The sequence below is a fragment of the Modestobacter sp. SSW1-42 genome (assembly GCF_046635825.1).
Lineage (GTDB): Bacteria > Actinomycetota > Actinomycetes > Mycobacteriales > Geodermatophilaceae > Modestobacter.
In genome coordinates, this window is the sequence record NZ_JBISCA010000002.1 from 393,730 (window position 1) to 483,585 (window position 89,856).

83 protein-coding genes (1 of these 83 only partly in view) are annotated in these 89,856 nt (G+C 75.1%); 33 read left to right on the forward strand and 50 right to left on the reverse strand.

Annotated elements, in window-relative coordinates:
• The 3 genes from ACGBYP_RS07090 to ACGBYP_RS07100 form a co-directional block, all read right to left on the reverse strand.
• On the reverse strand, positions 1-251 hold the 5' end (the start) of the coding sequence (locus ACGBYP_RS07090) for an exonuclease SbcCD subunit D (protein ID WP_411582565.1). It extends 901 nt beyond the left edge of the window; the window shows 251 of its 1,152 coding nt (coding positions 1-251); the start codon lies at positions 249-251; its stop codon lies off the left edge, out of view.
• Between the two features lie 69 nt (positions 252-320).
• Entirely contained in the window at positions 321-905 is a 585-nt protein-coding gene (locus ACGBYP_RS07095) for a PH domain-containing protein (RefSeq protein WP_411582566.1), read from the reverse strand.
• Between the two features lie 31 nt (positions 906-936).
• A complete protein-coding gene (locus ACGBYP_RS07100; RefSeq protein WP_411582567.1) occupies positions 937-1,764 on the reverse strand; it encodes a biotin--[acetyl-CoA-carboxylase] ligase in 828 nt (275 codons plus the stop codon).
• A 20-nt stretch (positions 1,765-1,784) separates the two neighbouring features.
• On the opposite strand from ACGBYP_RS07100, the gene ACGBYP_RS07105 reads away from it, so the two are divergent.
• From ACGBYP_RS07105 to ACGBYP_RS07115, 3 genes are all read left to right on the forward strand, one after another.
• Positions 1,785-3,404, forward strand: coding sequence for an acyl-CoA carboxylase subunit beta (locus ACGBYP_RS07105; protein ID WP_411582568.1), 1,620 nt, complete (start codon positions 1,785-1,787; stop codon positions 3,402-3,404).
• 70 nt (positions 3,405-3,474) lie between these two features.
• The gene (locus ACGBYP_RS07110; RefSeq protein WP_411582569.1) at positions 3,475-3,684 is read left to right on the forward strand and encodes an acyl-CoA carboxylase subunit epsilon; all 210 of its coding nucleotides are present in this window, start codon (positions 3,475-3,477) and stop codon (positions 3,682-3,684) included.
• Complete coding sequence (locus tag ACGBYP_RS07115) at positions 3,681-4,283, forward strand: Maf family protein (RefSeq protein WP_411582570.1); 603 nt, start codon at positions 3,681-3,683, stop codon at positions 4,281-4,283. Before ACGBYP_RS07110 ends, ACGBYP_RS07115 begins: the two co-directional genes overlap by 4 nt.
• A 3-nt stretch (positions 4,284-4,286) precedes the next feature.
• On the opposite strand, the gene ACGBYP_RS07120 is transcribed toward ACGBYP_RS07115, so the two are convergent.
• Positions 4,287-5,012: a class I SAM-dependent methyltransferase gene (locus tag ACGBYP_RS07120; protein ID WP_411582571.1), complete on the reverse strand. Its 726-nt coding sequence runs from the start codon at positions 5,010-5,012 to the stop codon at positions 4,287-4,289.
• Between the two features lie 140 nt (positions 5,013-5,152).
• Between ACGBYP_RS07120 and ACGBYP_RS07125 the strand changes: the two genes are divergently transcribed.
• Entirely contained in the window at positions 5,153-6,910 is a 1,758-nt protein-coding gene (locus tag ACGBYP_RS07125; protein ID WP_411582572.1) for an acetyl/propionyl/methylcrotonyl-CoA carboxylase subunit alpha, read from the forward strand.
• A gap of 36 nt (positions 6,911-6,946) precedes the next feature.
• Here ACGBYP_RS07125 and ACGBYP_RS07130 read toward each other — a convergent pair whose 3' ends face one another.
• From ACGBYP_RS07130 to ACGBYP_RS07165, 8 genes are all read right to left on the reverse strand, one after another.
• On the reverse strand, positions 6,947-9,169 hold the full coding sequence (locus tag ACGBYP_RS07130) for a S8 family serine peptidase (RefSeq protein WP_411582573.1): 2,223 nt from the start codon (positions 9,167-9,169) through the stop codon (positions 6,947-6,949).
• 125 nt (positions 9,170-9,294) lie between these two features.
• Entirely contained in the window at positions 9,295-10,704 is a 1,410-nt protein-coding gene (locus ACGBYP_RS07135) for an NAD(P)H-quinone dehydrogenase (protein WP_411582574.1), read from the reverse strand.
• 119 nt (positions 10,705-10,823) lie between these two features.
• On the reverse strand, positions 10,824-11,537 hold the full coding sequence (locus ACGBYP_RS07140) for a polyprenol monophosphomannose synthase (protein WP_411582575.1): 714 nt from the start codon (positions 11,535-11,537) through the stop codon (positions 10,824-10,826).
• A 54-nt stretch (positions 11,538-11,591) separates the two neighbouring features.
• Entirely contained in the window at positions 11,592-12,635 is a 1,044-nt protein-coding gene (meaB, locus tag ACGBYP_RS07145; RefSeq protein WP_411582576.1) for a methylmalonyl Co-A mutase-associated GTPase MeaB, read from the reverse strand.
• Positions 12,632-14,836: a methylmalonyl-CoA mutase gene (gene scpA / locus ACGBYP_RS07150; protein ID WP_411582577.1), complete on the reverse strand. Its 2,205-nt coding sequence runs from the start codon at positions 14,834-14,836 to the stop codon at positions 12,632-12,634. Before scpA ends, meaB begins: the two co-directional genes overlap by 4 nt.
• Positions 14,833-16,800 (reverse strand): methylmalonyl-CoA mutase subunit beta, encoded by a 1,968-nt coding sequence (locus ACGBYP_RS07155; protein ID WP_411582578.1) that lies wholly within the window; start codon positions 16,798-16,800, stop codon positions 14,833-14,835. Before ACGBYP_RS07155 ends, scpA begins: the two co-directional genes overlap by 4 nt.
• 39 nt (positions 16,801-16,839) lie before the next feature.
• Complete coding sequence (locus ACGBYP_RS07160; RefSeq protein ID WP_411582579.1) at positions 16,840-18,102, reverse strand: amidohydrolase; 1,263 nt, start codon at positions 18,100-18,102, stop codon at positions 16,840-16,842.
• Positions 18,099-19,247: a glutamate--cysteine ligase gene (locus ACGBYP_RS07165; RefSeq protein ID WP_411582580.1), complete on the reverse strand. Its 1,149-nt coding sequence runs from the start codon at positions 19,245-19,247 to the stop codon at positions 18,099-18,101. The genes ACGBYP_RS07160 and ACGBYP_RS07165 overlap by 4 nt, the downstream gene beginning before the upstream one ends.
• A gap of 102 nt (positions 19,248-19,349) precedes the next feature.
• Between ACGBYP_RS07165 and ACGBYP_RS07170 the strand changes: the two genes are divergently transcribed.
• The 3 genes from ACGBYP_RS07170 to ACGBYP_RS07180 are packed head-to-tail and all read left to right on the forward strand — an operon-like array spanning position 19,350 to position 23,902.
• Positions 19,350-20,165 (forward strand): purine-nucleoside phosphorylase, encoded by an 816-nt coding sequence (locus tag ACGBYP_RS07170; protein WP_411582581.1) that lies wholly within the window; start codon positions 19,350-19,352, stop codon positions 20,163-20,165.
• The gene (locus tag ACGBYP_RS07175) at positions 20,162-21,799 is read left to right on the forward strand and encodes a phospho-sugar mutase (protein ID WP_411582582.1); all 1,638 of its coding nucleotides are present in this window, start codon (positions 20,162-20,164) and stop codon (positions 21,797-21,799) included. Before ACGBYP_RS07170 ends, ACGBYP_RS07175 begins: the two co-directional genes overlap by 4 nt.
• A gap of 54 nt (positions 21,800-21,853) precedes the next feature.
• Complete coding sequence (locus tag ACGBYP_RS07180; RefSeq protein ID WP_411582583.1) at positions 21,854-23,902, forward strand: acyltransferase family protein; 2,049 nt, start codon at positions 21,854-21,856, stop codon at positions 23,900-23,902.
• Positions 23,903-23,917: 15 nt separating this feature from the next.
• On the opposite strand, the gene ACGBYP_RS07185 is transcribed toward ACGBYP_RS07180, so the two are convergent.
• The 4 genes from ACGBYP_RS07185 to ACGBYP_RS07200 all read right to left on the reverse strand — a co-directional run bounded on the left by ACGBYP_RS07185 (position 23,918) and on the right by ACGBYP_RS07200 (position 26,422).
• Complete coding sequence (locus ACGBYP_RS07185) at positions 23,918-24,340, reverse strand: DUF805 domain-containing protein (protein WP_411582584.1); 423 nt, start codon at positions 24,338-24,340, stop codon at positions 23,918-23,920.
• 52 nt (positions 24,341-24,392) lie between these two features.
• The gene (locus ACGBYP_RS07190) at positions 24,393-25,283 is read right to left on the reverse strand and encodes a Gfo/Idh/MocA family protein (protein ID WP_411582585.1); all 891 of its coding nucleotides are present in this window, start codon (positions 25,281-25,283) and stop codon (positions 24,393-24,395) included.
• A 1-nt stretch (position 25,284) separates the two neighbouring features.
• On the reverse strand, positions 25,285-25,908 hold the full coding sequence (gene upp, locus ACGBYP_RS07195; RefSeq protein WP_411582586.1) for a uracil phosphoribosyltransferase: 624 nt from the start codon (positions 25,906-25,908) through the stop codon (positions 25,285-25,287).
• A gap of 97 nt (positions 25,909-26,005) precedes the next feature.
• Positions 26,006-26,422 carry a helix-turn-helix domain-containing protein gene (locus ACGBYP_RS07200; RefSeq protein WP_411582587.1) on the reverse strand — a complete coding sequence of 139 codons (417 nt, stop codon included), beginning with the start codon at positions 26,420-26,422 and terminating at the stop codon, positions 26,006-26,008.
• Between the two features lie 95 nt (positions 26,423-26,517).
• Here ACGBYP_RS07200 and ACGBYP_RS07205 point away from each other — a divergent pair, with 95 nt between their 5' ends.
• The 10 genes from ACGBYP_RS07205 to ACGBYP_RS07250 are packed head-to-tail and all read left to right on the forward strand — an operon-like array spanning position 26,518 to position 37,827.
• Positions 26,518-29,397 carry a Na+/H+ antiporter subunit A gene (locus ACGBYP_RS07205; protein ID WP_411582588.1) on the forward strand — a complete coding sequence of 960 codons (2,880 nt, stop codon included), beginning with the start codon at positions 26,518-26,520 and terminating at the stop codon, positions 29,395-29,397.
• Positions 29,394-29,894: a Na(+)/H(+) antiporter subunit C gene (locus tag ACGBYP_RS07210; RefSeq protein ID WP_411582589.1), complete on the forward strand. Its 501-nt coding sequence runs from the start codon at positions 29,394-29,396 to the stop codon at positions 29,892-29,894. The genes ACGBYP_RS07205 and ACGBYP_RS07210 overlap by 4 nt, the downstream gene beginning before the upstream one ends.
• Positions 29,891-31,630 (forward strand): Na+/H+ antiporter subunit D, encoded by a 1,740-nt coding sequence (locus ACGBYP_RS07215; protein WP_411582590.1) that lies wholly within the window; start codon positions 29,891-29,893, stop codon positions 31,628-31,630. The genes ACGBYP_RS07210 and ACGBYP_RS07215 overlap by 4 nt, the downstream gene beginning before the upstream one ends.
• The gene (locus ACGBYP_RS07220) at positions 31,627-32,253 is read left to right on the forward strand and encodes a Na+/H+ antiporter subunit E (RefSeq protein ID WP_411582591.1); all 627 of its coding nucleotides are present in this window, start codon (positions 31,627-31,629) and stop codon (positions 32,251-32,253) included. Before ACGBYP_RS07215 ends, ACGBYP_RS07220 begins: the two co-directional genes overlap by 4 nt.
• Positions 32,250-32,582 (forward strand): monovalent cation/H+ antiporter complex subunit F, encoded by a 333-nt coding sequence (locus ACGBYP_RS07225; RefSeq protein ID WP_411582592.1) that lies wholly within the window; start codon positions 32,250-32,252, stop codon positions 32,580-32,582. The genes ACGBYP_RS07220 and ACGBYP_RS07225 overlap by 4 nt, the downstream gene beginning before the upstream one ends.
• Positions 32,579-32,959, forward strand: a complete 381-nt coding sequence (gene mnhG, locus ACGBYP_RS07230) for a monovalent cation/H(+) antiporter subunit G (RefSeq protein WP_411582593.1) — start codon at positions 32,579-32,581, stop codon at positions 32,957-32,959. Before ACGBYP_RS07225 ends, mnhG begins: the two co-directional genes overlap by 4 nt.
• A 48-nt stretch (positions 32,960-33,007) precedes the next feature.
• Positions 33,008-34,015 carry a deoxyribose-phosphate aldolase gene (deoC, locus tag ACGBYP_RS07235; protein ID WP_411582594.1) on the forward strand — a complete coding sequence of 336 codons (1,008 nt, stop codon included), beginning with the start codon at positions 33,008-33,010 and terminating at the stop codon, positions 34,013-34,015.
• A gap of 1 nt (position 34,016) precedes the next feature.
• On the forward strand, positions 34,017-35,459 hold the full coding sequence (locus tag ACGBYP_RS07240; protein ID WP_411582595.1) for an aldehyde dehydrogenase family protein: 1,443 nt from the start codon (positions 34,017-34,019) through the stop codon (positions 35,457-35,459).
• Positions 35,459-36,325 carry an aldehyde dehydrogenase family protein gene (locus ACGBYP_RS07245; RefSeq protein ID WP_411582596.1) on the forward strand — a complete coding sequence of 289 codons (867 nt, stop codon included), beginning with the start codon at positions 35,459-35,461 and terminating at the stop codon, positions 36,323-36,325. The genes ACGBYP_RS07240 and ACGBYP_RS07245 overlap by 1 nt, the downstream gene beginning before the upstream one ends.
• Positions 36,326-36,381: 56 nt before the next feature.
• Positions 36,382-37,827 carry a hypothetical protein gene (locus tag ACGBYP_RS07250; RefSeq protein ID WP_411582597.1) on the forward strand — a complete coding sequence of 482 codons (1,446 nt, stop codon included), beginning with the start codon at positions 36,382-36,384 and terminating at the stop codon, positions 37,825-37,827.
• Positions 37,828-37,944: 117 nt separating this feature from the next.
• Here ACGBYP_RS07250 and ACGBYP_RS07255 read toward each other — a convergent pair whose 3' ends face one another.
• From ACGBYP_RS07255 to ACGBYP_RS07300, 10 genes are all read right to left on the reverse strand, one after another.
• The gene (locus ACGBYP_RS07255) at positions 37,945-39,585 is read right to left on the reverse strand and encodes a DEAD/DEAH box helicase (protein ID WP_411582598.1); all 1,641 of its coding nucleotides are present in this window, start codon (positions 39,583-39,585) and stop codon (positions 37,945-37,947) included.
• 285 nt (positions 39,586-39,870) lie between these two features.
• The gene (locus tag ACGBYP_RS07260; RefSeq protein ID WP_411582599.1) at positions 39,871-40,947 is read right to left on the reverse strand and encodes an adenosine deaminase; all 1,077 of its coding nucleotides are present in this window, start codon (positions 40,945-40,947) and stop codon (positions 39,871-39,873) included.
• Positions 40,948-40,992: 45 nt separating this feature from the next.
• Entirely contained in the window at positions 40,993-41,808 is an 816-nt protein-coding gene (locus ACGBYP_RS07265; protein ID WP_411582600.1) for an ABC transporter permease, read from the reverse strand.
• 14 nt (positions 41,809-41,822) lie between these two features.
• Positions 41,823-42,728 (reverse strand): ABC transporter ATP-binding protein, encoded by a 906-nt coding sequence (locus tag ACGBYP_RS07270; RefSeq protein ID WP_411582601.1) that lies wholly within the window; start codon positions 42,726-42,728, stop codon positions 41,823-41,825.
• A gap of 79 nt (positions 42,729-42,807) precedes the next feature.
• A complete protein-coding gene (locus ACGBYP_RS07275; protein ID WP_411582602.1) occupies positions 42,808-44,091 on the reverse strand; it encodes a thymidine phosphorylase in 1,284 nt (427 codons plus the stop codon).
• Positions 44,088-44,495, reverse strand: a complete 408-nt coding sequence (locus tag ACGBYP_RS07280) for a cytidine deaminase (RefSeq protein ID WP_411582603.1) — start codon at positions 44,493-44,495, stop codon at positions 44,088-44,090. The genes ACGBYP_RS07275 and ACGBYP_RS07280 overlap by 4 nt, the downstream gene beginning before the upstream one ends.
• The gene (locus tag ACGBYP_RS07285; protein WP_411582604.1) at positions 44,495-45,772 is read right to left on the reverse strand and encodes an ABC transporter permease; all 1,278 of its coding nucleotides are present in this window, start codon (positions 45,770-45,772) and stop codon (positions 44,495-44,497) included. The genes ACGBYP_RS07280 and ACGBYP_RS07285 overlap by 1 nt, the downstream gene beginning before the upstream one ends.
• 79 nt (positions 45,773-45,851) lie before the next feature.
• Positions 45,852-47,102: an ABC transporter permease gene (locus ACGBYP_RS07290; RefSeq protein WP_411582605.1), complete on the reverse strand. Its 1,251-nt coding sequence runs from the start codon at positions 47,100-47,102 to the stop codon at positions 45,852-45,854.
• Entirely contained in the window at positions 47,099-48,634 is a 1,536-nt protein-coding gene (locus ACGBYP_RS07295; RefSeq protein WP_411582606.1) for an ABC transporter ATP-binding protein, read from the reverse strand. The genes ACGBYP_RS07290 and ACGBYP_RS07295 overlap by 4 nt, the downstream gene beginning before the upstream one ends.
• A 189-nt stretch (positions 48,635-48,823) precedes the next feature.
• The gene (locus ACGBYP_RS07300) at positions 48,824-49,906 is read right to left on the reverse strand and encodes a BMP family lipoprotein (protein WP_411582607.1); all 1,083 of its coding nucleotides are present in this window, start codon (positions 49,904-49,906) and stop codon (positions 48,824-48,826) included.
• Between the two features lie 304 nt (positions 49,907-50,210).
• On the opposite strand from ACGBYP_RS07300, the gene ACGBYP_RS07305 reads away from it, so the two are divergent.
• Positions 50,211-51,521, forward strand: coding sequence for a D-alanyl-D-alanine carboxypeptidase family protein (locus ACGBYP_RS07305; RefSeq protein WP_411582608.1), 1,311 nt, complete (start codon positions 50,211-50,213; stop codon positions 51,519-51,521).
• Here ACGBYP_RS07305 and ACGBYP_RS07310 read toward each other — a convergent pair.
• From ACGBYP_RS07310 to hisC, 4 genes are read right to left on the reverse strand one after another with little or no spacing between them, the layout of a single operon-like run.
• On the reverse strand, positions 51,472-52,566 hold the full coding sequence (locus tag ACGBYP_RS07310) for a YihY/virulence factor BrkB family protein (protein WP_411582609.1): 1,095 nt from the start codon (positions 52,564-52,566) through the stop codon (positions 51,472-51,474). The two genes, ACGBYP_RS07305 and ACGBYP_RS07310, sit on opposite strands and share 50 nt — an antisense overlap.
• A 49-nt stretch (positions 52,567-52,615) precedes the next feature.
• Positions 52,616-53,206, reverse strand: coding sequence for a 2'-5' RNA ligase family protein (locus tag ACGBYP_RS07315; RefSeq protein ID WP_411582610.1), 591 nt, complete (start codon positions 53,204-53,206; stop codon positions 52,616-52,618).
• The gene (gene trpS / locus ACGBYP_RS07320) at positions 53,203-54,231 is read right to left on the reverse strand and encodes a tryptophan--tRNA ligase (RefSeq protein ID WP_411582611.1); all 1,029 of its coding nucleotides are present in this window, start codon (positions 54,229-54,231) and stop codon (positions 53,203-53,205) included. Before trpS ends, ACGBYP_RS07315 begins: the two co-directional genes overlap by 4 nt.
• 27 nt (positions 54,232-54,258) lie before the next feature.
• On the reverse strand, positions 54,259-55,383 hold the full coding sequence (gene hisC, locus ACGBYP_RS07325; RefSeq protein WP_411582612.1) for a histidinol-phosphate transaminase: 1,125 nt from the start codon (positions 55,381-55,383) through the stop codon (positions 54,259-54,261).
• Between the two features lie 61 nt (positions 55,384-55,444).
• On the opposite strand from hisC, the gene galE reads away from it, so the two are divergent.
• Positions 55,445-56,398, forward strand: a complete 954-nt coding sequence (gene galE, locus ACGBYP_RS07330) for a UDP-glucose 4-epimerase GalE (RefSeq protein ID WP_411582613.1) — start codon at positions 55,445-55,447, stop codon at positions 56,396-56,398.
• A gap of 69 nt (positions 56,399-56,467) precedes the next feature.
• Here the strand turns inward: galE and ACGBYP_RS07335 are convergent, their stop codons facing one another.
• Positions 56,468-57,793, reverse strand: a complete 1,326-nt coding sequence (locus ACGBYP_RS07335) for a hemolysin family protein (protein WP_411582614.1) — start codon at positions 57,791-57,793, stop codon at positions 56,468-56,470.
• A gap of 198 nt (positions 57,794-57,991) precedes the next feature.
• Between ACGBYP_RS07335 and ACGBYP_RS07340 the strand changes: the two genes are divergently transcribed.
• A complete protein-coding gene (locus ACGBYP_RS07340) occupies positions 57,992-58,795 on the forward strand; it encodes a CAP domain-containing protein (RefSeq protein WP_411582615.1) in 804 nt (267 codons plus the stop codon).
• Positions 58,796-58,888: 93 nt separating this feature from the next.
• Here ACGBYP_RS07340 and ACGBYP_RS07345 read toward each other — a convergent pair whose 3' ends face one another.
• The 4 genes from ACGBYP_RS07345 to ACGBYP_RS07360 form a co-directional block, all read right to left on the reverse strand.
• The gene (locus ACGBYP_RS07345) at positions 58,889-60,103 is read right to left on the reverse strand and encodes an NADP-dependent isocitrate dehydrogenase (protein WP_411582616.1); all 1,215 of its coding nucleotides are present in this window, start codon (positions 60,101-60,103) and stop codon (positions 58,889-58,891) included.
• A gap of 82 nt (positions 60,104-60,185) precedes the next feature.
• Positions 60,186-61,139 (reverse strand): malate dehydrogenase, encoded by a 954-nt coding sequence (mdh, locus tag ACGBYP_RS07350; protein ID WP_411582617.1) that lies wholly within the window; start codon positions 61,137-61,139, stop codon positions 60,186-60,188.
• 47 nt (positions 61,140-61,186) lie between these two features.
• Positions 61,187-61,516, reverse strand: coding sequence for a DUF3017 domain-containing protein (locus ACGBYP_RS07355; RefSeq protein ID WP_411582618.1), 330 nt, complete (start codon positions 61,514-61,516; stop codon positions 61,187-61,189).
• A complete protein-coding gene (locus ACGBYP_RS07360; RefSeq protein ID WP_411582619.1) occupies positions 61,513-62,382 on the reverse strand; it encodes a bifunctional methylenetetrahydrofolate dehydrogenase/methenyltetrahydrofolate cyclohydrolase in 870 nt (289 codons plus the stop codon). Before ACGBYP_RS07360 ends, ACGBYP_RS07355 begins: the two co-directional genes overlap by 4 nt.
• 596 nt (positions 62,383-62,978) lie before the next feature.
• Here ACGBYP_RS07360 and ACGBYP_RS07365 point away from each other — a divergent pair.
• Entirely contained in the window at positions 62,979-63,209 is a 231-nt protein-coding gene (locus tag ACGBYP_RS07365) for a hypothetical protein (RefSeq protein WP_411582620.1), read from the forward strand.
• 90 nt (positions 63,210-63,299) lie between these two features.
• Here ACGBYP_RS07365 and ACGBYP_RS07370 read toward each other — a convergent pair whose 3' ends face one another.
• The 8 genes from ACGBYP_RS07370 to ACGBYP_RS07405 form a co-directional block, all read right to left on the reverse strand.
• Entirely contained in the window at positions 63,300-63,920 is a 621-nt protein-coding gene (locus ACGBYP_RS07370; protein WP_411582621.1) for a pentapeptide repeat-containing protein, read from the reverse strand.
• A 73-nt stretch (positions 63,921-63,993) separates the two neighbouring features.
• Positions 63,994-65,544 (reverse strand): bifunctional phosphoribosylaminoimidazolecarboxamide formyltransferase/IMP cyclohydrolase, encoded by a 1,551-nt coding sequence (gene purH, locus ACGBYP_RS07375; RefSeq protein WP_411582622.1) that lies wholly within the window; start codon positions 65,542-65,544, stop codon positions 63,994-63,996.
• On the reverse strand, positions 65,541-66,179 hold the full coding sequence (purN, locus tag ACGBYP_RS07380; RefSeq protein ID WP_411582623.1) for a phosphoribosylglycinamide formyltransferase: 639 nt from the start codon (positions 66,177-66,179) through the stop codon (positions 65,541-65,543). The genes purH and purN overlap by 4 nt, the downstream gene beginning before the upstream one ends.
• Positions 66,180-66,332: 153 nt before the next feature.
• Complete coding sequence (locus tag ACGBYP_RS07385) at positions 66,333-67,526, reverse strand: DUF6350 family protein (protein ID WP_411582624.1); 1,194 nt, start codon at positions 67,524-67,526, stop codon at positions 66,333-66,335.
• A 55-nt stretch (positions 67,527-67,581) separates the two neighbouring features.
• Positions 67,582-68,103, reverse strand: a complete 522-nt coding sequence (locus ACGBYP_RS07390) for a hypothetical protein (RefSeq protein WP_411582625.1) — start codon at positions 68,101-68,103, stop codon at positions 67,582-67,584.
• 125 nt (positions 68,104-68,228) lie between these two features.
• On the reverse strand, positions 68,229-69,107 hold the full coding sequence (gene sucD / locus ACGBYP_RS07395) for a succinate--CoA ligase subunit alpha (RefSeq protein WP_411582626.1): 879 nt from the start codon (positions 69,105-69,107) through the stop codon (positions 68,229-68,231).
• Positions 69,108-69,135: 28 nt separating this feature from the next.
• Entirely contained in the window at positions 69,136-70,296 is a 1,161-nt protein-coding gene (gene sucC / locus ACGBYP_RS07400) for an ADP-forming succinate--CoA ligase subunit beta (RefSeq protein ID WP_411582627.1), read from the reverse strand.
• A 111-nt stretch (positions 70,297-70,407) separates the two neighbouring features.
• Positions 70,408-71,514, reverse strand: coding sequence for a hypothetical protein (locus ACGBYP_RS07405; protein WP_411582628.1), 1,107 nt, complete (start codon positions 71,512-71,514; stop codon positions 70,408-70,410).
• A gap of 267 nt (positions 71,515-71,781) precedes the next feature.
• Here ACGBYP_RS07405 and ACGBYP_RS07410 point away from each other — a divergent pair, with 267 nt between their 5' ends.
• The 3 genes from ACGBYP_RS07410 to ACGBYP_RS07420 all read left to right on the forward strand — a co-directional run bounded on the left by ACGBYP_RS07410 (position 71,782) and on the right by ACGBYP_RS07420 (position 74,250).
• A complete protein-coding gene (locus ACGBYP_RS07410; protein ID WP_411582629.1) occupies positions 71,782-72,582 on the forward strand; it encodes an esterase/lipase family protein in 801 nt (266 codons plus the stop codon).
• A 248-nt stretch (positions 72,583-72,830) separates the two neighbouring features.
• The gene (locus ACGBYP_RS07415) at positions 72,831-73,808 is read left to right on the forward strand and encodes a M23 family metallopeptidase (RefSeq protein ID WP_411582630.1); all 978 of its coding nucleotides are present in this window, start codon (positions 72,831-72,833) and stop codon (positions 73,806-73,808) included.
• A gap of 31 nt (positions 73,809-73,839) precedes the next feature.
• Positions 73,840-74,250, forward strand: a complete 411-nt coding sequence (locus ACGBYP_RS07420; protein ID WP_411582631.1) for a VOC family protein — start codon at positions 73,840-73,842, stop codon at positions 74,248-74,250.
• A 15-nt stretch (positions 74,251-74,265) separates the two neighbouring features.
• Here ACGBYP_RS07420 and pcrA read toward each other — a convergent pair whose 3' ends face one another.
• A complete protein-coding gene (gene pcrA / locus ACGBYP_RS07425) occupies positions 74,266-76,557 on the reverse strand; it encodes a DNA helicase PcrA (protein ID WP_411582632.1) in 2,292 nt (763 codons plus the stop codon).
• Between the two features lie 261 nt (positions 76,558-76,818).
• On the opposite strand from pcrA, the gene ACGBYP_RS07430 reads away from it, so the two are divergent.
• From ACGBYP_RS07430 to ACGBYP_RS07440, 3 genes are all read left to right on the forward strand, one after another.
• Entirely contained in the window at positions 76,819-77,079 is a 261-nt protein-coding gene (locus tag ACGBYP_RS07430; RefSeq protein WP_411582633.1) for a chorismate mutase, read from the forward strand.
• A 76-nt stretch (positions 77,080-77,155) separates the two neighbouring features.
• A complete protein-coding gene (locus ACGBYP_RS07435) occupies positions 77,156-77,890 on the forward strand; it encodes a PIG-L deacetylase family protein (RefSeq protein WP_411583685.1) in 735 nt (244 codons plus the stop codon).
• A gap of 99 nt (positions 77,891-77,989) precedes the next feature.
• Positions 77,990-79,375, forward strand: a complete 1,386-nt coding sequence (locus ACGBYP_RS07440) for an acetamidase/formamidase family protein (RefSeq protein WP_411582634.1) — start codon at positions 77,990-77,992, stop codon at positions 79,373-79,375.
• Between the two features lie 34 nt (positions 79,376-79,409).
• Here ACGBYP_RS07440 and ACGBYP_RS07445 read toward each other — a convergent pair whose 3' ends face one another.
• A complete protein-coding gene (locus ACGBYP_RS07445) occupies positions 79,410-80,069 on the reverse strand; it encodes a response regulator (protein WP_411582635.1) in 660 nt (219 codons plus the stop codon).
• Positions 80,066-81,289, reverse strand: a complete 1,224-nt coding sequence (locus tag ACGBYP_RS07450) for a PspC domain-containing protein (protein ID WP_411582636.1) — start codon at positions 81,287-81,289, stop codon at positions 80,066-80,068. The genes ACGBYP_RS07445 and ACGBYP_RS07450 overlap by 4 nt, the downstream gene beginning before the upstream one ends.
• A gap of 132 nt (positions 81,290-81,421) precedes the next feature.
• Between ACGBYP_RS07450 and ACGBYP_RS07455 the strand changes: the two genes are divergently transcribed.
• From ACGBYP_RS07455 to ACGBYP_RS07465, 3 genes are all read left to right on the forward strand, one after another.
• Positions 81,422-81,703 carry a PspC domain-containing protein gene (locus tag ACGBYP_RS07455; protein WP_411582637.1) on the forward strand — a complete coding sequence of 94 codons (282 nt, stop codon included), beginning with the start codon at positions 81,422-81,424 and terminating at the stop codon, positions 81,701-81,703.
• A gap of 133 nt (positions 81,704-81,836) precedes the next feature.
• Positions 81,837-82,784 (forward strand): PspC domain-containing protein, encoded by a 948-nt coding sequence (locus ACGBYP_RS07460; RefSeq protein WP_411582638.1) that lies wholly within the window; start codon positions 81,837-81,839, stop codon positions 82,782-82,784.
• On the forward strand, positions 82,777-83,058 hold the full coding sequence (locus ACGBYP_RS07465) for a hypothetical protein (protein ID WP_411582639.1): 282 nt from the start codon (positions 82,777-82,779) through the stop codon (positions 83,056-83,058). The genes ACGBYP_RS07460 and ACGBYP_RS07465 overlap by 8 nt, the downstream gene beginning before the upstream one ends.
• 42 nt (positions 83,059-83,100) lie before the next feature.
• Here the strand turns inward: ACGBYP_RS07465 and guaA are convergent, their stop codons facing one another.
• From guaA to guaB, 3 genes are read right to left on the reverse strand one after another with little or no spacing between them, the layout of a single operon-like run.
• The gene (guaA, locus tag ACGBYP_RS07470) at positions 83,101-84,663 is read right to left on the reverse strand and encodes a glutamine-hydrolyzing GMP synthase (RefSeq protein WP_411583687.1); all 1,563 of its coding nucleotides are present in this window, start codon (positions 84,661-84,663) and stop codon (positions 83,101-83,103) included.
• A 25-nt stretch (positions 84,664-84,688) separates the two neighbouring features.
• On the reverse strand, positions 84,689-85,858 hold the full coding sequence (locus ACGBYP_RS07475) for a GuaB3 family IMP dehydrogenase-related protein (protein ID WP_411582640.1): 1,170 nt from the start codon (positions 85,856-85,858) through the stop codon (positions 84,689-84,691).
• A 3-nt stretch (positions 85,859-85,861) separates the two neighbouring features.
• Entirely contained in the window at positions 85,862-87,370 is a 1,509-nt protein-coding gene (gene guaB / locus ACGBYP_RS07480) for an IMP dehydrogenase (RefSeq protein WP_411582641.1), read from the reverse strand.
• A 188-nt stretch (positions 87,371-87,558) separates the two neighbouring features.
• Between guaB and ACGBYP_RS07485 the strand changes: the two genes are divergently transcribed.
• Positions 87,559-87,993 carry a DUF5319 family protein gene (locus ACGBYP_RS07485; RefSeq protein ID WP_411582642.1) on the forward strand — a complete coding sequence of 145 codons (435 nt, stop codon included), beginning with the start codon at positions 87,559-87,561 and terminating at the stop codon, positions 87,991-87,993.
• 33 nt (positions 87,994-88,026) lie between these two features.
• A complete protein-coding gene (locus tag ACGBYP_RS07490; RefSeq protein ID WP_411582643.1) occupies positions 88,027-88,269 on the forward strand; it encodes a hypothetical protein in 243 nt (80 codons plus the stop codon).
• A 62-nt stretch (positions 88,270-88,331) separates the two neighbouring features.
• Here ACGBYP_RS07490 and ACGBYP_RS07495 read toward each other — a convergent pair whose 3' ends face one another.
• On the reverse strand, positions 88,332-89,105 hold the full coding sequence (locus tag ACGBYP_RS07495; RefSeq protein ID WP_411582644.1) for a DNA-binding response regulator: 774 nt from the start codon (positions 89,103-89,105) through the stop codon (positions 88,332-88,334).
• 381 nt (positions 89,106-89,486) lie between these two features.
• Here ACGBYP_RS07495 and ACGBYP_RS07500 point away from each other — a divergent pair, with 381 nt between their 5' ends.
• The gene (locus ACGBYP_RS07500) at positions 89,487-89,786 is read left to right on the forward strand and encodes a WhiB family transcriptional regulator (RefSeq protein WP_163612656.1); all 300 of its coding nucleotides are present in this window, start codon (positions 89,487-89,489) and stop codon (positions 89,784-89,786) included.
• Positions 89,787-89,856: the final 70 nt, after the last annotated feature.

Consider the following 89,856-nt stretch of genomic DNA (forward strand, 5'->3'; position numbering starts at 1 on the left):
TGGTTGCCCGGGGTCAGCACGACCTGGGCCCCGGCCCGGAGCAGGCGGTGGACGACCCGGCTGAACACCCCCGTCGCGTCGGCCGAGGGCACCGCGCGGTCGTAGACGTCACCGGCGACCAGCACCACGTCGACGGACTCGGCGGCCACCACCTCGGCCAGCGCCCCGAGCACCGCCTCCTGCTCGGCGAGCAGGTCGGTGCCGTGCAGGGAACGACCGACGTGCCAGTCGGAGGTGTGCAGCAGGCGCATGCCCCGCACGGTAGGTCGCCCCTCCGACAGGACCGGAACCGGCACGCCGTGACGGACCGGTCCGGGGGCTCAGAACCGCTCGGTGGGGTGCTGCCCGTCCCAGGCGTCGTGGGGGTCCCAGGCGTCGTGGGGGTCGGCCGGGTGCCCGCCGCGGGAGGCCCGCCGGTCGGCGTCCTCCTCGACCAGCTGGTTGAGCAGCTGCTGCACCCCCTCGCTGTCGGGGATGGCGGAGAACACCGTCGGCCCGCCTTCCCCCGCGGTCTCGATCGAGACGGTGCCGGAGTTCACGACCCGGTCCCACAGGCTCTGCCGGAAGGAGACGTCGGTGATCCGGGACAACCCGATGTCCCGGCCGTGCCGAGCCAGGACGCCGGTCCGGAACAGCAGCCGGTGGGTGGTGAGGACGTAGTGCGTCGTCCGCCAGCGCAGCAGCGGGACGGCGACGAACACCACCCCGACGACCAGCGCGGCCGCGACCAGGACCAGCCGCCACGTCCCCTGCTGCGCCCCTGCGGGCACCAGCGCGGCGCCGAAGGACGTCGCCCCGACCAGCACGAGGAAGAGCACGACCGGCCAGAAGACGGTCAGCCAGTGCGGGTGCAGGTGGCGGACGACCTCTTCGTCCTCGCCGAGGACCTTGTCGGGGTAGGGCACCCGTCGAGGATGACCGAACCGGCGGGCGACGTCACGGCTCCCGGCGGGCCGGGCGGACGTGTCGCACGTCGCCGGAGGCCAGCTCGACGGTGCCGCCGCCGGTGCGCACCACCAGCCGGCCGTCCCAGTCGACGGCCTCGGCGACCCCCTCGAGGGTCGAGCCGTCGGGCAGGGTCACGGTGACCGTCGTGCCCACGGTGGAGCACCAGGCGAGGTAGTCGCGCGCCAGGCCCGAGCCCACCGGGTCGCCGAGCACCTCGACCCAGCGGGTGTAGCGGGTCTCGAAGGCCCGCAGCCAGGCCAGCAGCAGCGCGGCCCGGTCGACCGGGGCGCCGGACGCCAGCTCCAGCGACGTCCCGGTCTCCGGCAGCTCGTCGGCGCGGGTGGAGACGTTGACGCCGGCGCCGATGACCACCGCCTGCCCGGAGCCCTCGGCGAGGATGCCGGCCAGCTTCGCCCCGTCGGCGGCGAGCAGGTCGTTGGGCCACTTCAGCGACGTGCGGACACCGGTCACCTCCGCCACCGCCTCGGCCAGCGCCACCCCGGTGAGCAGCGACAGCCACGCCCGCCGGGCGGCCGGGACGTCGGGGCGGACCAGCACCGAGACGGTCAGCCCGGCCCGCGGCGGCGACGTCCAGCTGCGGTCGAGCCGGCCGCGGCCGGTGACCTGGTGCTCGGCGACCAGCACCAGCCCGGCCGGCTCCCCGGCGGCGGCCCGGGCGGCCAGCTCGGCGTTGGTGGAGCCGATCTCCTCGACGACCTCGACGGCCCGCCACAGGGCGCTGGAGCCGGTCAGCGCGGTGGTCAGCGCGGCGGCGTCCAGCGGCGGGCGGGCAGCGGAGGAGGCGGCGTCGGGCACGTCACCTACGCTACGGCGCTGTGAGTGCCGCCGAACCGGAGAACGCAGGAGCGCCTGCTCCCGACCCGCACACCACCGCCGGCAAGCTGGCCGAGTACGAGCGGCGGGTGGAGGCGGCGACGCACGCCGGGTCCGAGCGCGCGGTCGAGAAGCAGCACGCCGCGGGCAAGATGACCGCCCGCGAGCGCATCGACGCGCTGCTGGACCCGGGCACGTTCACCGAGCTCGACGAGTTCGCCCGGCACCGCTCCACCAACTTCGGCCTCGACGCCCGCCGCCCGTACGGGGACGGCGTGGTCGCCGGCTACGGCACGATCGACGGCCGCCAGGTGTGCGTCTTCTCCCAGGACGTCACCGTCTTCGGCGGCAGCCTGGGCGAGGTCTACGGCGAGAAGATCGTCAAGGTCCTCGACCTCGCGGTGCGCACCGGCTGCCCGGTCATCGGCATCAACGAGGGCGGCGGCGCGCGCATCCAGGAGGGCGTGGTCAGCCTCGGCCTCTACGCCGAGATCTTCCGGCGCAACGTGCACGCCTCCGGCGTCGTCCCGCAGATCTCCCTGGTGATGGGCGCCGCGGCCGGCGGGCACGTCTACTCCCCCGCGCTGACCGACTTCATCGTCATGGTCGACAAGACCAGCCAGATGTTCATCACCGGCCCCGACGTGGTGAAGACCGTCACCGGTGAGGACGTGACGCTCGAGGAGCTGGGCGGGGCGCGCACCCACAACACCCGCTCCGGCGTCGCGCACTACCTGGCCGAGGACGAGGCCGACGCGCTCGACTACGTCAAGGCCCTGCTGTCGCACCTGCCCAGCAACAACCTCGACCCGCTGCCGGCGGTCGAGGTCGCCCCGGTCGACGTCGCCCTGCCCGAGGCGCTCACCGAGGCCGACCTCGAGCTCGACTCCTTCATCCCCGACTCCCCCAACACCCCCTACGACATGCACACCGTCGTCACCCACGTGCTCGACGACGAGGAGTTCCTCGAGGTGCAGGCGCTGTGGGCGCCCAACATCCTGGTCGGCTTCGGCCGGGTCGAGGGCCGCCCCGTGGGCGTCGTGGCCAACCAGCCCACGCAGCTGGCCGGCACGCTGGACATCGACGCCAGCGAGAAGGCCGCCCGGTTCGTGCGCACCTGCGACGCCTTCAACATCCCGGTGCTCACCTTCGTCGACGTGCCCGGCTTCCTCCCCGGGACGTCGCAGGAGTGGGACGGCATCATCCGGCGCGGGGCCAAGCTGCTCTACGCCTACGCCGAGGCGACGGTCCCGCTGATCACCGTCATCACCCGCAAGGCCTACGGCGGCGCGTACGACGTCATGGGCTCCAAGCACCTGGGCGCCGACGTCAACCTGGCCTGGCCGACCGCCCAGATCGCCGTCATGGGCGCGCAGGGCGCGGTCGGGCTGCTGTACCGCCGCGAGCTGGCCGCCGCCGAGGACCCCGAGGCGCTGCGCACCGAGCTCGTGACCGAGTACGAGGACACCCTCGCCAACCCGTGGGTCGCCGCCGACCGCGGGTACGTCGACGCGGTGATCCCGCCCTCGCACACCCGCGTCCACGTCGTCCGCGCGCTGCGGCTGCTGGCCAACAAGCGCCAGACGCTGCCGCCCAAGAAGCACGGGAACATCCCCCTGTGAGCGAGCATCGCAGGGAGCGCCAGCGACCGAGGAGCGGAACGAACAGCCCGCGGAGCGGGGAGGCGGCGCTGTGAGCGCGCCCCTGCTCACCGTCGTCAAGGGCGAGCCGTCGGCCGAGGAGCTGGCGGCGCTCACCGTCGTCGTCGCGGCCCTGGCGCGCGTCCGTCCCGCGCGCCGGCGTCCGCTGCCGGTCGGCGCCTGGGCCTCCCGCACCGGCGTCCTGCGCCGTCCGCTGCAGGCCGGCCCCGGTGGCTGGCGTGCGGCCGGGGGCCCGGCATGACCCGGCGGCTGGTGCTGGCCTCCCAGTCCCCGGCCCGGCTGGCGCTGCTGCGCCAGGCCGGGCTCGCTCCCGAGGTGGTGGTCAGCGGCGTCGACGAGTCGGCGGTGACCGCGCCGCGGGTGCCGGAGCTGGTCGCGCTGCTGGCCACCGCCAAGGCCCGCGCCGTGGCCGAGCAGACCGACGACGCGCTGGTGATCGGCGCGGACTCGCTGCTGGAGTTCCGCGGCGAGCCGCTGGGCAAGCCGGCCGACGCCGCCGAGGCCCGGCTGCGCTGGCTGCGGATGGGCGGCCGCTCCGGCACGCTGCACACCGGCCAGGCCGTCCTGGACGTCCGCGACGGGACCATCGCGGCCCGGGACGTCGCGGTCTCCTCCACCGTCGTGCACTTCGCGACCCCCACGCCCGAGGAGCTGGACGCCTACCTCGCGTCCGGCGAGCCGCTGCACGTCGCCGGCGCCTTCACCCTCGACGGGCTGGGCGCGCCGTTCGTCCGCCGGGTCGAGGGCGACCCCTCCGGGGTCGTCGGTCTGTCGCTGCCGCTGCTGCGCGCCCAGCTGGCCCGGCTGGGCGTCCGGCTCACCGACCTCTGGCGCCGCTGACGGTCACGACCGCACCAGGTCGTGGACGACGGCGCCGGCCAGGAACGGCCGGTGCTCCAGGCGCCGCTCCAGGCGCCCGGCCCAGCCGGGGACCCGGGCCACGCCGCTGGGGTAGAGGAACAGCCGCCGCCGGCGGACGAGCGCCCACCCCCCGGACCGGGCGCGCCGCAGGAAGTCACGGGCCGGGAAGGTCCGCTCCCCCGTCGTCAGGACGTGCCAGGCCAGCACGTAGGGGTGCAGCCGGTCGGGCTCCATCGCCACCCACCGGCCCTCGGGCCGGGTGGCGGTGTGCACCTGACCGACCACGCGGTCGAGGTCCTGCACGTGGTGCAGCGCGTCGACGCTGATCACCAGGCCGGCCGAGCCCGGTGCGACGACCGCGCCGAGGTCCTCCCCGGTCCCCGTCTCGAACCGGACGTTGGCCAGCCCCAGGGACGCCGCCTGCTCCCGGGCGAAGTCGACGTAGTTGGCGAGCGGCTCGATCCCCAGGAACGACCGGTCGGGATGAGCGGTCGCCAGCCGGCGCAGCAGCGTGCCGGTGCCGCACCCGAGCTCGACCACCGGTCCGGGCGTGCGGCGGACCGCGGTGCTGAAGAAGGCCAGCCGCCGCCGCGCCATGTGCCCGGTCGCCCGCAGGTCGTCGTACCGCTCGGGGGCGTCGTCGAAGCCCCCGTTGAGGGCGCGCCCCGGGCCCACGTCCGCCGCCTGCACGTCCCCGTCGACCGCCATGGGCAGACGCTAGGGGAGGGACGGCCGCACCGGCGTCGCCGACGCGCGCGGCGGCCATGGTGCCGGGCGCGGCGCCCGGCGCGCCGACCCCCCGCCGCCGCTGACTACAGTCCGATGGTCGTCGGAGAGGGAGAGCGAACGTGCAGAAGGTCCTGATCGCCAACCGCGGGGAGATCGCGGTGCGGGTCGCGCGCGCCTGCCGGGACGCCGGGCTGACCAGCGTCGCGGTGTACGCCGAGCCCGACCGCGACGCGCTGCACGTGCGCACCGCCGACGAGGCCTTCGCCCTGGGAGGCACCACACCGGGCGACTCCTACCTGGTCATCGACAAGATCCTGGACGCCGCCCGGCGGTCGGGCGCGGACGGCGTCCACCCCGGTTACGGCTTCCTCTCCGAGAACGCCGACTTCGCCCGGGCCGTGCTCGACGCCGGGCTGACCTGGATCGGCCCCTCCCCGCAGGCGATCGTCGACCTCGGCGACAAGGTCGCCGCGCGGCACATCGCGATGCGCGCCGGCGCCCCCCTGGTGCCCGGCACCAAGGACCCGGTGGCCGACGCCGACGAGGTGGTCGCCTTCGCCCGTGAGCACGGTCTCCCGGTGGCGATCAAGGCCGCGTTCGGTGGCGGTGGCCGCGGCCTGAAGGTGGCCCGCACGCTGGAGGAGATCCCGGAGCTGTTCGACTCCGCCGTCCGGGAGGCGGTCTCGGCGTTCGGCCGCGGCGAGTGCTTCGTGGAGCGGTTCCTGGACCGGCCGCGACACGTGGAGGCGCAGGTGCTCGCGGACACCCACGGCAACGTGATCGTGGTGGGCACCCGTGACTGCTCGCTGCAGCGGCGCAACCAGAAGCTGGTCGAGGAGGCGCCCGCACCGTTCCTCACCGACGAGCAGCGCGAGCGCATTCACTCCTCGGCCAAGGCGATCTGCCTGGCCGCCGGCTACGTGGGCGCGGGCACCGTCGAGTACCTCGTGGGCACCGACGGGTCGATCTCCTTCCTGGAGGTCAACACCCGGCTGCAGGTCGAGCACCCGGTCAGCGAGGAGACCTCCGGCATCGACCTGGTGCGCCAGCAGTTCCGGATCGCCGAGGGCCTGCCCCTCGAGCTCACCGAGGACCCGACGCCCCGCGGGCACAGCATCGAGTTCCGGATCAACGCCGAGGACGCCGGCCGCAACTTCATGCCCGCCCCCGGCCCGGTCACCCGGCTCGTGGTGCCGCAGGGCCCCGGCGTGCGCTGGGACTCCGGCGTGGAGGCCGGCGGCGAGGTGGCCGGCGCGTTCGACTCGATGCTGGCCAAGCTGATCGTCACCGGCGCCACCCGCGCCGAGGCGCTGCAGCGGGCCGCCCGCGCGCTGGACGAGCTGGTCGTCGAGGGCATGCCGACCGTCGTCCCGTTCCACCGCGCCGTGGTGCGCGACGCTGCCTTCACCAGCGAGCCGTTCCGCGTGCACACCCGGTGGATCGAGACCGAGTGGGACAACCAGGTGCCGCCGTACGCGGCCGCGGCCACCGCGGCCGACGAGCCCGAGCCCCGGCAGACCGTCGTCGTCGAGGTCGGTGGCCGCCGGCTCGAGGTGTCGCTGCCCGCCGGTCTGGCCGCCGGGGGCGGCGCCCCCGCGACGGGTGCCGCGAAGCCGCGGAAGCGCTCCGGCGGCTCGGGTGGGGCGGCGGCCTCGGGCGACAGCCTGACCGCGCCGATGCAGGGCACGATCGTGAAGGTGGCGGTGGCCGACGGCGCGACCGTGGCCGCCGGCGACCTGGTCGTGGTGCTCGAGGCGATGAAGATGGAGCAGCCGATCACCGCGCACCGGGCCGGTGTCGTGTCCGGGCTCGCCGCTGAGGTCGGCGCCGCCGTCACCAGCGGCGCCGTCCTCTGCTCGATCTCCGACGCCGGCTGACCCGTCCTCCCGGTGCGGTCACGCCGCACCGGGAGCTCACCGGGTCGCGTCGGCCGGGCTCTGCCAGGCCGGGCTGCCGTCCCGGCGGCGGACCTCCAGCGCCCCGCTGTCGGTCAGCACCGCGGTCGCACCGGGGTTGCCCCAGGTGCCCGACCACCACAGCGCCCGGCCGTCGCCGCCGTAGCTGACCAGGTTGCCGTCGCCCTGCTGCACCAGGCGCGCCCCGCGCCCGTAGGTGTAGCTGGCCCAGACCACGCGCCCGTCGGCCCGCTGGACCACCACGTTGCCGTCGGCCTGGGACACCGCGCGGTACCGGCCGTTCGGCGAGGTCAGCGCCTGACCGGCGGACAGCTGCTGGCCGGACCGGAGCTGGTCGGCGGCGTACCAGCCGGTGTACCAGACCGCCCGCCCGTCGGACCGGTAGAGCACCAGGTTGCCGTCGTCCTGCACCACCAGCCGCGTCGCGCCGGTGCCCCAGGTGTTGGTGTGCCACACCGCCCGGCCGTCGCCTGCGTAGGAGACCAGGTTGCCGTCGGCCTGCAGCACCAGGCGGCCGCCGCTGGAGTACGCACCGCTGGCCCACAGCGCCCGACCGCCGGGGCCGTAGACGACCGTGTTGCCATCGGCCTGCGCCACGAGCCGGAAGCGGCCGTCGGGCGAGCCGAGCGCCTGGCCACCGGAGAGCTGCTGGCCGGACCGGAGCCGGTCGGGGGTGTCCCAGCCGGTGTACCAGACCGCCCGCCCGTCGGACCGGTAGAGCACCAGGTTGCCGTCGTCCTGCACGACCAGCCGGGTGGCGCCGCTGCCGTAGGTCCGGGCGTCCCACACCGCCCGCCCGTCCACGGCGTAGGTGACCAGGTTGCCGTCGGGCTGCAGCACCGTCCGCGCGCCCGGCGCGTACACGCCGCTGGCCCACAGCACCCGCCCGTCGGCCGCGTACTCGACGAGGTTGCCGTCGGCCTGGCCCACCAGCCGGTACCGGCCGTCGGGCGACGTCAGGGCCTGGTCGGCGGTGAGCTGGTCGCCCGGGGCCAGCCGAGTCGGCGCGCCGGCGGGGGTGAGCAGCGTCCGCCCGTCGATCAGGCCGTACCCGGTGTTGTCGTCCCGGCCGGGGAGCTCGATGTCGATGGCGGTGTCGACGACCGCCGTGCGGACCTGCGCCGGGGTGGCACCGGGGTGGGCCTGGAGGTACCGGGCCAGGACGGCGGCGACGTGCGGCGCGGCCATGGAGGTGCCGTCCGCGTAGACGTAGCCGTCGGGGCCGTAGGTCGACAGGATCCCGGACCCCGGGGCCGACACCACGTTCGTCGGCCCGCTGAACGAGAAGGACGCCGACACGCGGTCGGGGTCCGTGGCAGCCACCGCGATGGCCCCGGGCGAGGCGGCCGGGCAGCTGACCGTGTTGCCCTTCAGCCGGTTGTTGCCCGCCGCGGCCACCACGACCACCCCGCGGTCGACCGCGTAGCGCACGGCGCCGTCGACCACGCTGTTGCACGCGCCGCTCAGGCTCAGGTTGATCACGTCGGCGCCCTGGTCGACGGCGTACAGGATGCCGTCGGCGACCCGCCCGGAGTCACCGCTGCCGGCGGCGTCGAGCACCCGCACCGGCATGACCTGCGCCGCGCTCAGCCCGGCGACGCCGATCCCGTTCCCGGAGACGGCCGCGATCGTCCCGCTCACGTGGGTGCCGTGGCCGTTCGGGTCGACGCACCCCCGCGCCGCCGGGTCCACGGTGGCGGCGTCGGCGGCCAGGTCGGCCCCGAGGTCGCAGCGGATGCGGCCCTGCAGGTCGGGGTGGCCGGCGGAGACCCCGGTGTCCAGGACGGCGACGAGCTGGTCGGCCCCGTCCGGTGCGCCGACCGGCCCGTCGTCCAGCCCCAGGTCGGCCAGCGCCCACTGCTCCCCGCGGTAGGGGTCCACGGTGCCCGCGATCGACATCGGGGTGTCCACCGACACCGCCACGGCTCCCGGCCGGGCGCCGAGCTCGGCGCGGGTGGCCGCCACCTCGGCCGCCGGCACCTCGCGGGTGACCACGTCCGCGGAGTCGGCGGTCACCACGACGGCGCTCACCGCCACCAGCTCGTCGACCGGCGCCCCGGTCGCCACCGCCGTGGCCGGGTCGGCCCACGCCGGGGCCGGGTCGACCGCCGCCGGGGTCTCCTCGGCCCGTGCAGGCTGACCGGGGACCAGCGGGAGGGCCAGCGCGCCCACCAGGGCGAGCGGCAGCACGGACCGGGCACGGGACAGGGACAGCGGCACGGAGCACTCCTCGGTAGGCCGCCGATCGCACCCGAGGCGCCGGGCAGGTCAGGCGGTCCCCTCTCCATCGGCCGGAGAGGCCCCGAGGTGGAGCGCGGTCACCCACCCGGGTGGCCGCGCCCGGCTCAGCTGTGCTCGTCCTCGATCCCCATCAGCCGGCGCCCGGCCTCGGTGATGGACCCCGACAGCGACGGGTAGATGGCGAAGGTCTGCGCCAGGTCACCGGCGGTGAGGCCCTTGGTGACCGCCAGCGCGATCGGCAGGATCAACTCCGAGGCGCCCGGGGAGACCACCACGCCACCGATGACGACGTCGGTGGAGCGCCGGGCGTAGAGCTTGATGAACCCGTCACGCAGGTCGCCCATCTTGGCCCGGGCGTTGGTCGACAGCGGCAGCCGGATCACCTCGACGTCGGCGCCCTCGGTGAGCGACTCCTCCTGCACGCCGACCGTGGCGATCTCGGGGTGGGTGAACACGTTCGCCGCGACCGTCTTGAGCCGGATCGGGGCCACCGCCTCGCCGAGCGCGTGCCACATGGCGATCCGCCCCTGCATGGCCGCGACCGAGGCCAGCTGGAACACCCCGGTGACGTCGCCGGCGGCGTAGATGCCCGGCACGCTGGTGCGCGAGACCCGGTCGACGACGATGTGCCCGGCGCGGGTCACCGCGACCCCGGCGGCCTCCAGGTTCAGCCCCTGCGTGTTGGGCACGGTGCCCACGGTCATCAGCGCGTGCGAGCCCTCCACGACCCGGCCGTCGGTGAGCTCGACCCGCACGCCCTTCTCGGTGCGCTCGACCTTCTCCGCGCGGCCGCGCTCGGCGATCCGCCCGCCGCGGGACTGGAAGACCTTCTCGACCACGGCGGCGGCGTCGGCGTCCTCGCCGGGCAGCACCTGGTCGCGGGAGGAGACGAGGGTGACCGGGACGCCAGCCTCCAGGTAGCCGGAGGCGAACTCCGCGCCGGTGACGCCGGAGCCCACCACCACCAGGTGCTCGGGCATCTCGTCGAGGTCGTAGACGTCGCGCCAGGACAGGATCCGCTCGCCGTCGGGCTCGGCGCCGGGCAGCACGCGCGGGTCGGCGCCGGTGGCCAGCAGGACGACGTCGCCGGCGATCTCCTCGGCGACCCCGCCGTCCTGGTCGAGCACCTGCACCCGGTGGGCGGCCAGCCCCGGCTCCTGGTCGGCCAGCCGCGCCTGTCCGAGGACCACCCGCACGCCCTCGGACTCCAGCCGGGCGTGGATGTCGGCGGACTGGGCCACGGCCAGGCCCTTGATCCGCTGGTTGACCGCGGCCAGGTCGATGCCGACGGTGTCCAGGTCGGTGCCGCGCAGGCCCAGGACGGCCGAGTCGCGCACCGAGGTCATCGCCCCGGCCGAGGCGATGAAGGTCTTGGAGGGGACGCAGTCGGTGAGCACGCTGGCCCCGCCGATGCCGTCGCGTTCGACGACGGTGACGTCCGCACCGAGGGAGGAGGCGACGAGGGCGGCCTCGTAGCCGGCCGGGCCACCACCGATGATCACGATGCGGGTCATGGTTCCTTCTCCGAGCTGGGACGACGGTTGCCGGTCCAGTGTCCCCCGTCCGCGCGCCCCTGTCGGCCATCCACGCGGGCGGACCCGGCGACCTGCCTCACCGCCGGGCGCAGGCCGCCTCAGACGCGGGCGCGCCGCCGGCGGATCTGCCACACCGCGGTGACCGCCTCGACGGCGATCGCCGGCGCCATCTTCGACTCCCCGAACTGCCGGTCGCGGAAGACGATCGGCACCTCGGCCACGACCGCCCCCCGCTGCACCGCCCGGAACGTGGTCTCGATCTGGAAGGCGTAGCCCTCGGACGTGGCGACGTCGAGGTCGAGCCCGCCCAGCAGCGGCGTGCGCCAGGCCTTGAACCCGCCGGTGAGGTCCTGGACGGGCAGTCCGAGGACGGTGCGGGCGTAGCGGTTGCCGAACGACGACAGCGCGCGGCGGTGCCACGGCCAGTCGGCCACCGCGCCGCCGGGCACGTACCGCGAGCCCAGCACCAGGTCGGCGTCGGCGGTACGGGCCAGCAGGGCGTCGACCGCGGCCGGGTCGTGCGAGCCGTCGACGTCCATCTGCACGACGACGTCGAAGCGCCCCTCGGCCAGCGCCCAGCCGAAGCCGGCGACGTAGGCCGAGCCCAGCCCGAGCTTCCCGGACCGCTCGATCAGGTGCACCCGGCCGGGGTGGGCCGCGGCCAGCTCGCGGACCCGGGCGCCGGTGCCGTCGGGTGACCCGTCGTCGACGACGAGCACCTCCGGCCGCGAGGGCCGGGCGAGGACGGCGGTGACGTGCGCCCCGATGTTCTCGATCTCGTCGTACGTCGGGGACACGACCAGGACACGCACGCTGTTGATCTCCACTCCCGGGCGAGGAGCTCGGCGCTCCCGGTCGGTGCGACCTTACGGAGCCGGGTGCCGCTGCCCGGGCAGGCCGGCGGTGAACGCGGCCACCAGCCGCTCGGCCGCCCGCGCCGGGGGCAGCCCGCCGGCGAGCACCGCGGCCTCCAGCTCCGGCACCAGCGCGGCCACCTCCGGCTGGGTGCGCAGCCGGTGGTCCAGGCCGTCGCGCACGAGCTGCCACATCCAGCGCACCTGCTGCTCCCGGCGCCGCCGGTCCAGCGCACCGGAGTCGCGCAGCCGGTCCTGGTGGGCCACCAGCGCGGCCCACACCTCGGGCACGCCGGCGCCGGTGAGCCCCGCGCAGGTGAGCACCGGCACGGCGTCGGCGGGCCCGCGCAGCATCCGCACCGCGCCGGCCAGCTCCCGGGCGGCCCGGCGCGCGTCGGCCTCCCCCGGGCCGTCGGCCTTGTTTACCGCGATGACGTCGGCGATCTCGAGGATCCCGCGCTTGATGCCCTGCAGCTGGTCGCCGGTGCGGGCCAGGGTCAGGAAGAGGAACGAGTCCACCATCTCCGCGACGGTCACCTCCGACTGCCCGACGCCCACGGTCTCGACCAGCACGACGTCGTGCCCGGCGGCCTCCACGACCACCATCGACTCGCGGGTGGCCTGAGCGACCCCGCCGAGCGTGCCGGCGGTGGGCGCGGGCCGGATGAACGCCCGCGGGTCGACCGCCAGCCGCGACATCCGGGTCTTGTCGCCCAGGATCGAGCCGCCCGACCGCGTGGAGGAGGGGTCGACGGCGAGCACCGCCACCCGGGCGCCGGCCGCGGTCAGCGTCGTCCCGAGGGTGTCGATGAAGGTGGACTTGCCGACCCCGGGGACACCGCTGATGCCCACCCGCCGGGCCGCCCCGGCGTGCGGCAGCAGGGCGCCGAGCAGCTCCTGGGCCGCGTCCCGGTGGTCGCCGCGGGTGGACTCCACCAGCGTGATCGCCCGCGCCGTCGCCCGCCGGTCGCCACCGAGCACCCCGTCCACGAGCGTGGCGACGTCGACCGGGCGGCCACCCGGGAGGCCAAAGTCGCGACTTTGGCCCCCCGTCATGGGTGACCCAGCCGTCCGGACAGCGTGGACAGCAGCTCCTGCGCGGCGTCGGCGATGACCGTGCCCGGCGGGAAGACCGCGGCGGCACCCATCTCGCGCAGCGTCGGGACGTCGTCGGGCGGGATGACGCCCCCGACCACCACGAGGACGTCGTCGGCGCCCAGCTCGGTCAGCGCGGCGCGCAGCGCGGGCACCAGCGTCAGGTGCCCGGCGGCCAGCGAGGAGACGCCGACGACGTGCACGTCGGCCTCGACGGCCTGGCGGGCGACCTCCTCGGGCGTCTGGAACAGCGGGCCGACGTCGACGTCGAAACCGAGGTCGGCGAAGGCGGTGGCGATCACCTTCTGCCCGCGGTCGTGGCCGTCCTGGCCCATCTTGGCCACCAGGATCCGGGGACGGCGGCCCTCGGCCTCGGCGAACGCCGCGGCCTGCGCCCGGGTCTCCTCCACGGCGGCGGACCCGCCGGCCTCGTCGCGGTACACACCGGAGATGGTGCGCACCTGGCCGGCGTGCCGCCCGTAGACGGCCTCCAGCGCGTCGGAGATCTCCCCCACCGTCGCCCGGGCCCGCGCCGCGTCGACGGCCAGCGCGAGCAGGTTCTGCTCCAACCCGGGCCCCCGGCGGCCCTCGGCGGCAGCGCGGGCGGCGTCGGTGAGCCGGCGCAGCGTCTCCTCCACCGCGCGGGGGTCGCGGGTGGCCCGCAGCTCGGCGAGCCGGGCCCGCTGCTGGGCGAGGACGTCGGCGTTGTCGACGCGCAGCACCTCGACCGGCTCGTCGGTGTCGACCCGGTAGCGGTTGACCCCGATCACCGGCTGGGTGCCTGCGTCGATCCGCGCCTGGGTGCGGGCGGCGGCCTCCTCGATGCGCAGCTTGGGGATGCCGTCGTCGATCGCCCGGGCCATCCCGCCGTGCGCGGCGACCTCCTCGATGTGCCCCCAGGCTCGCCGGGCGAGGTCACGGGTGAGCCGCTCCACGTGCGCCGAGCCACCCCAGGGGTCGACGACCCGCGTCGTCCCGGACTCCTGCTGGAGCAGCAGCTGGGTGTTGCGGGCGATCCGGGCGGAGGAGTCGGTGGGCAGCGCCAGCGCCTCGTCCAGGGCGTTGGTGTGCAGGGACTGCGTGCCGCCCTGGGTGGCGGCCATCGCCTCCAGGCAGGTGCGGACGACGTTGTTGTAGACGTCCTGCGCGGTCAGCGACCAGCCCGAGGTCTGGCAGTGGGTGCGCAGCGACATCGACTTCGCCGTGGTGCCGCCGGCCTCGCGCACCAGCCGGGCCCACAGCAGCCGCCCGGCCCGCAGCTTCGCGACCTCCATGAAGAAGTCCATGCCGATGCCGAAGAAGAAGCTCAGCCGCGGGGCGAACGCGTCGACGTCCAGCCCGGCGCCCCGGCCGGCCGCGAGGTACTCCACGCCGTCGGCGAGGGTGTAGGCCAGCTCCAGGTCGGCCGTCGCCCCGGCCTCCTGGATGTGGTAGCCGGAGATCGAGATCGAGTTGTACCGCGGCATCCGCGCGGAGGTGAACGCGAAGATGTCGCTGATCACCTGCATCGAGGGCCCGGGCGGGTAGATGTAGGTGTTGCGGACCATGAACTCCTTGAGGATGTCGTTCTGGATGGTCCCCGTGAGCTGCTCCGGTGCCACCCCCTGCTCCTCCGCGGCGACCACGTAGAGCGCGAGCACCGGCAGCACGGCGCCGTTCATGGTCATCGACACGCTCATCCGGTCCAGCGGGATGCCGTCGAAGAGCTGCCGCATGTCCAGGATCGAGTCGATCGCCACCCCGGCCATCCCGACGTCGCCGACCACCCGCGGGTGGTCGGAGTCGTAACCGCGGTGGGTGGGCAGGTCGAACGCGACGCTCAGCCCCTTCTGCCCGGCGGCGAGGTTGCGCCGGTAGAAGGCGTTGGAGGCCGCCGCGGTGGAGAACCCGGCGTACTGCCGCACCGTCCACGGCTGGGTCGTGTACATCGTCGGGTAGGGCCCGCGCAGGAACGGCGGGACGCCCGGGAGGGTGTCCAGGAAGTCGGCGCCGGCCAGGTCGGCCGCGGTCGCCAGCGGCGGGACGTCGATCCCCTCCGGCGTCCGCCAGGTCGCCTCGGCCACGCGGTGCCCGGACACCCGCTCGTACTCGGCGGCCCAGTCGGCGGAGCCGGGGCGCGGGGCGCCCAGCTCCAGGTCACCGAAGTCGGGGATCGCGCTCACGCCCGCACCTCCACGTCGTCGTCGGGACGGCCAAAGTCGTGACTTTGGCCGTCCGAGGGGCCAAAGTCGCGACTTCGGCCGTCGGGGATGAGCGCAGACAGCACGGTGGTGAGGACCGCCAGGGCGTCGCAGCCGGTGTGCAGGTGGCCGTCGACGCCCTCGACCTCGGCGCTGCCGGCCAGCCAGACCTGGGTGGCGCCGGCGGCGCGCAGCTCGGCGGCCAGCTCGGCGGCGCGGTCGGCGTAGTCGCGGTCGGTGCCGCAGATGCAGGCCACCGTCGTCCCGGCCAGGCCGCTCGCGCCGTCGCCGGTGGGGGTCGCCAGGCCGCCGGCGGCGAACAGGTTGGCGGCGAAACCGGCCCGGGCGGTGTGCCGGGCGGCCGGGCCGATGGTGGCCAGGTACACCGCCGGGCGGGGCTCGACGGCCTCGACCCGGTCGCGCAGCTCCTCGAACGCGGCCGCGGCACGCACCCGGGGCAGCCCGCCGGACGGCGGCGCCGGGGCGGGACGGCGCACGGGCAGCACCTCGGCCGGGTCGGGGAACTCGCTGACCCCGGTGACCGGGTCGGTGCGGGTGGCCAGCCGCCGCTCGCGGTCGGCCCAGGCGGCGGCGAGCCGGTCGGCGACCAGGCCGGAGTCCAACGCCGCGGCCAGCCCGCCGGCGCGCTCGATCTCGGTGAACCAGGCCCAGGCCGCCTCGGCCAGCGCGGCGGTGAGCGACTCGACGTACCAGGAGCCGCCGGCCGGGTCGAGCACGCGGGCCAGCGACCCCTCCTCCACCAGCAGGCTCTGCGTGTTGCGGGCGATCCGCCGGGCGAAGGCGTCGGGCAGGCCGAGGGCGGCGTCGAAGGGCTGCACGGTGACCACGTCGGCGCCGCCCACCCCGGCGGCGAAGCAGGCCACGGTCGTGCGCAGCATGTTCACCCAGGGGTCGTGCCGGGTGACCATGACGTCGGAGGTCACCGCGTGCTGGCGCTGCGCGCGGGCCGCCGGCGACGCCCCGCTGGCCTCCCCCACCCGGTCCCACAGCCGGCGCGCGGCGCGCAGCGCGGCGATGGTCGTGAACTGGTCGGCGCTCGCCGACAACCGGAACTCCAGCTGGCCGAACGCCTCGTCGACGGTCAGGCCACCGTCGGTGAGCGCCCGCAGGTAGGCGACCCCGGCGGCGGTGGCGCAGCCGAGCTCCTCGACCACCGACCCGCCCGCGCCGGCGAACACCGTGCCGTCGACGACGACCGAGCGCAGGCCCGGGTGCGCCTGTGCCCGCCGGGCCAGCGCCGCCAGCCCGCCGAGGTCCTGCGGCCGGCCGGTCGCGGCCTGCTCGCCGAGGGGGTCCAGGCCCAGGCAGCTGCCCGGGGCCAGGTCGGTGCGGCCGGCGACCAGGTCGAGGAACGCCTCGGCCGCGGCCACCCCGCCCTGCAGCGTCACCGGCGCGAGGTCGAGCAGCACCCCGTCGAGCACCCGGCCCAGCGCCTCCACCGGCACCGCGCCCTCGCCGAGCACCAGCCACAGCGAGGAGACGCCGTTCTCCAGGTCGGCGAGCACCGCCTCGCCGGTGCGGGCGACGTCGGGGTCGGCGTGCCGCTGCCGCACGTCCCAGCCGGCCGGCACGTCGGGGTCACCACTGCCCACGCGGGACCCGCGGACGAACGGCGGCCGCCCGGGCACCCCGGCCCGCGCGGCGAGGTCGCCGGCGTCCTCGGCGGTGTAGAGCGGGCCCACGGTCACCCCGGTGGCGACCGGGTGCCGCAGCGCGTCCTCGACCGCCTCCGGCGCGACGTCCCGGCCGGACCTGCGCAGCACGCCGGCCACCAGCTCCCGCCACTGCGCGCGGGTGGCGGGCGGGAAGTCGCCGGCCAGCACCAGCTGCTCGGGCGGTGTCGGCGGGGCCGGCACCTCGGCGTCCGGGCTCGCCGGGGCGGCGACGTCCCCGGCGTCGGGGACGGGCCGGTCGGGGGTGCTCATCGTCGGGGTGCTGCCTCTCCGGTCGCGAGGGAGCAGACGCTACCGGGGGTCCGCGGCGGCCACGGGGGCGTCGGCGGACAGGGCGTGCAGCGCGGTGCGGGCCAGCAGCCGCACCCCGACCCCGATGGCCCGCTCGTCGACGTCGAAGGTGCCGCGGTGCAGGTCCAGCGGCTGGCCGCCGCCGTGGGTGCCCAGCCGGGCGAGCGCGATCGGCATCGCCTCGGCGAACCAGCCGAAGTCCTCCCCGCCCATGCTCTGCGGCGACAGCGCCACGCCCTCGCTGCCCACCGTCTCCAGGGCCGCCGAGCGCAGCAGCGCGACGCTGCGCGGGTCGTTGACCACCGGCGGCACCCCGCGCACGTACTCGATCTGCACGGCCGCGCCAGAGGCCTCGGCGACCTCGGTGACCAGCCGGCGCACGAGCTCCTCGGCCTGGCTCCACACCGACCGGTCCAGCACCCGCAGCGTGCCGCGCAGCTGGCCGGTCTCGGGGATGGTGTTGGCCGCGACGCCGGCGCTGAGCGCACCCCACACGAGCGACAGCGCCGAGCGCGGGTCGACCAGCCGGGACAGCAGCCCCGGCACCTCGGTCACCACCCGGCCCATGGCGTGCACCAGGTCGACGGTCAGCTGCGGGCGGGCGGTGTGCCCGCCGGGCCCGGTGAGGGTGACCTCGACCCGGTCGCAGGCGGCGGTGATCGCACCGGTGCGCAGGCCGACCTTCCCGACGTCCAACGAGGGGTCGCAGTGCAGCGCGAACGCGCGGCTGGCGCCGGCCAGCACGCCCTCCTCGAGCACCTGCAGCCCGCCGCCGGGGACCTGCTCCTCGGCCGGCTGGAAGACGCAGCGCACCGTGCCGGGGAGGTCGTCGAGAGAGGCCAGCGCCAGGGCGACGCCCAGCAGCACGGTGGTGTGCACGTCGTGGCCGCAGGCGTGGGCGAGCCCGTGCCGGGTGGAGGCGTACGGGACGTCCTTGAGGTCGGTCAGCGGCAGGGCGTCGATGTCGGCGCGCAGCACGACCACCGGGCCGGCGTCCGGATCGCCGCCGACGTCGCAGACGAGCCCGGTGCCGCCCTCGAGCCGGCGCGGCTGCAGCCCGGCCCGGGTCAGCCGCGACTCCAGGAACGCGGTGGTCTCGTGCTCGGCGAACCCCAGCTCGGGGTGGGCGTGCAGGTGCCGCCGGACGGCGACCAGCTCGGCCTGGTGCGCCCGCGCCCAGCCGTCGACCGCGGCGCTCCGGACGTCCTCGCCCGGGCGCCCCGCGCCGTCCGCTGCCGCCGTGCGCACGTCGTCCCCGCTCACTCCTGGGTCGCCCGCGGGAGGCCGTCGCGCAGCTCGGCCAGCAGGCTGTCGACGACCGGCTCCAGCGCGCCGCCGTGCGCGGCGGCGACGGCCCGCTGCCGCGCAGCGGAGCCGCCGGTCGCCACGATGCGGCGGACGTCGGCCAGCTCGGCCGCGCAGCCCAGCTCCCGGGCGACGGGCAGCAGCTCGTCGACCAGCTCGTCGAGCGCCTCGCGGACCGGTCGCACGGTGCCGGCGTCGTCGACGACGATCGCGGCGTCCAGGCCGTACCGGGACGCGCGCCACTTGTTCTCCCGCGCCACCCAGCCGGCGGGCACGGGCAGGGTCTCGCCACGGTCGAGCGCCCGGTCGAAGGTCTCGACCAGGCACTGCGCCAGCGCGGCGACCGCGCCGATCTCGTCGAGGTTGGTCAGGCCGTCGCAGATGCGCAGCTCGACCGTGCCGAAGTCCGGGTGCGGGCGGATGTCCCACCACACCTCGCGGACGCTCTGCACCGACCCGCTGGCGATCAGCGTGGCCATGTACTGCTCGAACTCCGACCAGTCGGAGAGCTGGTGGGGCAGCCCCGCGGTCGGCATGCCCTCGAACACCAGCGCGCGGGAGGACGACAGCCCGGTGTCGATGCCGTCCCAGTAGGGCGAGGACGCCGACAGCGCGAGGAAGTGCGGCACGTAGGCGGTGAGCGCGTTGACGACCGGGATCGCCTTCTCCTGCCCGCGGACGCCGACGTGCACGTGCACCCCGAAGATCTGCATCCGCCGGACGACCCACTGCATGCGCTCGACCAGCTCGGCGTAGCGCTCCTTGGGCGAGATCTGCTGGCTCTCCCAGGGCGTGAACGGGTGGCTGCCGGCGCACATCACGCCCAGGCCGCGGCGGTCGGCGGCCTGGACCACCTCGGCCAGCGTGGCGGCGAGGTCGGCCTTGGCCTCGGCGACGGTGGTGCAGATGCCGGTGATGATCTCTACGGTCGACTGCAGCAGCTCGTGCTTGGCCTTGGGGTGCTCGTCGAGCCCCTCGGGGGTGAGCTCGGCCAGGATCTCGGTCGCCCCCGCGGTCAGCGCGCGGGTCTCCCGGTCGATCAGCTGGAGCTCCCACTCCACCCCCAGGCTGGAGCGCTCGGACGCGTGGAAGGGGATCTGCACGCTGGGAGTCTAGGCAGCGCAGCCGCAGGTCACCGGCCGAGCGACCACCTGCCGGGACGCCGCCCCACGGACGCCGCCGCCGCGCTGGGTTAGCGTCGGTGCGTGAGCTCGCCGAAGCACTCCCCCGCCGACCCCACCGTCCTGGCCGCCCGCGCGGCCGAGGACCTCACCGCCGCGCTCGGTGGCCGGCACGACGTCGCCGTGGTGATGGGCTCGGGCTGGGCGCCCGCTGCCGACGCCTTCGGGGAGACGCTGGCCAGCGTGGAGATCGGGCAGCTGCCCGGCTTCTCCGCCCCCACCGTCAGCGGGCACGGCGGCGAGGTGCGCTCGGTCTCCGTCGGCGGCCGCAAGGTGCTGCTGTTCCTGGGCCGCACGCACCTCTACGAGGGCCGCGGCGTCCAGCCGGTCGTGCACGGCATCCGGACGGCGGCCGCCGCCGGGGTCCGCACCGTGCTGCTCACCAACGCCGCGGGCGGGCTGTCGCCGGACCACCGGGTCGGCCAGGCGGTGCTCATCAGCGACCACCTGAACCTCACCGCGACGTCCCCGCTGGTCGGCGCCACCTTCGTCGACCTCACCGACCTGTACTCGGCCCGGCTGCGCGCGCTGGCGCGGGAGATCGACCCGGCGCTGGCCGAGGGCGTCTACGCCGCCCTGCCGGGCCCGCACTTCGAGACCCCGGCCGAGATCCGGATGCTGCGCACCCTGGGCGCGGACCTGGTCGGCATGTCCACCGCGCTCGAGGCGATCGCGGCCCGCGCCGCGGGCGTCGAGGTGTTCGGCCTGTCGATGGTCACCAACGCCGCCGCCGGCATCACCGGCGAGGCCCTCGACCACAGCGAGGTGCTGGCCGCGGGCAAGGAGGCCGCGGGCCGGCTCGGGCAGTTCCTCGTCCAGCTGATCAGCCGGCTGCCGTGACCGGGCCCGACGACCTGCTGACCCGGGCCCGCGCCTGGGCCGCCGACGACCCGCACGCCGGCGACCGGGCCGAGGTCGAGGCGCTCGTGGCCGCCGGTGACGAGGCCGAGCTCGCCCGTCGGTTCACCGGTCCGCTGACCTTCGGCACCGCCGGGCTGCGCGGCCCGCTGCGGGCCGGGCCGGCCGGGATGAACGCCGCCGTGGTCACCCGCGCCGCCGCCGGTCTGGGCTCCTGGCTGGACGCGCACGGGCACGCCGGCGGTGGCGTCGTCATCGGCTACGACGCCCGGCACCGCTCCGACGAGTTCGCGCACACCTCCGCCGCCGTGCTCAGCGCCGCCGGGTTCGCCGTCCAGGTGCTGCCCCGCCCGCTGCCCACGCCGGTGCTGTCGTACGCCGTCCGGCACCTGGGCGCGGTCGCCGGGGTGATGGTGACCGCGAGCCACAACCCGCCGCAGGACAACGGCTACAAGGTCTACCTCGCCGACGGCGCGCAGCTGGTGCCGCCGGCCGACCGGCAGATCGAGGCGGCCATCGCCGCGGTCGGCCCGGCCCGCGCGGTGCCGCTGTCCGACGACTGGCTCACCCTCGGCGACGACGTCGAGGCCGACTACGTCGCCGCGGTCGTCGACGCCCTGCAGCCCGGCCGGGTCCGGCTGGCCGACCGGCAGCACCTGCGGGTGGCCTACACGGCGATGCACGGCGTCGGCTCGTCGACCACCCGGCGGGTGTTCGAGGCCGCCGGCTTCGCCCCGCTGCACGCGGTCGCCCAGCAGGACCGGCCCGACCCGGCCTTCCCGACCGTGGCCTTCCCGAACCCGGAAGAGCCCGGTGCGGTCGACCTGCTGGTCGACCTCGCCGTCCAGGTCGACGCCCACGTGGCCATCGCCGAGGACCCCGACGCCGACCGCTGCTCGGTGGTCTGCGACGACCGGCAGCTGACCGGCAACGAGGTCGGCGTCCTGCTGGCCGACTGGCTGCTGCGCCGCGGCGTGCGCGGCACCTACGCCCGGTCGCTGGTCAGCGGCTCGCTGCTGGGTGAGCTCGCCCGGGCGCACGGCGTGCCCGCCGAGGAGACGCCCACCGGGTTCAAGTGGATCATCCGGGCCGGCTCGGCGCAGGCCCCGCTGGTGTTCGGCTACGAGGAGGCGCTGGGCTACGCGGTCACGCCCTCGGTCGCCCACGACAAGGACGGCGTCTCCGCGGCGCTGGCCGTCGCGCTGCTGGCCGCCGAGCTCGCCGCCGAGGGCCGCACGCTCACCGACCGGCTCGACGAGCTGGCCGTCGAGCACGGCCTGTACGCCACCGGCCAGCTGTCGGTGCGGGTCGAGGACCTCACCCGCATCTCCGACGCGATGGCCCGGCTGCGGTCCGCTCCCCCGGCGCAGCTGCTCGGCCGGGACGTCGAGGTCACCGACCTGGCCGAGTCCGACCCGCCGGTGGACGCCGTCCGGCTGCGCGGGGAGGGCGTGCGGGTGATCGTGCGGCCCAGCGGCACCGAGCCCAAGCTCAAGGCCTACCTGGAGACCGTCGTCCCGGTGCCCGACCGGGCGGGGGTGGCCGCCGCACGCAGCCGCGGCGCCGACGAGCTGGACCGGCTGCGCGCCGAGATGTCGGCCGCCCTGGGGCTCTGACCCGCTCCCGGCCCGCGCCCGCGGGCACCGCACGGCACCACCGAAGGGTCCCTCTTGTCCTTGCTCGACCAGCAGGTCTCGTCCACGCCCGCGCCTCCCCGCCGGCACCGGACCGAGATCGAGGGGCTGCGCGCGCTCGCCGTCGCCCTCGTCGTCGGCTACCACGTCTCCAGCGGACGGGTCTCCGGCGGCGTGGACGTCTTCCTCGTCCTCACCGGCTTCTTCCTCGTCCGCACGCTGCAGGGCCAGCTCGCCCGCACCGGCCGGGTGGCCGTGCTGCCCACCCTCACGCGGACGCTGACCCGACTGCTGCCGCTCTCGCTGCTCGTCCTCGCCGTCACCCTCGTCGCGAGCGCGGTGGTCGTGCCGCAGTCGCGCTGGCGCGAGATCGCGCTGCACCTGCTCTCCTCGACGACGTTCCGGGAGAACCACCGGCTGGTGCAGGAGGCGGTCGACTACAGCGCGAGCAACGCCGCGGCCAGCCCCTTCCAGCACTTCTGGTCGCTGTCGATCCAGCTCCAGGTCCTGCTCGCCGCGCCCGTGGTGGTCGCGGTCGCCGCCGCCCTGCTCCGCCGCCGGGTCGCGCGGGTGGAGGGCCGGCGGGTCGCCGTGGCCGGGGTCGCCGCCGTCGCCGGCGCCTCCTTCGTCTGGTCGCTGGTGAGCACGCAGGCCGACCAGCAGGTCGCGTACTTCTCCACGGCGCCGCGGCTGTGGGAGCTGGGCGCCGGGGCGCTGGTCGCGCTGCTGCCGGCCGACGCGCGGGTCGGCCCGCGGGCCGCTGCACTGCTCGGCTGGGGCGGCGTCGTCGCCCTCGTGGCGTGCGGCGCCCTGCTCGACGGCGCGCACACGTTCCCCGGGTGGCAGGCGGCCTGGCCGGTGGCGTGCGCGGTGGCGGTCCTGCTGGCCGGCGACCGTGGTGGCCGCTTCGGCGTCCACCGGCTGCTGTCCCGGCCGGTGCTGGGCCGGCTCGGCCGGATCTCCTTCGCGCTGTACCTGTGGCACTGGCCGGTGCTGGTCCTGTACCTGGTGCACACCGGCCGCGAGTCACCGACGGTCGGGGGCGCGGTGGGCGTCGTCGGGGTGTCCTGGGCGCTGGCGGCGGTCACCTCCCGGCTGGTCGAGCAGCCGACCACCCGCGGGCTGCGCCGCCTGCGCCCGGCCGCGGCGCTGGGCGTCGTGGTGGCGTGCGCCCTGCCGCTGCTGGCGTCCGGGCTGGGCACGGTCGGCTGGCTGGACCGCGAGTCCGCCCGGGTCGCCGCGGCCGCCGACGACCCGGCCTACCCCGGCGCGGCGGCCCTGCTCGGCGCTGCCGGGGCCGTGCCCGAGCGCGATCCGCTGCCGTCGGAGTCGGTGGTCCGGGAGGACTGGCCGCGGCTGCCCGAGCAGGACTGCTCCGTCCTGGACGACCCGGCGGTGCCCGGGGAGACCGAGCTGTGCACGCTGGGCAGCGACGAGCGGGAACGGCGCATCGTCGTCGTCGGCGACTCGCACGCCGCGCAGTGGCTGCCGCCGCTCGCCGCGCTGGCCGCCGACCGCTCCTGGCAGGTGGTCTCGATCGTGCGGGGCGGGTGCAACCTGTCCACCGAGTCGGAGTTCGTCGAGGAGGGCTGGCCGGGCTACGAGGAGTGCGTCGCCTGGCGGTCCGGGCTGGTGGGCGTGATCACCGGCCTGGCACCGGACCTCGTGGTCGCCCTGGGCACCCGCACCGGCTACGCCCCGGGCGAGGAGGTGGTACCGCCCGGCTTCGTCGCCGCGTGGCAGCAGCTGTCGGACGCCGGACTGCGGGTGATCGGCATGCGGGACACCCCGCGGCACGCCGACGACGCCCCCGACTGCCTGGCCCGGTCGACGACGGGGCCCTCGGCCTGCGGCGTCGCCCCGGCCGACGTCTACACCGAGGGGCTGCTGGAGAGCGTCGGGCCGACCCTGCCCCCGGGGGTGGACCTGCTCGACACCCGGTCGTTCTTCTGCACCGACGAGACCTGTCCGGCCCTGGTCGGCAACGTCCGGGTGTACCTGGACCGCCAGCACGTGACCGCGACATACATGCGCACGACCGCGCCCCTGCTGGAACCGGAGCTGCTCGCCCTCACCGGCTGGTGACCGGCGCCGCGCGGCTCAGTTCCAGGTCGGGGGCACGTACAGCGGCTCGCCCGTGGCCGTGGGCGGGATGCCGGGAGGTGGGCCGTACCGGTTGGGGCGGGCGTCACCGCGGACGAAGCCGGTGAGCCCGAGCAGGGCCAGCTGGCCGAGCAGGGGCACGAACACGATCAGCACCACCCAGGCCGGCAGCCCGCGGTCGTGCAGCCGGGTGACGGCGCCGGAGATCGAGGCGGGCAGCGTCAACAGGCCCACGGCCTGCACGAACGGCCCGTAGTCCGGGACCCCCGTCTCCACCATCCGCTGCAGGTCGGTGTTGCCCAGCGCCAGGTCCGCGAGGAGCGCCAGCACGCTGAGGGCCGCCACCGGCAGGGCGTACTGCAGCCACCAGGTGCGCCGGTCGATCCGCCCCCGGCGCACGTACCACTCCCAGATGCTCACGCGCCCAGTGTCCCCGCGTTCGGGGTCCGGGGCGGGCAGGCGTCCCGCCCGGTCACGCCGCCACGGTCTCCCGGCAGCCCGAGCCCAGCGAGCGCCGGGCCGCCTCGAGCACCCGGACGACGTCCCGGCCGAAGGCCGCGTCGCAGGGGTGCGCGCCGCCGGTCAGCGCCGCGGCCTGCAGCTCGTCGACGGCGACCCGGTGCGCGTCGGTGGCGGTGTCGGACTCCGGCAGCAGCACCAGCCGGCCGGCGTCGCCGTGCACCCAGGACTCGATGCCGGCCGCCATCGGGGCCGCGGTGGAGCTGAGCGTGACCGTGCTGGTGCGCCCCGCGGTGTGGGTGAGCACCAAGTGCACCAGGTCGCCCAGCCCGGCGCCGGCCTGCACCGCGGTGACCGGGCCGAGCGCGGGGACGAGCAGCGAGAGCGCGTGCGGGCCGACGTCCCACAGGGCGCCGTGCTCGTGCCGCCACGGCGAGTCGTCGAACGGGGTGCCGGCCAGCGAGCCCAGCCAGGTGACCGAGCCGCCGGTCAGCGTCGTCCGGGCGGCCTGCTCGAGCCAGGTGGAGGTCGCCGTCCGGAAGCGGTTGGTGAAGAAGACGACCGAGGCCACGCCCGCTGCCTCCGTGGCGGCCACCACCCGGTCGGCGGCGGCGAGGGACAGCGCGACCGGCTTCTCCAGCAGCAGGTGCTTGCCGGCCGCGGCGGCGCGCTCGGCGAGCGGGGCCTGCACGTCCGGGGGCAGCGAGATGCTCACGGCGTCGACGTCGGCCAGCAGCGCGTCGAGGTCGTCGGTGCCCCGGACGTCGAACTCCGCGGCGGCGTCCTGCGCCTTGCCCAGGTCACGGCCCCAGATGCCCACGAGCTCGGCGGAGGGGTACCCGGCCAGCGAGGCCGCGTGCACGGTGCGGGCCCAGAAGCCCGTGCCCAGGACGGCGAACCGCACCTCAGACCGAGCCGAACTGGCGGTCTCCGGCGTCGCCGAGGCCCGGGACGATGTAGGCGTGCTCGTTGAGCCGCTCGTCGACGCTGGCGGTGAAGACGCGCAGCGGCAGCCCGGACTCCTCGAGCCGCTGCAGCCCCTCGGGGGCGGCGAGGGCGCAGAGCACGGTGATGTCGGTGGCACCGCGGTCGGTGAGCAGGGTGCAGCAGTTCACCAGCGAGCCGCCGGTGGCCAGCATCGGGTCGAGGACGAACACGTGCCGGTCGACCAGCGACTCCGGCAGCGAGGCCATGTAGGGCTCGGGCTCGAAGGTGACCTCGTTGCGGGCCAGCCCGACGAAGCCCATCTGCGACTCCGGCAGCATGCTGTGCGCGGTGTCGGCCATGCCCAGCCCGGCGCGCAGCACCGGCACGATCAGCGGCGGGCCGGCCAGCCGGTAGCCGGTCGTGGTGGTGACCGGGGTGGTGATCGGGTCCTCGGCGACCGCGAGGTCGCGGGTGGCCTCGTAGACGAGGAAGGTCGTCAGGTCCCGCAGCGCGGCGCGGAAGGTGGCGTTGTCGCTGCGCTCGTCGCGCATCTTCGACAGACGGGCACGGGCGAGCGGGTGGTCGACGACGGTCAGCTGCACGCCGCACACCGTAACGGCCGCGGTGGCGTCCCGGACCGGCCCCGCTGCAGGGACCTGCGCCGCGGGGAGCGGGGCGTGGCGGGCAGCGCGCCCTCCCTCAGGACGGCGGGTCGCCCGCGGTGCGCTCGGCGTGGTGGCAGCGCTCCTGGTAGGCGAGCAGGTCGGCCAGCCGCACCCGGCGGTGGCGCCGCGGCTGGTCGTAGGGGATGACGCCGGAGTCCAGCAGCCGCACGAGCGTGGGCCGGCTGACGCCCAGCAGGACCGCGGCCTGCTGGGTCGACAGCACCGGCTCGTGGCAGGACAGCGTCACCGGGTGCCCCCCGGCCAGCGCGGCCGCGGCGTGCGCGAGCACCTCGACCAGCTCGGCGGGCAGCGCCCGGCGCTCACCGTCGTCCGGCCCGACGGACCAGGAGACGCCCGCGGGCAGGGCGGCGAGCAGCTCGCCCAGCTCGGCCAGGACGGTGGCGTCGGCCGGCGGGTCGACGGTGTGGTCAGCAACAGCCGCGGAGTGCACACCGGGATGGTAAGCCGTTCAGTTCGCCCAAGTCGAACAAATCGAACAACGCTGTTAGGCTGACCTCACCGCCGCCCGTCCTACCCGGGAGACGCATGACCGCACTGCTCGCCCTGCACCTGGCGGCCGCCCTGGCCGCCCCGCTCCTCGTGCGCCGGTGGGGACGGTCGGCCTTCCTGGCCCTGGCCCTGGTCCCCGGCGTCGCCTTCGGCTGGGTGCTGGCGCAGCTGGCCGCGGTCACCGACGGCCGTGCGGTCACCGAGACGACGCCCTGGATCCCCACGCTCGACCTGGCGATCACGCTGCGGCTGGACCAGCTCTCGCTCACCCTGGCCTCGCTGGTCACCGGGGTCGGCGCCCTCGTGCTGGTCTACTGCGCGCGCTACTTCGAGCCCGACGACGAGGGGCTGGGCCGGTTCGCCGGCACACTCACCGCCTTCGCCGGTTCCATGCTCGGCCTCGTCCTGGCCGACGACATGCTCCTGCTGTACGTCTTCTGGGAGCTCACGACCGTCTTCTCGTTCCTGCTGATCGGCGGCTCCGGCGGCCGGCTGGCCGGGCGGCGCGCCGCCAGCCAGGCGCTGGTGCTCACCACCGCCGGCGGGCTGGCGATGCTGGTCGGGCTCATCCTGCTCGGCCAGGCCAGCGGCTCGTACCTCCTGTCGGAGGTCGTCGCCGACCCGGGCAGCGGCCCGCTGGTGGTCACCGGCACGCTGCTGGTGCTGGTCGGGGCGATCACCAAGTCGGCGATGGTCCCGTTCCACTTCTGGCTGCCCGCCGCCATGGAGGCACCCACCCCGGTCAGCGCCTACCTGCACGCCGCCGCCATGGTGAAGGGCGGCATCTACCTGGTGGCCCGGCTGGCGCCGGGCCTCGCCGACGTGCCCGGCTGGCGGCCGGTCGTGCTCGGCCTGGGCCTGGCCACCATGTTGGTGGGCGGCTACCGCGCGCTGCGCCAGCACGACCTGAAGCTGCTGCTGGCCTTCGGCACCGTCAGCCAGCTGGGCTTCCTCATGGTGCTGGTCGGCGCCGGCAGCGCCGAGCTGGCCGCGGCCGGCCTGGTGATGACCGTCGCGCACGCGCTGTTCAAGTCCACGCTCTTCCTCACCGTCGGCGTGATCGACCACGCCACCGGCGTCCGCGACCTGCGCCGACTGTCCGGCCTGGGCCGGCGGCTGCCGGTGCTCGCCGTCATCGGCACGCTGGCCGCGGCCTCGATGGCCGGCCTCCCGCCGCTGCTGGGCTTCGTCGGCAAGGAGGCGGCCTTCACCGCGCTGCTGGACGGCGGCCTGCCGGACCGGACGGCGGCGCTGCTGGTGCTGACCGGCCTGGTGCTCGGCTCGGTGCTGACCGTGGCGTACTCGGCCCGCTTCGTCTGGGGCGCCTTCGCCCGCAAGCCCGGGCTGGCCGCGACCGAGCCCGCTGCGCTGGTCCACCCGCCGGGCCCGCTGTTCCTGACCGCGCCGGCGCTGCTCGCGCTCTGCGGCCTGGCGCTGGGGCCGGCCAGCCCGCTGCTCGACCGCCTGGTCGCCGGCCACGCCGCCGCCCTGCCGCTGCTCGCCCCCGAGGCCGAGCACCTGGCGCTGTGGCACGGCCTGCAGCCGGCGCTCGCGCTGTCGGCGGTGACCGTCGTCGCTGGCGCACTCCTGTTCGCCGCCCGCGCCCGGGTCACCCGGGTGCAGCAGCGGCTGGCCGTCGGGGCCTCGGCCGACGAGGGGTACTGGAACACCATGCAGGGCCTGGACCGCCTCGCGGTGCTGGTCACCGGCACCACGCAGCGCGGCTCGCTGCCGGCCTACCTCGGCACGATCCTGGTCGTCGTCCTGGCGCTGCCGGGCAGCGTGCTGGTGTTCCGCGCGCCGTGGCCCGGCGAGTGGCGGGCGTGGGACTCCCCCGTGCAGGCCCTGGTCGGCGCCACCGCGCTGGTGGCCGCGGTGCTGGCCGTGCGGATCCGGCAGCGGCTGTCGGCCGTGCTGGTCGTCGGGGTCACCGGCTACGCGCTGGCCGTGCTGTTCGTCCTGCAGGGCGCGCCCGACCTGGCGCTGACCCAGTTCCTGGTCGAGACGCTGTCGCTGGTCACCTTCGTGCTGGTGCTGCGTAAGCTGCCCAAGGACATCACCGAGCGGCACCGGCCGCGCGAGCGTGCCCTCCGCGGCGTGGTGGCCGTCTGCGTGGGCGCCTTCATGGCCGCGGTGGGCGCGGTCGCGCTGGCCGCCCGCACCGCTGCGCCGGTGTCGGTCGACTACCCGGCGGAGGCCTACTCCTTCGGCGGGGGCGAGAACATCGTCAACGTCACCCTGGTCGACATCCGCGCCTGGGACACCCTCGGCGAGATCTCGCTGCTGGTGGTGGCCGCCACCGGCGTGGCCAGCCTGGTCTTCCTGCGCCGGCGCACCGGCGCCGTCGAGCGCGCACCCGGCCAGGCCCCCGCCTCGCCCCCGACCCGCTGGGCGCCCCGGAACCGGTGGCTGGCCGCGTCCGCGACGCTGCCCCCGCAGCGCCGCTCGGTCGTGCTCGAGGTCGTCACCCGGGTGCTGTTCCACACGATCGTCGTGTTCTCGCTGTACCTGCTGTTCACCGGGCACAACGAGCCCGGCGGCGGGTTCGCCGGCGGGCTGGTGGCCGGGCTCGCGCTGGTGCTGCGCTACCTGGCCGGCGGCCGCTACGAGCTCGGTGAGGCCGCTCCGGTCGACCCCGGCCTGCTGATGGGCGCCGGGCTGCTGTTCGCCGGCGGCACCGGCGTGGTCGGGCTGACGCTGGGCGCCGAGGTGCTCCAGACGGCGATCCTGCAGACCACCCTGCCGGTGCTGGGCGACGTGAAGCTGGTGACCTCGCTGTTCTTCGACATCGGCGTCTACCTGATCGTCCTGGGCCTGGTGCTCGACGTCCTCCGCAGCCTCGGCGCCGAGCTCGACCGCCAGGTCGACGAGGACGACCCCGTCGACTCGACCCCCGAGGAGGTGATCGTCCGATGACCCCCACCGTCGTCCTGCCCGTGGTCATCGGCGGCCTGTACGCCGCCGGCGTCTACCTGCTGATGGACCGCAGCCTCACCCGCGTGCTGCTGGGCTTCCTGCTGCTGGGCAACGCCACCAACCTGCTGCTGCTGTCCAGCGGCGGGCCGGCCGGGCTGGCCCCGATCCTGGGCGTCGCCGAGCCCGAGGAGATGAGCGACCCGCTCCCGCAGGCCTTCGCGCTGACCGCCGTGGTGATCACCTTCGGGATCACCGCCTTCCTGCTCGCGGTGATCTACCGGTCCTGGCGGCTGGTCCGCCAGGAGGTGGTCGGCGTCGACGAGGAGGACCGCCGGGTCGCGGCCCGCGAGGCGATGGACGCCGACGACCTCGACCCCGACGACCTGGACCCCGCCGACCGGCCGGCCGCCCACGCCGACAGCCTGCCCGCCTCGTCCCCGGCCACCGCGGCCTCCGACGACGTCGACCTCCCCTCGACCACCCGGAGCCGCTCGTGACCAGCGTCCTGACGCCGCTGCCGGTGCTGCTGCCGCTGCTCGGGGCGGCCGGCGCGCTGCTGGTCGGCCGGCACCCCCGGACCCAGCGGACGCTCAGCATCCTGGTGCTCAGCGCCGTGCTGGCCGTGTCCGTGGCCCTGCTGGTGCTGGCCGACGCCGAGGGCGCGCAGGCGGTGTCGGTCGGCGGCTGGCCGGTGCCGCTGGGCGTCGTGCTCGTGGTCGACCGGCTCTCGGCGCTGATGCTGGTCGTGGCCAGCTCGGTCGCCCTCGCGGTGCTGGTGTTCGCCGTGGGCCAGGGCTCGGCCGACGGCGACGAGGAGACACCGCTGTCGATCTTCCACCCGACCTTCCTGGTGCTGATCGCCGGCGTGAGCAACGCGTTCCTGGCCGGCGACCTGTTCAACCTCTACGTCGGCTTCGAGATCCTGCTGACCGCCAGCTACGTGCTGCTGACCCTGGGCGGCTCGGCGCCGCGCATCCGGGCCGGCATCACCTACATCGTGGTCAGCCTGCTCAGCTCGCTGCTCTTCCTGGCCGCCATCGCGCTCGTCTACGCCGCGACCGGCACCGTCAACATGGCCCAGCTCGCCGTCCGGCTGGCCGAGCTCCCCGAGGGCACCCAGCTGCTGCTGCAGTCGATGCTGCTCGTCGCCTTCTGCATCAAGGCCGCGGTGTTCCCGCTGTCGGCGTGGCTGCCCGACAGCTACCCGACCGCGCCCGCACCGGTCACCGCCGTCTTCGCCGGTCTGCTCACCAAGGTCGGCGTGTACGCGGTCATCCGCACCCAGACCCTCCTGTTCCCCGGCGGGGCGCTCGACGACGTGCTGATGTGGGCCGCGCTGGCCACCATGGTGATCGGCATCCTGGGCGCGGTGGCGCAGACCGACATCCGCCGCATCCTGTCCTTCACCCTGGTCAGCCACATCGGCTACATGGTCTTCGGCATCGCCCTCGGGACGACGGCCGGCCTGGCCGGGGCGGTCTTCTACGTCGCCCACCACATCGCCATCCAGACCACGCTCTTCCTGGTCGCCGGCCTGGTCGAGCGGCAGGGCGGGTCGACGTCGGTCGACCGGCTCGGCGGGCTGGCGCGCTCCTCCCCGCTGCTGGCCGTGCTGTTCTTCGTGCCGGCGATGAACCTGGCCGGCATCCCGCCGCTGTCGGGCTTCATCGGCAAGCTCGGGCTCCTGGAGGCCGGGGCGGCCGACGGCAGCTGGCCGGCGATGGTGCTGGTCGGCGGGGCCGTCGTGACCAGCCTGCTCACCCTGGTCGCCGTCGCCCGGGTCTGGACCCGGGCCTTCTGGCGGCCCGCGGTGCAGGCACCCGGCGCCGACACCGCCGCCGCCGCGGCGGCCGACGCGGGACCCGAGACGGCGCCGGAGCCGGTCGGGGTGGCCGCCGGCGGCCCGGCCCCGGCCACCGGCGGCAGCACCGCCGCGCGCCGCCGTCCCCGGACGGTGGCCCGCGCGCGGGCCTGGGCCCGGCACACCGCCGTGGCCACGGACACCGGGCCGTCCCGGGACGGCTTCGGTGACCGGCACCTGGACCCCCGCCCCGGCCCCGACCGGCCGCTGCCGGGCGTGATGCTCGGGGCCACCGCCGCGATGGTCGCCCTGACCGTGGCGCTCACGGTGGTCGCCGGGCCGCTGTACGGCTTCACCGACCGCGCTGCCGGCGACCTGCTGGACCGCACGCCCTACCTGGAGTCGGTCTTCGGCGGGGAGGTGGTGGAGTGACCGCCCCCGACGTGGCGCTCCGCCGGCTGCGGGACCAGGTGCCGCTGCTGGTGGCCCTGGTGCTGGTCTGGAACCTGCTGTGGGGCACCTGGTCCTGGGCGAACCTCATCTCGGGCACCGTGGTCGCCGTCGCCGTCACCTGGCTGCTCCCGCTGCCCCCGGTGACCGGCGGCGCGGCGTTCCACCCGGTCGCGGTGCTCCGCTACCTCGTGCGCTTCGTGTTCGACCTGGCCACCTCCAGCGCCCAGGTCGCCTGGGCCGCCGTCCGCCCGGGCACGCTGGAGGACGGCGCGATCATCACCGTCGCCCTGCGCACCGACTCCGACCTGCTGCTCACGCTGGTCACCGAGTCGCTGTCGCTGGTGCCCGGCTCGCTGGTCATCGACCTGGACCGCGAGCAGCGCACCGTCGCGCTGCACCTGCTGGCCGTCCGCAACCTGGCCGCGGTCGAGCGGCAGCGGGCCTCGGTGCTCGCCACCGAGGAGCGCGTGGTGCGCGCCTTCGGCCGGGCCGAGGACATCGCCGCGCTCGACACCGCCCCCCTCGACACCGCCGCCCCCGACACCGCCGACCGGGGCCCCCGCCGACCGGGACCCCGCCCCGGGGAGAGGACCACGTCATGACCGTCGTCTCCGTGCTCGCCTTCGCGATGCTGGGCACGGGCGTGCTGTTCGCGCTCGTGCGCCTGGCCCTGGGCCCCTCGCTGCTAGACCGGGTGGTGGCCACCGACGCGCTGCTGGTCATCATCTCCGCCGGGCTGGCCGTCTACGCCGCCCTCACCCGCGACCGGACCGTCGTCCCGGTGCTGGTGGTGGTCGCCCTGCTCGGCTTCGTCGGCACCGTCTCGGTGGCCCGCTACATCGGCGGCATGCTGCCCGAGCCGGCCGACGACCCCGGCACGCCCGGGGCCACGACGGCCGGCGACGCGCCCGCCGAGGAGGTGCGGCCGTGAACGACGTGGACTCCGTGGCCGACGTCGTCGCCATGGCCTGCCTGCTCCTGGGCGCGTTCCTCTGCCTCACCGCCGGGGTCGGTCTGCTGCGCTTCCGGGACGTGCTGTCCCGGATGCACGCCGGCACCAAGCCGCAGGCGGTGGGCGTGCTGCTGATCATGACGGGCGCCGCGATCCGGCTGACCGGCTCGTCGGTGACCTGGATGCTGCTGCTGGTCGCGTTCTTCCAGCTGCTGACCGCGCCGGTCAGCGCGCACCTGGTGAGCCGGATCGCCTACCGGCGCCGTCACGTGCGCCGCGACCGCCTGCTCGTCGACGAGCTGGCCGGCACCCGGCCGCCCGCGCCACCCGAGGGCGGGGCGCCGGGCGGCCCGTGACCCGGGTGGGCGCCGCTGCCCGGTCGGGAACGGTGGAGAATGCCGGGCATGACCCACGTGCTGGACCCTGACGCGCTGGCCGGTGGTGAGCCCACGGTCGGCGGCCCGGCCGGCACGCCGCCGGACCCCTTCGCCGACGTCACCCGCTCCGACGCCGCCTTCCGCGCCTTCCTGCACGGGCTGCCCGGCGTCGACCAGGTCGGCGCGCAGCAGCGCACGGCCGTGCTGGGCACCCGGTCGATCAAGACCACGGCCAAGGCGTGGGCGATCGACACCGCGATCTCGATGGTCGACCTCACCACCCTCGAGGGCTCGGACACCCCGGGCAAGGTGCGCAGCCTGGCCGCCAAGGCCCGCCGGCCCGACCCCGAGGACGCCTCCTGCCCCGCGGTCGCCGCGGTCTGCGTCTACGGCGACCTCGCCGGCGTGGCGAAGGAGGCGCTGGCCGGCACCGGCATCAAGGTCGCCGCCGTCGCCACCGCCTTCCCCAGCGGCCGGGCCAGCCGCGCGGTCAAGCTCGCCGACGTCCGGGACGCCGTCGCGAACGGCGCCGACGAGATCGACATGGTCATCGACCGCGGTGCGTTCCTGGCCGGCCGCTACCTCGACGTGTTCGAGGAGATCGTGGCGGTGAAGGAGGCCTGCGGGCCGGCGCACCTGAAGGTCATCCTGGAGACCGGCGAGCTGGTCACCCTGGACAACGCCCGCCGCGCCTCCTGGCTGGCCATGCTCGCCGGCGGCGACTTCATCAAGACCTCCACCGGCAAGGTCTCCCCCGCCGCCACGCTGCCGGTCTGCCTGGTGATGCTCGAGGCCGTGCGCGACTTCCGCGCCGCCACGGGGCGCCAGGTCGGGGTCAAGCCCGCCGGCGGCATCCGGACGACGAAGGACGCCGTCAAGCACCTGGTGCTGATCAACGAGACCGTCGGCTCCGACTGGCTGTCCCCCGACTGGTTCCGGCTCGGTGCCTCCAGCCTGCTCAACGACCTGCTCCTCCAGCGCCAGAAGCTCCGCACCGGCCACTACAGCGGCCCTGACCACGTGAGCGTGGACTGACATGACCAGCATGTTCGAGTACGCCCCGGCCCTGGAGTCCCGCTCCATCGTCGACCTGCGCCCCAGCTACGGGCTGTTCATCGACGGCGAGTCCACCGAGGGCACCGGCACCCCGCTGAAGACGCTGAACCCGGCCACGGAGGAGGTGCTCAGCGAGGTCGCCACGGCCTCCGACGCCGACGTCGACCGCGCCGTGCGCGCCGCCCGCCGGGCGTTCGTGAAGACCTGGGGGCCGATGCGCCCGGCCGACCGCGGCAAGTACCTGTTCCGCATCGCCCGGCTGCTGCAGGAGCGCGCGCGGGAGTTCGCCGTCCTGGAGACCCTGGACAACGGCAAGCCGATCCGGGAGAGCCGGGACGTCGACGTCCCGCTGGCCGCGGCGCACTTCTTCTACCACGCGGGCTGGGCCGACAAGCTCGAGCACGCGGGCCTGGGGCCGGCGCCGCGGCCGCTGGGCGTGGCCGGTCAGGTCATCCCGTGGAACTTCCCGCTGATGATGCTGGCCTGGAAGGTCGCCCCGGCGCTGGCCACCGGCAACACCGTCGTCCTCAAGCCGGCCGAGACCACCCCGCTGACCGCGCTGCTGTTCGCCGAGGTGTGCCAGCAGGCCGACCTGCCCCCGGGCGTGGTCAACATCGTGACCGGCGCCGGTGAGACCGGGCGTGCGGTGATCAGCCACCCCGACGTCGACAAGGTCGCCTTCACCGGCTCGACCGAGGTGGGCCGCTCGATCGCCCGCGCGGTGGCCGGCACGCACAAGCGGCTGACTCTGGAGCTCGGCGGCAAGGCGGCCAACATCGTCTTCGACGACGCCCCGGTCGACCAGGCCGTCGAGGGCATCGTGCGCGGCATCTTCTTCAACCAGGGCCACGTCTGCTGCGCCGGCTCCCGGCTGCTGGTGCAGGAGTCGGTGCACGACGAGGTCGTCGCCGCCCTGCAGCGCCGGATCGGCACCCTGCGGGTGGGCGACCCGCTGGACAAGAACACCGATCTGGGCGCGATCAACTCCGCCCCGCAGCTGGAGCGGATCCGCGAGCTCGTGGCCGCCGGCGACGCCGAGGGGGCGCAGCGCTGGCAGCCCGAGGGTGACCTGCCGGCCCGTGGCTACTGGTTCAAGCCCACCGTGTTCACCGACGTCTCCCCCGCGCAGCGGATCGCCCGCGACGAGGTCTTCGGCCCCGTGCTCAGCGTGCTCACCTTCCGCACCCCCGACGAGGCGGTCGCGAAGGCGAACAACAGCACCTACGGGCTGTCCGCCGGCGTCTGGTCGGAGAAGGGCTCGCGCATCCTCTCGATCACCTCGAAGCTGCGCGCCGGCGTCGTGTGGGCCAACACCTTCAACGAGTTCGACCCCACCTCGCCGTTCGGCGGCTACAAGCAGTCCGGCTACGGCCGCGAGGGCGGCCGGCAGGGCCTGGCCGCGTACCTGAAGGGCGATGACTGATGTCCGACCGGCTGACGGTGCGCAAGACGTACAAGCTCTACGTGAACGGGGCGTTCCCCCGCTCGGAGTCCGGCCGCACCTACGAGGTGCGCGACTCCCGCGGCCACTTCCTGGCCAACGCCGCCTGGGCCTCCCGCAAGGACGCCCGGGACGCCGTCGTGGCCGCCCGCGGCGCCTTCGGGAAGTGGTCGGCCGCCACCGCCTACAACCGGGGCCAGGTGCTGTACCGGGTCGCCGAGGTGATGGAGGGCCGCGCGGCCCAGTTCGCCGAGGAGGTCGCCGCCGGCGAGGGCCTGTCGGGCTCGAAGGCCCGCGCCGAGGTGGACGCCGCCATCGACCGCTGGGTCTGGTACGCCGGCTGGACCGACAAGCTGGCCGCCGTGCTGGGCAGCAGCAACCCCGTCGCCGGCCCGTACTTCGGCTTCTCGCTGCCCGAGCCCACCGGCGTGGTCGCGGTCCTGGCGCCGCAGCGGTCGAGCCTGCTCGGCCTGGTCAGCGTGCTCGCCCCGGTGCTGGCCGGTGGCAACACCGCCGTCGTCGTCAGCTCCAAGGGGCGGCCGCTGCCGGCGATCACCCTCGGCGAGGTGCTGGCCACCTCCGACGTCCCCGGGGGCGTGGTCAACCTGCTCACCGGTGACGCCGCGGAGATCGGACCGTGGCTGGCCGAGCACGCCGACGTCGACGCGGTCGACCTGGCCGGCACCGCCGGTCCGCTGGCGATGGAGCTGGAGCGCTCGGCCGCCGGCACGGTCAAGCGGGTGCTGCGCGCCCCGGCCGAGGAGCCGGACTGGGTGGGCGACCCCGGCCTGTCGCGGCTGCGCCCGTTCCTGGAGACCAAGTCGGTCTGGCACCCGATGGGGGTGTAGCCACCCCGGCGAGCACCGCCATGCGGACTCACAGTCCGACCCGGCAGGATGGGCGGGTGGCCAGGCCCAGCATCGTCCCCATCGCCCTGACTCTCGACGACCGCACGGGCTACACCCTGTGGGCTCCTCCGTGGGAGGAGGACGGCGAGGAGTGGCAGGCGTTCCTCGGCAGCACCGTCGACGCGGGGCCGGACGACGACCCCGACGCCGGGCCGACCGCGGTCGTGCACCTGTTCCCCTCGCCGGCCGCGCTGGCCGCCTTCTGCCGTACCAGCGCCGACCACGACCTGGCCGACCACCCGGTCTGGCCGGTCGTCGCGACGCTCGGTGCTGCGGACCTGACCCCCGACGAGGACCACCGCTACGACCTCGACGGCGTCTACGACATCGTCGCGGAGAACCCCGACCGCTGGGCCGTCGACGAGCTGGCCGCCGTCCTCGACGTGGTCGGCCGGCTGGCCGAGTGCTGCGACGCCGCCGCCACCGACGACGAGGACGACGAGGACGACGAGGACGACGAGACCGGCTTCGAGGCCGTCGCCGAGCTCGTCTCCCGCCCCGAGGCCGCGGCCCTGGGCCTGGGCATCGACGCGTTCCTCGGCCGGGAGGGCGAGGAGAGCTGGAGCCGGCTGGGCACCGCCATCGACGAGCTCTGGGAGGACGTCCTGGAGGACCTCGACGACCACCTCGACTGGTCCGGCGCCGGGACCGTCTCGGTCGACGACTACCCCTCCGCCGCCGAGGAGGCCGAGTCCCGCACCGCGGAGCCCGCCGACCTCGACGACGAGGACGAGGACGACGACCGGGACGACGTCGCCCCCGCCGACCGCCCCGCGGCCGGCTCCACCGCGGCCGCCCCGGCGGAGGCGGCCACCGCGGGCATCCGCACGATCCGCAGCGGCAGCGGCCTGACCGCCACCCCGGCCGCGGTGGCCGCGGCCCAGGAGTTTTGGGAGGCCGTCGGCATCCTGCCGGTCGAGCTGGTCACCGCGGCCGGCAGCGGCGTGACCCTGCGCTGCTACGTCGAGGACCGGGCGCGCTTCCTCGGCCGCGACGGGCAGGTGTTCGTCTTCGCCTCGCCGGTCGACCTGGCCCGCTTCTGCGCCGGCGACGAGCGGCACGACCTGAGCGAGATCGCCTCCTGGCCCGAGGTGGCCGACACCGACGTCATGCCGCTGCCCGCCGACGAGGACCGCTACGACCTCACCGAGCTGACCGAGGTGCTCGCCGAGGTCGCCGCCGGTGCCGGTGGCCTGGTCACGCACGCGGTGCTGGTGCAGCCGGCCGAGGGCGCCCTGGACCTCGCCGAGTACGCCGGGCTGCCCCGGGTGCAGCAGCGGCTGGCCGCGGGCTCACCGCTGGGCCGGGCCGTGGCGCGCGGCGAGTCCGAGCCGACCGCCCCGCTGAGCGCCGAGGAGGCGCCGGCCCTGGCCGCGGCGTGGGACGACGTGGTCGCCGACGTCGCCACCGTCCTGGTGTCCCGCAGCGACGTCCAGCGCTGACGCAGGACCCCGAGCAACGGCAACGGCCGGCCCCCGCAGAGCGGGAGCCGGCCGTTGCCGTCTGGGCCTCGTCCCCCTCACCCCGAACGTGCGAAGGGTGAGCGGGACGAGGTCCTCTCAGTAGGAGCGCGCCGGGCGGGCGGGCCGACCCGAGGAGCGCTGCCCCTCGGACGAGCCGCGGTACCCGCCGGGACGGCGGTCGCCACCGGCCGAGCGATCCCGGTCGCCGTAGGAGCGCTCGCCCGAGGGGCGGCCTCCGTACGAACGATCGCGGTCGCCGGAGGGGCGGTCGCCGCCGGCCGAGCGATCCCGGTCGCCGTAGGAGCGCTCGCCCGAGGGGCGGTCTCCGTACGAGCGATCGCGGTCGCCGGAGGGACGACGGGGGGCGCCACCGGAGCGGTACCCACCCGGACGGTCACCGGAGGGACGACGCCCACCGGAGGAACCAGCCGGCCGGCTGGAGCGGGCCGGACGGACGATCGGCTCGACGAACGTGCCGCCGGCGACGAGCTCCGCGATCGGGGCGTCGCCCGGGCGGATCCGCGACACCTGCGGGTCGAGCTTGGCCTGGCGGAACCGGCGCTTGGCCTGGCCCACCTGGTCGGGCAGCAGCAGGGAGACCACGACGCCCTTGGCCCCGGCGCGGGCGGTGCGGCCCGAGCGGTGCAGGTACGTCTTGTGGTCTGCCGGCGGGTCGTAGTGCAGGACCAGCGACACGTCGTCGACGTGGATGCCGCGCGCGGCGACGTCCGTGGCCACCAGCACCGGGCTGCGGGCGTCGGTGAACGCCTCCAGCGCCCGGCGGCGGGCCGCCTGCGGCAGACCACCGTGGATGGGCTCGGCGTTGATGCCGACGTGCTGCAGGTTCTCGGCCAGCCGGTCGGCCCCGTGCTGGGTGCGCACGAAGATGATGATCCGGCCCGGTCGGGCGGCCATGGCCTCGGCGACCTTCAGCTTGTCCGGGAAGGACACGCTGTAGGCCAGGTGCTCGGCGGCGGGACCGGAGTCCTCCGCGCGGACGACCTCGTGCCGGGCCGGGTCCTTGAGGTAGCGGCGGACCAGGGTGTCGACCTCGCCGTCCAGGGTGGCCGAGAAGAGCAGCCGCTGGGCGTCGGGGCGGGTCTGGTCGAGCAGCTCCTTGACCACCGGCAGGAAGCCGAGGTCGGACATGAAGTCGGCCTCGTCGATGATCGAGACGACGACCTCGGACAGCGTGGTCTCGCCCTGGTTGATCAGGTCCTGCAGGCGGCCCGGGGTGGCGATGAGGACGTCCACGCCACGACGGAGCTGCTGGATCTGGCGGTACATCGAGGCACCGCCGTAGACGGCGGCCAGCTGGACGCCGATCGACTGGCCGAGGGGGGCCAGGTTGTCGTGCACCTGCTGGGCCAGCTCGCGGGTCGGGACCAGGATCAGCCCGCGCGGTGCGCGGCGCCCCTGACCCGGCTCGGCGCCGAGGCGGGCGAGCAGCGGCAGGCCGAAGGCCAGCGTCTTGCCCGAGCCGGTGGCGGCCTTGCCGAGCACGTCGCGCCCGGCGAGGGCGTCCGGCAGGGCGGAGGTCTGGATGGCGAACGGGTGGCGGATGCCCTTGCGCTCGAGCGCGGTGACCAGCGGCTGGGGCAGCCCCAGCTGGGCGAAGGTCGGGCCGGTGGGCTCGGGGGTGACCTCGACCGCGGGGGCCTCGGTCTCGACGGCCTCGGGGGCGGTCGTGTCGTTCAGGGGAGTGTTCTGGGCGTCGACAGAGTCGAACGAGGACAAGCGGGGACTCCGATACAGATCGGTGCGCGTCCCGTGGTGATGCTGACCGCCGGGTGACCCGGCGTCCACACTGGTGATCGCGGCCGTCTTCGTCGACGCCAGGATCTGCACGGATGCGCTGTGCCCGGGCAGGACCGCCCGGGAGGATGACCGGCACGCGCCGGCACGATCAGGTTAGCAGCGCGGGGGCCCAGAAGATTCCCGTGTGACCAGGCTCCCTCGCAGGGGCCCGCCGCGAGCCTGCGAGTGGCGGGGGCGAGGAGGTCCCTCGACTGCTCGCCAGGGTCATCCCCGCAGGGCGTCGAAGCCGGGCCGGAGCACCTCGGTGGCGATCCGCGCCCGGGTCGCGTCGTCGGCGAACCCCGCCCGCAGCGCCCGCTCGGCCACGGTCTGCACGTCGTCCCAGCCCCAGCCGAACGTGCGGACGACGTCGGTGAGCTCGCTGGTCAGCGAGACCCCGCTCATCAGCCGGTTGTCGGTGTTCAGCGTGACGGCGAACCCGGCCCGGTGCAGCCGGTCGACCGGGTGCGCGGCCAGCGAGGGGTAGGCGCCGGTCTGCACGTTCGACGACGGCGCGACCTCCAGGGCGATCTGCTCGTCGCGCACCCGCTCGGCCACCGGGCCCAGCGGACCGTCGACCGGGACCTCGTCGGCGATCCGGACGCCGTGGCCCAGCCGCTCGGCCCGGGCGCCGTCCAGGGCGGCGACGATCGAGTCGATGCCGGCGGCCTCCCCGGCGTGGATCGTGCGGTGCGCGTCGGCCCGGTCGAGCACCGCGATCGCCTCGGGGACCCGGTCCGGCGGGAAGCCGTCCTCCGGGCCGGCCAGGTCGAAGCCGACCACGCCCTCGCCACGGCGGCGCACGACCTGCTCGGCGACCTCGACCCAGCGGTCGGCCTGCCGCATCGCGCACAGCAGGGTGCCGACGACGATCGGGTGACCGGCCTCGGCGGCCTCGCGGCTGCCCTGCGCGTACCCGTCGAGCATCGCCTCGACGACCTCGTCCAGCGACATCCCGCCGGCGGTGAGCAGCTCGGGGGCCATCCGCACCTCGGCGTAGACCACCCCGTCGGCGGCCAGGTCGAGGGCGCACTCGCGCGCCACCCGCTGCACGGCCTGCGGCCGCTGCATCACCGCGACGGTGTGCGCGAAGGTCTCCAGGTAGCGGGGCAGCGACCCGGAGTCGGCGGACTCGCGGAACCAGCGGCCCAGCGCCTCGGGCTCGTCGGCGGGCAGCTCGCGGTACCCGGCCTCGTCGGCCAGCTCGATGACCGTCTGCGGCCGCAGCCCGCCGTCCAGGTGGTCGTGCAGCAGGACCTTGGGCGCGCGGACGAGGGTCTCGGCGGTCAGCGGGAGTGCCATGCCGGAACCGTACTGACCGGCCGGTGCGCACCCGGCCACGGGCCGTCAGGTGTCGCCGCGCTCCTGCCAGCGGAAGGTGCGCACGCACAGGACCAGGCCCACGACGCACCAGACGCCCAGCACGAGCGCGACCCGGCCGAGCTCGAAGGAGCCGGCCGGCTCGCGCAGGGCGAGCTCGTCGGGCAGGAAGACCGAGCGCAGCCCCTGGGCCATCCACTTGAGCGGGAACAGCGAGGCGATCGTCTGCAGCCAGGTGGGCACCTGGTCGAAGGGCAGGAAGACGCCGGAGATGAACTCCAGCACCAGCGCGATCGGGGTGACCGTCGCCGACGCCGAGCGGCTGTTGCGGGCCAGCGTGGAGACGGTGATGCCCAACAGCGTGCAGGCGGCGGCCCCCAGCGCGGCGACCCAGGCGAAGGTCAGCCAGTCACGCCCCGACGGCAGCGTGATGCCGTACACGAACACACCGATCAGCAGCAGGATGACGATGGTCGCGACGGCGACCGCGAGCACCTGGACGACCTTGCCGATGAAGTAGGCGCTCTTGGGCATCGGCGTCCCGGACAGGCCCTTCAGCGTGCCGTCGGAACGCTCCCCGGCGATGTGGATGGCCATGTTCTGCAGGCTGGCGCCGAAGATGCCGACCGCGATGATCCCGGCCATGAAGTACTGCGGGAAGTCGACGCCGGACCCGAGGTCGTAGTCGAGGATCGCGCCCAGGGCCAGCAGCAGGATGACCGGGAAGAACAGCGTGAAGACGACGGACTCGCGCTGCCGGAAGAACTCCTTGAGCTCCACCCCGGCCCGGGTCCGGCAGACGGCCGCCAGCGAGGGCAGCGGGCGGTCCTGGGTGCTGGTCACGATGACATGCTCACTCACTGCCGTGGCTCACCGATCATGCGCAGGTAGACGTCCTCGAGGCTGGGGCGGGCCACCGCGAGGTCGGGCACCTCACCGGGGAACCGGGCGGCCAGCTCGGCGACGAACGCCGTGGGGGTGGCGGTCTCGGCCGAGCGCCGGGCGCCGTCCTCGGTCCAGTGCACGACGGCCGGTGCCGTGCCGCGCCCGCCCAGCTCGGCCGGGACGGCGACCTCGACCAGCCGGCCGCGGGTGATGACCCCGACCCGGTCGGCCAGCTCTTCGGCCTCGTCCAGGTAGTGGGTGGTGAGCAGCATCGTCGTCCCGAGCTCGCGCAGGGAGCGGATCAGCGACCAGAACTGCCGGCGTGCCTCGGGGTCGAAGCCGGTGGTCGGCTCGTCGAGGAACAGCAGCCGGGGGCGGCCGACGATGCCCAGGGCGACGTCGAGCCGGCGGCGCTGGCCACCGGAGAGCGTGCGGCCCCGGGAGCCGGCCTTCTCGGTCAGCCCGACCAGGTCCAGCACCTCCTCCGGGTCGCGCGGGTCCGGGAAGTAGGCCGCCTGCGCGCGCAGCAGCTCGATGCAGGTCAGCTGGCTGTCGCCGGCGCCGGACTGCAGCACGATGCCGATGTCGGACTTCCAGCGCCGGCCGCCGGTGGCCGGGTCGACGCCGAGCACCCGGACCTCACCGCCGTCCCGACGGCGGTGGCCCTCCAGGATCTCCACGGTGGTGGTCTTGCCCGCCCCGTTGGGTCCCAGCAGCGCGAAGATCTCCCCGCGCGGGATGTCGAGGTCCACGCCGTCGACGGCGTTGCGGTCGCCGTAGCGGCGGACCAGGCCGCGCACCGAGATCGCGGCGTCCGGGTCCAGCGGCGTGCTCGGGTGCACCGCGCCGGGAACGGTCGCAGCGGGCGTTCGGGTCACGAGGCGACAGTGTCCTCCACGCACCTGTGGCCGCGTCCATGGAGTCCCAGGGCGCCGGGAACGCACCCCTGGGACTCCATCAGGCGGTGATGCGGTCCAGGACCAGGGGCAGGGGGACGTCGTCGGTGTCGACGCCGATCGCGCCCTCCAGCGCCTCGAGCGCGCGCGGGATGCGGGCCGGGTCGTCGGTCTGCAGCTCCAGCAGCGGCTGCCCGGCGGTGACCTGCTCCCCCACCCCGGCGGTCCAGACGACGCCCGCCGCGGCCGACACCGGGTCCTCCTTGCGCGCCCGGCCCGCGCCCAGCCGCCAGGCGGCCACGCCCAGGGCGTAGGCGTCCAGCCGGGTGAGCGTGCCGGTGGCCGGGGCGGTGACCACGTGCCGCTCGGCCGGCTGCGGCAGCGGGGCGTCGGGGTCGCCGCCCTGGGCGCTGATCATCCGGCGCCACACGTCCATCGCCCGGCCGTCGGCCAGTGCGTCGGCGGGGTCGACGTCGGTGCGCCCGACCCCGGCCAGCATCTCCCGGGCCAGCGCCAGGGTGAGCTCGACGACGTCCGCGGGGCCACCGCCGGCCAGCACCTCGACCGACTCGGCCACCTCGACGGCGTTGCCGGCGCTGCGGCCCAGCGGGCGGTCCATCGCGGTGACCAGGGCGACGGTGTTCACCCCGGCCGCCTCACCGAGCCCGACCATGGTGCGGGCCAGCGTGCGGGCGTCGTCCGGGTCGCGCATGAAGGCACCCGAGCCGGTCTTGACGTCCAGGACCAGCGCGTCGGCGCCCTCGGCGATCTTCTTGCTCATGATCGAGCTGGCGATCAGCGGGATCGACTCGACCGTGCCGGTGACGTCACGCAGCGCGTAGAGCACCTTGTCGGCCGGGGCGAGGTCGGCGCCGGCGGCGCAGATGACCGCTCCCACCTCGCGCAGCTGCTCGAGGTAGGCCTCCTCGTGGACGTCGGCCCGCCAGCCGCGGACGGCCTCGAGCTTGTCCAGCGTGCCGCCGGTGTGGCCCAGACCGCGGCCGGACAGCTGCGGCACCGCCACGCCGCAGGCGGCGACCAGCGGCGCCAGCGGCAGGGTGGTCTTGTCGCCGACGCCACCGGTGGAGTGCTTGTCCGCGGTCGGGCGGCCCAGCGAGGACAGGTCCTTGCGGACGCCGGAGTCGATCATCGACTGGGTCCAGACGGCGAGCTCGTCGGGTGACATGCCGCGGAAGAACACGGCCATGAGCAGCGCGCTCATCTGCTCGTCGGGCACGACACGGTCGGTGTAGGCGCCGATCACCCAGCGGATCTGCTCCGCGCTCAGCGGCCGGCCGTCGCGCTTGGCCCGGATGACGTCGATGGCGTCGAACGGCTGGGTCATCGGGACGCCGCCGCGACCAGGTCGTCGGGGCCGAACGCGTCCGGCAGCACCTGGCTCATCGGCACGATGCCCAGCGAGACCGTCTCCAGCAGCATGTCGCGGCCGCCGTGCTCCCACAGCAGCTGCCGGCACCGCCCGCAGGGCATCAGCGGCTGCCCGTCACCGCCGACGCAGGCCACGGCCACCAGCCGGCCGCCGCCGCTGCGGGCCAGGTCGGAGACCATGCCGCACTCGGCGCACAGGCCCAGCCCGTAGGAGGCGTTCTCGACGTTGCAGCCGGTGACCACCCGGCCGTCGTCGACCAGGCCGGCCACGCCCACCGGGAACTGCGAGTACGGGGCGTAGGCGTGGGTCATCGCCTCGCGGGCAGCGCCGCGCAGCGCGTCCCAGTCGATGTCGGGCACTAGTGCTCTCCTCGTCGGTAGACCAGGCCGTCGGCCTTCGGCGGACGCAGCCGCTGGGAGGCCAGTGACAGCACCAGCAGCGTGATCAGGTGCGGGGTGAAGGAGACCAGGCCCTCGGGCAGCTCGTCGATGGTCAGGTAGCCGACCAGCGCCGCCGCGGCGAACACGGCGGCGACCACGGCCTGGGTGGTCTTGCGGCGGGTGGCCTGCCAGATCGCCACGCCCAGCAGCAGGACGGCGATGAGCAGGAACAGCGCGACGACCGCGGTGCGGCTGCGCAGCTGCAGGGCGTCGGAGAACCCGAACAGCCCCGCGCCCGCGGCCAGCCCGCCCGGGCGCCAGTTGCCGAAGATCAGCGCGGCCAGGCCGATGAACCCGCGACCGCCGGTCTGGCCCTCGCGGTAGATCGTGGCGATGAAGACCAGGAACACACCGCCCAGGCCGGCCAGCGCGCCCGAGATGATCACGGCGATGTACTTGAGCCGGTAGACCGGGACGCCGAGGGAGTCGGCCGCCGCCGGGTTCTCCCCGCACGAGCGCAGCCGCAGGCCGAAGGCCGTGCGCCACAGCAGCAGGTAGGTCGCCGGCACCAGCAGGACGGCGAGCACGGTCAGCACACCGACGCCGCTGGTGAACCCGCGCAGCAGCCCGGCGAGGTCGGACACCAGGAACCAGTGCCGGTTCTCCAGGTCACCGAGCAGGTCGGGTCCCGACGACAGCACCGGCAGCGAGAAGCTCGGTGGCGACGACGACAGCGACGGCGACTGGGTGACGCCACCACCGGCGGGGTTGTCGGTGTAGACCAGCTCGGAGAGGAAGCGGACGACGCCGTCGGCGAGGATGTTGATCGCCACGCCGGAGACCACGTGGTCGACCCCGAAGGTCACCGTGGCGATCGCGTGCAGCAGCCCGCCCGCGGCGCCGAACACGGCCCCGCCGATCAGCGCACCGGCCCAGCCCCACTGGTAGCCGGCGTAGCCGGCGCCCCAGGTGCCCAGGACCATCATGCCCTCGAGGCCGATGTTGACCACGCCCGCGCGCTCGGAGAACAGCCCGCCCAGCGCGACCAGCACCAGCGGGACGGCGAGCAGCAGCGCGGCGGAGAACGTCGAGGACGACGTCAGCGCCTGCTCGCCGGAGACCACGCGGACGGCGGAGACCAGCACGACCAGCCCGACCAGCAGGTAGGCCAGCTTGCGCGACCGCGACCCGCCGAACACCCGGTCGGTGAGCGTGCCGCGGCTGCCTGCCGTCGGCGTCTTCATCGCGGTGCTCATCGCTCGACTCCGGTCACGTTGCTCTCCTCGGTCGCCGGCGCTGCCTGCGGAACTCGCTCGACCGTCGTCCTCGCGACGCTCATGCCCCTGCTCCCTCACGCTGGTCGCTGCGGCCGCCCTCGCCGGTGGCGGTGCGCAGACCCGGTCCGGTGCCCGAGCCCGGGCCGTCGTCCGGCGGGGGGCCGCCGTCGGGGCCCTGGCCGCCGCCGGTGCTGCCGTCGCCGGTGGCCGGCGGCGCCACGGCGTTGCCGCGCTCGGCCGAGCGGCGGGTGAGCCGGCGCGAGACCTCGTTGGCGATCACGACCGACAGCACGATCGTCCCCTGGATGATCGTGACCACCGAGGCCGGGATGTCGGCGAACTGCAGCGGGATGGCCGCCCGGTCCAGGAAGCCGAACAGCAGCGCGCCCAGCGCGATCCCGATCGGCGAGTTGCGGCCCAGCAGGGCGACCGCGATGCCCAGGAAGCCCAGACCGGCGGTGAACTCGGTGCCGTAGCTGTGCTGGTCGCCCAGCAGGTCGGGCAGGCCGATCAGCCCGGCGATGGCCCCGGAGATGAGCATCGTCTTGACGACCATGCCGCGGGCGTCGACGCCGCTGGCCGTGGCCGCCGAGGGCGACAGGCCGCTGGCGCGCAGGTCGAAGCCGAACCGGGTGCGCTTGATGAGCACCGCGACCACGACGCCGGCCACGACCGCGACCAACAGGAAGCCGTACAGCTCGGTGCGCGGCTGGGCCAGGCCCAGGGCGCCCAGCAGCCCGTTGAGGCCGGGGAACCAGCCCGACTCCGGGATGACCTTCGTGATGATGATCTGGGCGCCCTCGGGGCTGCCCCGCAGCGGCCCGGTGAGCAGGAAGGACGCGATGCCGAGCGCGATGAAGTTCAGCATGATCGAGCTGATCACCTCGCTCACGCCGCGGGTCACCTTGAGCACCGCGACGATGCCGGCCCAGATCGCGCCCACGGCCATCGCGACCACGATGATCAGCAGCACGTGCAGCGGGCCGGGCAGCGCGACGGCGGCGCCGGCCGCAGCGGCGAGGATGGTGGCCAGCCGGTACTGACCCTCGACGCCGATGTTGAACAGGCCCATCCGGAAGGCCACCGACACCGCGAGGCCGGCGAGGAACAGCGGGACGGCGCGGTTGAGGACCACCACGATCGCCTGCGTCTGCTGGCTCGGGGTCTCGCCGAAGTCGAACATGACCCGGACGGCGTCGAACGGGTTCTGGCCGATGAGGGAGATGACGATCCCGGAGATGACCAGGGCGACGACGATGGCCAGCACCGGCGCGAACAGCGCCAGGCCGATCCTGCGCAGCACGCTCATGCCGCACCCGCCGTCGAGCCGGCGCCGGTCATGTGCGAGCCGAGCTCCTCCGGCGTGAGCCTGGCCGGGTCCAGGGTGGCGACCAGGGCCCCCCGGAGCATGACGTGCAGCGTGTCCGACAGGCCGATCAGCTCGTCGAGGTCCGCCGAGACCAGCACGATCCCCATCCCCTCAGCGCGGGCGTCCTTGAGCAGTTCCCAGATGACCGACTGGGCGCCGACGTCGACGCCGCGGGTCGGGTGGGCGGCGATGAGCAGCCGCGGCGAGGCGCTCATCTCCCGCCCGACGATCAGCTTCTGCTGGTTGCCGCCGGACAGCGCCACGGCCGCGGTGTCCGGGCCGGGTGCCCGCACGTCGTACTCGCGCATGATCCGGGCGGTGTCGGCCCGGGCGCCCTTGCGGTCGATGAAGGGGCCCTTGACCGCCGGCGGGCGGGTCTGGTGCCCGAGGATCCGGTTCTCCCACAGCGGGGCGTCCAGCAGCATGCCCTGGCGGTGCCGGTCCTCGGGGATGAAGCCCAGCCCCTCCTCGCGGCGGCGGCGGGTCGACCAGGAGGCGATGTCGTCCTCCCCCAGCACGATGCTGCCGGCGGCGAGCGGCCGCAGGCCCATGATCGCGTCGACCAGCTCGGCCTGACCGTTGCCCTCGACGCCGGCGATGCCGACGACCTCGCCCTCCCGGACGGTCAGGGACACGTCGTCGACCAGGGCGCGGCCGCCGGGGGCGGAGACGGTCACCCCGCGCAGCTGCAGCACCGGCCGGTCGCGCACGGTCGACGTGCGGGTCTGCGGCGTGGGCAGCTCGGCGCCGACCATCAGCTCGGCCAGCTGCTTGGCCGAGGTGGTGGCCGGGTCGGCGGTGCCCACGGTGGTGCCGCGGCGGATGACGGTGATGGAGTCGGCGACCTTGCGCACCTCGTCCAGCTTGTGCGAGATGAAGATGACGGTGAGGCCCTCGCGCTTGAGCTCGGCGAGGTTGCCGAACAGCTCGTCGACCTCCTGCGGGACCAGGACGGCGGTCGGCTCGTCGAGGATCAGCGTGGTCGCCCCGCGGTAGAGCACCTTGGCGATCTCCACGCGCTGGCGGTCGCCGACGCCGAGGTCCTCGACCAGGGTGTCGGGGTCGAGCCCGAGGGAGTACCGGTCGGAGATGTCGCGGATGCGGCGGCGGCCCTCGGCCCGGTCCAGCCGCCCGCCCTTCGTCGGCTCGCTGCCGAGCACGACGTTCTCCAGCACGGTGAAGTTGTCGGCGAGCATGAAGTGCTGGTGCACCATGCCGATCCCGGCGGCGATCGCGTCGGCCGGGCTGCGGAAGGTGACCGGGCGGCCGTCGATGAGGATCTCGCCCTCGTCGGGGCGGTGCATGCCGTACAGGGTCTTCATCAGCGTCGACTTGCCGGCGCCGTTCTCCCCGACGATCGCGTGCACCTCGCCGCGGGCCACCCGCAGCTCGATGTCCTTGTTCGCCACCACGCCGGGGAAGCGCTTGGTGATGCCGCGCAGCTCGACCGCCAGCGGTGCCGAGGTGTTCAACAGGTTCTCCAGGGTGCCGGGGTGTCCGCGGGACCAGGGGCGGTCGCGGAGGACGGGAGCGGGACGTCCTCCGGCCGTGAGCGGACCGGACGTCGTCCGACGCGCAGACGGTACACACGGAAAACGGCGGGCCGGCTGGCGTGTACCGCCACCCGACCCGCCGTCTCCGCAGCGATCAGCGCGAGCTGATCAGGGAGCCGTGGGGACCGTGATCGCGCCGGAGGTGATCTGTCCGGCGTAGTCGTCGATCTGGCTCTTGATGTCGTCGATGAAGCCACCGGTGTAGGACAGGCCGACGCCCTCGGTGGAGAGGTCGTTGACGATGTCGCTGCCGCCGGTGACCGAGCCCTCGCTGAAGTCGGTGATGAAGCCCTGGACGGCGTTGTCGACCCGCTTGAGCATCGAGGTCATGATCACGGCCTTCTGGGCCGGGTCGTCGACGGTCTCGTACTGGTCGGAGTCGACACCGATCGCGCGCTTGCCGGAGGCGGCGGCGGCGGTGAAGACGCCACCACCGGAGGCCCCGGCGGCGTGGTAGATGATGTCGGCGCCGGCGTCGTAGATGCCCTGGGCCACGATCTGGCCGCGCGCGGGGTCGGCGAACCCGGAGAAGTCACCGGCCGGGGAGATGTACTGGACGTCGACGGTGATGCCCGGCTTGGCGGCCTCGGCACCGGCGGCGAAGCCGGCCTGGAAGGTCTGGATCAGCGGGGTCTCGACGCCGCCGACGAAGCCGACGTGGTTGGCCGTCGACTTCAGGGCCGCGGCGACGCCGGCGAGGAACGAGCCCTGCTCGGAGGCGAACTGCAAGCCGGTCACGTTGCCGGCGCCCAGCGGCTGGCCGTCGGGACCCAGGCCGCTGGAGTCGACGATCGCGAAGGTCGTGTCCGGGAACTCGTTGGCGATGTCGCCGATGATGTCGCCGTACGCGAAGCCGACCGCGATGACCGGGTTGAAGCCCTGCTCGGCCAGCTGCGAGAGCAGCTCGGGCCGGTTGGAGGCGTCCTCGTTGGGGGTGAGGTCGCGCAGCTCGCCGCCGAGCTCGTTGACCGCGTTCTCCATGCCCGCGTAGGCGGAGTCGTTGAACGAGTTGTCGCCGCGGCCGCCGGTGTCGTAGGCCAGGCCCACCTTGAGGGCGGCGCCGCTGGGGCTGCCGCCGGCGCTGCCGCTGCTCGCGGTGCCGCCGCTGGTCTCGTCACTGGCACAGGCCGACAGGGCCATGCCACCGGCCAGCAGCAGTGCTGCGGCCTTCATCCCACGCGCTCGGCGCAAGACGCTCTCCTCTCTCAGAGGGCACGCCCGACGGTCGTCGGCCGCGCCCCGGTGCGGTGTGTCGTGCAGGGCCTCCGCCGTCCGGTCACCGCTGGTCGAGCGGCGCGCCCTGGCGACGGCGACCCAGGCACGCTAACCGCGGCCCGGGTCGACGTGACCCCCCGGAGAACGGATAGAGACCCGATCGTTGCCAACGGGCAACACCCCCCACACACCGGACGGCCGATCCTGAGACGGCGCCCACATCCGGCGGGCGGACCGGTCCGTCCGGGCCCGCACGGCCGCGGCGGGTTAGCGTCCGGTCATGCGCCTGTCCCTGCCCCTGCGCCGGCCGGCCGCCGTGCTGCTCGTGGCCGGGTCCGTGCTGCTCGGTCCCGCCGGCCCCGCCGCCGCCCAGGGCCTGGCGGTCGACCCCTCGGCCCCCACGCCGACGGCGCCCTTCGCCGGCCCGCCGCCGCAGGGGGCGGCCCCCGACGGCAGCACCGTCGGCGGCGCCGCGCTGGGCACCCGCGACCTGGTGACCGTGCCCGGCGCCCCGCCGCTGCCCGAGGGCATCGACGCGCGCGGCTGGCTGGTGGCCGACGCGGGCACCGGCCAGGTGCTCGGCGCCCGCGACCCGCACGGCCGCTACTACCCCGCCAGCACGCTCAAGACGCTCACGCTGCTCGCCCTCGCCCCGGTCCTCGACCGCGGCCGGGTCGTCGAGGGCACCACCGAGGACGAGGCCGTCGAGGGCAGCCGGGTGGGCCTGGTGCGCGGCGGGCAGTACCCGGTCGACCTGCTGTTCCGGGCGCTGGTCATGCAGTCGGGCAACGACGCCGCCAACGCACTGGCCCGCACGGCCGGCGGGGTGCCGGCCACGCTCGCCGCGATGAACGCCACGGCCCGGGAGCTCGGCGCCTTCGACACGGTCGCCGGGACGCCGTCCGGGCTGGACGTCGCCGGGCAGTCCTCCTCGCCCTACGACCTGGCGCTGATCATGCGGCGGCTGGTCGAGGACCCCTACACCCTCGACGTGCTGCGGACCCCGACCGCCGACATCCCCGGCGTCCCCGGGCGGGCCGAGGGCTACCAGATCCAGAACCAGGACACGCTGCTCGTCGACTACCCCGGCACGCTGGGCGGCAAGACCGGGTTCACCGACGCCGCCCGGCACACGTTCGTCGCCGCCGCGGAGCGCGACGGCCGGCGGCTGGTGGTCAGCGTGATGCAGGCCGAGCGCCGCCCGGTGCACGAACTGGAGCAGGCGAAGCGGCTGCTGGACTGGGGCTTCGCCACCCCCGCGGCCGCCGGCGGGGTGGGCCGGCTGGTCGCCCCGGCCGAGGCCGCGCGGCTCACCTCGCCGCCGCCGAGCCCGACGCCGTCCCCCACCCCGAGCCCGACGCCGACCCCGGCGGCCGCGGCCCCGCCCGCTCCCCTGGTGGCAGGCGCCCCGGGCGCCACCACGGCCGGGGAGAGCCCGCTGGTGCCGATCGGCCTGGGCGTCGGCGCGGTGCTGGTCGTCGGCGCGACGCTCGTGGGGCGTCGCCGCGCCCGGCGGCCGGCCCCGGCCACCGGTGGTCCGGTCAGGCGTCCTCCGGCGCGCGGGGACGGCCCGCGGCGCTCCGCCGGCTGACCAGCCGGCTGCCGACCGCACCGGCCACCGCGCCGGCGCCGAAAAGCCCCAGCGCCACCCTGACCGGGCCGGGGCCGGGGCCGCGCTCGTCGACCAGGGCCACCTCCGGCAGCGGGGTGGGCCCGGCCGGCCCGTGCGGGACGAGGGTGTGCGCGTGCTCGATGGCCGGGATCGTCGCCGTCCAGGAGGCGGTGAAGAAGGCGAACCGGGCGACCACGTTGATCCACACGACCAGCCCGACGAAGCTGCCGAGGGTCTGGGCGGTCACGTTCTGCCCGATGACGCTCAGGTACCAGTTGCCCACCAGCTTGAGCACCTCGAAGCCGACCGCACCGAAGACGGCGCCGGGCAGCAGCTGCCGGACGCCGAACGGGTTGTCCGGCACGCCCTTGAGCACCCACAGGAAGACCAGGGTGTCCCCCACCAGCGCGAGCCCGATCGCGACCGCGCCGGTGAGCAGGAACGAGCCGGGCTGCTCGTCGAGGCCCAGCAGGTCCAGCACCCGGGACGACGCCGCGGTGGCGCCGGTGGTCAGCGCGATGCTCAGCGCGCCGGCCGCGCCGAGCCCGAGGAGCGCGCCGAGGTCCTTGGCCCGGTCGCCGAGGAAGTCGGGCGGGTCGGGGCGGCCGCGCCAGACGACGTCCATGCCGACCCGCAGCTTGTCCATCGCGCCCAGCCCGACGAGCAGGAAGCCGGCCAGGCCGACGACCCCGAACGTGCCGGCGCTGTCGACGGCCCCGTTGACCTGGTCGGCGAGCTGGCGGCCGGTGTCCCCGGGCACGGCGTCCCGGATGCCGCGCACCAGCTGGTCCTCCAGCAGCGGGTCGCCGCGCAGCACGAACCCCGCGATCGCGGCCACCAGCAGCACGACCGGGAAGAGCGCCAGGAAGACGTAGTAGGTCACGCCGGCGGCCAGGACGTCGCCCTGCGCGCGGTTGTAGTGCCCACCGGCGTGCACGAGGTGGTCCAGCCACGGACGGCGGTCGCGCTGGCGCCGCAGCAGCGCCCGGGCCGCACCCACCCCGCGGCCGATCGGGTTGCTCACCGGGTCGAGTCTGGACGGTGCGGAGCAGCCGCGCGCGCCGTCGGGAGGGTCAGCGCGGGGTGCCGGTGAGGCGGTACTCGGCGGCCACGGCCCACGCCCCGTCGGGGAGCTGCTCGAACTCGGTGAACGCCTCGACCCGGAACTCGGCGTGCAGGTCGGCCAGGCCCTCGGCGGCCATGTCGAGCATCTCGGTGGGCACGTCGTGGGCCACGGTGACGTGCGGGTGGTACGGGAAGCTCAGCGACCGGGTCAGCGGTCCGGAGCGCACGGCCCCGGCCAGCAGCTCGCAGTCGACCCCGCCGCGGGCGACGTTGAGGAAGACGACCTCGGACACCGGCCGGAAGGTGCCGGTGCCGGTGAGGTGGATGTCGAAGGGCGGGTGCGTCGCCGCCACCTGTTCCAGGTGCATGCGGATCGCCGGGCGCTCGCCGATCGGGACCTCGGTCGGCGGCAGCAGCGTGACGTGCGGCGGCACGAGGCTGGCCTGCGGGTCCCCGCACTTGCCGCGCCACTCGACCATCAGCTGGGCCAGCGGCTCGGGCAGCGACACCACCACCCCCAGCACCGAGGTGCCGGCCGAGATCGCGGTGCCCGGCCGGTGCACGAAGGTGTCGTCCGCGCGCAGCGGTCGTCCGGTCACCGGAGGGCACCGCCCAGCGGTGGCAGGAAGCCGACCCGCTCGTACACGGTGGCCAGCGTGGGGGCGGCGACCTCCCGGGCCCGCGCGGCGCCGGCGGCCAGCACCCGCTCCAGCTCGGCGGTGTCGGCCATCAGCTCGGCGGTGCGCTGCTGCACCGGCGCGAGCGCCTCGGTGACCACCTCCGCCAGCTCCTTCTTCAGGTCGCCGTAGCCGCCGCCGGCGAAGTGCTCCTCCAGCTCGGCCACGCTCAGCCCCGACAGGGCCGAGTGGATGGTCAGCAGGTTGGTCACGCCGGGTTTCCCGACCGGGTCGGCGACGACCTCGCGACCGGTGTCGGTGACCGCGGAGCGGATCTTCTTGGCGGTCGCCTTCGGGTCGTCGAGCAGGTTGACGCAGCCCGCCGGCGGCAGGCTCTTGCTCATCTTCTTGTCCGGCGACTGCAGGTCGAGGACCTTGGCCGCGCCCGGGGGCACGTAGGCCTCCGGCAGGACGAAGGTGTCGCCGTACCGGCCGTTGAAGCGGGTCGCCAGGTCGCGGGTCAGCTCCAGGTGCTGGCGCTGGTCCTCGCCCACCGGCACCCGGGCGGCCTGGTAGAGCAGGATGTCGGCGGCCTGGAGCACCGGGTAGGTGAACAGCCCGACCGACGTCGTCCCGGCGCCCTCCCGGCTGCTCTTGTCCTTGAACTGGGTCATCCGGCTGGCCTCGCCGAAACCGGTGAGGCACTGCAGCACCCAGGCCAGCTGGGCGTGCTCGGGCACGTGGCTCTGCACGAACAGCGCACTGCGGTCGGGGTCGACCCCCAGCGCGAGCAGCTGGGCGGCGGACACCAGCGTGCGCTGCCGCAGGACCGCGGGGTCGGGCTGCTCCGCCGTGATCGCGTGCAGGTCGACCACGCAGTAGAAGGCGTCGTGGTCGTCCTGGAGCGCCACCCACTGCCGCAGCGCACCGAGCAGGTTGCCGAGGTGGAAGGAGTCAGCCGTCGGCTGGATGCCGGACAGCACGCGGGGGGCAGGCACGCCCTCCATCGAACCACGCGCCCCAGCAGCCACCGGTCAGGCTCCGGCGAGGCCGGCGGAGGCGCTGGTCAGGACGTCGTCCAGCGCGCCGAGGAACACGTCGTCCTCGGCGGGGCTGCCCACGGTCACGCGCAGCCCCTCGCCGGGGAACGGGCGGGTGATCACCGCGCGGGCCTCGAGGGCCGCGGCGACCGCGGCGGTGCGCTCGCCCAGCGGCAGCCACACGAAGTTGGCCTGGCTGTCGGCGACGGCGAGGCCGCGCTCGCGCAGCGCCGCGGTGAGCCGGGCACGCTCGGTGGTGACCGCGGCGCAGCGCTCACGCACCTCGTCCTCGCTGGCCAGCGCGGCGACGGCGGCGGCCTGCGCCAGCGACGAGACGCTGAAGGGCACCAGCGTGCGGCGGACGGCGTCGGCGACCGCGGGGTCCTCGGCCAGCAGGTAGCCCACCCGCAGCCCGGCCAGCCCCCACGCCTTGGAGAAGGTGCGCAGCACGGCGACGTTGGGCCGCCCCCGCATGAGCTCGACGCCGTCGGGCACGTCGGGGTCGGTGACGAACTCGCGGTAGGCCTCGTCCAGGACGACCAGGGTCTCGGCGGGGACCGCGTCGAGGAAGGTCTCCAGCTCGGCACGGCGCACCGCCGTCCCGGTGGGGTTGTTCGGGTTGCAGACGAACACCAGCCGGGTGCTCCCGTCGACGGCGTCGGCCAGCGCGGGCAGGTCGAAGGTGTCCGCCGGCCCGCCCGGGGTGCCGGGGACCAGCGGGACCTGCTGGGTGCGGCCGCCGGCGACCTGCGCGAGCAGCGGGTACATCTCGAACGAGCGCCAGCCGAACGCGATCGCCGTCCCGGGGTCGACGAAGGCCTGGGTGAGCTGCTGGCAGACCGTCACCGCGCCGCAGCCCAGGGCCAGCTGCCCGGGGTCGACGTCGTAGCGGTCGGCCAGCGCGCGGGTGAGCACAGCGGCGCCGTTGTCGGGGTACCGGGTGGTCTCCGCGGCGGTGGCGCCGATCGCGGCCAGGACGGCCGGCAGCGGCGGGAACGGCAGCTCGTTGCTGGCCAGCTTCACCGCCGTCGGCACGCCGATCTCACGGGCGAGGTCGGCGGCGTTGCGGCCGGGCCGGTAGGCCGGCATCGCGGCCACGGCGGGACGTGCGCTGACCACGGGGCTCCTCCTGAGCGCGGTGTGGCCGCATCCCGGGCGGGGTGCTGTCTAGGCTCGCACCATGCGCGTTCTCGTCACCGGCGGAGCCGGGTACATCGGCAGCGTAGTCACCGCTGCCCTGCTGGAGTCCGGCCACGAGGTCACCGTCCTCGACGACCTGTCCACCGGGCACGAGGACGCCGTCCCCGCCGGGGCCCGGCTGGTGCAGGCCTCGCTGCACGACTCCGCGCCGGTGCTGGCCGACGTCCGGCCCGAGGCGGTGCTGCACTTCGCGGCCAAGAGCCTCGTCGGCGAGAGCCAGGTCGCGCCGGAGCTGTACTGGCAGAACAACGTCGGGGGCTCGCTGGCGCTGCTGGAGGCCATGCGGGCCGCCGACTGCCGGCGGATCGTCTTCTCCTCCACCGCGGCCACCTACGGCGAGCCCGAGGAGGTGCCGATCCTCGAGACGGCCCCGACCCGGCCCACCAACACCTACGGGGCCAGCAAGCTCGCCGTCGACGCGATGCTCACCTCCTACGCCACCGCGTACGACTTCGCCGCGGTGAGCCTGCGCTACTTCAACGTCGGCGGCGCGGCCTACGGCGTCGGCGAGCGGCACGCCACCGAGACCCACCTCATCCCGATCGCCCTGCAGGTCGCCGCCGGCACCCGCGAGGCGCTGACCGTCTACGGCTCCGACTACCCGACGCCCGACGGCACCTGCATCCGCGACTACGTGCACGTCAAGGACCTGGCGGCCGCGCACCTGCTGGCGCTGCCGGCCCCGGCGGCCGGTGAGCACCGCATCTACAACCTGGGCAGCGGCACCGGGTTCTCCGTGCAGGAGATGGTCGACGCCGTCCGCGAGGTCACCGGGCACGAGCTGCCGGTGGTCATGGGCGACCGCCGGGCCGGCGACCCCGCGCGCCTGGTGGCCAGCTCGGCGAAGATCCAGTCCGACCTCGGATGGGTGCCCGAGCACACCGACCTGACCGAGATCGTCTCCGACGCCTGGTCGTTCACGCAGTCCCGCTGACGACGGGCCCCTCGCGCGTCGGGGCCCTGCGAGGCAGCGGTCCGCCGCCCGGACCCCCGGGCGGCGGGATCAGCCGGCGGTGACCTCGCTGTCGGTCGACTCGTCGGCCGGCTGCGGCGCGGCCCCGACGGAGATCCGGGCGATCCGCCGCCCGTCGAGCTCGAGCACGGTGAGCGTGCGGCCCTCGACGGTCGCGACGTCCCCGACGAGCGGCAGCCGGCCGAGCTGGGCCAGCACGAACCCGGCCACCGTCTCGTAGGGCCCCTCGGGCAGCCGCAGCCCGGTCGCCTCGGCGAAGTCGTCGAGGTTGAGCAGGCCGTCGACCTCGTGCGGGCCGTCGGCCGGCTCCTCGCTGTCGGTCGTGACGTCCTCGTCGTACTCGTCGTAGATGTCGCCGATGACCTCCTCGATGAGGTCCTCGAGGGTGACGATGCCGTCGGTCCCGCCGTACTCGTCGACCACGATCGCGAAGTGCTGGTTCTCGCGCCGCATCCCCGACAGGGCGGTGAGCACCGGTGCGGTGCCCGGCAGCCGCTTCACCTCGCGCGCCAGGTCACCGACGGTCGCCGCGCGGCCGGCCGGGTGGGTGGGCAGGAACAGGTCGCGCACGTGCACGAAGCCGACCACGTCGTCCTCGTTGCGCCCGGCGACCGGGTAGCGCGACCAGCTGGAGTCCGCGACCTGCTTGGCCGCGCGGCTGGCGGTCGTGCTCGCGTCGAGGAAGTGCACCTCGGTGCGCGGGGTCATCACCTCGCGCACCTCCCGGTCACCGGCGCGGAAGACCTCGTCGATCAGCCGGCGCTCGTCGCTGGACAGCGACTCGTGGGCCGCGACCAGGTCGCGCAGCTCCTCCTGGCTGATCGACTCGCCGCTGGCCTTGGGGTCACCGCCGAGCAGCCGGACCAGCAGGTCGGTCGAGCGCGAGAGCAGCCAGATGATCGGGCGGAACAGCTTGGCGATGGCGTTGAGCGGGGCGGCCACGATGAGCGAGAACCCCTCGGCGCGCTGCAGCGCCAGCCGCTTGGGGGTCAGCTCGCCGACGACCAGCGACAGGTAGCTGATCGCGATCGTGACCAGCACGAAGGCCAGCGGGTCGGCCAGGCCCGGACCGACGCCCCGGCCGACCAGGAACTCGGCCAGCGGCGTCGACAGCGTGCTGGCGCCGAACGCCGCGGAGAAGAACCCGGCCAGCGTGACGCCGACCTGGACGGCGGCGAGGAACTGGTTCGGGTCGCCGAGGAGCTTGTCCAGCGCCTGCCCGCGCCGGCCGGTCTCGGCCAGGGCGCGGACCTGGGACTCGCGCAGCGACACCAGGGCGATCTCGGCGCCGGAGAAGGCCCCGCCGACCAGCACGAAGGCGAAGACCATGACGATGTTGAGCCAGACGTCGCTCACGAGCGGCGTGCTCCTCCAGAGGTGGGGTGCGCCGGAGACGTCCCCGGCCGGTCCACGGTAGTGGCTGCGCCGACGCGCAGCTCTCCCCTGCCGAACGGCGCCCACCCGCCCGGGTGTTCCCCCGACCTCCCACCACCGGGCCCGGACGCCGCCTAGCCTCGCCCCGGACCGACCGGCCCCGAGGTGAGGACGACGCGCGTGCGCCCCCTGCTGACCGCACTGCCCCGGCGGGTGTGGTTGCCCGTGCTCGTCGCCCTCGCCCTGGTGGCCGTCGCGCTGGGCGTCCTGCTGACCGGCCGGGGCGATGCGGCTCCCCGCCCCGCCGCCGTGACCGCGTCGGTGAGCACGCCCTCGACCGTGGTCCCGATGCCCACCCCCACGCCCAGCCCGACCCCCGGCCCGGTGCCGTCGCCCGCGCCGTCGTCGTCCGTGGCGCCGCCGCCCTCCACCTCGGCCGCGCCGGCCACGACCGCGCCCGCGCCTCCCACCCCGCGGGCGTCCACCCCGACCCCGGCGCCGCGGAGCACGAGCCGCGCCCCCGCGCCTCCCCCGCCGCCGGCGCCCGCTCCTCCCCCGCCTCCGGCCCCGGCTCCCCCGCCCCCGCCGCCGCCGGCGCCCGCCCCGGCCGCGCCGGGTCCCGAGGGCCAGGTGCTGGCGCTGGTCAACGACGCGCGCGCGGCGGCCGGGTGCGGTCCGGTCGGCGCCGACGGCGAACTCGCGGGCGTGGCCCGGGCGCACAGCTCGGACATGCGCGACCGCGGCTACTTCTCCCACACCGACCCCGACGGCCGGTCCCCGTTCGACCGGGCCGCGCAGGCCGGGGTCGACGCCCGCGCGGAGAACATCGCCCGCGGTCAGGCCGACGCCGACGCGGTGGTGCGGGCGTGGCTGGACAGCCCCGGGCACCGGCAGAACGTCCTGAACTGCTCGTACCGCACGATGGGCCTCGGACTGGCCACCGGCGCCGGCGGCCCCTGGTGGACCCAGCTGTTCGGCGTCTGACCCGCCCCGGACGCAGGACGGCCCCCTCGACCGGGTGGTCGAGGGGGCCGTCCGCCGTCGCCGGCTCTCACGCCATCGCTACGACAGCTGTCGTCAGGCCATGGCCTTCTGCAGGTTGGCGTCGATGGCCGCCAGGAAGTCCTGGGTGGTCAGCCAGGGGGCGTCCTTGCTGATCAGCAGCGCGAGGTCCTTGGTCATCTGGCCGCCCTCGACGGTCTCGATGCAGACCCGCTCGAGGGTCTCCGCGAAACGGGTGACCTCGGGGGTGCCGTCGAGCACGCCGCGGTGGGCCAGGCCCCGGGTCCAGGCGAAGATCGACGCGATCGGGTTCGTCGAGGTCTCCTTGCCCTGCTGGTGCTGGCGGTAGTGCCGGGTGACCGTGCCGTGGGCGGCCTCGGCCTCGACGGTCTTGCCGTCCGGGGTGGCCAGCACGGAGGTCATCAGGCCGAGCGAGCCGAAGCCCTGGGCCACGGTGTCGGACTGCACGTCACCGTCGTAGTTCTTGCACGCCCAGACGTACCCGCCCTCCCACTTGAGGGAGGCGGCGACCATGTCGTCGATGAGCCGGTGCTCGTAGGTGATCCCGGCCGCGTCGAACTTCTCCTTGAACTCGGCCTGGAAGACCTCCTCGAAGATGTCCTTGAACCGGCCGTCGTAGGCCTTGAGGATCGTGTTCTTCGTGGAGAGGTAGACCGGGTAGCCGCGGTTGAGCCCGTAGTTCAGCGAGGCGCGGGCGAAGTCGCGGATCGAGTCGTCGAGGTTGTACATCGACAGCGAGACGCCGGCGCCGGGGGCCTGGAAGACCTCGCGCTCGATCGGCTCGCCGCCGTCCTCGGGGGTGAAGACGACCTTCAGCGTGCCCGCGGAGGGGAACGTGAAGTCGGTGGCCCGGTACTGGTCGCCGTAGGCGTGGCGGCCGATGATGATCGGCTTGGTCCAGCCCGGCACCAGGCGCGGGACGTTCTGCATGATGATCGGCTCGCGGAAGATGACGCCGCCGAGGATGTTGCGGATCGTCCCGTTCGGGGAGCGCCACATCTTCTTCAGGCCGAACTCCTCGACCCGCGCCTCGTCCGGGGTGATGGTGGCGCACTTGACGCCCACGCCGTGCTTCTTGATCGCGTTGGCGGCGTCGATGGTGACCTGGTCGTCGGTGGCGTCCCGGTTCTCCATCCCCAGGTCGTAGTACTCCAGGTCGACGTCGAGGTACGGGAGGATCAGCTGGTCCTTGATGAACTGCCAGATGATCCGGGTCATCTCGTCGCCGTCGAGCTCGACGACCTTGCCCTCGACCTTGATCTTGCTCACGCGGTTCTCCCTTTGTTCTCGTGGCCCCGCTGCCGGGCCCCGCCGCGCGCGTGCGAGCGGTGGGGGGCAGCGGGGTCCTTCTTCAGAGGTCGGCTACGTCGGCCTGCTTGGAGCGGACGGCGTCCGCCGCCTCGCGCAGGCCTGCCAGCTCACTGTCGGACAGGTCGCCCTCGACGACCCTCCGGACACCCTCACGGCCGATCTCGGCCTCGACCCCCAGGTAGACCCCGGAGATCCCGTACTCGCCGTCGACCCACGCGCACACCGGCATGACCGCACCGGAGTCCTCGATGACCGCGCGCGCCATGCGGGCAGCGGCGGCCGAGGGCGCGAAGTAGGCCGACCCGGTCTTCAGCAGCGCGACCACCTCGGCGCCGCCGTTGCGGGTGCGCTCCACGAGGTGGGCGATCCGGTCGGGGGTGAGCACGTCGGCCAGCGGGGCGCCGTCGACGGTGCAGCGCGAGGGGACGGGGACCATCGTGTCGCCGTGCGAGCCCAGCGTCAGGGTGCGCACCGAGGCGACCGGGACGCCGAGCTCCTCGGCCACGTTGTTGGTGAACCGTGCGGTGTCGAGCATCCCGGCCTGGCCCATCACCCGGGCGCGCGGGAAGCCGGTGGCCAGCTGGGCCAGCGCCGTCATCTCGTCCAGCGGGTTGGAGACCACGATGACCACCGCGTCGGGCGAGGTGCGGGCGACGTTCTCGGCGACGGAGCGCACGATGCCGGCGTTGGTCTCGAGGAGGTCCATCCGGCTCATGCCGGGCTTGCGGGGCAGGCCCGCGGTGATGACCACGACGTCGGAGCCCTCGGTGCCGGCGTAGGAGCCGCCGCCCACGCCCACGACCCGGGTGCCGAAGCCCTCGATGGCGCGCGACTGGTTGATGTCCAGCGCCAGGCCCTCGGGGCGGCCCTCGACGACGTCGGTGAGCACCACGGTCTCGAACACGTCGTACTCGGCCAGCCGCAGCGCGGTCGTCGAGCCGTAGAAACCGGCGCCGACGACGGTCACCTTGCCGTTCCGGGCCCCATCCGCCATGCCCGCCAACCTAGCCCGGGGCACCGCCGCGTGGCCATGCGGCCCGGTCAGGTGCGCGGGATGGTCAGCACGCTGACGACCAGGACGGCGCCGGCGCCGAGCATCAGGGCGATGTCGACCGGCCGGCTGCGGACGGCGAGGAACCCGATCCGGCGGACCGGCAGCAGCAGCCGCAGGGCCCCGGCCAGCACCAGCGCCAGCCCCATCAGCGCCAGGCCCAGCCGCCACCGCTCGGCGGCCACCAGCAGCAGCCCGGCCCCGACCACGACGATGCAGCTCAGCAGCGGCCACTGCCGCAGGAACCCGGCCAGCAGCGGGCGCCGCAGGTACAGCGGCGGCCGCGCACCGGGGCGGGTCGCGGGCCGGGGCCGGGTCATGCCGACAGGGCCTCGGCCGCGACCGCCTGCTCCGCGGCCAGGACGACGTTGGCCAGCAGCATCGCCCGGGTCATCGGGCCGACGCCGCCGGGGTTGGGGGCCACGTGGCCGGCGACCTCGCGCACGTCGGCGGCGACGTCCCCGGCGATCTTCCCGTCGACCCGGCTGACGCCGACGTCGAGGACCGCGGCGCCGGGCTTGACCATGTCGGCGGTGATGAGGCCGGGCACCCCGGCCGCGGCGACGACGACGTCGGCGGTACGGGTGTGCGCGGCCAGGTCGCGGGTGCCGGTGTGGCAGAGGGTCACGGTGGCGTTCTCGGTGCGCCGGGTGAGCAGCAGGCCCAGCGGGCGCCCCACGGTGATGCCCCGGCCGACGACGACGACCTCCGCGCCGGCCAGCGGGACGTCGTACCGGCGCAGCAGCTCGACGATGCCGACCGGGGTGCACGGCAGCGCGCCGGGGACCCCGAGCACCAGCCGGCCCAGGCTGACCGGGTGCAGCCCATCGGCGTCCTTGGCCGGGTCGATCCGCTCCAGGACGGCGCTCTCGTCGATGCCCTTCGGCAGCGGCAGCTGGACGATGTAGCCGGTACAGGCCGGGTCGGCGTTGAGCTCGTCGACGACGGCCAGGACCTCCTCCAGGCTCGCCGTGGCGGGCAGCTCGCGCTGGATGCTGGCGATGCCCACCTGCGCGCAGTCGGAGTGCTTGGCGTTGACGTACCAGCGGCTGCCCGGGTCGTCGCCGACGAGCAGCGTGCCCAGCCCCGGACGCCGTCCCATCGCGGCGAGGGCGGCCACCCGCTCGGTGAGCTCGCCCCGGATCGTCGCTGCGGTCGCCTTGCCGTCGAGAGTCGTCGCTGCCACGTGTTGCAGTCTGCCCGACGGGGGTCGCCGACCTAGGCTCGGCGGCACCGACAGCCGCACGGGTCCGCATGCCTGCGCGCGGGAGGAGCGTGTGATGAGCCAGCCCGACGGACGCTCCGGCAGCACGGCGTCCCCCGCCACCCCGCTGCCGGGTCAGCCGCCGGCCGAGCAGCCCACCGAGACGGTGACCCACGCGCAGCCCGAGCCGGTCGGCCCGCCGCCGCAGCAGCCGGCGCCGGCCGGCTTCCTCGCCCGCCGGCACGACGACGAGCCCACCCCGCTGGCCCGGCAGGACACCGACCCCGGCTTCTCCCTCCCCGCCGTCCTGCCCGGCGACGACGCGACGGCGACCCGGCCGGAGTACCGCGACGCGCCCGTGGTCGTGCGCCGGGCCGACGACGTCGCCGGCCTGCTGCTCCTGCTGGCCGGCATCGCGGCCGGGGTGAGCCTGCTTGTGGTCTGGGTGGACGGCGGCGCCACCGGCCTGGACCTGGTGCGCACCGGCCTCGACGACCTGCGCACCGACCCCCGCGAGCTGGTCGACCGGGCCAGCTGGCAGGCACCGGCCGTGGTCCTCGGCGGGGGGGGCACTCTTCGTGCTCGGGCTGCTGCTGTTCGTGCCGGCGAAGACCCACCGTCTCCTCGGCGCGCTGGCGCTGCTGGTCACGCTGGTCGTGGCGGCCGGCGTGCTGGTGCCGCTGGCCGACGCGAACTGGGACGTCGCAGGCTGGGCCGTGGGCGCCTGGTTCACCGCCGCCACCGGCGCGCTCGGCTTCCTGGGCGCGCTCAAGGCGCTGATGACCCGCCCGCTCTCCCGCCGCCGCTGACGGGGCACAGCCGCGCTGCCGACCGTCCAGCCGCTGCCCGACCCGGCCCGACGGTCGGCGGGGCGGCCGCACCTCACGGGCGCCGGCGGCTCAGTCGACGAGGGCGCCGTGGGCGGCGGTGAACTGCACGGCCTGGCCCATGTCGAGCCGGACGCCGGTCAGGTCGAGCGCCCGCCAGTTGATGCCGTCGGTGTCGGCGCCGCGCAGGTCGGCACCACGCAGCAGGGTGGTCTGCACGCGGGCGTGCCGGAGGTCGGCCCGGGTGAGGTCGGCCTCGCGCAGGTCGGCGTCGGTGAGGTCGGCCTCGGTGAGCTTCTGCCCGGAGAAGTCGACGCCGGACAGGTCCGCGCCGCGCAGCGAGGCGTAGGACCAGTCGGACTCGACGGTCGTCATCGGCCGCATCGTCGCCCCGGGGAACTGCGAGCCGGTGAGCTTGCAGCCGGTCCAGGAGACGTCGAACAGCTTCGCCCGGTCGAACCGGCACGAGAGGAACGCCGTCCCCTCGTGCCGGGAGCCCGACATCGCGACCCCGGTCAGCACGCACCGCTCGAACACGCACCGCCGGGTCACCAGCTCGGCCAGCTGGGCGTCGTCGAACCGGCAGTCGACGAACGTGACGCGCTCGAGGACGGCTGAGTCCCAGTCGACCCGGGCCAGGTCCTCGTCCTCCCAGACCGACCCCGGCTCGGGCGGCTCGACAGTTCTCCTCATGTGGGCCCTTCCGGCCCTGCTGCGGGGGCCCGCGCCGAGCCTGCGAGGCGTGGGGGGCAGCAGGGTCCTTCGTTCAGTGGGCGAAGTGGCGGGTGCCGGTCAGGTACAGCGTCACGCCGGCGGCCTCGGCCGCGGCGACCACCTCCGGGTCGCGCACCGACCCGCCCGGCTGGACGACGGCCTTCACGCCGGCGTCGAGCAGCACCTGCAGGCCGTCGGGGAAGGGGAAGAACGCATCGGAGGCGGCGACCGACCCGGCCGCCCGCTCACCGGCCCGGGTGACCGCGAGCCGGGCGGAGTCGACCCGGTTCACCTGGCCCATGCCGACGCCCACGGTGGCCTTGTCGCTGGCCAGCAGGATCGCGTTGCTCTTCACCGCGCGCACGGACCGCCAGGCGAAGACCAGGTCGTCGAGCCCGGCGGCGTCCAGCGGGGTGCCGGTGGCCAGGGTCCAGCTGGTCGGGTCGTCGCCGGGGGCGTCGATCCGGTCGGCGGTCTGCAGCAGCAGCCCACCGCTGACCGGCCGCAGCTCGACCGACAGCCGCGGCGCCTCGGGCATGCGCAGCAGCCGGACGTTCTTCTTCTGGGTCAGCACGCCCAGCGCGTCCTCGGTGAAGGACGGCGCGACGACGACCTCGGTGAACACCTCGGCGATCTGCTCGGCCAGGGTCAGGTCGACCTCGCGGTTGGCGGCGATGACCCCACCGAAGGCCGAGACCGGGTCGCAGGCGTGCGCCTTGCGGTGCGCGGCGGCGATGTCGGCGCCGACGGCGATGCCGCACGGGTTGGCGTGCTTGATGATCGCCACGCACGGGTCGGCGTGGTCGTGCGCGGCCCGCCAGGCGGCGTCGGTGTCGACGTAGTTGTTGTAGGACATCTGCTTGCCGTGCAACTGCTCGGCGTCGGCGAGCCCCGGCTGGCCGCTGCGGTACAGCGCCGCGCCCTGGTGCGGGTTCTCCCCGTACCGCAGGACGTCGGCGCGCTCCCAGCTGCCGCCCACCCACGCCGGGAAGCCGCTCTCGTCGTCCGGGGAGAGGACGTTGCCCATCCACGAGGCGACGGCGACGTCGTAGGCCGCGGTGTGCCGGAACGCCTCGGCCGCCAGCCCCTGGCGCTGGGCGAGGGTGAAGCCACCGGCGCCGACGGCCTCGACCACCTCGTCGTAGCGGCCCGGGTCGACGACGACCGCGACCGACGGGTGGTTCTTGGCCGCCGCGCGCACCATCGCCGGGCCGCCGATGTCGATCTGCTCGATGCACTCGTCGGGGGTGGCGCCGGAGGCCACCGTGTCGCTGAACGGGTAGAGGTTCACCACGACCAGGTCGAAGGCGGCGATGCCCAGCGCGTCGAGCTGCGCGACGTGCTCGGGCTTGCGGCGGTCGGCCAGGATGCCGGCGTGCACGGCCGGGTGCAGCGTCTTGACCCGCCCGTCGAGGGTCTCGGGGAAGCCGGTGACCTGCTCGACCGGGGTGACCGGCAGGCCGGCGTCGGCGATGCGGGCGGCGGTGGCGCCGGTGCTCACGAGCTCGACACCGGCCGCGACGAGCCCGCGGGCGAGCTCCTCGACGCCGGTCTTGTCGTAGACCCCGAGCAGTGCGCGGCGGACGGGGGTGCGGTCGCTCATCGGGTGCTCTCCTGAGGTCTGTCGGGGGTCGGTCCGGCCTGCGCCCGGGTCACCAGGTCGGCCAGGGTGTGCACCAGGAGCTCGCGCTCCACGGTCTTGATCCGTTCGTGCAGCCGCGCCTCGTCGTCCCCGGGGAGGACGGGCACGGCGCGCTGGGCGAGCACCGGGCCGGTGTCCAGACCGGCGTCGACGAGGTGGACGGTGGCACCGGTCGTGTCCACGCCGGCGGCCAGGGCGTCCCGGACGGCGTGCGCACCGGGGAACGACGGCAGCAGCGCCGGGTGCGTGTTGACCACCCGGCCGCCGAGGGCGGAGAGGACGGCGGGGCCGAGCAGCTTCATGAACCCCGCGCACACCACCCAGTCCGGACGCCGGGTGGTGAGCTCGGCGGCCAGCGCACGGTCCCAGGACGCCCGGTCGGGGTGAGCGCGCAGCGGCGTCACGAAGGTGTCGATGCCGCGGTCGCGGGCAGCGGCCAGCCCGGCGGCGTCGGGGCGGTCCGCACCGACCGCGACGACCTCGGCCGGGTAGCCGGCGTCGTCGGTGGCGGCCAGCAGCGCGGCGCAGAGGGTGCCGGCCCCGGAGAGGAGGACGACCACCCGGGACCGCGGTGCGGCGGGCGCAACGGCGGGCACGGTGGCCAACCCTAGCCGGGTGGACCGGGCGCTCCCCGACCCGCCGTGGGCCGGCCCCGCGCGCCGCCCCGCCCGGCGTGGGCGGCGGTGTGCGTTCGGTGCCCGTTCCGGCGTCGGGACGGGCCCTGGGGCAGGGGCTCGCGGGTCGGCGCCTCAGCCGCGGGAGCGCCAGCGGCTGACCGGTGCGGCCAGCGCCGCGGCGATGCCGGCCTGCGCCGCGATCGCGAGCCCGGTGGCCAGCGCCGGGGCGCCGACCTCGGCCAGGGCACCGTCGCCCAGCCGGCCGCCGGCCACGAGCACCACCAGCCCGCTGACGACGCCGACCCCGACCCCGGCCACCACGCCCCACAGCCCGGCGGTGATGCTGCCGCCGTCCTCGTCGCCGAGCCGACGGCCGAGCACGACCCCGGTGACGAGCCCGGCAAGGGCCGGCAGCGCCTGGGCGAGGAAGGCCAGCAGCGGCACGGCCTGGGTGTCGGGCAGGGCGGCCATCAGCGGGAGCGCCGGCACGGCGGCCAGGCTCACCCCGCCGGCGGAGACCAGCGTCCCCGCGCCCACCACGAAGCCCGGTCCGGCGGCCAGCCCCATCACCGCGGCGGTCGCGTTGGGCAGCAGCAGGACGCTGAGCCCGACCTGGCCGGCGGCGCCGGCGCTGGCCCCGCCGAGACCGGTGGTCAGCCGCGCCACCCCGGCGATGTCGTCGACGAGCGCGACGGTGACCACGGCGGTGCAGCAGGCGGCGAGCGCCAGGGTGCCGGCCACGACGGCCTGCCACAGCGCCCGGCCGGGGCCGGGGAACCGGTCGGCCACCACGGCGCTGAGTCCGGAGTCGCGCAGCACGCCGATCCCACCGGCCACCAGGGCCAGCAGCAGGGCGCCCAGCACCGGCCGGAGCAGGCCGAGGGACGCGGCCGGGGCGTCGGCCAGCAGCGCGAGCCCGGCGGTCGCGGCGACGTGGACGCCGACGACCACACCGAGCACCGTCGCCGCCCCACCCGTCGTCTGCACCGCGCGCACGGTCACGACCGAGCCGGCGGCCCGGTTCAGCCCCCAGGCGACGACCAGCGTCAGCATCAGCGGCGCCACCCGCAGCGGACCGGAGGGGAGGTCCAGCTGGGCGCCCTGGGCGAGCAGCCACAGCTGGGTGGCCAGCCGCGCCGACGAGCCCACGGGCAGGCCGCCGTCGGGGTCGAGGGTCTGCACGACGACGAGCGCCAGGCCGAGCCCGAGCAGGCCCAGCACCTGGACGGCCAGGGCGGCCGCGGCGGCCAGCCACGCGGTGGTCGAGCCCCGCGGCTCCCCGTTCCCGGGCCCGAGCGGAGGCAGCCGGGAGAGCAGCGACGTCACGCCCCCACTGTCCCAAGGTCCGTCGTCCGCGCGGCGGTGCACGCGCCGGGGCGGCTCACGTCACGTCCGGGGTGCGCCCGGCGGCGACCCACGCGCGCGCCTGCGGGACCAACTGCCGCACCGCGACGGCGGCCACGGCCGCGGCGGTGAGCAGGGCCAGCAGCCCGGGCACGCTGACGCCGATGTCGAGGGTGGTCACCCACTCGACCAGGGTGAGCAGCAGCGCCAGCGACGTGAGCGCGGTGGTGACCAGGGCCCGCGGGAACGGCGTGGGCGCGTCGGCGACCGCCGGCAGCAGCGACCAGGCGCTCGCCGCCACGAGCAGCACGAGCGCGGTGACGAGCAGGCCGGAGTCCAGGCCGTCGGCGGTGGCGGCCTCGACCCGGTGGCCGGAGCCGAGGTCGAAGGGGTCCCTGCGGAACCACAGGGCCGCGAGGAGGAGCCCGAAGAGCACCGTGCCGGCCGCCACGAGGACGTCGGCCAGGTGCACGCGCCCCGGGCTCACCCGGCGGCGGCGCGCGGGGACGTCGTCCGGCCCGGTGTCGACCGGGGCCGGCTCGGGTGCCGTGGACGTCATCGGGCGCTCCTCCTCCGCTGGCGGTTCCCCGCCCAGTCTCCCGCGCCCGACCCCGGGGACGACGCTGCCCGGCACCCTCCGCGGAGGATGCCGGGCAGCGGCGGTCAGGCCTGCACGGGGGTCCGTCAGGCGCCGACGATCTCCCGCATGAGGCGCGCGGCCTCCGAGGGGGTCTTGCCCACGCGCACGCCGGCGGCCTCGAGGGCCTCCTGCTTGGCGGCGGCGGTGCCGGCCGAGCCGGAGACGATGGCGCCGGCGTGGCCCATCGTCTTGCCCTCGGGGGCGGTGAAGCCGGCGACGTAGCCGACGACGGGCTTGGTGACGTTGGCCTTGATGAAGTCGGCCGCCCGCTCCTCGGCGTCGCCGCCGATCTCGCCGATCATCACGATGGCCTCGGTCTCCGGGTCGTCCTGGAAGGCCTGGAGGCAGTCGATGTGCGTCGTCCCGATGACCGGGTCGCCGCCGATGCCGACGGCGGTGGAGAAGCCGATGTCGCGCAGCTCGTACATCATCTGGTAGGTCAGCGTGCCGGACTTGCTGACCAGCCCGATCTTGCCGGCCTGGGTGATGTTCGCCGGGATGATGCCGGCGTTGGAGCGCCCGGGGCTGATCAGCCCGGGGCAGTTCGGGCCGATGATCCGGGTGGCGCCGCCCTGGGCGTGGGCCCAGAAGTAGGTCGAGTCGTGCACCGGGATGCCCTCGGTGATGACCACGGCGAGCCCGATGTGGGCGTCCACGGCCTCGATGACGGCGTCCTTGGCGAACTTCGGCGGCACGAAGACGACGGTGACGTCGGCCCCGGTCTCCTTCATCGCCTCGGCGACCGAGCCGTAGACCGGGACGGACGTGCCGTCGAAGTCCACGGTCTGGCCGGCCTTGCTCGGGTTGACGCCACCGACCACGGCGGTGCCGGAGGCGAGCATGCGCGCGGTGTGCTTGCGCCCCTCGGAACCGGTGATGCCCTGGACGATGACCTTGCTGTTCTCGGTGAGGAAGATCGACATCTCAGTTGTCCTGTCTCAGCTGTGGCGGTCAGGCGGCGAGTTCGGCGGCGCGGCGGGCAGCGCCGTCCATGGTGTCGACCACGGTCACCAGCGGGTGGGCGGCCTCGGCGAGGATCCGCCGGCCCTCCTCCACGTTGTTGCCGTCCAGGCGCACGACCAGCGGCTTGGTGGCCTCGTCGCCGAGCTGGCCGAGCGCGGCCACGATGCCCTTGGCGACCTCGTCGCAGGCGGTGATGCCGCCGAAGACGTTGACGAAGACGCTCTTGACGTCGGCGTCGGACAGGATGATGCCCAGGCCGTTGGCCATGACCTCGGCCGAGGCGCCACCACCGATGTCGAGGAAGTTGGCCGGGCGGACGCCGCCGAACTCCTCACCGGCGTACGCGACGACGTCCAGGGTGCTCATGACCAGGCCCGCACCGTTGCCGATGATCCCGACCTGGCCCTGCAGCTTGACGTAGTTGAGGTCCTTCTCCTTGGCCGCGGCCTCGAGCGGGTCGGCTGCGGCGGCGTCCTCGAGCGCGGCGTGCTCGGCGTGCCGGAAGCCGGCGTTCTCGTCGAGGGTGATCTTGGCGTCGAGGGCCAGCACCGTGCCGTCGGGCGCCTTGGCCAGCGGGTTGATCTCGACCAGCGTGGCGTCCTCCTTGGTGAAGACGTCCCACAGCTGGACGGCGATGGCGATCACCTGGTCGCGGACCTCGGCGGGGAACCCGGCGGCGTCGACGATCTCGGCGGCCTTCTGGGCGTCGACCCCGACGCTGGCGTCGACCGGGATGCGGGCCAGCGCCTCGGGGCGCTCGACGGCGAGCTGCTCGATCTCCATGCCGCCCTCCTTGCTGGCCATCGCCAGGAAGGTGCGGTTGGAGCGGTCGAGGAGGTAGGAGAAGTAGTACTCCTCGGCGATGTCGCTGGCCTGGGCGACCATGACCTTGCGGGTCACGTGGCCCTTGATGTCCAGCCCGAGGATGTCCTCGGCGCGGGCCCGGGCGGTCTCGGGGTCGTCGGCCAGCTTGACGCCGCCGGCCTTGCCGCGGCCCCCCACCTTCACCTGGGCCTTCACCACGACCGGCGCGGAGATCTCGCGCGCGATCGCCTCCGCCTGCTCGGGTGTCTCGGCTACGCCGCCGGGCAGCACGGGCACCCCGTGGGCGGCCAACAGGTCACGGGCCTGGTACTCGAAGAGATCCACGAACAGGCACCGTAGCCCGCCCGCCGTCCGGCCGCGCCACGGCCTCCGCCCGCGGGGGCGTGTGCTCGCTCCCACGGGTGACGGGCACGCGCGGTGGGCGGCCGCGCGCGGTCAGTCCTGGGCGGCGCTGCCGAACCGCTCGGCGTCGGTCGCGACCGGGCCCGCCGACGCGCGCGCCCGCCAGGCCACCGCGGTCAGCGCGGCCAGCGCCAGCCCGAGCACCAGCAGCCCGGCGCCGGTGACCGTCCAGTCCAGGTCGGGGCTGTGCCGGGCGTCGCGCAGCCCGCCGAGCCCGCTCGCCAGCACGAACACCGTGACGCCCAGCAGCCCGCCCACGGCGCCCAGCCGCGGCCGCAGCGACGGCGCGGTGACCGCGCACAGCAGCAGGGCGCCGGCGAGCAGCAGCCCGCCGAGCAGGGCGAGGCCGGGGCGCTCCAGCAGCCCGGGCGGGCCCTGGGCGGTCACGACCGTCTCCAGCCCCGTGGCCGGGTCGACCACCACCCGGTCCGGGACGTCGGCGGCCGGCAGCGCCAGGCAGAGCACCGCCCCCACCCCGAGCAGCACCGAGGCCCCGGCGAGCACCGGCCGCAGCGGGTCCAGCGAGCCGGCGTCCTCCATGACCGTGCGTCCCCAGGCGACCAGCGCGACCACCCCGGCGAGGACGGTCAGCGCCAGCGCGACGACGCCGAGCACCCAGCCGGCGCCGATCTCGACGGAGCTGGTGACGACCCGCTCCCCGGCCAGCACGTCGACCGCCGCGCGGGTGGTCGACCCGCGGCCCTGGTGGACCTCGATGAGCAGCCGGCCCACCGCCAGCGCTCCGCTGACCGAGGCGTAGGCCAGGCCCAGCCGTGGCACCCGGCCGAGCGCGAGCCCGGCCCCGACGACCACGGAGGCGAGCGGCGCCAGCAGTGCGACGAGTGCGGAGACCGGCCCGGCGACCGGGCCGATCGGCTGCCCGCCGACGACCAGGTACGTGGGGAACACGGCGGCGGCGCCGACCAGGCCGGCCAGCAGCAGGAGCCCCCCGGCGACCCGGGCGAGCAGCGGGACGGTGCCGACGACCAGCTGGTCCGGCACCGCCGCGCCCGGTCGCCCGGCGGTGGGCCGGGCGGTGCCACCGCGGCGCGGGGCGCCCTTCCGGGCGGCACCGGGGCGGCCGGACGGCGAGGCACCCCCTGCGCCGGGGCGGGCGGGAAGGCGGTCACGGGCGGGCACTGGTCGGCTCCTCGGGGTCGGCGGTCAGGACGCGGGCGCGTGTCGGACGACGGTGTGTGACGCCTGGCACATCAGGGCACTACGGTCCCCCGAGGCCGGCGCAGCACGTGCGCGGCACCGCCCGGCGCGGTGCCGGAGCGGACAGGGAGGGAGACCGGCGTGCACTCGACCGACCAGCCCTCTCCCCCAGCGTGGCACGTGCGGGGCGTCCCGGCCGGGAGCGACCCGGCGACCCCGGGACACCCACCGCGCGGAGGTCTCCGGTCGGTGGTCTCCCCCGCGGCCCTCGCGGGCACGCTCACCGAGCTGGCCTGGGTGGGTGCGCACGCGGTCCTCTACCCGCTCGGCGCCCGGGCCGAACGGCTGCGCCCCGACCCCGGCTACCGCCCCGGCGTGCAGCCCCCCGCCGTCCGGGCGCTGTTCGCCGGCGACCCGCTCGCCGCCCGCGTCCCCGTCGTCCTGGTGCACGGGCTGGTCGACAACCGGTCGGTGTTCTCGGTGATGCGGCGGGGCCTGCGCCGACGCGGCTTCACCCAGGTCTGCTCCTGGAACTACAGCCCGCTGCTGCGCGACGTCGAGACCGCGGCCGCTGCCCTGGGGCGGCACCTGGAACGGGTGTGCCAGGACTCCGGCCACGAGCGCGTGCACGTCGTCGGGCACAGTCTGGGCGGGCTGGTGGCCCGCTACCTGGTGCAGCGGCTGGGCGGCGACGCCCGGGTCGACACCCTGGTCACCCTCGGGACGCCGCACGGTGGCAGCCGGTGGGCGCACGTGCTGCCCACCCCGCTGGTGCGGCAGCTGCGCCCCGGCTCCCCGCTGATCCAGGAGCTGGCCGCCCCGGCGCCGGGCTGCCGCACGCGGGTGACCGCGGTCTACAGCGACCTGGACCAGATGGTCGTGCCCTCGGTCTCCGGGCGGTGCGACCACCCCGACCTGGTGGTGCGCAACGTGCTGGTGCGCGGGGTGGGGCACATGTCGCTGCCGATCCACCGCTCGGTGCTCGACGAGGTGGCCACCACTCTGGCCACACCCCGCACTGCCGTCGACGAGCAACTGCCGGCCGCCTGAGGCCGGTGGGGTCCGGGTGACCCACGAGGTGGCTGGTGTGACGGGTGTGGTCACTGAGCGCCTAGTGCAGCGACACGCGGCGTGAGGTGATGGTCGGCCTCCGTCGCTCTCCGTAACGTCCGCGGACGACAGCGACGGGATCCGCCACCCGGTGGTCCCACTGCTCCGTGCACCTGCCGATCACTTGACCGTCTGGTGCACGTCAGGCCCACGGCTCCCCCCGTGGTGTCGTCCCCGGAAGGTGTCCGTTGTCCCGTCTGCGTGAGATCGTCGGCCGTACCCGGCCCGAGGACGCCCTCGATGCCGTCCTGCCCGTCGACCCGGCGGGCACCGACTGGGCCCAGGCGCTGGCCACCGACGTCGACTGGGACGGCGAGTGGGCCGCCACCCAGGGCGCCACCGCGACCGGTGCGGCCGACACCGCACAGACCCCCGCCGCCCCGGTGACCACCGCCGCCCCGGCGGCCCCGGAGACCACCGACTCCCTCGCCGTCCTCCCGCCGCCGCCGGCCGCCGGCCCGGCCACCGCCCCCGCCCGGGCAGTCGCCGCCCCGGCCGCGACCGCCACCGCGCGCCAGTTCGCCCGGCCCCCGGCCCGGCGCGCCCCGCTGCTGCTGGCCGCCGCCGTCGTGGGCGCCATCACCGCCGCCCTGCTCGGCGGCGGCACCCCCACGCCGGTGTCGGTCGCCTCCGGGCAGGACTACGGGCTGGGGCTGGCCGACGCCAGCTTCGCCGGTGGCGTGGACGTCGAGGACGCCCGCGGGGAGATCAGCCAGGCCGAGGCCCAGGCGCGGCTCAGCGAGATCGCCGCCTCCCGGGCCGCCCGCGAGCCCGACTTCGTCGTCCCCACCGACGGCCGGCTCACCACCTGCTTCTGCCAGCGCTGGGGCACCAAGCACTGGGGCATCGACCTGGCCGCCCCACTGGGCACGCCGATCCTCGCCGCCGCCGACGGCGTGGTCCTGCGGGCCGGCGCGGCCTCGGGCTACGGCAACGCCGTCTACGTCCAGGACGCCGACGGCAACGTCCAGATCTACGGCCACATGCGCTACTACAGCGTCGCGGCCGGCGACGTCGTCACCGCCGGGCAGCAGATCGCCAAGGTCGGCAACGAGGGCCAGTCGACCGGCCCGCACCTGCACTTCGAGATCCACAGCGGCGGCATGAACGGCAAGCCGATCGACCCGGAGAAGTGGCTGGGCGAGCGGGGCCTGACGGTCGGCTGAACCACCGCCGGCGGCCCTACGCTCCGGTCGCATGACCGCACCGACGCCGTACCTGCACCTGCCCGGCACCGCGCGTGCGGCGTTGTCGTCCTACGCGGAGGTGTTCGGCGGCAGCGCCGAGGTGCACTCGTTCGCCGACCTCGGACGCACGGACGGCCCCGCCGACGCGGTGGCGCACGGGTACCTGGTCGGCGGGCCGGTCGCGCTGTTCGCCGCCGACGTGGCCGGCGACGAGCCGGCGCTGGCGTGCACCGGCCTGATGTGGTCGCTGCTGGGCACCGCGGACCCGGCCACCCTGCGCGCCTGGTTCACCGGCCTCGCCGCCGGCGGACGGGTCGTCGCCGACCTCGAGCGCCGTCCCTGGGGCGCCTCCGACGGCCAGGTGGTCGACCGCTTCGGCGTCCACTGGCTCATCGGCTTCGAGGGCGACGAACAGCCCTGACCGCCGGCCCCTCGGCTACAGCTTGACCAGCGGGGCGTAACGGAGGACGAGCCGCTTGGTGCCCCCGGAGCCGAAGTCGACGGTGGCCTGCGCCTTGTCGCCGGCGCCGTTGATCTCGACCACCGTGCCCAGCCCGAACGCGTCGTGGCTGACCCGGTCGCCGATCTCGACGTTGATCACCGCGCGGTTGCCCGCGCCGCCCCGCAGCCCCCCGGTGGACAGCCCGGTCGCGGCCACCCGCGACTGCGCCGAGCTCATCGGCGAGGTGCTCACCGGCTGCGAGCCGGTCCAGTGGACGGCGTCGGTGGGCAGCTCGTCGAGGAACCGGGACGGCGGGTTGTAGGCCGGCTGACCCCAGTTGGTGCGCACGGTGGCCCGGGACAGGAACAGCCGCTGGCGGGCGCGGGTGATGCCGACGTAGGCCAGCCGGCGCTCCTCCTCCAGCTCGCGGGGGTCGCCGAGCGCGCGCAGGTGCGGGAAGACGCCGTCCTCGAGGCCGCTGAGGAAGACGACCGGGAACTCCAGCCCCTTGGCGGTGTGCAGCGTCATCAGCGTGACGACCCCGGCCTCGTCGCCGGTGACCGGGATCTGGTCGGCGTCGGCCACCAGGGAGACCTGCTCGAGGAAGTCGGTGACGGTGCCGTCGGGGTTGGCCGCCTCGAACTCCGCGGCCACCGAGACCAGCTCGTTGAGGTTGTCGACGCGGCCCTCGTCCTGCGGGTCGGTGCTGGCCGACAGCTCGGCGAGGTAGCCGGTGCGCTCGAGGATGCTCTCCAGGAGCGCGGCCGGGCCGGAGCCGGTCTCGACGAGCTGCTCGAACTCCTCCAGCAGCGCGACGAACTCGGCGATGGCCTTCGACGAGCGGGTGGCCAGCTCGCCGATCTCCGACGCCAGGCGCAGGGCCGAGGCGAACGGGATGCGCTCGCGGTCGGCGTAGCGCTCGACGGCGGACTCGGCGCGCTCGCCGATGCCGCGCTTGGGGGTGTTGAGCACCCGACGCAGGCTCACCACGTCGGCCGGGTTGGCGACGACCTTCAGGTAGGCGATGGCGTCCCGCACCTCGCGGCGCTCGTAGAAGCGCACGCCGCCGACGACCTTGTAGGGCATGCCGACCCGGATGAACACCTCCTCGAAGACGCGGGAGGCGTTGTTGGTGCGGTAGAAGACCGCGATGTCCTTCGGCTGGGCCAGGCCCTCGTCGGTGAGCGCGTCGATCTGCTCGGCGACCCAGGCGGCCTCGTCGTGCTCGTTGTCGGCGACGTAGCCCTCGATCAGCTCGCCGTCGCCGGCCTCCGACCAGAGGTTCTTCGGCCGCCGGGCGGTGTTGCGGGCGATGACCTGGTTGGCCGCGCGCAGGATCCGCTGGGTGGAGCGGTAGTTCTGCTCCAGCACGATCGTGGTCGCGTCGGGGTAGTCGCGCTCGAACTCGTCGATGTTGCGGATCGTGGCGCCGCGGAAGGCGTAGATCGACTGGTCGGCGTCACCCACGACGCACAGCTCGGCCGGCGGCACCGGGCCGCCGGCGGTGCCGACCAGCTCGCGGACCAGCACGTACTGGGCGTGGTTGGTGTCCTGGTACTCGTCGACCAGCACGTGGCGGAACCGGCGCCGGTAGTGCTCGGCGACGTCGGGGAAGGCCTGCAGCAGGTGGACCGTGGTCATGATCAGGTCGTCGAAGTCCATGGCGTGGGCCTCGCGCAGCCGGCGCTGGTAGAGGGTGTACGCCTCCTTGAGCACCTTCTCCGGCGCGGTCTCCGGGGCGTAGGACTCCTCGTCGATGAGCTCGTTCTTCAGGTTCGACACCTGGTTGGCCAGGCTCCGGCCGGGATACCGCTTGCTGTCGAGGTCCAGGTCGCGGGCGACCATCGTCATCAGCCGGACCGAGTCGCCCTGGTCGTAGATGGTGAACGAGGTCTTCATGCCCAGCTTGGCGGCCTCGGCCCGCAGGATGCGCACGCACATCGAGTGGAACGTCGAGACCCACATCGCGCGGGCGCGCGGGCCGACGAGGGAGGCGACGCGCTCCTTCATCTCGCCGGCGGCCTTGTTGGTGAAGGTGATCGCCATGATCTCGCCGGGCTGCACACCCCGGGCGCCCAGCAGGTAGGCGATCCGGTGGGTGAGCACCCGGGTCTTGCCCGACCCGGCGCCGGCGACGATGAGCAGCGGGCTGCCCTCGTGCACGGTGGCCTGGCGCTGCGGGCCGTTGAGGCCGGCGAGCATCCGGTCGAGCTCGCGACCGATCTGGCCGGGTGCCTGGCGGGTGAGCGCGGCGGTGCCGGGGAGGGAGATCTGCGAGCTGCTCATGTCCCCGCCACTGTAAGCCGGACCGCCGACGTTCCTCCCCCGCGCGGAACGGGTGCGACGCGCGTGACAGGTGGCGCGCCGATCGGCGTCCGTGCCAGACTCGCCCCGTGCCCAGCCAGCGGAGTTTTCCCTACGGCCACCGGTCCCCGGTGTCCGTACCCGCTGGCTGAGAAGCCACCGCACACGACGCCCCGGGCCGACGGCCCCGGGGCGTTCCTCGTCTCCGGGGTCCGACGGCCGCGACCCGCCCCGGAGGACCTGATGAGCACCACCACCGACCCGGCCGCCCGCATCGACGCGCTGCGCGGCGAGATCGACTCCTGCGACGCGCAGATCATCGAGCTGGTGCAGCGCCGGCTGGCCATCTCCCGGGAGATCGGCGCGCTGCGCACCGCCAGCGGCGGGACGCGGCTGTCGCTGGCCCGCGAGCAGCGGGTGCTCGACCGCTTCCGCGCCGCGCTGGGGGACGACGGCGCCTCGCTGGGCATGTTCCTGCTGCGTCAGGGCCGCGGTCGCCTGTGAAGGAAAGCCACCCCTCCCCCACACCTCGCAGGCTCGGCGCGGGCCCCTGAGCGCTGGCCATAGGCTGCCCGGCGTGATGCCGCTGCCGACCGCCCCTGCCGAGCACGTCGAGCGGGCCCTGTGCGTGCTCGCCCACCCCGACGACGTCGACTTCGGCAGCGCCGGCACCGTGGCCACCTGGACCGCGGCCGGCACGCAGGTCAGCTACTGCATCGTCACCGACGGGGACGCCGGCGGCTTCGACGAGACCCCGCGCGACCAGATGCCGGTGCTGCGCCGGGCCGAGCAGACCGCCGCAGCCGCCGCGGTGGGTGTGACCGACCTCCACTGGCTCGGCTACCCCGACGGCCGGCTGGAGCCCACGCTGGAGCTGCGCCGCGACATCAGCCGGGTCATCCGCCAGGTGCGCCCGCAGCGGGTGCTGACCAGCTCACCCGAGCGGTTCTACGAGCGGATCGGCGCCAGCCACCCCGACCACATGACCGCCGGGGAGTCGACGCTGCGCGCGGTCTACCCCGACGCGCGCAACCCCTTCGCCCACCCCGAGCTGCTGGCCGACGAGGGCCTCGAGGCGTGGACGGTCTCCGAGGTGTGGCTCGGTGGCGGCCCGCGCCCCGACCACGTCGTCGACGTCACCGACGTGGTCGAGCGCAAGTGGGCCGCGCTGATGTCGCACGTCACCCAGGTCAGCCACCTGCCCGAGGGCCAGCTGCAGGAGTTCGTCGGCGGCTGGATGCGGCAGACCGCGAAGGACCACGGCCTGCCCGAGGGCCGCCTCGCCGAGGCCTTCCAGGTCGTCTACACCGGCTGACCCGGAACGAGAACGCAACAGGCCGGCACACAGGGGCAACACAGCACCCGTAGACATCGCCCGAACGCCAGGACCAGGCACCCGGGAGAGCAGATGTCGATGGCCCCGCACGACCCCACGCCGGCCGACCGGCCCGACCCGCTGTCCGCGGCCGAGACCCTGGAGCGGGGGCTGGGACGCCGCACCTTCGTCCGGGCCGCGCTGGGGGCCGGCGCGGTGCTGGCCGCCGGGATGGCCACCGCCGCCCCCGCGGCGGCCACCCCCACGCCCAGCCGCACCCGGCTGCCGGGTGAGGTGCTGCAACCGGGCAAGGGCCCCATCGACGGCGACGTCTACCTGCCCTCCCGGCCGGACCAGGTGTTCTGGGGCTACCTGCCGCGCACCACCGACACGCCGGTCGCCACGGTGCGCTCCGGCCGCACGATCACGATCGACACGATCAGCCACGAGGGGCTCCTGGAGGACCAGGGGCGGGACCCCGTCGCCTGGTTCGCCGGCAAGGGCGTCCGGCGCGACCAGGTCCTCGACGACGCCGTCGCGGTGGCGCGGACCTACGCGCGGCACACCCGCGACTTCGACGCCGACGGCCCGCACGTCATCACCGGCCCGGTGGCCGTGGAGGGCGCGCGGCCGGGCGACGTCCTGAAGATCGAGCTGCTGACCGCGCTGCCCCGCGTCCCGTACGGCGTCATCTCCAGCCGGCACGGCAAGGGCGCCCTCGCCGCGGGCTTCGCCACCAGTCCCGGGGACATCACCGCCGCGGAGGTCATGCCGAACACCCCTGACGGCCGGGCCACCAAGGACCCGCTGCGGTACGGCAACGTCTCGGTCTTCACGCCGGTCGGCCGGGGGCGCGGGAACGTCCCCCAGGCCACCCTCCCGGCCGGGCGCCGGGGCTCGGTGTCGTGGCCGATCGACCCGTTCGCCGGGCTGATGGCGGTGGCCACCGTCGGCGACGCGACCCGGGTCAACGACCCCCTGGTCAACTCGATCCCGCCCACCCTGGGCGGCGGCAACATCGACGTGAACCTGCTCAACGTCGGCTCGGCCTTCTACGTGCCGGTCGTGGCACCCGGCGCCCTGTTCTCCGTCGGCGACCCGCACATGTCGATGGGCGGTGGCGAGGTCGCGCTGACCGCCCTGGAGGGTTCGCTGCGGATGACCTTCCGGCTCACCGTCTGCCGCAAGGGCTCGAAGGACGCCCCCTCGGTGGCCTTCCGGTACCCGTTCGGGGAGACGCCGGACGCCTGGGTGCCGATCGGGCTGTCCGACCCCGACGGCTCGCGCACCAGCCAGGTCAGCGACCTGGACATCGCCAACCGGCGGGCCGTGGTCAACGCCCTGGACTTCCTGCAGGACGACCTGGGGATGGACCGCGCGGTGGCCTACGCCTACCTGTCGGCGGCGGCGGACTTCGAGGTCTCGCAGGTCGTCGACCGCACCGTCGGGGTGCACGGCGTCATCCCCAAGAGCCACTTCCGCTGAGCGCAGGGCCCCGTCCCCTCCCGGGACGGGGCCCTCACAGCAACCGGTTGGTCGCCGCCCAGCGGGTGAGCTCGTTGCGGTTGGACAGCTGCAGCTTGCGCAGCACGTTGGAGGCGTGGGACTCCACGGTCTTCACCGAGATGAACAGCCGGCCGCCGATCTCGCGGTAGGTGTAGCCGCGGGCCAGCAGCTGCATCACCTCCCGCTCGCGCGCCGACAGCAGGTCCAGGCCCGGGTCGACCGCGGGGTCCTCCACCGGGGCCGCCGGGGCCGAGGACGCCGCGAACGCGTCGAGCACGAAGCCGGCCAGCCGCGGGCTGAACACGACGTCCCCCTCGGCGACCCGGCGCACCGCGTCGCGCAGGTCGGCACCGGAGATGGTCTTGGTGACGTAGCCGCGGGCACCGGCGCGGATGACGGCGATGACGTCCTCGGCGGCGTCGGAGACCGACAGCGCCAGCCACCGGGTCGCAGGCAGCTCGGCCCGCAGCCTCTCCAGCACCGCGCGGCCCCCGCCGTCGGGCAGGTGCACGTCGAGCAGGACGACGTCGGGCGCGGCGGCCCGGATGCCGGCCACCGCGGAGGCGACGTCGGCGGCCTCCCCCACCACCTGGACGACGTCCCCGAGCTCGGCGCGGACGCCGGCCCGGACCATGGCGTGGTCGTCCACCAGGAACACCCGGGGGCCGGTCACGCCGGCACCTCCGCGTCCCGTGGGAGGCACAGCTCCACCTCGGTCCCCTCTCCTGGTGCCGAACGCACCGTCGCCGTGCCGCCGAGCCGGGTGAGCCGGCCGACGACGGAGTCCCGTAGACCGCGGCGGTCACCGGGCACGGTGGCCGGGTCGAACCCGGCGCCACGGTCGCGCACGTACACGGTGACGGTCGTCGGACCGACCTCGCTGTACAGCGAGACGCTGGGCGCGCCCGAGTGCTTCGCGGCGTTGACCACCGCCTCCTTCGTCGCCCGGCCGAGGGTGGCGACGGCCTCGTCGACCGGCAGGTCGCCGACGACGACCGGGTCGACGGTGACGGCGTGGTCGGCCTCGACCTCGGCCACCAGCCGGGCGACCAGCCCCGCCCAGGTGCCGCCGGTGACGATGGTCGGCTCGTAGAGCCAGGCGCGCAGCTCGCGCTCCTGGCTGCGGGCCAGCCGGCCGACGACCGCGGGGTCGGCGGCGTGCCGCTGGATGAGGGCGAGGGTCTGCAGCACCGAGTCGTGCAGGTGGGCGGCGACCGCGGTGCGCTCCTCGGAGCGGATCCGGGCGGCGCGCTCGGCGGCCCGGGAGTCCAGCAGCCGGCGCCACAGCGGCGCGGTCGCCAGCGTGATCCCGACCAGGATGACGACGGTGCCGGTGAAGCCGTTGCGGGCATTGGCCAGCTGGCCGGTGGTCGCCAGCAGCAGCACCAGCCCGACCACGGCGAGCACGGCGCCGGCGACCAGCCCCCAGCGGGCGCTGCCGCGGTCGAGGTCGCCGCCGGCGTCCAGCTGGCGCCAGATGACCGCGAGCCCGGCCCCGGCGAGCACGAGCGGCAGGATCACCGACAGCCCGCCGGAGTTCGCCAGCTCCGAGACCGTCCAGGCCGACACGACCGCCAGCAGGCCCAGGCCGAGCAGCTGCCGGCGGCTGGGCCGGGCGGTGGCCAGGGCCGGGTCGCCCTGCTCGCCGTCGGCGGCGGCCACCGGCATGGTCAGCCAGAGCAGCGCGTAGGCGACGACGCCGACGCCGGTGACCGCCAGCGCGAGGTAGACGACGCGCACCACGACCGCGTCCACCCGCAGGTGTGCCGCCGTCCCGCTGGCGACCCCGGCGAGCAGCCGGCCGCTGCGCGGTCGCGCCAGCGGCGGCCGGGCCGCCCGCCGCGCGGCGGGCGCCGCCGGGGAGCCCGAGGCCGGCGCGGTGCTGGTGGTCACCCGACGATGGTGTCACCGCCCGGGGCGCCGGCACATCGGTGATCACCCGGACTGCGGGGGCCGCCGAGGTCCGGGGTCGGTTCCGGTGGTCCCCCGATGCCCGGAGGCCGGTTCCCGGCGCAGCGTGGTGCCATGACCTCGACCGAGCACGCACCCACCGCACCCACCGCACCCACCGCACCCACCGCACCCGCGACGACCTGGACCGCCCCGGCCCGCCCCCGGCTGGTCCGCAGCCGCACGGACAAGATGATCGGCGGCGTCTCCGGCGGCCTCGGCGCCCACACCGGCATCGACCCCGTGCTGTGGCGGCTGCTGTTCCTCACCCTGACCCTGCTCGGCGCCGGCACCGGCGTCCTGCTCTACGGGCTGCTCTGGGTGCTGATGCCGGCCGCCGACGCCCCGGCCCGATGACCGTCGTCGACCTCGTGGAGTCCCAGCGCTCGGTTCCCGTGGCGCTGGGACCCCACCAGGGCTCCGCAGGATCAGGGTCGGCTCAGGTGGTTCCCCGATACCGCCGGCGGCCGGTGCTCGGCAGGCTCGTGGCATGACCTCAGCACTCCCCCCGTCCGCCCCGCCCCCGGCCGCCGAGCCCCCGGGCGCCCCGCCCCCGCCGAGCTCGTGGCCCGCCCCGCCGCCGTCCGGGCCGACGCCCCGCGGGCAGCTCCGCCGCAGCCGCGACGACCGGGTGATCGGCGGCGTGGCCGGCGGGCTGGCGGAGTACACCGGCATCGACGCACTGCTCTGGCGCGTCGGCGCCATCGCGCTGACCGTGGTCGCCGGCAGCGGCGTGGTCGTCTACGCGCTGCTGTGGCTGCTGATGCCCAGCGCACCGGCCGGCCCGCCCGGCGTCGCGGTCGAGAAGCCGCCGCGCGCACCCCGCTCACCGGTGCCCGGCGTGACCCTCGCGGTCCTGCTGATCGTGCTGGGCGTCGTGACGCTCGTCGACCAGCTCACCGACGCCGACCTCGGGCCCCGCGGCTACCTGGGCAGCGCGCTGCTGGTGGTCGGCATCGGCCTGGTCGTCGGCGCGGTGACCGGGGTCGGCCGCGGCGCCAAGACCGGGCTGGTCACCCTGGGCGTGCTGCTCACGGCGGCCCTCGCGCTCGCCTCGACCGTGCAGCTGCCCTCGGGCGACGTCGGCGACCGCACCTACCGCCCGCTGACCGCCGACGCCGTCCAGCCGCGCTACGAGATCGGGCTCGGCGACCTCACCGTGGACCTGCGGGACGTCGACCTGTCCGGCCTGTCGGCGCCGATCGAGATCATGATCGAGTCCGGCGTGGGCGACGTCGACGTGCTGGTGCCCGCCTCCGCCGACGTCGAGGTCTCCGTGGACAACGGGATCGGCGAGGCCGAGGTGTTCGGCCAGGACCGCTCCAGCGGCGGCACGTTCCCCGGCACCGGCCGGGCCGCGTGGACCGGCGACGAGGACCCCGAGTTCGTCCTCACCATCGAGTCCGGCCTGGGTGACGTGGAGGTGTCCCGTGGTTGAGCCCACCCGGCCCGAGTACAGCGGCCGTCAGGAGACCGACGTGTTCCCCGACGACTTCGCCGTCACCAAGGACGCCCCCGAGCCGCCCCGCCGCCGGCTGGACGTCAGCGCCCTGGTCGCCGGCACGGTGTTCGTCGTCCTGGCCGTCGTCCTGATGTCGGGCGTGGACCTGCCGGCCGACTGGTTCGACCACGACCTCGGCTGGGTCGTCCTGATCGCCGCCGGCGTCGCCCTCCTGGTCAACGAGCTGCGGAAGGCCCGCCGCCGCCGGTGAGTGGAGTCCCAGCGCTGCGCAGACCGAGCGCTGGGACCCCACTCACTCCCACTCGATGGTGCCCGGCGGCTTGCTCGTGACGTCGAGGACGACCCGGTTGACCTCGGCCACCTCGTTGGTGATCCGGGTGGAGATCTTCGCCAGGACGTCGTAGGGCAGCCGGGTCCAGTCGGCGGTCATCGCGTCCTCGCTGGACACCGGCCGCAGCACGACCGGGTGGCCGTAGGTGCGGCCGTCGCCCTGGACGCCGACGGAGCGGACGTCGGCCAGCAGCACCACCGGGCACTGCCAGATCTCGGTGTCCAGGCCGGCCGCGGACAGCTCCGCGCGGGCGATCGCGTCGGCCTGCCGCAGGACGTCGAGGCGCTCGCGGGTGACCTCGCCGATGATCCGGATGCCCAGGCCCGGGCCGGGGAAGGGCTGGCGCTGCACCAGGGTGTCGGGCAGGCCCAGCTGCCGGCCGACCTCGCGCACCTCGTCCTTGAACAGGGTGCGCAGCGGCTCGACGAGGGTGAACGTGAGGTCTTCGGGCAGCCCGCCGACGTTGTGGTGGCTCTTGATGTTCGCCGTCCCGGTGCCGCCACCGGACTCGACGACGTCGGGGTAGAGGGTGCCCTGCACCAGGAAGTCGACGGTCTCGCCGTGCTCCTTGGCGTCGGCGATGACGTCGAGGGCGGCCTGCTCGAAGACCCGGATGAACTCGCGGCCGATGATCTTCCGCTTGGTCTCCGGGTCGCTGACCCCGGCGAGCGCGCTGAGGAACTGCTCGCTGGCGTCGACGACCCGCAGGTCGGCGCCGGTGACGGCGACGAAGTCCCGCTCGATCTGCTCGGTCTCGCCCTCGCGCATGAGGCCGTGGTCGACGTAGACGCAGGTGAGCCGGTCACCGATGGCCCGCTGCACGAGTGCTGCGGCCACCGCGGAGTCGACGCCGCCGGACAGCCCGCAGATGGCCCGCCGGTCACCGATCTGCGCGGCGATCGCGGCGACCTGCTCCTCGACGACGTTCGCCATCGTCCAGCTGGGCTGCAGGCCGGCGATGTCGAACAGGAAGTGCTCGAGCACCGTCTGCCCGTGCGGGGTGTTCTTCACCTCGGGGTGGAACTGCACCCCGGCCAGCCGCCGGTCGACGTCCTCGAACGCCGCGACCGGGGCACCGGTCGAGGTCGCGGTGACGGTGAACCCGGGCGGGGCGGCGCTGACGGCGTCCCCGTGGCTCATCCACACCGACTGCTCGTTCGGCAGGTCGCCGAACATCCGCGACTGCGTGGTGACGGTCAGCGGTGTGCCGCCGTACTCGCGGTCGCCGGTGTGCGCGACCGTCCCGCCCAGGCTCTGCGCCATCGCCTGGAAGCCGTAGCAGATCCCGAACGCCGGGACGCCGGCCTCGAACACCGCGGGGTCGACCTGCGGTGCACCCTCGGCGTAGACGCTGGAGGGCCCGCCGGAGAGCACGATCGCCGCCGGCTTGCGGGCCAGCAGCTCCTCGACCGGGACGTCGGAGCCGACGAGCTCGGAGTAGACGCCGGCCTCCCGGATCCGCCGGGCGATCAGCTGGGCGTACTGGGCGCCGAAGTCGACGACCAGGACGGTCGGGAAGTCCATGTGCGCGGGGCTGCTCATGGTCTGCTCAGCCCACCAGGTGACCGGGGCCGACGGCGCTCTCGCCGTTGCCGCCGAGCACGAGGTCTACCCGCTGGAACTCCTTGAGGTTCTGGTAGCCGGTCTTGGCCATGGTGCGGCGCAGGGCACCGAAGAGGTTGGTGCGCCCGTCGGCGGAGCTGGCCGGCCCGAACAGGACCTCCTGCAGCGAGCCGCGGGGCTCGGCCGCCGTCGACGTCCCGCCGCGGGGCAGCCGCGGGTGGGCGGCCACGGAGTCCCACCACACGCCACCGGCCGGGGCCTCGGCGGCGGTGCGCAGCGGCTCACCGAGCTGGACGGCGTCGGCGCCGCAGGCCAGGGCCCGGGCGATGGCGCCGCTGGTCTCGATCCGGCCGTTGGCGATGACGTGCACGTAGCGGCCACCGGTCTCGTCCAGGTAGTCGCGGCGCGCGGCGGCGGCGTCGGCGATGGCGCTGGCCAGCGGCACCCGGACGCCCATGACGTCGTCGGCGGTGGACCAGCTGTCGGCGCCCACCCCGACGATGACGCCGGCCGCGCCGGTGCGCATGAGGTGCAGCGCGGTCTGGTAGTCGGCCGCACCGCCCACGATCACCGGGACGTCGAGGTCGGCGATGAACTCCTTGAGGTTCAGCGCCTCACCGGAGGTCGTGACGTGCTCGGCGGAGACGATGGTGCCCTGGATGACCAGCAGGTCGACCCCGGCGGCGAGCACCGTGGGGGCGAGCGCGACGGTGTGCTGCGGCGACACCCGCACCGCGGTCGTGACGCCGGCCTCGCGCATCTCCTTGACCCGGGCGCTGATCAGGTCGGGCTTCACCGGCTCGGCGTAGACCTCCTGCAGCAGCGCGGTGGGCGGCCCGACGTCGGGGCCGGCGGCCGCGCGCAGCCGGCGCAGCACGTCGGTCGGGTCGTCGTAGCGGGCCCACAGGCCCTCGGCGTTGAGCACGCCCAGGCCGCCGGCCTGGCCGACCGCGACCGCGGTGGCCGGGCTGACCACGGCGTCGCTGGGGCTGGTGACCAGCGGGATGTCGAACCGGAAGGCGTCGATCTGCCACGCGGTGGAGACGTCGTCGTGGTCACGGGTGCGGCGGGAGGGGACGATCGACACCTCGTCGAGGTCGTAGCCCCGGCGGGCGAACCGGTTGAGGCCGATCTCGACGTTGTCACGAACTGGCATGGGTCAGCGGCCTCGGTAGTTGGGGGCTTCGGTGGTCACCTGGACGTCGTGCGGGTGGCTCTCGGTGAGCCCGGCGGAGGTGATCCGGGTCAGCTGGCCGCGCTCCTGCAGGTCGGCGATGGTCGCCGCGCCCGCATAGCCCATGCCGGCCCGCAGGCCGCCGACGAGCTGGTGCGCGACGCCGGACAGCGGGCCGCGGTAGGGCACCTGCCCCTCGATGCCCTCGGGGACGAGCTTGTCGTCGGAGAGGACGTCGTCGGCGAAGTAGCGGTCGCGGCTGAAGGACTGGCTGCCCCCGCGCTTCTGCATCGCGCCGAGGGAGCCCATGCCGCGGTAGGACTTGTACTGCTTGCCGTTGGTGAAGACCAGCTCGCCCGGCGACTCGTCGACGCCGGCGAACAGGCTGCCCAGCATCACGCTGTCGGCACCGGCCACGATGGCCTTGGCGATGTCGCCGGAGTACTGCAGGCCGCCGTCGCCGATGACCGGGACGCCGGCCGGGCGGCAGGCGAGGCTGGCCTCGTAGATGGCGGTGACCTGCGGGACGCCGACCCCGGCGACCACGCGGGTGGTGCAGATCGAGCCCGGGCCCACGCCGACCTTGACGGCGTCGGCACCGGCGTCGACCAGCGCCTGGGCGCCGGCGCGGGTGGCCACGTTGCCACCGATGACCTGGACGGGGAAGTCGGCCTTGACCCGGCCGACCATGTCCAGCACGGCGCGCTGGTGGCCGTGGGCGGTGTCGACGACGAGCACGTCGACCCCGGCGTCCACGAGCAGCCCGGCGCGCTTGTAGGCGTCCTCGCCGACCCCCAGGGCCGCGGCGACGAGCAGCCGGCCGTCGGCGTCCTTGGTGGCGTTGGGGAACTGGTCGCGCTTGACGTAGTCCTTGACGGTGATCAGCCCGCGCAGCCGGCCGGCCTCGTCGACCAGCGGCAGCTTCTCGATCTTGCGCGAGCGCAGCAGCGACAGCGCGGTGTCCGGGTCGACCCCGACCGGGGCGGTGACCAGCGGCATCGGCGTCATCACGTCGCGGACCAGGCGGGTCTGGTCGGTCTCGAAGCGCATGTCCCGGTTGGTGATGATGCCGACGAGCACGCCGTCGGCGTCGGTGACCGGGGCACCGGAGATGCGGTAGCGGGCCGACAGCGCGTCGACCTCGGCCAGGGTGTTGTCCGGCGAGCAGGTGACCGGGTTGGTGACCATGCCGGCCTCGGAGCGCTTCACGAGGTCGACCTGGCCGGCCTGGTCCTCGGCGGCGAGGTTGCGGTGCAGCACGCCCACGCCACCGGCGCGGGCCATGGCGATCGCCATCCGCGCCTCGGTGACGGTGTCCATCGCCGAGGACAGCAGCGGGATGGCCAGCCGGATGCCGCGGGTCAGCCGGGTGCTCGTGTCCACGTCGGTCGGGACGATGTCCGACGCGCCGGGGATGAGCAGGACGTCGTCGTAGGTCAGCCCCAGCGGGGCGAACTTCGCGGGGAGCTCGGGTACGCGCTCGTCGGGCTGCACGTGCCACCACCTCTCGTCTCGTTGGTGGGAGCGCCTCCGAGGCGCACGGGAACCCACTCCATGCTAGGCGGACCCCACCGAGGGGCCCTCCCCCCGTTACCGTGGTCCGGTGGACGGGCCAGCCCGACCACCTGCCGGTCCGCCGGCAGCGCCCGAGCAGGCCGGCCCCGTGCCGGCGAGGAGGACACGTGGACGCGTGGGACGACGCATTCGGCGCTTCCCCGGATCGCGACCCGGACTTCGGGAGCGACCTGGGCCCGGGCGACCACTCGGGGCAGCCCCCGCTGACCATCGAGGAGCGGGCCGGGGTCCTCGACGACCTCGCCGAGCTCGAGGTGTTCCGCACGCTGCTGGAGCCCACCGGGGTCAAGGGCATCGTCGTGGACTGCCCCGACTGCGAGGAGGAGCACCACGTCGACTGGGCGCTGATGCAGGCCAACCTGCGCCAGCTGCTCGACGAGGGCCAGACCGGCCGGCACGAGCCGCCCTTCGACCCCGACCCCGACGACTACGTCAGCTGGGACTACGCCAGCGGCTACGCCGACGGTGTGGCGGCGCTGGCCGAGCGCGAGGAGCCCACCGGCCGCCACGGCAGCAGCGGCCGGCACGCCCGCGAGGACTGAGCCGTGTGGCGCCGACGACGGCGCGACCCACTCGTGTTCGCGATGCGGGACCTGTTCGAGGGCAGACCGGTGCTCACCGTCTTCCACGAGCAGGACGGCGACTGGCAGTACCTCACCGGCGCTGAGGCGACCCCCGAGAACGCCCAGCTGGTGCACCAGAGCCACGTGTACGCCATCGACCCGGGTCTGCGTGAGCTCCACGACCTGCCGCGGGGGCACATGGCGACGCGGACTGCTCCCGGAGAGCACTGGCACGTGGGAGTGGACCCGGACTGACGACGACAGCGCGGTGACCGGTCGAGCTGGTCACCGCGCTGTGGTGGGTCAGGAGCTGGGCGTCAGCTCATCATGCCGCGGCGGAACCCGGTGGCCACGGCCTCGGCGCGGTCCTTGACGGCGAGCTTGCGGAACAGCCGGCGGGCGTGGGTCTTGATGGTGTCCTCGGACAGGTACAGCTCGCGGCCGATCTGGGCGTTGCTCTTGCCCTGGCTCATGCCGGTGAGGACCTGCATCTCCCGCATCGACAGCGTCACCTGCGGCGCGGCCGGGACGGTGGAGCGCACGGTGGTCGGGGCCAGGCCGGCCAGCGGGCTGGAACCGCCCCACGGGGCCGGCCCCGAGGGCCCACCCGCGGGGGCGCCGGACATGGCCACCGCGTGCTGCGGGCTGCGCGGCGCCGGGGTGAGCTGACCGGCCGGGCGCGGGGCCTCCGGGCGCATCCCGGTGCGCGACATCCCCAGCCCGAGCTCGAGCGGGCTGGCGTCCCAGCGCAGGAAGCCGCGGGCACCGAGGGCCACGGCGGCGCGGACGGTGTCGGCGTCGTCGGGGGCGCCGAGCATGAGGACCCGCAGCGACGGGTGCGAGCGCAGCACCTGGGTGGCGACCGACAGGCCGCTGTCGGTGGCCCGCTGGGTGCCGACGAGCAGGACGTCGGGCAGCCGGTTGTCCAGCCGCGCCATCAGCGAGGCCGGGTCGCCCACGGCCTCGACGCGGGAGACGAAGGGCAGCGCGAGCAGCCGGCCCGCGACCTCGTCCCGGACCCGGCGGCGCTCGTCGAACACCCAGACGACGGCTCCACCGCTGCCGTTGCCCCGCGCCCTGTCCTCGATCACCGGATGCTCCCGTCTGCGCCGTCCCGGAGGGCGGCGGCCTACCGACCGGGCCGTGCCCGGGCGGGTGCCTGGAACGGGTGGACCCCGCTCCGGGGTGCCGGCACCGCCGGTCTCCCGGACGGGTGTCGGGGTGTCCCCCACACCGGTGGTCGGCACTCCCTGTCACCACCTTGATCCGCAGGGTGGCTGCGCAACAGCGTCGGTCACCCCCGCGGGTGAGGGGCCGCCACCACCCGCTCGGACACGCCGGCCGGCGAAGCACACCTCGGCCGATCCCGCACGACGAACGTGGACCGGGGTGTTTGGGGGTGATCGGCAGCGGGCATCGGGCCGGAAGTGACCGGGCCGACCCCCCGGTGCGCCACGAGCCGAGGAGATCCAATGGCCGACATCCGTCGCCTGCCCAATCCCGTCGCCGAGGTGTGGGACTGGCAGCTGCACGGCGCCTGCCGGGGCGAGAGCACGTCTCTCTTCTTCCACCCCGACGGCGAGCGGGGCCCCGCCCGTGCGCGCCGCCAGGCAGCCGCCAAGGCCGTCTGCGGCCGTTGCCCGGTGCTGGAGTCCTGCCTCAAGCACGCCCTGTCCGTCCGCGAGCCGTACGGCGTCTGGGGCGGCATGAGCGAGGAGGAGCGGACGCGGCTGATCGCTGCGGAGCCCGCCCCCATCGCCGCCGGGGTCTGAACCACCCGGCGGGACGACCTCCCCCGCCGGAGACACACGAGAGGGCCGGCCCGACGAGTTCGTCGGGCCG

Coding starts and splice junctions, on each gene's coding strand:
- guaA (WP_411583687.1), bottom strand. CDS start 84,663: ATGGACTTCCCGACCGTCCTGGTCGTCGACTTCGGCGCCCAGTACGCC.
- purH (WP_411582622.1), bottom strand. CDS start 65,544: ATGAGCGACCGCACCCCCGTCCGCCGCGCACTGCTCGGGGTCTACGAC.
- ACGBYP_RS07260 (WP_411582599.1), bottom strand. CDS start 40,947: ATGGCACTCCCGCTGACCGCCGAGACCCTCGTCCGCGCGCCCAAGGTC.
- ACGBYP_RS07205 (WP_411582588.1), top strand. CDS start 26,518: ATGACCGCACTGCTCGCCCTGCACCTGGCGGCCGCCCTGGCCGCCCCG.
- ACGBYP_RS07240 (WP_411582595.1), top strand. CDS start 34,017: ATGACCAGCATGTTCGAGTACGCCCCGGCCCTGGAGTCCCGCTCCATC.
- ACGBYP_RS07440 (WP_411582634.1), top strand. CDS start 77,990: ATGGCCCCGCACGACCCCACGCCGGCCGACCGGCCCGACCCGCTGTCC.
- ACGBYP_RS07435 (WP_411583685.1), top strand. CDS start 77,156: ATGCCGCTGCCGACCGCCCCTGCCGAGCACGTCGAGCGGGCCCTGTGC.
- ACGBYP_RS07305 (WP_411582608.1), top strand. CDS start 50,211: ATGCGCCTGTCCCTGCCCCTGCGCCGGCCGGCCGCCGTGCTGCTCGTG.
- trpS (WP_411582611.1), bottom strand. CDS start 54,231: ATGGAGGGCGTGCCTGCCCCCCGCGTGCTGTCCGGCATCCAGCCGACG.
- ACGBYP_RS07120 (WP_411582571.1), bottom strand. CDS start 5,012: ATGGCGGTCGACGGGGACGTGCAGGCGGCGGACGTGGGCCCGGGGCGC.
- ACGBYP_RS07355 (WP_411582618.1), bottom strand. CDS start 61,516: ATGACCCGGCCCCGGCCCGCGACCCGCCCCGGTGCGCGGCCGCCGCTG.
- sucD (WP_411582626.1), bottom strand. CDS start 69,107: ATGTCGATCTTCCTCACCGAGAACAGCAAGGTCATCGTCCAGGGCATC.
- ACGBYP_RS07420 (WP_411582631.1), top strand. CDS start 73,840: ATGACCGCACCGACGCCGTACCTGCACCTGCCCGGCACCGCGCGTGCG.
- ACGBYP_RS07475 (WP_411582640.1), bottom strand. CDS start 85,858: ATGCCAGTTCGTGACAACGTCGAGATCGGCCTCAACCGGTTCGCCCGC.
- ACGBYP_RS07290 (WP_411582605.1), bottom strand. CDS start 47,102: ATGAGCGTGCTGCGCAGGATCGGCCTGGCGCTGTTCGCGCCGGTGCTG.
- ACGBYP_RS07460 (WP_411582638.1), top strand. CDS start 81,837: ATGACCTCAGCACTCCCCCCGTCCGCCCCGCCCCCGGCCGCCGAGCCC.
- meaB (WP_411582576.1), bottom strand. CDS start 12,635: ATGACGGGGGGCCAAAGTCGCGACTTTGGCCTCCCGGGTGGCCGCCCG.
- mdh (WP_411582617.1), bottom strand. CDS start 61,139: ATGGCGGATGGGGCCCGGAACGGCAAGGTGACCGTCGTCGGCGCCGGT.
- ACGBYP_RS07455 (WP_411582637.1), top strand. CDS start 81,422: ATGACCTCGACCGAGCACGCACCCACCGCACCCACCGCACCCACCGCA.
- ACGBYP_RS07390 (WP_411582625.1), bottom strand. CDS start 68,103: ATGACGTCCACGGCACCCGAGCCGGCCCCGGTCGACACCGGGCCGGAC.
- ACGBYP_RS07430 (WP_411582633.1), top strand. CDS start 76,819: ATGAGCACCACCACCGACCCGGCCGCCCGCATCGACGCGCTGCGCGGC.
- ACGBYP_RS07210 (WP_411582589.1), top strand. CDS start 29,394: ATGACCCCCACCGTCGTCCTGCCCGTGGTCATCGGCGGCCTGTACGCC.
- ACGBYP_RS07115 (WP_411582570.1), top strand. CDS start 3,681: ATGACCCGGCGGCTGGTGCTGGCCTCCCAGTCCCCGGCCCGGCTGGCG.
- pcrA (WP_411582632.1), bottom strand. CDS start 76,557: ATGAGCAGCTCGCAGATCTCCCTCCCCGGCACCGCCGCGCTCACCCGC.
- ACGBYP_RS07285 (WP_411582604.1), bottom strand. CDS start 45,772: ATGAGCACCGCGATGAAGACGCCGACGGCAGGCAGCCGCGGCACGCTC.
- ACGBYP_RS07135 (WP_411582574.1), bottom strand. CDS start 10,704: ATGACCCGCATCGTGATCATCGGTGGTGGCCCGGCCGGCTACGAGGCC.
- ACGBYP_RS07245 (WP_411582596.1), top strand. CDS start 35,459: ATGTCCGACCGGCTGACGGTGCGCAAGACGTACAAGCTCTACGTGAAC.
- galE (WP_411582613.1), top strand. CDS start 55,445: ATGCGCGTTCTCGTCACCGGCGGAGCCGGGTACATCGGCAGCGTAGTC.
- ACGBYP_RS07500 (WP_163612656.1), top strand. CDS start 89,487: ATGGCCGACATCCGTCGCCTGCCCAATCCCGTCGCCGAGGTGTGGGAC.
- deoC (WP_411582594.1), top strand. CDS start 33,008: ATGACCCACGTGCTGGACCCTGACGCGCTGGCCGGTGGTGAGCCCACG.
- ACGBYP_RS07275 (WP_411582602.1), bottom strand. CDS start 44,091: ATGACCCAGCCGTTCGACGCCATCGACGTCATCCGGGCCAAGCGCGAC.
- ACGBYP_RS07225 (WP_411582592.1), top strand. CDS start 32,250: ATGACCGTCGTCTCCGTGCTCGCCTTCGCGATGCTGGGCACGGGCGTG.
- ACGBYP_RS07155 (WP_411582578.1), bottom strand. CDS start 16,800: ATGAGCACCCCCGACCGGCCCGTCCCCGACGCCGGGGACGTCGCCGCC.
- ACGBYP_RS07370 (WP_411582621.1), bottom strand. CDS start 63,920: ATGAGGAGAACTGTCGAGCCGCCCGAGCCGGGGTCGGTCTGGGAGGAC.